Source organism: Ramlibacter sp. WS9, assembly GCF_003797765.1.
GTDB lineage: Bacteria > Pseudomonadota > Gammaproteobacteria > Burkholderiales > Burkholderiaceae_C > Ramlibacter.
In genome coordinates, this window is the sequence record NZ_RKMB01000023.1 from 1 (window position 1) to 99263 (window position 99263).

The 99263-nt window shown below is 66.1% G+C and carries 97 protein-coding genes, 1 pseudogene and 1 riboswitch; of the genes and pseudogenes, 67 read left to right on the top strand and 31 right to left on the bottom strand.

Features of this window, described 5'->3' with window-relative positions; translation table 11 throughout:
• The first annotated feature begins 62 nt into the window (after window positions 1-62).
• Genes hpaD through EEB15_RS25435 form a run of 10 tightly spaced genes read left to right on the top strand, consistent with a single transcriptional unit; the run spans window position 63 to window position 7579 of the window.
• Window positions 63-923: a 3,4-dihydroxyphenylacetate 2,3-dioxygenase gene (gene hpaD / locus EEB15_RS25390; protein ID WP_141512754.1), complete on the top strand. Its 861-nt coding sequence runs from the start codon at window positions 63-65 to the stop codon at window positions 921-923.
• A 41-nt stretch (window positions 924-964) separates the two neighbouring features.
• On the top strand, window positions 965-1369 hold the full coding sequence (locus tag EEB15_RS25395) for a 5-carboxymethyl-2-hydroxymuconate Delta-isomerase (protein ID WP_141512755.1): 405 nt from the start codon (window positions 965-967) through the stop codon (window positions 1367-1369).
• Between the two features lie 6 nt (window positions 1370-1375).
• Window positions 1376-2176 (top strand): 2-oxo-hept-4-ene-1,7-dioate hydratase, encoded by an 801-nt coding sequence (gene hpaH / locus EEB15_RS25400; protein ID WP_141512756.1) that lies wholly within the window; start codon window positions 1376-1378, stop codon window positions 2174-2176.
• 57 nt (window positions 2177-2233) lie between these two features.
• Window positions 2234-3043 carry a 4-hydroxy-2-oxoheptanedioate aldolase gene (gene hpaI, locus EEB15_RS25405; RefSeq protein WP_141512757.1) on the top strand — a complete coding sequence of 270 codons (810 nt, stop codon included), beginning with the start codon at window positions 2234-2236 and terminating at the stop codon, window positions 3041-3043.
• Window positions 3044-3059: 16 nt separating this feature from the next.
• Window positions 3060-3836, top strand: coding sequence for a class II aldolase/adducin family protein (locus tag EEB15_RS25410; protein ID WP_141512758.1), 777 nt, complete (start codon window positions 3060-3062; stop codon window positions 3834-3836).
• On the top strand, window positions 3833-4810 hold the full coding sequence (locus tag EEB15_RS25415; protein WP_141512759.1) for a 2-dehydropantoate 2-reductase: 978 nt from the start codon (window positions 3833-3835) through the stop codon (window positions 4808-4810). Before EEB15_RS25410 ends, EEB15_RS25415 begins: the two co-directional genes overlap by 4 nt.
• Window positions 4807-5868 (top strand): 3-deoxy-7-phosphoheptulonate synthase, encoded by a 1062-nt coding sequence (locus EEB15_RS25420; RefSeq protein WP_141512760.1) that lies wholly within the window; start codon window positions 4807-4809, stop codon window positions 5866-5868. The genes EEB15_RS25415 and EEB15_RS25420 overlap by 4 nt, the downstream gene beginning before the upstream one ends.
• Before the next feature lie 52 nt (window positions 5869-5920).
• On the top strand, window positions 5921-6226 hold the full coding sequence (locus EEB15_RS34020; RefSeq protein WP_199236634.1) for an Arc family DNA-binding protein: 306 nt from the start codon (window positions 5921-5923) through the stop codon (window positions 6224-6226).
• The gene (locus EEB15_RS25430) at window positions 6223-6666 is read left to right on the top strand and encodes a type II toxin-antitoxin system VapC family toxin (protein WP_141512761.1); all 444 of its coding nucleotides are present in this window, start codon (window positions 6223-6225) and stop codon (window positions 6664-6666) included. Before EEB15_RS34020 ends, EEB15_RS25430 begins: the two co-directional genes overlap by 4 nt.
• 10 nt (window positions 6667-6676) lie before the next feature.
• A complete protein-coding gene (locus EEB15_RS25435) occupies window positions 6677-7579 on the top strand; it encodes a DMT family transporter (RefSeq protein ID WP_141512762.1) in 903 nt (300 codons plus the stop codon).
• Between the two features lie 15 nt (window positions 7580-7594).
• Here EEB15_RS25435 and EEB15_RS25440 read toward each other — a convergent pair whose 3' ends face one another.
• Together EEB15_RS25440 and alr are read right to left on the bottom strand one after the other, a co-directional pair.
• Window positions 7595-8395, bottom strand: coding sequence for a hypothetical protein (locus tag EEB15_RS25440; protein ID WP_141512763.1), 801 nt, complete (start codon window positions 8393-8395; stop codon window positions 7595-7597).
• The gene (alr, locus tag EEB15_RS25445; RefSeq protein WP_141512764.1) at window positions 8392-9486 is read right to left on the bottom strand and encodes an alanine racemase; all 1095 of its coding nucleotides are present in this window, start codon (window positions 9484-9486) and stop codon (window positions 8392-8394) included. The genes EEB15_RS25440 and alr overlap by 4 nt, the downstream gene beginning before the upstream one ends.
• 102 nt (window positions 9487-9588) lie before the next feature.
• Between alr and lplT the strand changes: the two genes are divergently transcribed.
• The 3 genes from lplT to EEB15_RS25460 are packed head-to-tail and all read left to right on the top strand — an operon-like array spanning window position 9589 to window position 12285.
• Window positions 9589-10872 (top strand): lysophospholipid transporter LplT, encoded by a 1284-nt coding sequence (gene lplT, locus EEB15_RS25450; RefSeq protein WP_141512765.1) that lies wholly within the window; start codon window positions 9589-9591, stop codon window positions 10870-10872.
• On the top strand, window positions 10865-11806 hold the full coding sequence (locus tag EEB15_RS25455) for a DMT family transporter (protein WP_199236635.1): 942 nt from the start codon (window positions 10865-10867) through the stop codon (window positions 11804-11806). The genes lplT and EEB15_RS25455 overlap by 8 nt, the downstream gene beginning before the upstream one ends.
• Window positions 11803-12285, top strand: a complete 483-nt coding sequence (locus EEB15_RS25460; protein WP_141512766.1) for a glutathione peroxidase — start codon at window positions 11803-11805, stop codon at window positions 12283-12285. The genes EEB15_RS25455 and EEB15_RS25460 overlap by 4 nt, the downstream gene beginning before the upstream one ends.
• On the opposite strand, the gene EEB15_RS25465 is transcribed toward EEB15_RS25460, so the two are convergent.
• Complete coding sequence (locus EEB15_RS25465; RefSeq protein ID WP_141512767.1) at window positions 12218-13390, bottom strand: acyltransferase family protein; 1173 nt, start codon at window positions 13388-13390, stop codon at window positions 12218-12220. The two genes, EEB15_RS25460 and EEB15_RS25465, sit on opposite strands and share 68 nt — an antisense overlap.
• A gap of 142 nt (window positions 13391-13532) precedes the next feature.
• Here EEB15_RS25465 and EEB15_RS25470 point away from each other — a divergent pair, with 142 nt between their 5' ends.
• Window positions 13533-14408 carry a LytTR family DNA-binding domain-containing protein gene (locus tag EEB15_RS25470; RefSeq protein WP_141512768.1) on the top strand — a complete coding sequence of 292 codons (876 nt, stop codon included), beginning with the start codon at window positions 13533-13535 and terminating at the stop codon, window positions 14406-14408.
• A 70-nt stretch (window positions 14409-14478) separates the two neighbouring features.
• Here the strand turns inward: EEB15_RS25470 and EEB15_RS25475 are convergent, their stop codons facing one another.
• The 6 genes from EEB15_RS25475 to EEB15_RS25500 form a co-directional block, all read right to left on the bottom strand.
• Window positions 14479-14673: a hypothetical protein gene (locus EEB15_RS25475; protein ID WP_199236636.1), complete on the bottom strand. Its 195-nt coding sequence runs from the start codon at window positions 14671-14673 to the stop codon at window positions 14479-14481.
• A gap of 49 nt (window positions 14674-14722) precedes the next feature.
• Window positions 14723-15427 carry a YafY family protein gene (locus tag EEB15_RS25480; protein WP_141512770.1) on the bottom strand — a complete coding sequence of 235 codons (705 nt, stop codon included), beginning with the start codon at window positions 15425-15427 and terminating at the stop codon, window positions 14723-14725.
• 42 nt (window positions 15428-15469) lie between these two features.
• Window positions 15470-16699: a glycolate oxidase subunit GlcF gene (gene glcF, locus EEB15_RS25485; protein WP_141512771.1), complete on the bottom strand. Its 1230-nt coding sequence runs from the start codon at window positions 16697-16699 to the stop codon at window positions 15470-15472.
• A gap of 9 nt (window positions 16700-16708) precedes the next feature.
• Entirely contained in the window at window positions 16709-17806 is a 1098-nt protein-coding gene (gene glcE / locus EEB15_RS25490) for a glycolate oxidase subunit GlcE (protein WP_141512772.1), read from the bottom strand.
• A gap of 61 nt (window positions 17807-17867) precedes the next feature.
• Window positions 17868-18794 carry an SMP-30/gluconolactonase/LRE family protein gene (locus tag EEB15_RS25495; RefSeq protein WP_141512773.1) on the bottom strand — a complete coding sequence of 309 codons (927 nt, stop codon included), beginning with the start codon at window positions 18792-18794 and terminating at the stop codon, window positions 17868-17870.
• Window positions 18794-19648 (bottom strand): aldose 1-epimerase, encoded by an 855-nt coding sequence (locus EEB15_RS25500; RefSeq protein WP_158290228.1) that lies wholly within the window; start codon window positions 19646-19648, stop codon window positions 18794-18796. The genes EEB15_RS25495 and EEB15_RS25500 overlap by 1 nt, the downstream gene beginning before the upstream one ends.
• A gap of 348 nt (window positions 19649-19996) precedes the next feature.
• On the opposite strand from EEB15_RS25500, the gene EEB15_RS25505 reads away from it, so the two are divergent.
• Genes EEB15_RS25505 through EEB15_RS25520 form a run of 4 tightly spaced genes read left to right on the top strand, consistent with a single transcriptional unit; the run spans window position 19997 to window position 25816 of the window.
• Window positions 19997-20875, top strand: a complete 879-nt coding sequence (locus tag EEB15_RS25505) for an NAD(P)-dependent oxidoreductase (RefSeq protein WP_141512775.1) — start codon at window positions 19997-19999, stop codon at window positions 20873-20875.
• Window positions 20876-20890: 15 nt separating this feature from the next.
• Window positions 20891-22750, top strand: coding sequence for an acetate--CoA ligase family protein (locus EEB15_RS25510; RefSeq protein WP_141512776.1), 1860 nt, complete (start codon window positions 20891-20893; stop codon window positions 22748-22750).
• Between the two features lie 28 nt (window positions 22751-22778).
• Complete coding sequence (locus EEB15_RS25515; protein WP_141512777.1) at window positions 22779-24383, top strand: hypothetical protein; 1605 nt, start codon at window positions 22779-22781, stop codon at window positions 24381-24383.
• Complete coding sequence (locus tag EEB15_RS25520; RefSeq protein ID WP_141512778.1) at window positions 24383-25816, top strand: glycosyltransferase; 1434 nt, start codon at window positions 24383-24385, stop codon at window positions 25814-25816. The genes EEB15_RS25515 and EEB15_RS25520 overlap by 1 nt, the downstream gene beginning before the upstream one ends.
• Window positions 25817-25971: 155 nt before the next feature.
• Here the strand turns inward: EEB15_RS25520 and EEB15_RS25525 are convergent, their stop codons facing one another.
• From EEB15_RS25525 to EEB15_RS25535, 3 genes are read right to left on the bottom strand one after another with little or no spacing between them, the layout of a single operon-like run.
• Window positions 25972-27498, bottom strand: a complete 1527-nt coding sequence (locus EEB15_RS25525) for an ammonium transporter (RefSeq protein WP_141512779.1) — start codon at window positions 27496-27498, stop codon at window positions 25972-25974.
• A 33-nt stretch (window positions 27499-27531) separates the two neighbouring features.
• Window positions 27532-27870 (bottom strand): P-II family nitrogen regulator, encoded by a 339-nt coding sequence (gene glnK / locus EEB15_RS25530; protein WP_141512780.1) that lies wholly within the window; start codon window positions 27868-27870, stop codon window positions 27532-27534.
• A 26-nt stretch (window positions 27871-27896) separates the two neighbouring features.
• Window positions 27897-28634: a TorF family putative porin gene (locus tag EEB15_RS25535; protein WP_370283893.1), complete on the bottom strand. Its 738-nt coding sequence runs from the start codon at window positions 28632-28634 to the stop codon at window positions 27897-27899.
• A gap of 220 nt (window positions 28635-28854) precedes the next feature.
• Between EEB15_RS25535 and EEB15_RS25540 the strand changes: the two genes are divergently transcribed.
• The 4 genes from EEB15_RS25540 to EEB15_RS25555 all read left to right on the top strand — a co-directional run bounded on the left by EEB15_RS25540 (window position 28855) and on the right by EEB15_RS25555 (window position 34220).
• A complete protein-coding gene (locus tag EEB15_RS25540) occupies window positions 28855-30381 on the top strand; it encodes a YifB family Mg chelatase-like AAA ATPase (protein ID WP_141512781.1) in 1527 nt (508 codons plus the stop codon).
• Between the two features lie 111 nt (window positions 30382-30492).
• Window positions 30493-32400, top strand: a complete 1908-nt coding sequence (locus tag EEB15_RS25545) for a TonB-dependent siderophore receptor (RefSeq protein WP_141512782.1) — start codon at window positions 30493-30495, stop codon at window positions 32398-32400.
• A 9-nt stretch (window positions 32401-32409) separates the two neighbouring features.
• Window positions 32410-33042 carry a YfiR family protein gene (locus EEB15_RS25550; protein WP_141512783.1) on the top strand — a complete coding sequence of 211 codons (633 nt, stop codon included), beginning with the start codon at window positions 32410-32412 and terminating at the stop codon, window positions 33040-33042.
• On the top strand, window positions 33039-34220 hold the full coding sequence (locus tag EEB15_RS25555) for an MFS transporter (protein WP_233259620.1): 1182 nt from the start codon (window positions 33039-33041) through the stop codon (window positions 34218-34220). Before EEB15_RS25550 ends, EEB15_RS25555 begins: the two co-directional genes overlap by 4 nt.
• Before the next feature lie 3 nt (window positions 34221-34223).
• On the opposite strand, the gene metH is transcribed toward EEB15_RS25555, so the two are convergent.
• On the bottom strand, window positions 34224-36983 hold the full coding sequence (gene metH, locus EEB15_RS25560; protein WP_233259621.1) for a methionine synthase: 2760 nt from the start codon (window positions 36981-36983) through the stop codon (window positions 34224-34226).
• A 27-nt stretch (window positions 36984-37010) separates the two neighbouring features.
• A riboswitch (S-adenosyl-L-homocysteine riboswitch) is annotated at window positions 37011-37087 on the bottom strand.
• 12 nt (window positions 37088-37099) lie between these two features.
• Here metH and EEB15_RS25565 point away from each other — a divergent pair.
• The 3 genes from EEB15_RS25565 to EEB15_RS25575 are packed head-to-tail and all read left to right on the top strand — an operon-like array spanning window position 37100 to window position 40031.
• A complete protein-coding gene (locus EEB15_RS25565) occupies window positions 37100-37738 on the top strand; it encodes a Crp/Fnr family transcriptional regulator (protein ID WP_141512784.1) in 639 nt (212 codons plus the stop codon).
• Window positions 37739-37786: 48 nt separating this feature from the next.
• Window positions 37787-38071, top strand: a complete 285-nt coding sequence (locus EEB15_RS25570) for a hypothetical protein (RefSeq protein ID WP_141512785.1) — start codon at window positions 37787-37789, stop codon at window positions 38069-38071.
• 49 nt (window positions 38072-38120) lie between these two features.
• Window positions 38121-40031 carry a PhoX family phosphatase gene (locus tag EEB15_RS25575; RefSeq protein WP_141512786.1) on the top strand — a complete coding sequence of 637 codons (1911 nt, stop codon included), beginning with the start codon at window positions 38121-38123 and terminating at the stop codon, window positions 40029-40031.
• Between the two features lie 51 nt (window positions 40032-40082).
• Here the strand turns inward: EEB15_RS25575 and EEB15_RS25580 are convergent, their stop codons facing one another.
• A complete protein-coding gene (locus EEB15_RS25580; RefSeq protein WP_141512787.1) occupies window positions 40083-40532 on the bottom strand; it encodes an Lrp/AsnC family transcriptional regulator in 450 nt (149 codons plus the stop codon).
• A gap of 135 nt (window positions 40533-40667) precedes the next feature.
• On the opposite strand from EEB15_RS25580, the gene EEB15_RS25585 reads away from it, so the two are divergent.
• Window positions 40668-41045 (top strand): VCBS domain-containing protein, encoded by a 378-nt coding sequence (locus tag EEB15_RS25585; RefSeq protein WP_141512788.1) that lies wholly within the window; start codon window positions 40668-40670, stop codon window positions 41043-41045.
• A gap of 164 nt (window positions 41046-41209) precedes the next feature.
• On the opposite strand, the gene EEB15_RS25590 is transcribed toward EEB15_RS25585, so the two are convergent.
• Complete coding sequence (locus EEB15_RS25590; RefSeq protein WP_141512789.1) at window positions 41210-42256, bottom strand: homocysteine S-methyltransferase family protein; 1047 nt, start codon at window positions 42254-42256, stop codon at window positions 41210-41212.
• A 52-nt stretch (window positions 42257-42308) separates the two neighbouring features.
• Between EEB15_RS25590 and recQ the strand changes: the two genes are divergently transcribed.
• Window positions 42309-44168 (top strand): DNA helicase RecQ, encoded by a 1860-nt coding sequence (gene recQ, locus EEB15_RS25595; RefSeq protein WP_141512790.1) that lies wholly within the window; start codon window positions 42309-42311, stop codon window positions 44166-44168.
• Between the two features lie 125 nt (window positions 44169-44293).
• On the opposite strand, the gene EEB15_RS25600 is transcribed toward recQ, so the two are convergent.
• Complete coding sequence (locus EEB15_RS25600) at window positions 44294-46594, bottom strand: ATP-binding protein (protein WP_141512791.1); 2301 nt, start codon at window positions 46592-46594, stop codon at window positions 44294-44296.
• A gap of 133 nt (window positions 46595-46727) precedes the next feature.
• On the opposite strand from EEB15_RS25600, the gene EEB15_RS25605 reads away from it, so the two are divergent.
• Genes EEB15_RS25605 through EEB15_RS34025 form a run of 3 tightly spaced genes read left to right on the top strand, consistent with a single transcriptional unit; the run spans window position 46728 to window position 48550 of the window.
• Window positions 46728-47927, top strand: a complete 1200-nt coding sequence (locus EEB15_RS25605; RefSeq protein ID WP_141512792.1) for a threonine ammonia-lyase — start codon at window positions 46728-46730, stop codon at window positions 47925-47927.
• 5 nt (window positions 47928-47932) lie between these two features.
• Window positions 47933-48337: a PaaI family thioesterase gene (locus tag EEB15_RS25610; RefSeq protein ID WP_141512793.1), complete on the top strand. Its 405-nt coding sequence runs from the start codon at window positions 47933-47935 to the stop codon at window positions 48335-48337.
• 57 nt (window positions 48338-48394) lie between these two features.
• Window positions 48395-48550, top strand: a complete 156-nt coding sequence (locus EEB15_RS34025) for a hypothetical protein (RefSeq protein ID WP_199236637.1) — start codon at window positions 48395-48397, stop codon at window positions 48548-48550.
• Here EEB15_RS34025 and EEB15_RS25615 read toward each other — a convergent pair.
• The 3 genes from EEB15_RS25615 to modA are packed head-to-tail and all read right to left on the bottom strand — an operon-like array spanning window position 48538 to window position 51148.
• Window positions 48538-49662: an ABC transporter ATP-binding protein gene (locus EEB15_RS25615; RefSeq protein WP_233259622.1), complete on the bottom strand. Its 1125-nt coding sequence runs from the start codon at window positions 49660-49662 to the stop codon at window positions 48538-48540. The two genes, EEB15_RS34025 and EEB15_RS25615, sit on opposite strands and share 13 nt — an antisense overlap.
• A gap of 7 nt (window positions 49663-49669) precedes the next feature.
• Window positions 49670-50338 carry a molybdate ABC transporter permease subunit gene (gene modB / locus EEB15_RS25620; RefSeq protein ID WP_141512795.1) on the bottom strand — a complete coding sequence of 223 codons (669 nt, stop codon included), beginning with the start codon at window positions 50336-50338 and terminating at the stop codon, window positions 49670-49672.
• A 33-nt stretch (window positions 50339-50371) separates the two neighbouring features.
• Window positions 50372-51148, bottom strand: coding sequence for a molybdate ABC transporter substrate-binding protein (gene modA / locus EEB15_RS25625; protein ID WP_141512796.1), 777 nt, complete (start codon window positions 51146-51148; stop codon window positions 50372-50374).
• A 206-nt stretch (window positions 51149-51354) separates the two neighbouring features.
• Between modA and EEB15_RS25630 the strand changes: the two genes are divergently transcribed.
• On the top strand, window positions 51355-53205 hold the full coding sequence (locus EEB15_RS25630) for a phosphoenolpyruvate carboxykinase (GTP) (protein WP_141512797.1): 1851 nt from the start codon (window positions 51355-51357) through the stop codon (window positions 53203-53205).
• A 254-nt stretch (window positions 53206-53459) separates the two neighbouring features.
• Window positions 53460-54995 carry a Fic family protein gene (locus tag EEB15_RS25635; RefSeq protein ID WP_233259623.1) on the top strand — a complete coding sequence of 512 codons (1536 nt, stop codon included), beginning with the start codon at window positions 53460-53462 and terminating at the stop codon, window positions 54993-54995.
• A gap of 55 nt (window positions 54996-55050) precedes the next feature.
• Here EEB15_RS25635 and EEB15_RS25640 read toward each other — a convergent pair whose 3' ends face one another.
• From EEB15_RS25640 to EEB15_RS25645, 3 genes are read right to left on the bottom strand one after another with little or no spacing between them, the layout of a single operon-like run.
• Window positions 55051-55236: a hypothetical protein gene (locus EEB15_RS25640; RefSeq protein ID WP_141512798.1), complete on the bottom strand. Its 186-nt coding sequence runs from the start codon at window positions 55234-55236 to the stop codon at window positions 55051-55053.
• Window positions 55237-55281: 45 nt separating this feature from the next.
• Entirely contained in the window at window positions 55282-55431 is a 150-nt protein-coding gene (locus EEB15_RS33805) for a hypothetical protein (RefSeq protein WP_158290229.1), read from the bottom strand.
• A 14-nt stretch (window positions 55432-55445) separates the two neighbouring features.
• The gene (locus EEB15_RS25645) at window positions 55446-55886 is read right to left on the bottom strand and encodes a hypothetical protein (protein ID WP_141512799.1); all 441 of its coding nucleotides are present in this window, start codon (window positions 55884-55886) and stop codon (window positions 55446-55448) included.
• A 120-nt stretch (window positions 55887-56006) separates the two neighbouring features.
• Here EEB15_RS25645 and EEB15_RS25650 point away from each other — a divergent pair, with 120 nt between their 5' ends.
• The 3 genes from EEB15_RS25650 to EEB15_RS25660 all read left to right on the top strand — a co-directional run bounded on the left by EEB15_RS25650 (window position 56007) and on the right by EEB15_RS25660 (window position 59524).
• The gene (locus tag EEB15_RS25650) at window positions 56007-56972 is read left to right on the top strand and encodes a LysR family transcriptional regulator (protein ID WP_141512800.1); all 966 of its coding nucleotides are present in this window, start codon (window positions 56007-56009) and stop codon (window positions 56970-56972) included.
• A gap of 129 nt (window positions 56973-57101) precedes the next feature.
• Window positions 57102-58511 (top strand): serine hydrolase domain-containing protein, encoded by a 1410-nt coding sequence (locus tag EEB15_RS25655; RefSeq protein WP_141512801.1) that lies wholly within the window; start codon window positions 57102-57104, stop codon window positions 58509-58511.
• Between the two features lie 53 nt (window positions 58512-58564).
• On the top strand, window positions 58565-59524 hold the full coding sequence (locus EEB15_RS25660) for an AraC family transcriptional regulator (protein ID WP_158290230.1): 960 nt from the start codon (window positions 58565-58567) through the stop codon (window positions 59522-59524).
• A gap of 16 nt (window positions 59525-59540) precedes the next feature.
• On the opposite strand, the gene EEB15_RS25665 is transcribed toward EEB15_RS25660, so the two are convergent.
• Window positions 59541-59741, bottom strand: coding sequence for a hypothetical protein (locus EEB15_RS25665; protein ID WP_141512803.1), 201 nt, complete (start codon window positions 59739-59741; stop codon window positions 59541-59543).
• 157 nt (window positions 59742-59898) lie between these two features.
• Between EEB15_RS25665 and EEB15_RS25670 the strand changes: the two genes are divergently transcribed.
• The 6 genes from EEB15_RS25670 (at window position 59899) to EEB15_RS25695 (ending at window position 65683) form a co-directional block, all read left to right on the top strand.
• Window positions 59899-61845: a PAS domain S-box protein gene (locus tag EEB15_RS25670; RefSeq protein WP_158290231.1), complete on the top strand. Its 1947-nt coding sequence runs from the start codon at window positions 59899-59901 to the stop codon at window positions 61843-61845.
• A 1-nt stretch (window position 61846) separates the two neighbouring features.
• On the top strand, window positions 61847-63211 hold the full coding sequence (locus tag EEB15_RS25675; protein WP_141512805.1) for a sigma 54-interacting transcriptional regulator: 1365 nt from the start codon (window positions 61847-61849) through the stop codon (window positions 63209-63211).
• 182 nt (window positions 63212-63393) lie between these two features.
• Window positions 63394-63648, top strand: coding sequence for a hypothetical protein (locus EEB15_RS25680; RefSeq protein WP_141512806.1), 255 nt, complete (start codon window positions 63394-63396; stop codon window positions 63646-63648).
• On the top strand, window positions 63645-64085 hold the full coding sequence (locus EEB15_RS25685) for a globin family protein (protein ID WP_141512807.1): 441 nt from the start codon (window positions 63645-63647) through the stop codon (window positions 64083-64085). The genes EEB15_RS25680 and EEB15_RS25685 overlap by 4 nt, the downstream gene beginning before the upstream one ends.
• A 34-nt stretch (window positions 64086-64119) precedes the next feature.
• Entirely contained in the window at window positions 64120-64947 is an 828-nt protein-coding gene (locus EEB15_RS25690) for a metallophosphoesterase (RefSeq protein ID WP_141512808.1), read from the top strand.
• Window positions 64948-65128: 181 nt separating this feature from the next.
• Window positions 65129-65683, top strand: a complete 555-nt coding sequence (locus EEB15_RS25695) for a hypothetical protein (RefSeq protein WP_141512809.1) — start codon at window positions 65129-65131, stop codon at window positions 65681-65683.
• Between the two features lie 7 nt (window positions 65684-65690).
• Here the strand turns inward: EEB15_RS25695 and EEB15_RS25700 are convergent, their stop codons facing one another.
• Window positions 65691-66605: a LysR family transcriptional regulator ArgP gene (locus EEB15_RS25700; protein WP_141512810.1), complete on the bottom strand. Its 915-nt coding sequence runs from the start codon at window positions 66603-66605 to the stop codon at window positions 65691-65693.
• A 91-nt stretch (window positions 66606-66696) separates the two neighbouring features.
• On the opposite strand from EEB15_RS25700, the gene EEB15_RS25705 reads away from it, so the two are divergent.
• Window positions 66697-68022 (top strand): D-amino acid dehydrogenase, encoded by a 1326-nt coding sequence (locus EEB15_RS25705; RefSeq protein WP_141512811.1) that lies wholly within the window; start codon window positions 66697-66699, stop codon window positions 68020-68022.
• On the opposite strand, the gene EEB15_RS25710 is transcribed toward EEB15_RS25705, so the two are convergent.
• Genes EEB15_RS25710 through EEB15_RS25720 form a run of 3 tightly spaced genes read right to left on the bottom strand, consistent with a single transcriptional unit; the run spans window position 68023 to window position 71120 of the window.
• Window positions 68023-69279 (bottom strand): acyl-CoA dehydrogenase family protein, encoded by a 1257-nt coding sequence (locus tag EEB15_RS25710; protein ID WP_370283901.1) that lies wholly within the window; start codon window positions 69277-69279, stop codon window positions 68023-68025.
• 24 nt (window positions 69280-69303) lie between these two features.
• Window positions 69304-70092 (bottom strand): alpha/beta fold hydrolase, encoded by a 789-nt coding sequence (locus EEB15_RS25715; protein ID WP_141512812.1) that lies wholly within the window; start codon window positions 70090-70092, stop codon window positions 69304-69306.
• Window positions 70089-71120, bottom strand: a complete 1032-nt coding sequence (locus tag EEB15_RS25720) for a peptidase M29 (protein WP_141512813.1) — start codon at window positions 71118-71120, stop codon at window positions 70089-70091. The genes EEB15_RS25715 and EEB15_RS25720 overlap by 4 nt, the downstream gene beginning before the upstream one ends.
• 50 nt (window positions 71121-71170) lie before the next feature.
• Here EEB15_RS25720 and EEB15_RS25725 point away from each other — a divergent pair, with 50 nt between their 5' ends.
• The 8 genes and pseudogenes from EEB15_RS25725 to EEB15_RS25760 form a co-directional block, all read left to right on the top strand.
• Window positions 71171-71680, top strand: coding sequence for a flavin reductase family protein (locus EEB15_RS25725; protein WP_141512814.1), 510 nt, complete (start codon window positions 71171-71173; stop codon window positions 71678-71680).
• Window positions 71681-72106: a MarR family winged helix-turn-helix transcriptional regulator gene (locus EEB15_RS25730; RefSeq protein WP_141512815.1), complete on the top strand. Its 426-nt coding sequence runs from the start codon at window positions 71681-71683 to the stop codon at window positions 72104-72106.
• 95 nt (window positions 72107-72201) lie between these two features.
• Window positions 72202-72972 carry a hypothetical protein gene (locus EEB15_RS25735; protein WP_141512816.1) on the top strand — a complete coding sequence of 257 codons (771 nt, stop codon included), beginning with the start codon at window positions 72202-72204 and terminating at the stop codon, window positions 72970-72972.
• A gap of 10 nt (window positions 72973-72982) precedes the next feature.
• Window positions 72983-74107: a fatty acid desaturase gene (locus EEB15_RS25740; RefSeq protein WP_158290232.1), complete on the top strand. Its 1125-nt coding sequence runs from the start codon at window positions 72983-72985 to the stop codon at window positions 74105-74107.
• A gap of 53 nt (window positions 74108-74160) precedes the next feature.
• Entirely contained in the window at window positions 74161-75069 is a 909-nt protein-coding gene (locus EEB15_RS25745; protein ID WP_141512818.1) for a DMT family transporter, read from the top strand.
• 167 nt (window positions 75070-75236) lie between these two features.
• Window positions 75237-75461 (top strand): hypothetical protein, encoded by a 225-nt coding sequence (locus EEB15_RS25750; protein WP_141512819.1) that lies wholly within the window; start codon window positions 75237-75239, stop codon window positions 75459-75461.
• 80 nt (window positions 75462-75541) lie between these two features.
• Window positions 75542-75769: a hypothetical protein gene (locus EEB15_RS25755; RefSeq protein ID WP_141512820.1), complete on the top strand. Its 228-nt coding sequence runs from the start codon at window positions 75542-75544 to the stop codon at window positions 75767-75769.
• A 55-nt stretch (window positions 75770-75824) separates the two neighbouring features.
• Window positions 75825-76085, top strand: a pseudogene (locus tag EEB15_RS25760) (LysR family transcriptional regulator); the annotation flags it as partial.
• Between the two features lie 27 nt (window positions 76086-76112).
• Here EEB15_RS25760 and EEB15_RS25765 read toward each other — a convergent pair.
• Entirely contained in the window at window positions 76113-77186 is a 1074-nt protein-coding gene (locus EEB15_RS25765) for an ABC transporter substrate-binding protein (RefSeq protein WP_141512821.1), read from the bottom strand.
• Between the two features lie 402 nt (window positions 77187-77588).
• Between EEB15_RS25765 and EEB15_RS25770 the strand changes: the two genes are divergently transcribed.
• The 7 genes from EEB15_RS25770 to EEB15_RS25800 are packed head-to-tail and all read left to right on the top strand — an operon-like array spanning window position 77589 to window position 85382.
• Window positions 77589-79142, top strand: a complete 1554-nt coding sequence (locus EEB15_RS25770) for an ABC transporter substrate-binding protein (protein WP_141512822.1) — start codon at window positions 77589-77591, stop codon at window positions 79140-79142.
• A 31-nt stretch (window positions 79143-79173) separates the two neighbouring features.
• Window positions 79174-80115 carry an ABC transporter permease gene (locus tag EEB15_RS25775; protein ID WP_141512823.1) on the top strand — a complete coding sequence of 314 codons (942 nt, stop codon included), beginning with the start codon at window positions 79174-79176 and terminating at the stop codon, window positions 80113-80115.
• Between the two features lie 45 nt (window positions 80116-80160).
• Window positions 80161-81000, top strand: a complete 840-nt coding sequence (locus tag EEB15_RS25780; RefSeq protein ID WP_141512824.1) for an ABC transporter permease — start codon at window positions 80161-80163, stop codon at window positions 80998-81000.
• The gene (locus EEB15_RS25785; protein WP_141512825.1) at window positions 80997-82022 is read left to right on the top strand and encodes an ABC transporter ATP-binding protein; all 1026 of its coding nucleotides are present in this window, start codon (window positions 80997-80999) and stop codon (window positions 82020-82022) included. Before EEB15_RS25780 ends, EEB15_RS25785 begins: the two co-directional genes overlap by 4 nt.
• On the top strand, window positions 82019-82996 hold the full coding sequence (locus EEB15_RS25790; protein WP_141512826.1) for an ABC transporter ATP-binding protein: 978 nt from the start codon (window positions 82019-82021) through the stop codon (window positions 82994-82996). Before EEB15_RS25785 ends, EEB15_RS25790 begins: the two co-directional genes overlap by 4 nt.
• A 17-nt stretch (window positions 82997-83013) precedes the next feature.
• The gene (locus EEB15_RS25795; protein ID WP_141512827.1) at window positions 83014-83925 is read left to right on the top strand and encodes a MurR/RpiR family transcriptional regulator; all 912 of its coding nucleotides are present in this window, start codon (window positions 83014-83016) and stop codon (window positions 83923-83925) included.
• The gene (locus EEB15_RS25800) at window positions 83922-85382 is read left to right on the top strand and encodes an amidohydrolase family protein (protein ID WP_141512828.1); all 1461 of its coding nucleotides are present in this window, start codon (window positions 83922-83924) and stop codon (window positions 85380-85382) included. The genes EEB15_RS25795 and EEB15_RS25800 overlap by 4 nt, the downstream gene beginning before the upstream one ends.
• Before the next feature lie 252 nt (window positions 85383-85634).
• Here the strand turns inward: EEB15_RS25800 and EEB15_RS33810 are convergent, their stop codons facing one another.
• Together EEB15_RS33810 and EEB15_RS25805 are read right to left on the bottom strand one after the other, a co-directional pair.
• Complete coding sequence (locus tag EEB15_RS33810) at window positions 85635-85895, bottom strand: hypothetical protein (RefSeq protein WP_158290233.1); 261 nt, start codon at window positions 85893-85895, stop codon at window positions 85635-85637.
• Window positions 85892-86932: a helix-turn-helix domain-containing protein gene (locus EEB15_RS25805; RefSeq protein WP_158290234.1), complete on the bottom strand. Its 1041-nt coding sequence runs from the start codon at window positions 86930-86932 to the stop codon at window positions 85892-85894. Before EEB15_RS25805 ends, EEB15_RS33810 begins: the two co-directional genes overlap by 4 nt.
• Window positions 86933-87074: 142 nt before the next feature.
• Between EEB15_RS25805 and EEB15_RS25810 the strand changes: the two genes are divergently transcribed.
• The 9 genes from EEB15_RS25810 (at window position 87075) to EEB15_RS25850 (ending at window position 97555) form a co-directional block, all read left to right on the top strand.
• Complete coding sequence (locus EEB15_RS25810; protein WP_141512830.1) at window positions 87075-88577, top strand: AMP-binding protein; 1503 nt, start codon at window positions 87075-87077, stop codon at window positions 88575-88577.
• A gap of 10 nt (window positions 88578-88587) precedes the next feature.
• Window positions 88588-89388, top strand: a complete 801-nt coding sequence (locus tag EEB15_RS25815; RefSeq protein WP_141512831.1) for an ABC transporter ATP-binding protein — start codon at window positions 88588-88590, stop codon at window positions 89386-89388.
• Window positions 89385-90110 (top strand): ABC transporter ATP-binding protein, encoded by a 726-nt coding sequence (locus EEB15_RS25820; RefSeq protein WP_141512832.1) that lies wholly within the window; start codon window positions 89385-89387, stop codon window positions 90108-90110. The genes EEB15_RS25815 and EEB15_RS25820 overlap by 4 nt, the downstream gene beginning before the upstream one ends.
• Window positions 90107-90976, top strand: coding sequence for a branched-chain amino acid ABC transporter permease (locus EEB15_RS25825; protein WP_141512833.1), 870 nt, complete (start codon window positions 90107-90109; stop codon window positions 90974-90976). Before EEB15_RS25820 ends, EEB15_RS25825 begins: the two co-directional genes overlap by 4 nt.
• Before the next feature lie 2 nt (window positions 90977-90978).
• A complete protein-coding gene (locus tag EEB15_RS25830) occupies window positions 90979-91929 on the top strand; it encodes a branched-chain amino acid ABC transporter permease (RefSeq protein ID WP_141512834.1) in 951 nt (316 codons plus the stop codon).
• A complete protein-coding gene (locus EEB15_RS25835) occupies window positions 91926-93128 on the top strand; it encodes an ABC transporter substrate-binding protein (protein ID WP_141512835.1) in 1203 nt (400 codons plus the stop codon). Before EEB15_RS25830 ends, EEB15_RS25835 begins: the two co-directional genes overlap by 4 nt.
• Window positions 93129-93144: 16 nt before the next feature.
• On the top strand, window positions 93145-94104 hold the full coding sequence (locus tag EEB15_RS25840) for a nitronate monooxygenase family protein (protein WP_141512836.1): 960 nt from the start codon (window positions 93145-93147) through the stop codon (window positions 94102-94104).
• A gap of 49 nt (window positions 94105-94153) precedes the next feature.
• Window positions 94154-96322, top strand: a complete 2169-nt coding sequence (locus tag EEB15_RS25845) for a hypothetical protein (protein ID WP_141512837.1) — start codon at window positions 94154-94156, stop codon at window positions 96320-96322.
• 96 nt (window positions 96323-96418) lie between these two features.
• Window positions 96419-97555 carry an MBL fold metallo-hydrolase gene (locus tag EEB15_RS25850; protein ID WP_141512838.1) on the top strand — a complete coding sequence of 379 codons (1137 nt, stop codon included), beginning with the start codon at window positions 96419-96421 and terminating at the stop codon, window positions 97553-97555.
• A gap of 9 nt (window positions 97556-97564) precedes the next feature.
• Here EEB15_RS25850 and EEB15_RS25855 read toward each other — a convergent pair whose 3' ends face one another.
• A complete protein-coding gene (locus tag EEB15_RS25855) occupies window positions 97565-98413 on the bottom strand; it encodes a Fic family protein (RefSeq protein WP_158290235.1) in 849 nt (282 codons plus the stop codon).
• A 287-nt stretch (window positions 98414-98700) separates the two neighbouring features.
• Here EEB15_RS25855 and EEB15_RS25860 point away from each other — a divergent pair.
• Window positions 98701-99263 (top strand): DUF4214 domain-containing protein (locus EEB15_RS25860; protein ID WP_141512840.1); only part of this gene is annotated, 563 nt, incomplete at its 3' end.

Sequence of the window (99263 nt, forward strand, 5' to 3'; positions counted from 1 at the left end):
GTTCTCTCCTGGCCGTTTGACCCTCCCCTCAAGGGGAGGGCCAAACGGCCAGGAGAGAACTCATGGGTAAGCTTGCTCTCGCTGCCAAGATCACGCACGTTCCTTCGATGTACCTGTCGGAATTCCCGGGGCCCAACCAGGGTTGCCGCGAGGCCGCGATCAACGGCCACAAGGAGATCGACCGGCGCTGCCGCGCACTCGGCGTGGACACCATCGTGGTGTTCGACGTGCACTGGCAGGTCAACAGCGAATACCACATCAACTGCGGCCCGAAGTTCGAAGGCGTCTACACCAGCAACGAGCTGCCGCACTTCATCAAGAACATGCCGTATGCCTACCCGGGCAATCCGCAGTTGGGCCACCTGATCGGCGACATGGCCAACGAGATGGGCGTGAAGAGCCGCGCGCATTCGGACACGACGCTGGGCCTGGAATACGGCACGCTGGTGCCGATGCGCTACATGAACGCCGACCAGCACTACAAGGTGATCAGCATCAGCGGCTGGTGCGACTGGCACGACCTGCAGGAGTCCGGCCGCTTCGGCCTGGCGGTGCGCAAGGCGATCGAGGAGAGGTACGACGGCACCGTCGCGGTGTTCGCCAGTGGTTCGCTGTCGCACCACTTCGCGGACAACGGCCGCGCACCCGAGTTCATGCACAAGGTCTACGACCCCTTCCTCGAACAGGTCGACCATCGTGTGGTGGAACTGTGGGAACAGGGCGACTGGAAGACGTTCATCGGCATGCTGCCGATGTATGCGGAGAAATGCTGGGGCGAAGGCGACATGCACGACACGGCCATGCTCCTAGGCCTGCTGGGCTGGGATCAGTACACGGCGCCGGCGGAAGTCATCACGCCCTACTTCGGCAGCTCGGGCACGGGGCAGATCAACGCGATCTTTCCCGTCACGCCTCTCGCCTGATCGATTGTGGAATCTGACCCCAATTTGGAGTTGCTCCCCGCATGCCACACGTCGTCATTCAATACACCGCCAACCTCGAAGCCCGGGTCGACATGCCGCAGCTGTGCCGCGAGGTGGCGGCCACGCTGATCGAGTTGCGGGATGAAGCGGGCGGGCCGCTGTTCCCGGTCGGCGGTACGCGCGTGCTGGCGTATCCGGCGCAGGCGTATGCGGTGGCTGATGCGAAAGGCGACTACGGCTTTTGCTACATCAACATCCGCATCGCGGCCGGACGCACCGACGCGAAGAAGAAGGCCGCGGGCGATGCGGTGCTGGCCAGGGTGCAGGCGCTTTTCGCCCCCGCTTTCGAGAGCGGCCACGTGGGCGTGACCATCCAGATCGACGAGAGCCCGGGCCAGGTGTACGACGCCAAGCACAGCAACCTGCATCCGCTTTTCAACAAGTAGCCGACGATGTTTTCCCAGGACCTCATCAACCAGCTTGCCGCGGAACTCCACGAGAGCGAGAAGTCGCGCGTGCAGGTCGAGCATTTCTCCAAGCGCTTCCCCGGCATGACCGTCGAAGACGGCTACGCGATCTCGCGTGCCTGGGTCGCGCGCAAGATCGCCGAGGGCCGCAAGCCCATGGGCCACAAGATCGGCCTGACCTCGCGCGCGATGCAGATCTCCAGCCAGATCGACGAGCCGGACTACGGGACGCTGCTGGACGACATGTTCTTCGAGCCCGGCGACATTCCCATCTCGCGCTTCATCGCACCGCGGGTCGAGGTTGAGTTGGCGTTCGTACTCAAGCACAAGCTGGAAGGCGACCACATCAGCGTCGATGACGTGCTGGAGGCCACCGATTACGTGACGCCGGCGATCGAGATCATCGACGCGCGCATCGAGCAGTTCTGCCGCCACACCAAGGCCGCGCGCAAGGTGCAGGACACGATCAGCGACAACGCCGCCAACGCCGGCATCGTGCTGGGCGGGCGCAAGGTGCACCCGCGCGAGCTGGACCTGCCCTGGTGCGGCGCCATCCTGCGCCAGAACGGCGCGGTGGAAGAGACCGGCCTGGCCGCCGGCGTACAAGGCCATCCCGCCATCGGCGTGGCGTGGCTGGCGATGAAACTCGCGCCCTGGGGCGAATGCCTGGAGGCCGGCGAAGTGGTGCTGGCCGGTTCGTTCACGCGTCCGGTCGGCGCAAAAAAGGGCGACGTGTTCGACGCCGATTACGGTTCGCTCGGCCGTTTCGAGTTCAGGTTTGCCTAAAGGCGCCTGGAAGCCATTTCGAGCGCAGAATTTCCCTTTGCCGTACAAAAGGTGCCCATGCAAACGCCCATCAATCCCTTCAAGCAAGCCCTGCGCGACAAGCGCGTCCAGATCGGCCTGTGGGTCGGCCTGGCCGATCACTACACCACCGAGATTTGCGCCGGCGCCGGTTTCGACTGGCTGCTGCTCGACGGCGAGCACTCGCCCAACGACATCCGCAGCCTGCTGCAGCAGGCGCAGGTGATCGCGGCCTACCCCGCGTCGCACGCGATCGCGCGCGTGCCGGTCGGCCACGGCAACGTCGGCACCGCGCTGATCAAGCAATACCTGGATCTTGGCATCCAGACCTTGCTGGTGCCGATGGTCGACACCGCACAGCAGGCGGCCGACCTGGTTCGCGCATCGCGTTATCCGCCGCTGGGCATCCGTGGCATGGGCGGCGCGCGGGCCTCGCGCTGGGGCCGCATCCCGAACTACGGCAAGGACGCGAATGACCAGATCTGCCTGCTGGTTCAGGTGGAGACGCGTGAAGCGCTGGACAACCTCGACGCCATCGCGGCCACCGAAGGCGTGGACGGCGTCTTCATCGGCCCGGCGGACTTGTCGGCGGCGTTGGGCCACGTGGGTAACCCCATGCACCCCGAAGTGCAAGCGGCGATCGAAGATGCGATCAAGCGCATCGTGAAGGCCGGCAAGGCCGCCGGCATCCTCACGCCCAACGAAACGCTGGCACGCAAGTACCTCGACCTCGGCGCGACCTTCGTCGCCGTCGGCCTGGACAGCAACCTGCTGATGATGGCCACGTCGGCCCTGGCCGCGAAGTTCAAGACCGACCACGCCGCCGTACCGGCCAGCAAGACCTACTGACTCGGAGCGATACACCATGAACGCCGTCCTCAAACCCGCCGCCGCCGGCATGCATCCGGACGAATGGCAGGCGCGCCTGCAGCTCGCGGCCTGCTACCGCATCTTCGACATGCTCGGCTGGACGGAGATGATCTACAACCACATCACCATCCGCCTGCCGGAAAGTGTGAGTGGAGGTGAAAAGCAGTTCCTCATCAATCCCTTCGGTCTGCACTACAGCGAGGTGACGGCGAGCAACCTGTTGAAGATCGACGTCAAGGGCAACAAGCTGGACGAGAACCCCTGGCCGGTGAACCCGGCTGGGTTCACGGTGCACGCGGCCATCCACGAAGGCTTGCCCGAAGCCCACTGCGTGATGCACACCCACACCACGGCGGGTGTGGCCGTGGCGTGTACGCAAGGTGGGCTCGCGCAGAACAATTTCTACTCCGCGCAGTTGCATGATCTGGTGGCGTATCACGACTTCGAGGGCATCACCATCCACGCCGACGAGGCGCCCCGGCTGCTCAAGAACATCGGCAACAAGCCGGCGGTGATCCTGCGCAACCACGGCCTGCTGACCTGGGGCAAGACCTTGCCGCTGGCCTTCGTGCGGCTGTGGACGCTGCAGCGCGCCTGCGAGATCCAGATGGCGCAAGCCACGATGGGGCCGGCCATCGCCGTGTCACCCACTGTGGCGCAAAAGACGACGTATGACTCGTTCCAGTTCGACGCCCAGTTCGGCGCAGGCCAGGACGTGTTCGACGCGCTGACGCGCCGCATCGACCGCATCGACACGAGCTACAAGTCATGAAGGCTTGCATCTACGGCGCCGGGGCCATCGGCGGATGGATCGGTGTGAAGCTGGCGCGCGCGGGCTGCGACGTCAGCGTGGTGGCGCGCGGGGCGACGCTGGAAGCGCTGCGGTCGAATGGGTTGCGATTGCAGCAAGGCGATGAGACGCTGTCCACGCCGGTGAAGGCCGATGCTTCGCCGGCGGAACTCGGCGTGCAGGATCTGGTGGTGGTCGCCGTCAAGGAGCCGTCCATGGCTGACGTGGCGCAGGCCATCGGCCCGCTGCTCGGGCCGCAAACCGTGGTGTTGACCGCGATGAACGGCGTGCCGTGGTGGTTCTTCGAAGGCTTCGGCGGACGCTTCGCGGGCACACGCCTGAAGGCGGTGGACCCTGAAGGCAATATCGCCAGGGCTGTGCCGGCTCATCACATCATCGGCTGCGTCGTGCATGCGAGCTGCTCGCTGAACGGTCCCGGGTTCGTGCAGCACCACTTCGGCAACAAGCTGATCATCGGCGAGCCGTCGGGCGAGAAAACGCCGCGTGTGCGCGAACTGGCGGCGCTGCTGGAGAAAGCCGGCTTCGAGACCGTGCTGTCGGAGCAGATCCAGAAAGACGCCTGGTACAAGCTCTGGGGCAATATGACCATGAACCCGGTGAGTGCCATCACGGGCGCCACCACGGACAAGGTGCTGGACGACGACCTGGTGCGCGGCTTCATCCACGAGGTGATGTTGGAGGCCAAGGAGATCGGCGCGCGCATCGGCATCCCTATCGACCAGACGCCGGAAGACCGGCACGTGGTCACGCGCAAACTCGGCGCCTTCAAGACCTCGATGTTGCAAGACGTGGAGGCCGGCAAGGCGGTGGAGCTGGATGCGCTGGTGACGGTGGTGAAGGAACTCGGCGAGTTGACGCAGGTACCGACGCCCTTCACCGATGCGCTGCTGGGCCTTGCGCGCTTGCATGCACGTGGGCGCGGGCTGTATCGATGACCACCCGCATCTCCGACCTGCACATCGCGCGCGAAGATGCGCTTCCCACACCGCTCGCGCTGCAGCAGGAACTCCCTTGCAGCGACGCGGAGTCCGAACACATCGCGAAGTCGCGCGACACGGTCCGTCGCATCCTGCGCGGCGAAGACCCGCGCCTGCTGGTGATCGTCGGGCCCTGCTCCATCCACGACCCCACATCGGCCATCGAATACGCAGAACGCCTGCGCGAAGCGATGGACCGCACGGCGGACGCGCTCTTTCCCGTGATGCGCGTGTACTTTGAGAAGCCGCGCACCCGCATGGGTTGGAAAGGCCTGATCTACGACCCGGGCCTGGACGGCGTGGGCGACATCGGCGAGGGCCTGCGCGCGGCACGCCGCATCCTGCTGGAATGCGCGCGCCTGGGCGTACCGGCTGCATCCGAAATCCTGGACCTCGTCACGCCGCAGTACTACGCGGAGCTCTTGAGCTGGGGCGCCATCGGTGCGCGCACGGTCGAGAGTCCGCTCCATCGGCAGATGGCGTCTGCGCTGTCTGCGCCATTGGGTTTCAAGAACGCAACCAACGGCAGCGTCGCGGTGGCCATCGACGCCATCCACGTCGCGGCCCAGGCACACCGCTTCCCCAGCATTTCGCTGGAAGGCCGTGCCATCGTCGTCACCACCACCGGCAACCCGGACGCACACCTTGTGCTGCGCGGTGCTAACAGCGGGCCGAACTACGAAGCGGCGAACGTGGCCAAGGCCGCGCAAGCATTGACCGATGCGGGCCTGCCGGCGCGCCTGCTGATCGATTGCAGCCACGGCAACAGCGCCAAGGACTACCGGCGCCAGCCCGAAGTCGCGGCTGACATTGCGCGGCAGGTCGCTGGCGGATCGCAGGCCATCGCGGGCATCCTGCTGGAGAGCCACCTCAACGAAGGCCGGCAAGACATCACCGACGGCCGCACCGGGCTGCGCTATGGGCAGAGCGTGACGGACGGCTGCATCGGCTGGGACAGCACCGTGGCCGTTCTCGACGGCTTGGCCGAGGCCGTGCGAGCATCCCGCGCGCCTTGATTCTTGCGCCAAACGGATCCAAAATGGCTCCAAGATCCGTTTTGGAGCCAAAATGACAACTCTGTCGATCAAAGATGTGCCCGAAGACTGGGCCGAAGCACTTCGGCAGCGTGCCGCCCGCAATCACCGTTCGCTCCAGGGCGAGCTGATGGCCATCATCGAGCGCGCGGCCTTGGCTTCCGACGCTGCAGCACCGCAGCCGCAAGCCGGCGGCCAGCCCGCTCGCCGCGCGGAGGGGCGGCGCGGCTGGAAGACCATTGAACAAATCTACGCGGAGCACCTGGAGCGCTTCCCCGAGCCCTTCACCGAGGGACCGATGTCGGTGGACATCATCCGGGAAGACCGGGACAGCCGGTGAAGGCGGGAGCGCGCACGCTGCACGTGGCCGAGCCGCCGGCCGCGTACTTGCCCCGGCCGCCCATCGTGGTGGACTGCAGCGCGATCTGCGGCATCCTGTTCGACGAGCCGTGGCGCGCACAGGCCATGGAGCGCCTTTCCGGGAAAACCTTGTACGCCCCGTACCTGCTGCACCACGAGGTGGTCAGCGTCACCCTCAAGAAGCAACGCCAGAACTGGCCGCGCGAATCCATCGCCAGCGCGCTCGACGACTACATCCAGTACCAGATCGAACTGCGCGACACCGATGCGCCGGCCCAGTTTGCGTTGGCGCTGCGCTACAAGCTCTCGGCCTACGACGCCGCATACCTCTGGCTGGCCGCCGAACTCAGGGCTCCCCTGGCCACCTTCGACGAGACGCTTGCCGTTGCGGCCAAGACGCACCTGGCCAGTCTTCCTTGATCCGCCGCCGATGACGACCTCCCGTGCGATCAGCGGCACCGCCTTCGCCACCCTGCTGCTGATCGCCCTGATGATGGGCGCCAACCACGTGGCCGCGCGCATCGCCTTCAACAACGGCGTTGACGTCGCCACGGCCGTTGTCTTCCGTAGTGGCGTGACGGCGCTGGTCGTTGTGGCCCTGCTGGTTCTGCAAGGCGTGCGCTTCACTTTCTCGACACGCCACAAGCGGATGCTGCCGGCGATCGGCCTGCTGATCGGTATCCAGAGTTTGTGCCTGTATTCGGCCGTGGCGCGGTTGCCCGTGGCACTGGCGTTGCTCGCCTTCAACACGTACCCGATCTGGACGGCGTTGTGGGCCCGCGTGATCTATGGGCAGCGGCCCGAGCGCGCCATGCTGATCGCCATGCCGGTGATCCTCGCCGGCCTCGCGTTGGCGCTGGATGTGTTCGGCGCGGCATCGGGGCTGGGCGCCGCGGGCCAGTGGGCACGCATCGGCGCGGGCGTGGCGTTCGCACTCGCCGCCGCGGGAACATTCGGTTTGGCGCTGGTGGTGACGCAGCACGAAGCCGGCGATATCGATGGGCGTGTGCGCACCGCGACCACGATGGCCATCGCGGGGGTGGTGGCGCTTGCCACCGTCGGACTGCAAGGCGGCTTCCATTTGCCCACCGCCATGGCGGGCTGGTGGGGCCTGGCTGCGCTCACATTCCTGTACGGCACGGCCTTCACCATCATGTTCACCGTGTTGCCCAAGCTCGGCGTGGTCGGCAACTCGGCGATCATGAATGTCGAGCCGGTGTTCGCGCTGGTGCTGGCCTGGTTGATCCTCGGCCAGGCCATCGCGCCGATTCAAGTCATTGGGGCTCTAATCGTTGTCGGTGCCGTGATGGTGCTCGGGATGCGCCGGCGCTGACCAGCCGCCGCGAGTTCAGCGCATGCTGGCGTTGATCGCCCTGATCGCCTGCGGCAGCGATTGCGCCTGCGGGATGAAGTGGTCGATCAGCGCGCCCAACGCCACGGCGCAGAACAGTGCGCCGAGCAACGGCTTCCAGGTGAGGCGCAGCACCGCTGACATCCAGCCTTCGCGAACGACCCGCACCGCTGTGCGTGCCGACACATAGCCGAACGCGATCTCGACAGCCACCGCGAGCAGCGCCTCGGCGCCGAAGTACAGCATCAGCAGCGAGCCGGCCCCGAACAGCACGGCCAGGCCGATCAGGAACACAACCACCACCGGGATGACGACGACGGCGCCTTCGTCGGAGCCGCTGACCGCGTCCAGGGCGCCGGAAGCGACGTCACCGCCCAGGTCCGCCGCGACGGGGAAATCGCCGGACGCGCCGCCGCCACCGAAGTCGCCACCGCCGCCGGCGGAAATGTCGGGGAGCGAACCATGCGGGACGTCCACCGAACCGACGATGTCGGGAAGCGGGATGTCGCCGCCAAGATCGAGCGAAGCTTCCCGGCGCACCAAAGCCGCGGCCCAGAACCGGAGCACCAGCAGGTACGCAAGGTAACCGACGCCGAGCGTCACGGCATAGCGCAGCGCAAGCGAATCGGAGCCCAGCACAAACTGCATATGGGCCGCAGCCCACATGGCCAGCAGCACCGTGAGCCCGATGCACCAGCCGTGCAGCCAGAGCCAGTGGCGCTTGCGCAGGTCACGCTGGAGGCTGCTCTCCCAAAGCCGGACCGACCGCCAGTTCGACAGGCTCTTGGGCGGCTTCATTCCACGGCGACCGGCACCCGCTGCGCCAGCGCGCACATCAACTCATAGCCGACGGTACCGCCGGCGCGGGCGGGCTCGTCGATCGGCAGCACCGTACCGTTCGATGCGCGGCCCCACAGCGTGACTTCGGTCCCCAAGGCCGCGTGCGGGACGGGCGACAAGTCGACCGTGATCATGTCCATGCTGACGCGCCCGACGATCCGCGTGCGCACGCCGTCCACCAGAACCGGCGTCCCGGTGTTGCAGTGGCGCGGGTAGCCGTCGGCATAGCCGCAGGCGACCACGCCGATACGAAGCGGCCCGTCGGCGGTGAAATTGGAGCCGTAGCCCACCGTGTCGTCGGCAGCCAGGTGCTGAACGCCAATGATGCGGCTGGCGAGCGTCATTGCCGGCAGAAGATTCCAATGCGCGGCGTCATGGTCGGGGAAATCGGGCGCGCTGCCGTAGACGGCGATGCCGGGCCGGACCCAATCGGCGCGCACCATGGGCTCGGCGCCGAAGCGCAGGCTGGCGGCGCTGTTGGACAGCGTGCGCTCACCGGGCAGGTCACGCGTGATGTCCTCGAACACCTTGACCTGCTGCGCGATGCCGCGCGGGCCGTCGGCATCGCTGAAATGGGTCATCAGTGAAATCTCATCTACCTGCGGCAACGCATCCAGCCGCGTCCAGGCCCCGCGAAACCGCTGCGGCGCGAAACCAAGGCGGTTCATGCCCGAATTCATCTTGAGGAAAACGCGGTGCGGCTGGTGCGTCTTGTGGGTGGCCAGCATGTCGATCTGTTCGTCGCAGTGCACGGTGTGCCAGAGGTTCAGCCGCGAGCACAGCTCCAGGTCGCGCGCCTCGAACACGCCTTCCAGCAGCAGGATCGGCCCGCGCCAGCCCAGTGCGCGCACGCGCTCAGCCTCCTGCAGGTCCAGCAGCGCGAAGCCGTCGGCGCCGCGCATCCCCTCCCATACCCGCTCGATGCCGTGGCCATAGGCGTTGGCCTTGACCACGCCCCAGACCTTCGCGTCGGGCGCGGCGAGCCGGATGCGCGCGAGGTTGTGGCGCAGGGATTCAGTGTGGATGGTGGCCTGGATGGGACGGGGCATGCCAGATTCTGTCATTACCCCGCGTGATATAACCCCTTGTCGCTTGGAGACGGACTCAAAATCACCGCGCATCAGCCCCGCTGATGCGCCACAGAACAGCCAATGAAGCGCGGTTTCTACACCATCATGTCGGCGCAGTTCTTCTCGTCGCTGGCCGACAACGCTTTGTTCGTGGCCGCGGTGGAATTGCTCAAATCCGGCGGCGCCGCCGAGTGGCAGCGTGCCGCATTGGTGCCGATGTTCGCCCTGTTCTATGTGGTGCTGGCGCCCTTCGTCGGCGCGTTCGCGGACGCGATGCCGAAAGGCAAGGTGATGTTCGCGAGCAACTTCATCAAGGTGGTGGGCTGCCTGCTGATGCTGTTCGGGCTGCATCCCTTGCTCGCGTACGCCGTCGTCGGCCTGGGCGCCGCCGCCTATTCCCCGGCCAAGTACGGCATCCTCACCGAGCTGCTGCCCTCGTCGCAACTGGTCAAGGCCAATGGCTGGATCGAAGGCCTGACGATCGCTTCCATCATCCTGGGCATCCTGCTGGGCGGCCAGCTGGTGGGCCACGCCATCGCCAGCCGCATGCTCGCAATGGACTTCCCGGTATTCGATACGGGCATCGACACGGCACCCGAGGCCGCGATCTTCGTCCTCATCTTCATTTACATGCTGGCGGCCTGGTTCAACACCCGCATCCCCCACACCGGCGTGGAAATGCGGCCGATGCCCAAGAACGCGCTGGAGCTGGTGCCCGATTTCTGGACCTGCAATTCCCGCCTGTGGCGCGACAAGCTGGGCCAAATCTCGCTGGCCACCACCACGCTGATCTGGGGCGTGAGCGGCAACCTGCGCTACATCATCCTGGCCTGGAGCGCGGCGGCACTTTCTTACAGCACGACGCAGGCATCGGCGCTGTCGGGTGTCGTGGCCATGGGCACGGCCATCGGCGCCGTGGTGGCGTCCGTGCGCATGCGGCTGGACATGGCCACGAGCGTGATCCCGGTGGGCATCGCGATGGGCCTGTTCGTGATCCTGATGAATTTCATCGGCAACGTCTGGGTGGCTGCGCCTTTCCTGATCCTGCTGGGCGCGATCGCCGGCTTCATGGTCGTGCCGATGAATGCGCTGCTGCAGCACCGCGGCCACAACCTCATGGGCGCGGGCCGGTCGATCGCGGTGCAGAACTTCAACGAGCAGGCCTGCATCCTGGGCCTGGGCGCGCTCTACAGCCTGTCGGCCGGCATGGGGATGTCCGCCTTCGCCGCCATCACGGGCTTCGGCGTGATCGTTGCTGGCGTGATGTGGGTGATCTATCGCTGGCACCAAAACAACTGCGTGAAGTACCGCGAGGAAGTCGAACACCTGCTGCAGATCGCCCGCCACGACAACACGCATGGTTAGCGCGCCGGGCCCTGTGGGGCCCGCCCGCTTTCCGGCGCTGCTGCCTGCGCTGGCGCTGATGCTCAACGCCTTCGTGTGGGGCGTGTCCTGGTGGCCGTTCCGCCAATTGCAGAATTGGGGCCTGCATCCCCTGTGGGCCACGGCGCTGGTGTACCTCGTGTCGATGGCGTTGCTGTTCGCGTGGCAGCCGGGCGCCTGGCGCGGTTTTCGCGGGCGGCCCCTGCTGTGGCTGCTGATGGCTGCGGCCGGCCTCACCAACGTCGGCTTCAATTGGGCCGTGACCGTCGGCGACGTGGTTCGGGTGGTGCTGCTGTTCTACCTGATGCCCGCGTGGACGCTTCTGCTGGCCTGGCCCATCCTCGGCGAGAAGCCGACGCCGATGGGGCTGGTGCGCCTGCTGCTGGCGCTGGCCGGTGTGGTGATCGTCTTGAAGACCGACGGCGCGGCCTGGCCGGTGCCCGAGAGCCTGGCCGATTGGCTCTCGCTGGCGGGCGGCTTCAGTTTCGCCCTGACGAACATCCTGCTGCGCAAGCTCCACGCCGCGCCACCGACGGCGCGCATCCTCGCGATGTTCGGCGGTGGCGGCGCAACGGCGCTCGCCGCCGCGCTGATCGGCATGGCGCTCGGCGTCGTTCCGCCGGTGCCTGCGCCGCAGGCCGCCTGGGCCGGCGTGGGGCTGGCGCTCAGCCTGGGTTTCCTGGTGAGCAACATCGCGCTGCAGTACGGTGCTTCGCGCATCAATGCGCATGCCGGGGCGTTGATCATGCTGTCGGAGGTGGTGTTCGCCAGCCTGTCTTCGGTGGCGCTGGGCGCCTCGGAACTGACGGCCCGCACCCTGGCCGGCGGCGCGTTGATTCTGGCCGCCGCGGCCTGGTCGGCCTGGCCTGCGGGCGACAGCAAACCGGCCAACGCAGGCGCACAATCGGCCGCATGACGGCCATCTACGACTTCGAAGCGCGACAGATCGACGGCAAGATCGTGCCCCTGAAAAAATTCAAGGGCAAGGCGCTGCTCATCGTCAACACCGCCAGCGCCTGCGGCTTCACGCCCCAGTTCGGCGGCCTGGAAGAGCTGCACAAGACCTACGGCAAGCAGGGCCTGGTGGTGCTCGGTTTCCCGTGCAACCAGTTCGGTGCGCAGGACCCGGGCAGCAACGAAGAGATCGCCGAGTTCTGCCAGCTCAACTTCGGCGTGAGCTTTCCGATGATGGCGAAGATCGACGTCAACGGCACCGATGCCGACCCGCTGTTCCAATGGCTCACCAAGGAAGCGCCGGGCTTGCTCGGCAGCACCATCATCAAATGGAACTTCACCAAGTTCCTGATCGGCAAAGACGGGCAGGTCATCAAGCGCTACGCGCCGAACGATGAGCCGAAGAAGCTGGCGAAGGATATCGAGCAAGCTTTGGCTTGAGTCCAAATAACGGCCGCAGCCACGCGCTGCGCCGGACGATGCTGGTCGTGCCCCAGCAGCCCAGGACGGTCCCGGCCACCAACAGCGCCGGTTCGACCACCGGGCCCAGTGCCAGCGGCGCCAGCCACCAGATCAGCACAATGATCCAGGTCTGGTGCAGGATGTACCACGGGTAGACCGATTCGTTGGCCCATGCCAGCCAAGGCCAGGGCCGGTTCAGCTTCAGGTGTGCCCAGCCCAGGATCGCCAGGATGGCGGACCACATGTAGAGATCGCCCGCCAGCCGCACGGCGACGCGCGGCACGCCTGTGTACCGCAGTGCGAAGTACAGCACCAGAAGGCCCAGGGCGGTCGCGAGCATCCTGCGCGCCAAACGGCTCGCCTCGGCCCAGAAACCGTCGTCGATGCCGATCCAGTAGCCGTACAGGAACAGCGTGAAGTAGACGGCGTGCATCCACGCGTCATGGATCAGGTCGTGCGTGACCGGGAAGTGCGGCCACAGCGTGAGCGAATACAGCATCAGCGGAACGGCCGGCAACAGGACCAGCCGGACGCCGCGCAAGCCGGTGAAGGCGCGGCGCAGACGCAGCCCGGCCGCTGACTCCAGCAATGGCAACATCAGGATCAACAGCGTGGTGTAGAGCCACAGATAGGGCAGGTACCAGAGGTGATTCCAGGTGACACCAAAATCCCAGCCATCGAACGCGCCGCGCGGCCAGGGCCCACCGGTGAAGTAGCGCGCGAGGAAGTTGCCGAAGCCGGGCTCGACAAGGCCGTTGGCCACGGCCTGGGCATAAGGCTGGAACGGCACCACCACTGCCATCCCGAAAGCCAGCGGCAGCAGCAGGCGCAGGCTGCGCTGGCCCAGCAGGCCGGCGGCCGTCTGGCCGCGGCGCAGGAAGCCGATGGCCAGGCCCGAGATCACGAACACCAGGTCCATCCGCCACAGGTTCAGCGAGCGCATCGGGTCCTGCAGCCAGCCCGCGGCGTGCGGACTCTTCAGGTGGAAGTGCCAATCGGCCACGTAGTACATGGCCACGTGGTACAGGATGACCAGCCCGAAGGCCAGCGCGCGCAGGGCGTCGATGTCGTGTCGTCGGTTCATGAGAGGCTCCTATCGGTCGTGGCGGCGATTCTTGGGCCGGCCCCTGCGCGCCGGCGCGCCGCTGGGACCAACCGGCCAAGCTTTGTGACGAGCGGTGGCTTGCCGGGACGGAATTCCCGGCTCGGGCCCTAGACTGGCGGCCATGGCTTCGAGCGAAATCGACTGGCTGGCCCGTTACCAGCCCTACCGGCGGCGGGCGGAGATCGGGTTCTGGGTCGTCGTGCTCGCGGTGCAGGTCACCTTCAACACGGTGGTGACCTGGATCGACCTGGGGCGGGGGCCGGGCCGTGTCGCGCTCTGGGAGCCCTTCGTCTGGGAGCTGAGCAGCAATTTCGCGGTGGGGCTTCTGATCCCGCTGATCTTCGCTTTCGAGCGGCGCCGTCCGCTGCGCTGGGACACCCTGCCGGGCAGCCTGGGCTGGCACATCGCCGCGAGCATGGCTTTCTGTGCCGCGCATGTGGGCCTGATGCTGGCGATGCGCTATCCGGTTTACGCGTTGGCGGGCCTCGATTACCGCTTCGGCGACTGGCCGACCCGGCTGGTCTACGAATACCTGAAGGACGTGCGCAGCTACGCGCTGATCCTGGTGGCGGTGTTCAGCTACCGGCTGGTGCTGTTGCGGCTGCAAGGCGAGGCGCGGGTGCTGGATGCGGCCGAGCCGCCGGCCGGCGAGCCCACCTCTCCCCCCGCCCCGGCGCCGAGACCCGAACGCTTCCTGGTGCGCAAGCTGCGCCGCGAATTCCTCATCGCCGCCGCCGACATCGAATGGCTGCAGGCGCAAGGCAACTACGTCGGCCTGCACGTGAGCGGCCACGACTACCTGCTGCGCTCGACCCTCACGGAGTTCCTTGAGCAACTGGACCCGGCACGGTTCGCGCGCGTACACCGCAGCTACGCCGTGAACCTGGACCGCATTGCCGAGATCGAACCGCTGGACGGCGGCGATGCGCGCCTGAAGATGAAAGACGGCACGCAGGTGCCGTGCAGCAGGCGCTACCGGGACGTGCTGGGCCGGTGACGTTCAGGGATGCGAATAGCCGGCTTCGCGCTGGCTACGGATGATCAGCGTCCCAGGGCCGCAACATGCCTCACTTGGTGAACTTGCGGGCTTTGGGCCTTGCTCTTGCCTGACCAGCAGCGCGCGCTTCGAGATAACGGCGCACCTCCGGCCAAGCCAGCGTCTTGCCCAACGCTGTCAAGTTGGCAAGCCGCTGTTCGGCTTCGGCATGAAAACGGGAGCGGCGCTCAACCAACTCCGTCTTATCCGTGGTGGTGAACATCATCGACTCCTGGTTGCGCCAAAGCCAGTGTCGCGCGCTCGCGCTTCAAGCACTACTGCGCCCAACCCATTTCGCGGGCGCGGGCTTCATTCAGCCGAGCCAGATCGGCCAGCGTGCGGCCCGGTTCGTCGCGGAACTGCTCTTCCAGGCGCCGCACCGCGGTGACGCGGTCGACCCGGAAACTGCGGAAGTCGTTGCGCTGCTCGCACCACGCCGCCAGCGTCCAGACCTTGCCCCAGTAGAAGCAGCCCAAGGGTCGCAAAGTGCGCTCGCTCGGCTTGTCCGCCAGGTCTTTGTAATTGATGAAGACCTTGCGGCGCTCGTGCACCGCCTCGCGCAGCGTCTGCAGTGTGCGCTGGGTGGATTGCGGCAAGCCGCCGGACGGCGCGTAGACGGCCAGCGCCTCGGCGGCCACCCGCGCGTCGGCCGGCAGCACCGACAGGATCTTGCCCAGGGCGTCTTCCGCGCCCTGGGCCAGCGCCGGATCGAGCCAGACCTGGGCCATCCGCACGGATGCCACCAAGGCCTTGGCCTCGTCCTGCGTGAACATCATCGGGGGCAGGTCGAAGCCGGCACCCAGCCGGTAGCCCACACCGGCCTCGCCCTCGATCGGCACGCCCTGGAACTGCAGGTCGGCGACGTCGCGATAGATGGTGCGTTCGGACACTTCAAGCCGTTGGGCCATGTAGGCGGCAGTGGTCAGCCGCCGGCCGCGGATCAGCTGGATGATGTGGAAAAGACGGTCGGCGCGGCGCATGGAGGGACGTTACTGTGCCCCGAGGCTCCTGACAAGGTACTGTCAGGAGCCCATCAGCGCGGCGTCAAGTATTTCCACCCAATGTCGCACCGGCGTCGCGGTGCCGCTCTGCAAATGGGCGATGCAGCCGATGTTGGCGGAAATGATCGATGCCGGCTGCAGTTCGGCCAGATGGCCGAGCTTGCGGTCACGCAATTCGTGCGCGATCTCCGGCTGCAGCACCGAGTAGGTTCCGGCCGAGCCGCAGCACAGGTGCGATTCGTTCATCGCCACGCGGACCGTGAAGCCCAGCTCGCTCAGGTGCTTCTCCACGCCGCCGCGCAATTGCTGGCCGTGCTGCAAGGTGCAGGGTGGATGGAAGGCCAGCAACCCGTCGACGGGCCGGACCTTGCCGCGCAACGCGGCGACGATGTCGGGCAGCAATTCGCTCAGGTCGCGCGTGAGCTCGCTGATGCGTTTCGCCTTGGCGGCATAGGCAGCGTCGTGCTGCAGGATGTGCCCGTACTCGCGCACCGTCACGCCGCAGCCCGAGGCGTTCATCACGATCGCTTCCACCGAACCGTTTTCCACCTGCGGCCACCACGCGTCGATGTTGGCGCGCATCTGCGCCTTGCCGCCTTCCTGGTCATTGAGGTGGAATTTCACGGCGCCGCAGCAGCCCGCCTTGCGCGCAACAAGGGTCTGGATTCCGGTCGCGTCGAGCACGCGCGCGGTCGCGCTGTTGATGTTGGCCATCATCGACGGCTGCACGCAGCCGGCCAGCATCAGCACCTTGCGCGCGTGTTCGCGTGTCGGCCACGCACCGGCACTCTGCTTCTCGGGGACTTTGGCTTTGAGCGTTGCCGGCAAGACGCCACGCACCGCCTGGCCCAGCTTCATCGCCGGGCCGAACAGCGGCGAGGTCAAGCCTTCTTTCAGCGCCCAACGGAGCGCGCTCGAGCCGGTGCCGCGCGGCACTTTTTCTTCGACGATGCGCCGCCCGATGTCGACCAGGTGACCGTACTCGACGCCGCTCGGGCAGGTGCTCTCGCAATTGCGGCAGGTCAGGCACCGGTCCAGATGGAGTTGCGTCTTGCGCGTCGGCGCTTCGCCTTCGAGCATCTGCTTGATGAGGTAGATGCGGCCGCGCGGACCGTCGAGCTCGTCGCCCAGCACTTGGTAGGTGGGACAGGTCGCGGTGCAAAAGCCGCAGTGCACGCACTTGCGCAGGATGGCCTCGGCCTCGCGGCCCTCGGCCGTGTCCTTGAATTCGGAGGAGAGGGAGGTTTGCATGAGCGAGGGCTAGAAGTCCGCGTACATGCGGCCGCGGTTGAAGATACCGGCGGGATCGAATTCGCGCTTCACGTCGCGGTGGATGCGGTCCAACGGCGGCGTAAGCGGCGCGAAGCGTCCAACGGGCGCTTCGGCCCTGCCCTTGCCCAACGAGAACAGGCTGGCGTGGCCGCCCGTGCGTACCGCCACATCGCGCAATCGCGCCGCGTCACCCGGTTCGGCGCGCACCCAGCGCAGGCCCCCGTGCCACTCGACCAACGGCGCCTCGGGCAAGTCGAGGGCCGGTGCGGTCTGCGGCACGGACAGACGCCACAGGTCGCGTTCGCCGCGCTCGAGGAACCAGGGCAGGCGGTGGTCCCGGCACAGCGGCCAGTCTGGCGCGACGGTGGCGTTGTCCTGCCGCTCGCCACCCATCGTGCGGCACGCCGCCTCGACCGCTGCGACGGCACCACGCAGGCGCAGGTAGAGCGTGGACACGCCGTCCACCTCCACCCAGCAGCTCGCGTTGAGCGGCAAGGGCTGTCCGCCCCAGGTGTTGAGGCGCTGTAGGGCCTCGTCTTGCTTCATCTCGAATTTCAGCGTGGCCTCGGCCGGTGCGATCGGCAAAACCTTCAGGCTCACTTCAGCGATGAGGCCCAGCGTGCCGAGCGCGCCCACCATCAGCCGCGAGACGTCGTAACCGGCGACGTTCTTCATCACCTGCCCGCCGAACGTGAGCAACTCGCCCTTGCCGTTGATCATCGTGAGGCCCAGCACGTAGTCACGCACGGCGCCGACGCTGGCACGCGCCGGGCCGCTCAGGCCGGCCGCCACCATGCCACCGACGGTAGCGCCCCCGCCGAAGTGCGGCGGCTCGAACGGCAGGCACTGTCCGCGCTCGGCCAACACCGCTTCCAGCTCGGCCAGCGGTGTGCCGGCGCGCACCGTGACGACGAGCTCGCTCGGCTCATAGCTCGTGATGCCGGACAGCGGCGCAGTCTCCAGCAGTTCGCCTTCCAGCCGCTCGCCATAGAAGTCCTTGCTGCCGCCGCCGCGGATGCGCAGCGGCGTGCCGCCGGCTGCGGCGGCGCGGATGCGAGCGGTCAAGGCGTCGAGGATGGCGTCCATGCGCTCATGGTAAGCGCACGTGGCGCGGGCAGCGCTACGGCACCGCGTGAGATTTTTGAAATCAGGTGCTGACGAAATTCACCGGCAGACCCGGCACGTCGACCTGCGCGGCGATGATGCAGCCACTTTGCGGCAGCGCCTGCAGTTCTTCCGGGGGCCGGTTGTAGCTGGCGCTGGTGACGAACAGCGTCCGCAGGTCATCGCCGCCGAAGCACGGCATGGTCGGGCAGCGCGCCGGAACCGGAATGTCCTGCAACACTTCGCCCGAAGGAGACAGCTTGAGGATGCGGCCGCCTTCGAACATGGCCACCCAGTAGTTGCCCTGCACGTCCACGGCCGCGCCGTCGGGCCGGCCGCCGTAACCCGCGTCGCCGGTCTTCCAGCCGTCGGGTTTGCCGGGAAACTGGTGAAAGACACGATGGTTGCTCATCGCGTTGGTCTGTGCGTCCCAGTTCCAGGCGTAGATGACGTGATGCGTCGTGTCCGACCAGTACACCGTGCGCGTGTCCGGCGACCATGCGAGGCCATTGGCGATGACGCCGTTGTCGGCCTTGAGCTCGATCACCGGCTCGCCCCCGTTGCCGGCGCTCGCGCGCAGGTCGACGCTGTACAGCTCGGCGGCGCGCCGGTCGCGCGGCTCGTACATGGTGCCGGCCCAGAAGCGCCCCTGCGGATCGGCCTTGCCGTCGTTGAAGCGCGTGGTCTTCGGGTCGTGGCCGAAGCGCGCGATCAACGCCAGCGCACTCCCCCAACCCGCGGCACGGTAGATGCCGTCGCGCAAGGCGATGACCAGGCCGCCACCGCGCACCGGCGCGATGCAGCCCGGGTCCATCGGCAAGGGCCAGCTCTCCGTGCTGCCGGTCGCCGGATCGGCCCTGCGGATCTGGCGGCCGGGGATGTCGACCCAATAGAGCTTGCGTTCGTCCGGATGCCAGAACGGCGACTCACCCAATTCATCGCGCTGCGCGACCACGGTCCGCCATTCCATCATTTCACACGCTCCACATTGATCGTCATCTGTGCCGAAAGCGATTCGCCCGGCTGCAGGATCGCCAGGCCCAGGCTGGCGGCGTCGGCGCCCGCGTCCACCAGGTTCACCGCGTTGTTGACATGGCTCACCGGCTCGATGGCCACGAAGTCGCGCGTCTCGTTGGTGAACACGACGAGCCGGCTCAGGTTGGACGTGACCGTCACATGCAGCATCTCGTCGCGCAGGTGCACCGAGCCCGTCCAGCCGTCGAAGCAATGGTCGACGTCGAGGAAGGCGCAGTCCACGTCCAGTCCCGCCGCGGCTTCGCGGTGGGTCGGCAGCTTGTCGTCACCCATCTCCCAGCGGCCGGCGGCTTCGAACGACACATGGCTGCGCGTGCGCTTGACGAAGTACGGGTGCCAGCCCAGGCCGGCGGGCGCCGGGTGAGGCGACTGGTTGGTGAGCGACAGCGTGAACTCCAGCGCGTTCGCGCGCAGCCGCAGTGTCTGCGAGCTGTCGAACGCGAACGGCCATGAGGCGTCGGCCGGGTGCTCGTACGCGAGCATCGCAAAGCTGCCGTCGCTTTCGAGAACTTCCCACGGCCGCTGCCAGCCCACGCCATGGATGGCGTGCGGCTCGGCGCCGTTGTTGCGAACCAGAGGATGCTGTGTGCCCTGCCACAGCAGGGTCGCCTGCGCCACGCGATTGGAAAAGGGCACGAGCGGATAGCTGCCGGACTGCCGCGCCGAGGCAAGCTGCGCGGCCGGTGCGGAGCGCAGCACCGGCTCGCCGTCCAGCCACAGGCCGGCGATGCAGCCGCCCAGGCGGGGCTCGATCTCGCAGCGCAGCGCGCCGGACTTCAGTTCGATCATGGGTAAGCGTTGCTCCTGCGGACCATTGTGCCGCGCCTTGGGGCCGCCGGGTACAAGCCGGTAACACGTCGCGCGGCGCCGGCCGCATGGCCGGGTCGTAGTCGTGCCCGCAGTCATCACAGCGTGTCCAATGCTCTACTACGGTTTGCTTTGGAGCGGGCAATTGCGAGTTGCCCCGGTAATTTCTTCGACGGAGCAGTGCGTCCGAAAACAAAGCGCAGATCGGCGCCTAAACTCATAAAAACAACCAGAAATGATGAACTACGCCGACCTTCGAATCTCGCGCGCAGCTAAGCGGCGGTCGTTTGCGCGTTGTTCAGACCTCCCCAGCATGATCAACATCGGCTCATGACGACAACTACAGCTCCCCCCTCGACCAGCGGATCTATCGGCTTCCTCCATCCCGGAGAGATGGGCTCCGCACTGGCAACCCTGGTCAAAAGCAACGGCTTCACCCCCTATTGGCTTGCCCAGGATCGCAGCGACGCCACCCGCAACCGCGCACTGCGCGCCGCCATGACCGAAATCGCCACGATCGAGGCATTCTGTCAGCACAGTGGAATCATCATCAGCATTTGCCCGCCCCACGCGGCAATGGATGTTGCCAGGCAAGTGGCCAGACAGGGGTTTACCGGGGTTTATATAGATGCCAATGCCATATCCCCCACTCACGCCCGCCAGGTGAACGACATCATCGCGTTGGGTGGTGGTCGATTTGTCGATGCCGCTATTGTCGGGCCGCCGCCGGGCAAGAGCACAGACACCCGCCTTTACCTCAGTGGGGAATCAGTGGCAGAAATTGCCCGCTGTTTTGCCAGTCCAGGGCTCAGGATCATCAATCTGGGCGCGGAAATCGGCAGAGCGTCGAGCCTGAAGATGTGCCATTCCGCCATGCACAAGGGCCAGCTGGCCATGCTCATCGCCACCCTGGCCGGTGCGGAGAGCCTGGGAGTGCGCCACGAGCTGACCGAACTCTGGGGAGCCAGCGCCAATACCGCCAATCTGGCGCGGGGCATGGACGAAAATTTTCGCCGCCTGGCCAAGGCCTGGCGCTTTGCCGGGGAGATGGACGAAGTGGCGGACACCTTCGCCGGCGCAGGACTGCCCGCCCAGTTCCCTGTTGCCGCCGGCGAAATCTTCAGCCGCCTGTCCACACTCCCGGACGCGGTCACGAAAACCCAGGTATTCGAGCTACTGCTGGACACCACGCCCAGCAAGACCCGATAAGAGCACAACGGCCCCATGCCGCAAAACCCTTCACAACCGTTCCTGATGCTGGATAAGCAGCATCGCACCTATCAGGGCATGGCCTACGGCCAGCGCCAGTCAACCCTGGTGGTATCCCTCAGGATTCAACCGTTGCCGACCTTGAACTTCCCCGCCATAGACGACCACATGGCAGAGTGGATCATCAAACCTTATCTTGACAGCGACGACACAACCGATGCCACAACCGCCCTCTTGCGGAGAATCCACCACTGGCAGGCAACTATCCAGGAGGAACACAGCATCCCGGTGTTTGGCGATTGTGTTGTCGATAGAGATAGCCGCGCCGGGGAAAATGGTCAGGAGCGCTATCGACTGGCGCTCTCTTTTATCCATCCCAAGGCCAGCATAGCCGCGCTCGATTGGATCCTCGATGCGCTCAATGCGCTACTGCAAAACCCGGCAGTGCCCGCCGCTGCGAGAGGGCGAATCACCCGGGGGTTTACCCAGCTGAAAGCCGATTTGCGGCCCTATGCCATCCGCGGCACCAACATGATGCATTTTCTCGCCGCAGCCCATGACCAGGGCATGTGGTGGCACAACCTGAACGGCGGCACCTACTGTATTGGGATTGGCAGCAACAGTCGGTGGTTGAGCAGCTCCATTACCGACAAGACACCCAATCTTGGCGTGGCCATCGCCAAGAACAAAACGGCCTCCGCGATCGTGCTCGGCAAATATTGCCTGCCGGTACCCAAGCATCGCCTGGTCAATAGCGAGAAAAACGCCGTGGCCGTTGCGCAGCAGCTTGGCTACCCGGTGGTGATCAAACCGGCGGACAAGGATCAGGGCATCGGCGTTTTTGCGGGCCTGCGCGGCGAGCGCAGCCTAAGGATCGCCTACCGCGCCGCCAAAGAGGTTTCCAGCCACATCCTGGTGGAGAAACACCACCACGGTGAGGACTACCGCTTTACAGTGATGGCCGACCGCGTCATCAAGATCATGCACCGGAAGCCGGGCCAGGTCACCGGCGATGGCCAACAAACCGTGGCCCAATTGGTTGCCCAGGCGCAGGCGAGCGAGGATCACCAGCGCGCCTTGCGGCGCACCGGCAAAATGCGTTTGCAGTTGGATGCCGAAGCGCTGGAACTGCTTGAAGACCAGGAGTTGACAACGGAATCCATTCCAGCCATCAACGAAATGGTCCTGCTGAGAAGAAAAAGCAATATCTCTTCTGGCGGCAGCCACGCCTTAATCCCCGTCGAGGCGGCTCATCCAGACAACTGCACGCTGGCCATTCGGGCCGCCAGTATTCTCGGCTTGGACATTGCCGGCATTGACCTGATCATGCCGGATGCCAGGGAATCCTGGTTGACGACGGGAGCCATCATCTGCGAGGTCAACGCCCAACCCCAGATCGGGTATCGGGATACGCCGGGCATCTATAAGGACATGCTGCGGGAGCTGGTGCCGGGAGCAGGTGCCATCCCCGTGCATTTACTGCTGACCTCCGGACAGCCTGCCAGCCAGATTTTTGAAGCGGCTCAACAATGTGCTGACAAGCTGGGCTGCAATGCCTTCTCCACCGCAAGCGGCATCTGGATTGATGGACATCAGCAGGGCTGGCACCCAGAGAACAGCTATCGCGCCGCCCACGCGCTGCTCCTGGACAAAGGCGTTCACTGCGCACTGTTGGCACTCGACGCCAGGGACACCGCCACGTTCGGCCTGCCCATTGCCGAATTCTCCACCACCACCGTGCTGAAGGCGGCCAACGCCAGCGCCGCCCAGCAGCCAACCCCGGAACTCGAGCAAGCCCTGTCGCTTTTGCAGGCTCATCTCCAGACGCTCAACAATCAGCGGCGCACCGCCGAAGATTCCACGACCTCTCCGTAAGAGGCAAGGCGAATCCAGGTAAGACTCCATGAAACCCAAAGTTATTGCCATCGGCGTCGACGCCCCCAACGGCAACCAGATAAAAACCTGGCTAGCACGAGGTGAATTGCCCCATATCAAGGCAATTTTCGACCAAGGTGCCAGTGGCGATGTAGTCCACACCAAGCGCTTTCGCAATGAAAGATGTTGGGATACTTTCCTTTCCGGGCGGGATATTGGGTCTTTTGGATCGTCATTCCTGCCCGACAGCTATGGATATTTCAACGAATCCTTGCAGCGGGAAGATCGCTACAGGCCGTTCTACGCCCTGGGCGAGCCATTCAAGGTATGCATGTTCGATCTCCCTGCGACCCTTGTTGCGGGCGTTAGCGGCATTCAAATCTCAGGCTGGGGAAGCGAACTGAATGTTGCCGCACCCCTATCCCAACCACCAGAGCTGATCGCGCAACTGCGCAACCGGTATGGTTCAGACCCCAAGCTGGCGGAATCCATCAAGGTCTACGACCATCAGACACAAGAGGTGGAATACTCCTACGTGCTGCCATCCGCCTACGACCTGGACGCTGTGCTCGACTTCAGGTCGAAACTGCTGACCGCCGTTGACCGCCGCACCGATATCTGCCTTGATTTACTGGCCCGCGATGATTGGGATCTGTTTCTCGCGCTCTACGTCGAGAGCCATACCGCAAACCATATCGGCTGGCACCTGGGTGAAAAACATCCTCTGTCCGAGGCAGATTCTTCAGGCAACGTCCAGCTGGAAATTCTGCGAGCTATAGACCTATCGATCGGACGGATTGCCAAGGCGCTGCCCGAGCATGCCACCGTCTTGTTCTACACCATTGACCACACGGCAGCGAACAGCATGGATGTGCCCAGCATGGCGCTACTTCCCGAGCTGCTCTACCGCTGGAATTTTCCCGGGCAGCAGGCTCTGGCAGTCGGCGATTTGGCCCATCCGGTTCCCGCCATGAGAAGGGATTATCGCCGCCACTGGAAGCAGGAAGTCTGGTCTCTCGCCACCGACCAGGGCAGGCGGCAATTGGCTTCGCCCAGTCAATTGGAGACCAACGGCAACCCCACGAGCTGGAATCCTGCCACCTGGTATCAGCCGCTGTGGCCAACCATGAAAGCATTTGCCCTGCCCTCGGTTTCCGACGGCTATGTGCGCCTCAATGTCCGGGGACGGGAAGTTCAAGGCATTATCCCGCCCGAAGATTTCAGCCATGAGCTGGCGAAGATCTCCGAACTCCTGGAGCGGGCCGTCAACCCCAGAACCGGCCAGCCCATCGTCAAGCAACTGATTGCCACCAGGGAGAAACCCGGCGACTCCCCCCCCATCCCGCCGGATCTGATTGTCTGCTGGAACGATCAATTTCCCGCTGATGTATTGGACAGTCCAGAGTGCGGTCGCATCGGCCCACTGCCCTATTTCCGCTCCGGCGGCCATGTCGCTCACGGCACCCTGGTGGAAAATCTCTTTGCGGTCCGCGGCCCAGGCATTGCCCCCGGACTCAGGACGAGGCGCGGCAATCTGGAGGATATGCCCGCCACGATCCTTGACCTTCTGCGCGCCCAAGCACCCAGTGGTATGACCGGATCATCACTGCTGAATCGAGACCAAGTGACTTAATGCGCGTTACTCTGCACGACTACAGTACCGATCCACTCCTCCCCCAGAAGGATGGCGTCAATCTAGCCCACGAGAATATCGCCGCGTTGCTCAGGGATAACGTCTGCGCGGATCTGGCGGTGACATTCCACGACATCAACCGACTGCTCGCCGACGACGCCCATGCACGGGAACTTCTCGCGGCTGCGGATTGCGTCATCAGCAATATCGGGCCCCATGCCCACTACTACTTCTACCTGCGGGAAAAATTTAACCTTCAATTCAACATCATCCGCGATGTGAGAACCGCCATCTGGAGCAGCTACCTGCTCCAGGAGCATCTGGTGGCACCTTATTTGAGAGCGGGCGATATGTTGATGGTGGCCAGTCATTACACGCGGGGAGTTTACGAACGGATATTCCCCCATCTTCAGCGGTACAGCACCTTTCGCTGCTACCCGCTGACCGTGGCGTTTCCAACCGAACTGCCACCGCGCCAGCACATGGCCGACCGAGGTGACGACACCTTCGTCCTCGGCTATATCGGCAGATTGTCGGAGGACAAAAATTTTCCCGATCTCGTGCAATTGCTGATCACCCTCAACAAGGAGCATTCACGGAAATACAAGCTGGTGGCCTGCGGCGACATCCATTCACCGAGCTGCCACCCCGAGCTTATTCAGGCAAGAATCAAGCAGGAACTGGGAGCAGGCGACTACTTTCAGTATTTGCCACCCCAGTCGAATGGCCAGATTTGGGAGCTGTACCGCCGATTCGATGCCATGGTGTTTCCCAGCACCTCCAACCTGGAAACCCTGGGACGGGTGCTGGTGGAAGCCAGTTACGCAGGGGTTCCTGTCATCTGCGGCAAACACGCCGCAGCCCCCGAACTGGTGCCCGCCAGCGCATTGTGTAGTGTGGACTACCTAACGGATAGAGCGTTCAGCAGTCACTTCGACCACAGCCTGGGCAGAGTGAATATCGAGGATATGGTCAGCGCCGTCGCCAATCCCGATTTGCAGCTGCCGGATTGCCATCTTGACTACCTGCGCCATCCCGACAAGTTCCTCAAGACGTTGATGTGGAATGCCAACCACCCAATGCCCCAGAACGAAACCTATGTCTTGGCGCCGGAGCAGGCTGAATTTATTGCCAGACTGGCTGTGGTGATGCCGGAAGCCTTGAACTTGAGTCATGCTCATGACCTGATCGCGAAGCTGACGCCCTGGTTCATCAACCTGCAACACCAGGACTCTCCCGAGCGAGCAGCCTTATTGGCACAGTTGGCAGAGATCAGCCGCTACCCAGAACGCACCCAAGTGTTTATTGCCAAAAGTGCGGCGACAGCGGGAGATTTCACCAATGTGGGTGGCATTGATATCGAGCTCTGTCATGTGGCGGGGTTCTACCCGGAGTTCAGCTTGACGTCCAGTGCGCAGTCGGGCTTGGGGTAGGCTTCACCGCGGATTGCGTTTCACTCCATTCAGGCTGCCTCCAAAAAAAAACGGCCCGCCGAGCCGAAGCTCTTGCGGGCCGAACATCCAAAGGAGACTTGCTTTTTTATGCGGGGCCGCGGCACCACCGAAGCGGTGCGCGCGGCAATGAGTCCTTAGCGGTTGTACGCGGTTTCGCCGTGGGACGAGATGTCCAGGCCTTCGCGCTCTTCCTCTTCGGTGACGCGCAGGCCGATCACCAGGTCAACAACCTTGTAGGCGATGAACGCAACGACTGCCGACCACACCAGCGTGGTCAGGACGGCTTGCGCCTGGATCCAGACCTGGGCGCCGATGCCGGGGAAGTCAGCCGGGTCGCCGCACTTGTTGGTGACGTAGTTGCAGATGCCGACGCCGCCCAGCGAGGGCGAAGCGAACACACCGGTCAGCAGCGCGCCCAGGATACCGCCCACGCCGTGCACGCCAAAGACGTCCAGCGAGTCGTCGGCGCCGAGCATGCGCTTCAGGCCGTTCACGCCCCACAGGCAGACAATGCCGGCCAGCAGGCCGATGACGATCGCGCCCATCGGGCCGACGAAGCCGCAGGCCGGGGTGATGGCCACGAGGCCGGCGACGGCGCCGGACGCGGCGCCCAGCATCGAGGCCTTGCCCTTGGACAGTGCTTCACCGGCGATCCAGGAGAGCGTGGCGGCGGCGGTGGCGACCAGCGTGTTCACGAAGGCCAGCGCGGTGACACCGTTGGCTTCCAGGTTGGAGCCGGCGTTGAAGCCGAACCAGCCCACCCACAGCAGCGCGGCGCCGACCATCGTCAGCGTGAGGCTGTGCGGTGCGAACGACTCCTTGCCGTAGCCGACGCGCTTGCCCAGCACATAGGCGCCCACCAGGCCGGCGACACCGGCGTTGATGTGCACCACGGTGCCGCCCGCGAAGTCGAGCGCGCCCTTGGCCCACAACCAGCCGGCTGCGGCGGTGACCTTGTCGAGCGATGCCTTGTCGGTGATCGCGTCCGGGCCGTCCCAGTACCAGACCATGTGGGCGATCGGCAGGTAGCTGAACGTGAACCAGATGACGCAGAACAGCAGCACGGCCGAGAACTTGATGCGCTCGGCGAAGGCACCGACGATCAGCGCGCAGGTGATGGCCGCGAACGTGGCCTGGAAGGCGACGAAGCTCAGCTCGGGAATCACGACGCCCTTGCTGAACGTGGCAGCGATGGATTCCGGTGTGACGCCCTTCAGGAAGACCTTGTCGAAGCCGCCCATGAAGGCATTGCCGCCGGTGAAGGCGACGCTGTAGCCGTACAGGACCCACAGCACGTAGATCAGCGACGTTACGACGAAGACCTGCATCAGCACCGACAGCATGTTCTTGCTGCGGACCAGGCCGCCGTAGAACAGCGCCAGGCCGGGGATGGTCATCAGGATCACCAGCACGGTGGCGACGGTCATCCAGGCGGTGTCGCCCTTGTTGGGCACCGCGGCCGGTGCGGCCGCGGGTGCGGGCGCAGATGCCGCGGCGGCAGTTGCGGCCGCGGCCGGAGCCGACGCCGTCGCTGCCGCGGCGGGAGCAGCCGCTTCAGAAGCAGCCGTGGCCGCAGGTGCCGCGGGTGCTTGCGCGAAGACGGCCGAGCCGCCCGCGAGGAGACCCAGGCCCAAGGCCAGGGAGGCAAGAAGTTTTCTCATGTTCGTCTCTCTGTTGTGAAGGGGGTCGCTGTGTTACAGCGCCTCCTTGCCAGTTTCGCCGGTGCGGATGCGCACGACCTGCTCGAGGTTGTAGACAAAGATCTTGCCGTCGCCGATCTTGCCCGTGCGGGCCGCGGCTTCGACGGATTCGATGACGCGGTCGACGAGCTCGTCGGCCACCGCCGCCTCGATCTTGACCTTCGGCAGGAAGTCCACGACGTATTCCGCACCGCGGTACAGCTCGGTGTGGCCCTTCTGGCGGCCGAAGCCCTTGACTTCGGTCACGGTGATGCCCTGGACGCCGATGCCCGAAAGGGCTTCGCGCACCTCGTCAAGCTTGAACGGTTTGATGATGGCCGTTACGAGTTTCATGTCTCTTCTCCTTTGGGTGGGACAGCTTAGAAGCTGTACTTGGCGCCCAGGACGAGGCCGGACTTGCCGGTGAACTTGCCTGCCGGGGTGAAGTACACGGAGTCGTCGGCGTCGGTGCCGACCAGCGCGGCGCTGGCGGAGAAGCCGTTGCCGAAGTCCTTGCCCACGGTCACGGAGTAATCCGTGTACGAAGCGGGCGAGAAGTTCTTGACCTTTTGGTGGCCGACGTGCGGAGCCAGCGACCAGCCGTTGCCCAGGTCGAACGTGGCGCTCAGGTCCAGGTAGCCGCTGCCCTTGGTGTCGGCAAAACCGAACAGGTTGGTGACGGCGTGCGAGTACTTCAGCGTTGCGGGGCCGTAGGTGCCGGCGCCATAGATTTCGGTCGTGTTCGGGCTGACGGACAGGTCATGGCTGGGGTACTGATACCGCAGGACGCCGACGTCGTAGCCGATGGGGCCGGCCGTACCCTTGTAGCCGCCGTAGATGTCCCATTCCACCGAAGCGCCGCCGCCAGCGTCCTTGATCCACTTGATCGTCGAAGCCCAGGTGCCCAGGTAGAAGCCGCTCTTGTGCGCGAAGTCGATGCCGCCTTGCAGGGCCGGCTTCAGGCGCGACTGGGAGATGCCGCGGTAACGGTAGTCGGTCACGACGCCCACGTTGTACGAAAGCGTGTAATCGGGTTCCGGTGCCTTGGTCTGGGCGAACGCGGCGCCCGAGAAAGCCAGAGCGGCCAGAACCATTTTTTGGGTCGTCTTGAGTTCCACTGAGTTCTCCGATGAAAAGAAAAAGGTATTGAACTCAGCTCTAAGCAGGAAAGGTGCCAAAAGTCACAACTCCTGTCCGGCAGGTCCACGGACCCCTGGTCCGCAGCGTTAACCGTGAACGTGGCGGCAAATTAACGCAAAACCGCACCGCTATGGTGCGATCTTGTTCTTTTTCAGGCACCAACGGTAAACACGCACCTAAACGGGGAGGGATTGCGAAGTGAGCTTGTCTTTGGTGCAAAGTCGCGCCCTGCTCGGGCTGCAGGCGGCCGCTGTCACCGTGGAGGTGCACCTGGCCAATGGCCTGCCGAGCTTCACGCTGGTGGGGCTGGCCGACGTGGAGGTGAAGGAAGCGCGTGAGCGGGTTCGCTCGGCGCTGCAAAACTGCGGTTTGGAGTTTCCGCATAACAAGAGGATCACGGTAAACCTGGCACCGGCCGACCTGCCCAAGGATTCGGGCCGGTTCGACCTGCCGATCGCACTGGGCATCCTGGCGGCCAGCGGCCAGATCGACGCCGCCAAGTTGGCGGGTTGGGAATTCGCGGGCGAGCTGTCCCTCTCCGGGGAACTGCGGCCGGTGCGGGGGGCGCTGGCCATGAGCCTGGCGCTGCACAGCGCGGGCGCGCAGGCGCGGCTGGTGTTGCCGCCCGGCAGCGCCGAGGAGGCGGCGCTGGTCCCGCAGGCCCAGGTCTACCGGGCCGACCACCTGCTGGACGTGGTGAAGCAATTCCTGCCGGGCGAACCCGCCGAACCAGGCGAGGGCTGGTCGCGCGTCGTCACGCAACCCGCGGCCGCACCGGCAACCTACCTGGACCTGGCCGACGTGAAGGGCCAGGCCGGCGCCAAGCGGGCGCTGGAGATCGCGGCGGCTGGCGGGCACAGCCTGTTATTGCTCGGCCCGCCGGGTTCGGGCAAGTCCATGCTGGCGCAGCGCTTTGCCGGCCTGCTGCCGCCGATGACCGTGGACGAAGCCCTGGAGACGGCCGCCGTTGCCAGCCTCGCCGGGCAGTTCACGCTGGCCCGCTGGGCCGTGCGGCCGACTTGCAGTCCGCACCATTCCGCGAGCGCGGTGGCGCTCGTCGGCGGCGGGTCACCGCCACGGCCTGGTGAAATTTCGCTCGCCCACCACGGCGTGCTCTTCCTGGATGAATTGCCCGAATTTCCACGCGCCGCCCTGGAAGCATTACGTGAACCGCTGGAGACGGGCCAGATCACCATCGCCCGCGCCGCGCGGCGATCCGAATTTCCCGCGCGGTTCCAGTTCGTCGGGGCGATGAACCCCTGCCCCTGCGGCTTCCTGGGTGCGACGCACAAGGCCTGCCGCTGCACGCCCGACCAAGTCGCGCGCTACCAGGGCAAGCTGTCCGGGCCGCTTTTAGACCGCATCGACCTGCACGTTGAAGTGCCGACCTTGCCGCCGGACCAACTGCTTGCCGCACCGCCGGGCGAATCAACGGAGGCGATCCGCATGCGTTGCGGGACGGCGCGAGATCGCGCGATTCAACGACAAGGCAAGGCGAATCACGCATTGCAGGGCAAGGAAATCGACACCCACGTCGGGCTGGAAGACGCCGCCGCGAAATTCCTCAACATTGCCGCGGCGCGCCTGGGTTGGAGCGCCCGCTCAACGCATCGCGTTCTGAAGGTGGCGCGCACGATCGCGGACCTAGCCGGCGCAGGCACCACGCAGGTCGCGCATGTGGCGGAGGCGGTGCAATATCGGCGGGGGCTCGGCCGCGGCGGGTAAAAGCGGCGCGGGCGCAACACGCGGGCGGAACAACACGCACATGCCACGCACATTTCGGAACCTGTGCCGCCACGAGCATCAATAATCGAAGCTCAACAGGAAATTCCGTTCATGCATCGGTTCATCGACAGGTCGATCACGGCTCGGCTGACCGCCATTGCGATGGCCGTGTGGGTGTTCGATACCGGCGCCCAGACCGCGCGGACCGCCACCAGCCTGGTGGACCTGTCCCTGGAGCAGCTCGTCAACATCGAGGTGACGTCCGTGTCCAAACGGCCGCAGCGGCTGGCCGACGTGTCGGCGACCGCTTATGTGATCACCGCTGATGACATCCGGCGCTCCGGTGCCACCAGCTTGCCCGAGGTGCTGCGCCTTGCGCCGAACCTGCAGGTCGCGCGCGCCGACGCCAACCAGTACGCCATCACGGCGCGCGGCTTCAACAGTGTGCTGTCGAACAAGATGCTGGTCTTGATCGATGGGCGCACCGTGTACTCGCCGCTGTTCTCCGGTGTGTTCTGGGAAGCGCAGGACGTGATGCTCGAAGACATCGAGCGCATCGAAGTGATCAGCGGGCCGGGCGGCACCTTGTACGGCGCCAACGCCGTGCAAGGTGTGATCAACATCATCAGCCGCGGCGCGGCCGAAACGCAGGGCGGGGTTGTGAGCGCCGGCGCAGGCACCCGGGACAAGGCGCTGGCGGCGCGTTACGGCCGCACCACGGCGGGTGGCACCGCGTGGCGCGCCTGGGCCAAGGCAACGCACCGAGAGCACTCCGAGCTGGCCAGCGGCGCGGCGGTGCGTGACGAAGCATCGATGTCGCATGCCGGGTTTCGCGCCGACCACGGCGACGGCACCGACCACGTCACCGTCCAGGGCGACCTGTACCGCAGCACCATCGACCAGGCGCCGGCCGAGCGGCGCATCTCGGGCGCCAATTTGCTGGGCCGGTGGGCGCGCGAGCTCTCCGGCGGCAGCAGAGCCCAGGTCCAGATGTATTTCGACCGGACCGAGCGCGACCAGCCGGGCACACTGCGCGACACCCTCGACACCTGGGACATCGACTTCCAGCACCTGTCGCAGCCCCTGCCCAGCCACGACCTGATCTGGGGCGGCGGCTGGCGGCACCTCGACGACCGGGCGGAGAACATCAATGCTGCCGCATTGGCACTGCTGCCCGCCGCGCGCCGGATGACGCTGTGGAATGTGTTCGCGCAGGACGAATTCGCGCTGGCGCCGCACCTCAAGCTGACGTTCGGGCTGAAGCTGGAGCACAACGACTACACCGGCATGGAGTCGCTGCCCAACGCGCGCCTGGCCTGGGAGCTCGCGCCCAACCACCTGCTGTGGGGTGCGGTGTCGCGCACAGTGCGCACGCCGGCGCGGATAGACCGGGACTTCTATTCTCCCGGCACGCCGCCCTTCGCCATCGCCGGCGGCTCGCGCTTCGAGTCCGAGGTGTCGAAGGTTTTCGAGATCGGCTACCGCGGCCAGCCGCTGCCTTCGCTGTCCTATTCGATGAGCGTGTTCCACCACGATTTCGACAAGCTGCGGTCGGTGGACGCAGCGCCGGGCGGCGCCACCTTCAACAACAACTTCGAAGGCACGCTGGACGGCCTCACGTCATGGGCCCGCTGGCGCGTGAACGATCATTGGCGCGTGAACGCCAGTTATGCACGCCTGAAGCAGCGCTTCGAGGCCAAGGCCGGCACGGCCCCACTGGGCGGTGTGGCGTCGCTGGGCAACGACCCGCCGCATCGCTGGACGCTGGGCGCATCCCTCGACATCGGCGCCTCCATGGAAGTGGACGTGCAGGTTCGCCACTCCGCTGCACTGCCCAGCCCGGACGTGCCCGCGTACACGGCGCTCGACGCGCGCTGGGGCTGGCGCGTGCGGCCCGATCTCGAGCTGTCCGTGGCGCTGCGCAACATTGGCGATTCGCGCCATGCCGAATGGGGCAGCGCGCCGGGTCGCGCTGAACTGCGCCGAAGCGCATTTGTCAAAGCCGTGTGGCACTATTAACCATCCGCCATGCACTCCTGGCTGTACCGAATGCTGCGACCGGCCCCGTTCCTGCGACGATGTGCGTGCGCGCTCGGCGCGGCCGTTCTGCTGCTGGCCGCCGGCGGCGCGATGGCGCAGCCGGCCCTCGAACGGGCAAGTGAGGCGCTCGTCAAGGCGGCCTTTCTGCACAAGTTCGCGAGCTTCGTCGAATGGCCCCCAGGGCAATTCGAAAAGGCCGACAGCCCGTTGAAAATCGGCATCCTCGGCAACGACGCGATCTGGCAAGATCTGAGTGAACTGGCGAAGGACCGCGACCGCGATGGCAGGCCGGTGGTGGTCACCCGCCTGAAGGATGGCGACCCGCTCACCGGCTACCACATCCTCTACATAAAGACGACCGCCGCCCGCATGACGGAGCTGCTCCAGCAGGTGCCCGAAGGCGTGCTCACGATCGCCGACTCCGACGGAGCCCATCCGCTCGGCAGCGTCATCAGCTTTTTCGTCGAAACCGGCAATGTGCGCTTCGGCATCTCGGTGGACTCGGCGACACGGCAGAAGCTGCGGCTCAGCCCGCGGCTGCTGGCCGTCGCGCGCAACGTGCAAGGCAGCCTGCCCGCCGCCGAACGGCTGGCCTACCTGCGAAGGGTTCCGCAGTTTTGAACAATGAACGCCGGCTCGTGGGCTGGCTCTCGCTGGGCCAGCTGATCACCTGGGGCAGCGTCTTCTACACCTTCGCGCTGTTGATGGAGCCGGTGGAGCGCGAGCTGGGCCTCACGCGCGCGCAGTCCTCCCTCGCCTTCAGCCTCGCCTTGCTGGCCGAGGGCGCGCTGGCGTACCCGGTGGGGCGCTGGATCGACCGCGGCCACGAGCGCGCGGTGATGACGGGCGGCTCGCTGTTGGTGGCAGCCTGCCTGTTGCTCCACAGCGTAATCACCACCACCGCCGGCTTCTATGCGGTGTGGATCGGCCTGGGCGCGGGCCTCGCCGCCACCTTGTACACGCCCGTCTTCGCGGTCGTGACGCGCCGTTTCCCCAACGATTTTCGCCGTGCGATCATCACGCTCACGTTCCTGGGCGGCCTTGCCAGCACGGTGTTCATACCGCTGTCGGCGTGGCTGATCCAATCACTCGGCTGGCGGCATGCGCTGTGGGTGCTCGCGGCGCTGCAGTTGCTGGTCTGCGCGCCGCTGCACGCCGTGTGGCTGCGCAACGCGCCGCCGGCGCGCGCGGTGGCCAGCGCAGGCGACAAGGCGCCGTCGGTCGACGTTTACCTGCGCAGCGCGCCTTTTCTATTGATCGGCGTGTTCGTGGTCGGCATGATGGGTGTCACCGCCGCATTGCCGCCGCACATGATCAGCCTGCTGCGCGGCACGGGCCTCGCCGAGGCCTGGGTGATCGCCATCCCCGCCAGCATCGGCCTGGTCCAGGTGTTGGGGCGGCTGCTGCTTTTTTTCTTTGAGCACCACTTCGACCTGCACGTCGCGAACCGCGTGATCCCCACCCTCATTCCGCTGGGGCTGGGCGCGCTGCTGGCCGGTGCCGGGCATCCTTGGGCCGCGCTGCTCTTCGTCGTGCTGTATGGCCTGGGCAACGGCATGATGACCATCGTCAAGGGCACGGCCATCGCGCAGTACGTGAGCCGCGAGCACGTCGCGTCCCTCAACGGCGCGCTCGGCCTGCCGTCGGCACTGGCACGCGCGGTTGCGCCCATGCTCCTGGGCCTGTTGTGGACCGCCGAGGCGGGCTACGTGTGGGGACTGTGGCTGCTGCTGGCGATGAGCGTCGCCGCCGTGGTGGCGCTGTTCCTGGCGCAGCGCAGGGCGCTGGCCGTCACCTGACGCTCAGAGATTCGGTGCGAGCAGCCGCTGCAGTTGCGCCACCTCGGCGCCGCGCCGCGCCGCCTGGTCCTGCAGCTGGTCCTCGCCGATCTTGCCGACGTTGAAATAAACGCTGTCGGGATGGCTCAGGTAGAAGCCGCTGACGCTGGCGGCCGGCATCATGGCCAGGCTCTCGGTCAACTCCATCCCCACGTCGTGCGCTTGCAAGACATCGAACATGTCTTTCTTCACGCTGTGGTCGGGGCAGGCCGGATACCCGGGCGCGGGGCGGATGCCGTGGTACTTCTCGCCAATCAGGTCTTCGGCGGTCAGAGACTCGTGTGCAGCGTAGCCCCACAAGTCCTTGCGCACGCGCTCATGCAGCGCCTCGGCGAACGCTTCGGCCAGCCGGTCGGCCAGGGCCTTGAGCATGATCGCGGAGTAGTCGTCGTGGTCGTCCAGGAAGTACTTCTCTTTCTTCTCGGTGCCGATGCCGGCCGTCACAGCGAACATGCCGACGTAGTCGTTGGCCACGCCCTTCGGCGCCACGAAATCGGCGAGGCAGCGGCTGGGCCGCATCACGCCTTCAACGGCCTGCTTTTCGGTTTGCTGGCGCAGGCCATGCCAGGTCATCGCGACCTGGCTGCGGGATTCGTCGGTGTAAAGCGCGATGTCGTCGTCGTTGACGCTGTTGGCGGGCCAGAAGCCCATGACGCCGTTGGCCGTCAACCAACGCCCTTCGATGAGCCGCTTCAGCATGCGCTGGCCGTCGGCGTAGACGCGTACGGCCTCCGAACCCACCACTTCGTCCTTGAGGATGCCGGGGAAGGCGCCGGCCAGGTCCCAGGTCTGGAAGAACGGGCCCCAGTCGACGTACTTGGCTAGTTCACTCAGGTCGAAATTCTTGAAGACCCGCCGGCCGATGAACTTCGGCACCGGCGGCGTGTAGCCGCTCCAATCAACCGGCGTCTTGTTGGCGCGCGCCTTGGCCAAGGGCCACAGTGGCACCTGCTTCTTGTTGGCGTGCTGGAAGCGCACCTTGTCGTAGTCGGCATTGACCTCGGCGATGTACTTGGCGGCCTGGTCCGACAGCAGCCCCTGCGCCACGCTCACGCTGCGCGAGGCATCCGGCACGTAGACCACAGGGCCTTCGTAGTGCGGCGCGATCTTCACCGCCGTGTGCACGCGGCTGGTGGTGGCGCCCCCGATCAGGAGCGGAATCTTCTTGATGCGGAAGTGGTCGTCCTTCTGCATCTCGGCCGCGACGTACTGCATCTCCTCCAGTGAAGGCGTGATCAGCCCCGACAGGCCGACGATGTCCGCACCCTCGACTTTGGCCCGCGCCAGGATCTCGTGGCAGGGCACCATCACGCCCATGTTCACCACTTCGAAGTTGTTGCACTGGAGCACGACGGTGACGATGTTCTTGCCGATGTCGTGCACGTCGCCCTTCACGGTGGCAATGATGATCTTGCCCTTGGCCTTGACGTCCTCGCCAGCCGCGGCCTGCTGCTTCTTTTCTTCCTCGATGTAGGGGATGAGGTGGGCCACGGCCTGCTTCATCACGCGCGCCGACTTCACCACCTGCGGCAGGAACATCTTGCCCTGGCCGAACAGGTCGCCCACGATGTTCATGCCGTCCATCAGCGGCCCTTCGATCACGTGCAACGGCCGGCCACCCTTGGCGAGCACCGCCTGGTAGGCCTCTTCGGTGTCGGGCACGATGAAGTCGGTGATGCCCGACACCAGTGCATGCGACAGACGCTGCTCCACGGTGCCGGCGCGCCATTCGTTCTTCTTGGTCTCGTCCTTGGCGCCGCTCTTGGCGCTCTCGGCGATCTCCACCAGCCGCTCGCCGGCGTCCTCACGGCGATTGAGCACGACATCCTCGACCCGCTCGCGCAACCCGGGCTCAAGCTCGTCGTACACACCGACCATGCCGGCGTTGACGATGCCCATGTCCATACCGGCCTGGATCGCGTGGTACAGGAATACCGTGTGGATCGCTTCACGCACCGGATCGTTGCCGCGGAACGAGAAGCTCACATTCGAGACCCCGCCGCTCACCTTCGCACCCGGCAGGTTCTGCTTGATCCAGCGGGTGGCGTTGATGAAGTCGACCGCGTAGTTGTTGTGTTCCTCGATGCCGGTGGCGATGGCGAAGATGTTGGGGTCGAAGATGATGTCTTCCGGCGGGAAGTCGATCTCGTCCACCAGGATGCGGTAAGCCCGTTCGCAGATTTCGACCTTGCGCTCGTAGGTGTCGGCCTGGCCTTTCTCGTCGAAGGCCATCACCACGGCCGCGGCGCCGTAGCGCTTGACCAGACGGGCCTGCTGCTTGAAGCCCTCCACGCCTTCTTTCATGGAGATGGAGTTGACGATGCCCTTGCCCTGGATGCAGCGCAGGCCGGCCTCGATCACTTCCCACTTGGAGGAGTCGACCATGATCGGCACGCGCGCGATGTCCGGCTCGCTGGCGATCAGCTGCAGGAAGCGCACCATCGACGCCTTGCTGTCCAGCATGGCCTCGTCCATGTTGATGTCGATCACCTGGGCGCCGTTTTCGACCTGCTGGCGCGCGACGGCCAGGGCTTCCTCGAACTGGCCGTTGAGGATCATGCGGGCGAACGCCTTGGAACCGGTGACGTTGGTGCGCTCGCCGATGTTGACAAACGAAGCTATTGGGGACTGACCTTCAGCTCTGTCCCCAACCGATTGAGCGGGGCCGATCGCAACCGGCTCCAGGCCGGACAGCATCATCGGGGGAACGTGGGCTTCAGACATCTCTCACCTAGTGCAACTGGGGGTTGGTACAGGTGAGCGCGGTTAGGAAATCCCAAGCCTGACGTTAAGCATTTTGCTTAGTCGCTGCAGCGCTCCTTGGGCTAGCATGATTCTAAATGCAGCCCGCCAATGCCCTTACTCCCCCCGTGCCAGGCATCCTCGGCCGGATCTTCGGCCGCAAGCCCGCCGAAGCCGGGGATTCGCGCGTGCCGAGACAGCGGCTGCGGTCGATCGCCGGCTCTTCGGCGGCGGACCGTGCAGCGGAGCTGCTGTCGGCCCCCAGCGCGCTGATGCAACTGAGCCATGCGGAGGCCCGCACCGTCGTGGCCTACATGCGCCCGCACAAGATTCCGGAAGGACAGACTTTCATCCGCGAAGGCGACACGGACGACACCGACTTCATGCTGCTCCTGCTGGACGGCGAAGTGACGATCGAGACCATCGTGGTCAGCCGCACCGCCCCGATCACGGTCAGCGTGCTCGGGCCGGGCAGCCTGATCGGCGAAATGGGCCTGCTGGACGGCGCGCCGCGGTCGGCGTCGTGCACCGCCATGTCCGATGTTCGCTGCGCTATCCTGACGCGCGACGCGATGAACCACCTGCTCAACGATGAGCCGCGAACGGCCGCCAAGCTGATGATGGCGATCTCCCTGCGCATCACGCAGCGCATGCGCGAGAACCAGGACAAGCTCAAGCTCTACGCTCAGCTGACGCAGGCGATGAACGAAGAGATCAACGACTTGATGCCGCTTTGAGGGCTTTGTGGACCAGGGCCCCGTTGACCGCCCTAGAATCGCAGGGCCATGACGACCCTTCTTTCCCTGCTGGCTTACGCGCTGGTCGCGACGCTGCTGCTCGCACTCATCTATGCGTCGCGGTCAGCCCGCCTGCAGCATCGCTTCCGCAAGCTCGGCGCCCTCAAGGGCCGGCACGTCGATGAAGTGATCAAGTTCGCGGGCGAGCCCAGCCACCGTTCGCGCATGTCGGCCAACCGCGAGGTGCTGGAATGGCGCCGGGTCGGCTTCCATATCGCGCTGAGCTTCACCGACGGCGTCTGCGACGGCGTGGACCACGTACCTGAGAGGTGAACCGGGGCTGTGATGTGGCTGTCACAAACGGTAAGCAGAATCGGCCGCCATGGCCAAAGACTACAACTCCATGGAGGACAGCAACCGCTCCTCCAACCGAAACATCCATGAACTCTCGGACCCTTCCCGGCGCATCGTCCTGAAGGGCGGTCTGGGCAGCGCCCTCGGGGGCCTGCTGGCGCCGCTGGCGGGCACGCTGGCCGGCTGCGCCACGATGGCGGGCGACGGCTCCTTGCTGGGCTTCAAGAGCGTCCCCCTCTCCAGCGCCGACAAGCTGACCGTTCCCGAGGGCTATATCGCCGAAGTGATCGCGGCCTGGGGCGAGCCGGTGGGCCTGTCGGGCGACAGCCCCGCGTTCAAGACCGACGCGTCCAACACCGCCGCCGAGCAGGAAGCCCAGATGGGCATGCACCACGACGGCATCCACTTCTTCGCGCAAGATGGTTCGAAGACCGGCCTCCTAGTGATGAACCACGAGTACACCGACGACGGCCTGCTGCACCCCGACGGCATGAAAACCTGGACCGCGGCCAAGGTGCACAAGGCACAGGCCGCGCACGGCGTCTCGGTGATCGAGGTCGAGCAGAAGGACGGCAAATGGCAGATGGTGCGCCCCTCCCCCTGGGCGCGCCGCATCACGGCGCGCACGCCCATGCAGGTGACGGGCCCCGCCGCGGGTCACGCCCTGCTGCGCACGGCGGCGGACCCGTCGGGCACGCGCGTGCTCGGCACCTTCAACAACTGCGCCAGCGGCATCACGCCCTGGGGCACGTACCTGACCAGCGAAGAAAACTTCATCAACTACTTCAATGGGCCGGACCAGCCCAACGCGCACGAGCGCCGCTGGGGCCTGCGCAAGGGCGGTGCGGGCTACCGCTGGCACGAGCACGACGAGCGCTTCGACGCGACGCGCCACCCCAACGAGCCGAACCGCTTCGGCTGGGTGGTGGAGATCGACCCCTTCAATCCCAGCTCGACGCCGGTCAAGCGCACGGCGTTGGGCCGCGCGGCGCACGAGGGCGCGACGGTGGCGGTGACGCGCGACCAGCGCGCCGTCGTCTATTCGGGCGAGGACTCGCGTTTCGAGTACATCTACAAGTTCGTCAGCCGCGACCGCATCAAGCCGGGCGGCTTCCGCGAGAACGCGCAGCTGCTGGACCACGGCACGTTGTACGTCGCGCGGTTCGACGCCGACGGCACAGGCCGGTGGATCGCCCTCGTGCACGGCCAGGGGCCGCTCACCCCCGCCAACAGCTTCGCCGACCAGGGCGAGGTGCTGATCAAGACGCGCCAGGCCAGCGACCTGCTGGGCGCCACCAAGATGGACCGGCCCGAATGGATCGCCGTGGACAAGGACGGCTGGGCCTATTGCACGCTGACCAACAACGCCAGCCGCGGCACCAGCGGCCAGCCCGGCGTCGATGCCGCCAACCCGCGCGCCAACAACACCATGGGCAACATCATCCGCTGGAAGGACGAAGGCGACTTCGACGGCACCCGCTTCCGCTGGAACCACTTCGTGATGGCCGGCGACCCGGCCAACGAGCGCGCCGAAGCCAAGGGCAACGCCAACGGCGACGCCTTCGGCTGCCCGGACGGCCTGTGGGTGGACGGTCGCGGCGTGCTGTGGGTCCAGCTGGACATGTCCACTTCCGCCATGGGCAAGGGCGACCTGGCCAAGCTCGGCAACAACGCCATGCTGGCCGCCGATGTGCGCACCGGCGAAGTCCGGCGCTTCCTGGTCGGCCCGGCCGGCTGCGAAATCACCGGCGCCACGGCCACGCCGGACGGCCGCACGATGTTCGTCAACATCCAGCACCCGGGCGAGACCGCCTCGGAGCGGACCAGCCCGGACCAGCCGCGCGGCATTTCGAACTGGCCCGATTTCCGTCCCGACGGCCGCCCGCGCTCGGCCACGGTGGTGATCCGCAAGGCGGACGGCGGCGTGATCGGGACCTGAGCCGCGAGGCTCATCCCCAGCCTGCCGCAAGGCTCACGCCCCGGCCGGCCGCTAGATCGGCAGGTCCGCCTTCTTCAAGGTGCGTAGAACGAAACTCGACTTGCTGTGCCGGATCCCCTTGATCTTGTACAGCTGTTCCCGCAGCAGGCGTTCGTAGTCTCGCGTGTCCTTCACCGCGACGCGCAGCAGGTAGTCGTAGTCGCCTGACACCAGATAGGCCTCGACCACTTCGGGAATCGCGGCCAGCGTCTCGCCGAACTTCTCCAGCGTGTTGTCCGAATGGCTGTCCAGCGTGATCTGCACCAGCACGGTGTCGGTGAGGCCCAGCGCTTCCGCGTTGAGCCGCACGGTGTAGCCCTCGATGACGCCGGCCTGTTCCAACTTGCGTATGCGCTCCCAGCAGGGCGAGCTGCTCAGTCCCACGGCGTTGCCGATCTCCTGCAGGCTCGCCCGGCTGTTGGACTGGAGCGCCTTCAGAATTTTTCGGTCGAGATTGTCCATACAGGAAAATTTCTCGCAGTATGAGGAAGACGCCGGATTATCTTCTGATGTAACCCAATTGTAAATAAATCACTTGAAGGCTAACGTCTTGTTACGTACATTTCACCCTCGCTAGACGGCGACAAGGAGAAATTCATGGCGAGAAGCACGGCACCGGCAATTACCGGCAACCACCTCAAGCGGCTAACCGAGGACGGGCATCACACGTCAGCGGGCGGAGACCTCGACATCAAGAATGGCCCGGATCTCTTCCGTGCTTTCGAGACCATCGAAGGGACCTACGGCAGCTTCTCGATCAATGAAACCGGGGTGTGGACCTACACGCTGGACAACAGCCGCGAGGCCACCCAGGCCCTCACACGCGGCGACACCGTCTACGACTGGTTTTACGCCGAGGCCGCGAATGGGTCGGTCGGACAGGGCGTCGTCGTGAAGATCAGTGGCGCCGTGGACGCAGAATCGGCCCCGACCACTGAGGTTGGCTTGATGGGCGTTCCCGATTTGATCGCTTGATTCAGGAAATTCATCTGCCGAACGCGCATGTGGCAGATAAAAGAGCAAGAATTTTGGCGGTAGTCCGCAGACACTACAGATGTCGAGCTTGATTACCGGCAAGCAAGGCTGACAAGGGCCCAGCGGGTTACCGCCCGTTGGGCCGCTTGAGGAAATCAGCGCGTCTAGGCCGCTTCCTTGTAGAAGAATTCGCGCCGCAGCGAACGCGCCGCATGCGGCGTCACCGCCTCGCGGATCGCACCGATGTGCTCCGGCGTGGTGCCGCAGCAACCCCCCACGATGTTCACCAATCCTTCGGCCGCGAACTCTCGCAGCAGGCGCGAAGTCACTTCCGGCGTTTCGTCGAAGCCGGTTTCGGCCATCGGGTTCGGAAGGCCCGCATTGGGATAGCAGCTGATGAAGGTATCCGGGGCGGCGCGATTGAGCTCCTGGATATAGGGGCGCATCAGCGCCGCTCCCAAGGCGCAATTGAGGCCGACCGCCAAAGGCCGCGCGTGACGAACGCTGTACCAGAACGCGGTGACGGTCTGGCCGCTCAGGATGCGGCCGGAGGCATCGGTCACCGTGCCGCTGATGATGAGCGGCAGGCGCTCGCCGGACTTCTCGAAATACTCGTCCACGGCGAACAGCGCCGCCTTGGCATTGAGCGTATCGAAGATGGTTTCGATGAGCAGCAAGTCTGAGCCGCCTTCGGTCAAGGCCTGGGCCTGCTCGTAGTAGGCGGCGCGCAACTGCTCGAAGTCCACATTGCGCGCGCCCGGGTCGTTCACGTCCGGGCTGATGCTGGCGGTCTTGGGCGTGGGGCCGAGCGCGCCGGCGACGAAGCGCGGCTTGTCGGCGGTGGAGAATTTGTCGGCCGCGGCGCGCGCGATCTTCGCGGACGCCAGGTTCATCTCGTACGCCAGGCCGCCCAGCTCGTAGTCGTCCTGCGCGATGGTGGTCGCGCCGAACGTGTTGGTCTCGATGATGTCGGCGCCTGCCGCGAGGTAGCCCTCGTGGATGTCGCGGATCACGTCGGGGCGCGTCAGGCTCAGCAGGTCGCCGTTGTTCTTCAGGTCCTTGGGATGGTCCTTGAAGCGTTCGCCGCGATAGTCGGCTTCCGTCAGCTTGAAGCGCTGGATCATGGTGCCCATCGCGCCATCGAGGATCGCGATGCGTTGCTCGAGGATGCCCGGCAGGGCCTGGCCACGGGTGTAGGTGATGGGCTTCATAGTGCCCTCATTTTAGGGGCCGACCCTTTTTCCCTGGACAATACGGGCCATCTTGCAGGCCACCCCTCTCTCCCCCCAATCCGTTCTCCACGAAATCTTCGGCTACGAGCAGTTCCGGGGGCCGCAGGCCGCCATCGTGGATCATGTCATCGACGGCGGCGACGCCCTGGTGCTGATGCCCACCGGCGGCGGCAAGTCACTGTGCTACCAGATCCCGGCCATCGCACGGCAACGCGCGGGCCAGGGCGTGGCGATCGTGGTGTCGCCTCTTATCGCGCTGATGCACGACCAGGTCGGCGCGTTGCACGAAGCGGGCGTCGAAGCGGAGTTTCTCAACTCCACGCTGACCGGCGAGCAAGCCAATGCCGTCGAGAAGCGCATGCTGCGCGGCGAGATCACGCTGCTGTACGCGGCGCCGGAACGGGTAACGACGCCGCGCTTCCTGGCGCAGCTCGACTCGATGTACGAGCGCGGCAAGCTGAGCCTGTTCGCCATCGACGAAGCACATTGCGTGAGCCAGTGGGGCCACGACTTCCGGCCGGAGTACCGAGCGCTCACGGTGCTGCACGAGCGCTATGCCAATGTGCCGCGCATCGCGCTCACCGCCACGGCCGACGCCATCACGCGCGAGGACATCCTCGAGCGCTTGCAACTGGCGGACGCCCGCCAGTTCATCAGCAGCTTCGACCGGCCCAACATCCGCTACACCATCGTCGAGAAGAAGGACGCCACCACGCAGCTGCTGCGCTTCATCGAACGCGAGCACGAAGGCGACGCCGGCATCGTCTATTGCCAGTCGCGCAAGCGGGTCGAAGAGATTGCTCAGACACTCAGCCAGCAAGGTATCCGCGCCCTGCCCTATCACGCGGGATTTGATGCGGACGTTCGGCAAACCAACCAGGACCGCTTCCTCCGCGAAGAAGGCATCGTGATGGTGGCGACCATTGCGTTCGGCATGGGCATCGACAAGCCCGACGTGCGCTTCGTGGCGCACCTGGACATGCCGAAGAACATCGAGGGCTACTACCAGGAGACAGGCCGCGGCGGCCGCGATGGCCTGCCTGCCGCAGCCTGGATGGCTTACGGCCTGCAGGACGTGGTGAACCAGCGCCGCATGATCGACGAAAGCCCGGCGGGCGAAGACTTCAAGCAGGTGATGCGCGGCAAGCTGGATGCGTTGCTGGCGCTGGCCGAAGCCACCGATTGCCGGCGCGTGCGACTGCTCGGCTACTTCGGCGAAGAGTCGACACCTTGCGGCAACTGCGACAACTGCCTCAACCCGCCAGACGTGTGGGACGGCACCGACGCCGCGCGCAAACTGCTGTCCACCATCTACCGCGTGCAGCAGCAAAGCGGCATCAGCTTCGGCGCCGGCCACGTGATGGACATCATGCGTGGCAAGAAGACCGAGAAGGTGGCGCAGTTCGGGCATGAACGCCTCAGCACATTTGGCATCGGCGCCGAATTCAGCGAAGCGCAATTGCGCGGCGTGCTGCGGCAGCTGATTGCCACCGGCGCGCTGGCAGTCGACGGACAGGCATTCAACACGCTCCAGCTCACCGAAGGGTCGCGTGCGGTGCTGAAAGGCGAGACGCCGGTGCAACTGCGCGAATCGGTGTCGTTGCCGGCCGATTCGCGGCGACGCAAGGGTGCCAGCGCAAAGACGGCGCCCGCTGTTGCGGCGGGGCTCACCGACTCAGGGCAGACCCGCTTCGCGGCGCTCAAGGCGTGGCGCGCCGAAGTCGCACGGTCGCACAATCTGCCGGCCTATGTGATCTTCCACGACGCCACGCTGGCCGCGATTGCCTCGATGGCGCCGACCAGCTTGTCCGACTTGCAGGGCATCAGCGGGATTGGGGCGAGCAAGCTGGAGAAGTACGGCGAGGAAGTACTTCGCGTCATAAACACTTGACCGCCAGCTGCATCGTTCGGGGTAGCCGCGGAACCGGCTTTGCCGGGCCGCTGGCTGCGCCCCCTTGAGGGGGAGAGGGCAGCGCCCGAGGGGGCATCGCCGCAGGCGCTTCGGGCGTGGGTCAGTTATTGCATGAACCCGATGTTGCGCGCCTCGCGCACCTCGGGCTTGATGCGATGCTCGGCTTCGAGCTGCTCCAGGAACTCGGCGACGGTGAATTCCGCCGCGAGGATGTCGACCTGGCGTTTCACCGCGGCAAAGTCGCCGGGGCAAAGCTGGTCCAGCTTCGCCAGGCGCGCCCTCGTTTCCGGCGTGAGCAATTCGGCGTCGCCGGCCAGCGCCTCGGTCACGAACATCTTTTCGCGTTGCGGCCCCGTCAGCGGCTTGAAGCGGATCTTGAACGTGAAGCGCCGCAGCGCCGCCTGGTCGATGCGGTCCATCAGGTTGGTGGTGCAAACGAAGATGCCGTTGAAGCGCTCCATGCCTTGCAGCATCTCGTTGACTTCAGTCACCTCATAGGTGCGCTGCGCGCCGCGCCTGTCCTGCAGGAAGCTGTCGGCCTCGTCCAGCAGCAGCACCGCCTTCTCGCTCTCGGCCTCGCGAAACATGCCGGCCATGTTCTGCTCGGTCTCGCCGACGAACTTGCTCATCAGGTCGCTGGCCTGCTTGATGAGGAGCGGCTTGTCCAGGCTCTTGGCGATGTGCTCGGCCAGCGCGGTCTTGCCGGTGCCGGGTGCGCCGTAGAAGCACAGCGTGCCGTGGCCGCGCGCCTTGAGCGCCGCCACGATGCGTGGCAGCTCGAAGCGCGTTTCGACATTCAGCATTTCCAGGTCGTACGTCGTCACGCTGCGGCGCGTGCCGGCGTCGTGGGCACGATTGCCCAGTGCCTGGTCCGAGTTGCGCAGTTGCCGCTCGATCAGGCTCTCCATCGAGCTGCCGTCGGCGCTGGCCAGCCCGGCAAAGCGTACCGCGGTGCGAATCTGTGCCGGCGTCAACCCCTTTCGTTCGGTCAGCTTGCCGACGAAGGCGTCCGTCACGGCCACGCCTTCCAGCGTCTTGCGCACCAGGCCTTCGCGCGCACCGGGCGGCGGCGACTTCAATTCGAGGTGATAGGCGAAGCGGCGGCGGAAGGCCGGGTCGATCTGCTCGATGCGATTGGTGACCCAGATCGTGGGCACGGCGTTCGATTCCAGGATCTGGTTGACCCACGCCTTGCCGCTGACGCTGCTCGTCGGTGGCGCCACCACCTGCTCGGCGCGCGCCATCAGTTGCGCGGCCTCACTGGAGATCGGGGGAAACACATCCTCGACCTCGTCGAACAACAGCGCGGCCTGCGCGCTGCCCTTGAGGAACACCTGCGCGATCTGAAGCGAGCGGTAGCGGTCGCGGCCGGAGAGGGAATTGCCGTCTCGGTCCGCATATTCCACTTCGAAAAGCTCCAGCCCCGCCGCCTGCGCGACGACTTTCGCCAGCTCGGTCTTGCCGGTGCCGGGCGGGCCGTAGAGCAGCACGTTGACGCCGGGCTCCTTGCGGGAGACGGCATTCTTCAGCAGCGAGCACAGCACCTGCGCGTCTTCTTCCACGAAGCTGAAGTCGTGCAGCGCCAGCGCGCTCTTGGCCGAGGGCCGCGTGAATACCGCCATCAGCTCGTTCTGGTCCCGGTACTCGCGCATCAACACCGGCGGCAGCTTTTCGCTCACCTTCATCAGGTCGGCCAGGTCGGTGATGTTGTGCTCGGAGATCAGGTTCTCGACCAGGCCGATGCGCTCCAGCCGCGAGCCTGCGCGCAGCGCTTCGCCGACTTCCGTGGCGTTGACGCCGGCGATCTCGGCGATGGCGGCATAGGCCTCGGGCGCGTTGTTGACCTTGAACTCGACCAGGATGCTGCGCAAGTCGCGCTGGTACCGGGCCAGCGTGCCATACAAGAGCAAGGCCCGCTCGGCCTTGTTCAATTGCAACAGGCCGGAAAGCGCGTCGATGTTCTTTTCGACCAGCGTGGAGTGCTTCTTCAGTGCGTTGGTCAGCCAGTCGCCGGTGACGGACAACACCGACAACAGGTCCTTGGGCTGGTCCTTCGCGTATTCGTCCAGATAGAAGAACAGCGTTCCTTCTTCATAGGGGCCACGCCAGACACCGTGCCGGTCCAGGAATTCCTGTGTGGTGAGAGATTCGTGGCCACGCCAGAACTCGTTGTCCTTGCAGCGGCGCGTGAGGAACTCGCGCAGGCGGGCCAGCGCCGGGGCCGGCCAGACCAGGTGCCGCCCAGCCAGCGACAGCAAGCCATTGAGATCGCGCCGTACGTTGAACTTGCCGCCCTGCTTGGCCGCGAGCGTCAACACGAAATGCGAGCACATCAGGTCCAGCACCGGCGCGTCTTTCAGACCCGGTGAGGGAAGTACCTGCACATCCACCGAACGCTTGACCATGGGGAAAGGCCTCCAGGACCTGTTGCGCGCCCTTACGATAACGCGAGTTGATGCTACATGGAAGACGCTGATGGTGGGGAAACCCTCAGTTTGTCGGTTTTTCGGGCAGGCCAATCCCGCCGACAATCCCGGCATGATCGAACTCGCTGACATCCGCGCCGCCGCCGCCCGCCTGCAGGGGCAGGTGCTCGACACCCCCTGTGTGGAATCGCGGACGATTTCCGAAATTGCCGGCGCGCAGGTGTTCCTGAAGTTCGAGAACCTCCAGTTCACCGCATCGTTCAAGGAGCGCGGCGCCTGCAACAAGCTGGCGCAACTCAGCGATGACGAAAAGAGGAAGGGCGTGATCGCCATGAGCGCGGGCAACCATGCCCAAGGCGTGGCCTACCACGCGCACCGGCTGGGCCTGCGCGCCGTGATCGTGATGCCGCGCTTCACGCCGGGCGTGAAGGTGGAGCGCACGCGCAGCTTTGGCGCCGAGATCGTCCTGCATGGCGACACGCTGGACGAGTCACGCACCCATGCATTGACGCTGGCGGCCAAAGAGCAGCTGACTTTCGTCCACCCCTACGACGACGAGGCGATCGTGGCGGGCCAGGGGACGACCGGGATCGAGATGCTGGACGCGGTGCCGGAGCTCGACACGCTGGTGGTCGCGGTGGGCGGCGGCGGGCTGATCGCCGGGATCGCCGTCGCGGCCAAGGCGCTCAAGCCCGGCATTGAGGTGATCGGCGTTCAGACGCTGCGATTTCCCAACATGTACAACGCCGTGAAGCACCAGGCGCTGCCGCAGGGTGGCAGCACCATCGCCGAAGGCATCGCGGTGGGCACCCCGGGGCGCATCCCGCAGGCCATCATTGAAAAGTACGTCGACGACATCGTGCTGGTGGACGAAGGCGACATCGAGCAGGCGATCGTGATGCTGCTGGAGATCGAGAAGACGCTGGTGGAAGGCGCCGGCGCCGCCGGGCTGGCCGCGCTGCTCAAGTACCCGGAGCGGTTTCGCGGCAAGAAAGTCGGCCTGGTGTTGGGCGGAGGAAACATCGACCCGCTGCTCCTGGCCGCCATCATCGAGCGCGGCATGGTTCGGGCCGGCCGGCTCGCGCGGATTCGCGTCAGCGCGCGCGACGTGCCGGGATCGCTCGCCAAGATCACGCACATCGTTAGCGAAGCGGGCGCCAACATCGACGAGGTGCACCACCAGCGCGCCTTCACCATGCTGGCGGCACAGAATGTGGAGATCGAATTGGTGATCCAGACGCGTGGGCGCGCCCACATCCAGGGCGTGCTTCATGCCCTGCATGAAGGCGGCTTTGCCGCTCAGGAGCAATGATGGCGATGGACAAACAGATCCTGCAATCGGCGCTGGCCGAGTACTTCGCACCCTGGGTGCAGGCACTGGCGCTCCAGGTGGACAGTTTCGATGCGGACAGCGTCACGGCGCGGCTGCCGCAGAGCGGCGACCTTTCGCGCGTGGGCGGCATGCTGTGCGGCCAGGCCATGATGGCGGCGGCCGACACGGCAATGGTGCTGGCCCTTATCAATCACTTCGGCGAATTCAGGCCGTGCACCACCGTGCAGATGAACACGAGCTTCCTCAAGCCCTTGTCGGGCCAGGACGCATTGGTGCAGGCCCGGGTCCTGCGGGCAGGCAAGTCGCTGGCATTTGGCGAGATCGACATCCGCGGTGCCAGCGATGGCAAGAGCGTTTGCCGCGCAAGCGTCACCTACGCCCTCTTGTGAGGGCATCGCGGTAAAATCCGCCCAATCCCCCGAATTCAAGCATCCGAAGGAATCCCCATGTCCAGCCACGAAGCCCCCCGCACGACCCACGGTGGCGACCAGTATGAGCCCGACGGCGTCGAAGCCATCGTGCCGGCGATCCCGATCGTCCTGCCGGTCGTCGGCGGCGTGTTGATGTTCCTGCTGGCGTTCATCGCCATCTACTTGGCCTGAGGCCGGTCCGCGGAAGCGCCCTCCTTCTGCGGCATGATGTGAATCGCCTCCGGGGCGATCGCCAGCCGCAACCAACGGCCGGGCTCGGCCCCCAGTGAGCGCAGCTGGGCAGTCGACAGATTCAACGTCACCCGTTCCTGCGGCAGGTGTTCCGGCTCCAGCGTGCACAGGCTGGTCTCGCCCAACGCCAACTGCTCCAGAATGCGGCAACGCAAGACGTTGCGCTCCGCCGCGCCGTCGGCCAGCAGGTCGACCTTTTCGCCGGCCACCACCCAAGTCACCACCGCGCCGTCCACGATCCGGTTCTTGTCGACCACCCGCAACCGCACCGCATCGCCATCTCCCCACGTCAGCCGCCCCCAGCCGAGCTCCTGCTTGTGGAAGCGCCCCGCAAAATGGTTGTGGATGCCCACCAGCTCCGCGACCCGGGCGTTGCGCGGGCTGGCGAACACGTGGGCGGGCGTTCCCGTCTGCAGCGTCTCGCCCGCGTCGAGGATCACCACCCGGTCGGCCAGGCGGCGCGCCTCGGCCAGGTCATGCGTCACCACGACCATGGGCGTGGACAAGGTGTGACGCAACGCGGCGAGTTCGCGGTATAGCGATTGCCGCGCGGGCGCGTCCACGGCGGAGAACGGTTCATCCAGCAACAGCACCTTGGGGTCTCGGGCCAGGGCACGGGCCAGGGCGACACGTTGCTGCTGCCCGCCCGAAAGCTGGGCCGGGCGCCGCTCTTCCAAGCCGGACAGTCCCAGCCGCTTGAACAGCGCAGCCAGCAGCGCCCCCGATCGGTCGGGCCCCGCCGCAAGCGCGACGTTCTCCAACGCACTCAGGTGCGGGAACAGCGCGTAGTGCTGGAAAACGAAGCCCGCGTGACGTTGCTGGGGCGACAGGTTCACGCCTCGTTCGCTGTCGAGCCAGGCTTCGCTCCCCACACTGATGCGCCCTCGCAGAGTCTTGCTCTTGAGCAGCCCCGCCACGGCACGCAGCAGACTGGTCTTGCCGCTGCCGGAAGGCCCCACCAGCGCCACCAGCTCGCCGGGCGCGCACGCGAATGCGGCGTTCAGGCGCATCGGCGTGGCGTTCTGCAAATCGACTTCGAGCGTGCCCATCATGAGTATTTCAGCGATCCTGCAAGGGCCGCTTGCGGTCGCCCGCGAACACCAGGCCCACGGCGATAAGGGAGCACGCCACCAGCGCGAGCGCCATGGCATGGGCTGCCTGCATGTCGAACGCCTGCACGCGGTCGTAGATGGCGATGCTCAGGGTTCGCGTCTCTCCCGGGATGCTGCCCCCCACCATGAGGACCACGCCGAATTCGCCCAGCGTGTGCGCCGCCGTGAGGGCCACGCCGGCGAGCAAACCCGGCCAGGCCAGCGGCAGCTCGATCTTCAGGAAGGTGCGCCATGTGCTGAGCCCGGACACCCACGCCGCTTCACGCAAGGAGTTGGGAATGGCCGCGAACGCGCGCTGTACCGGCTGGACCATGAACGGCAGGTTGACCAGCACGCTGGCGAGCAAAAGCCCCTGGAAACTGAACACCAGCTGCAAGTCCAGCCGCTCGGCCAGCCAGGCACCGATGGGGGAGGCCTGTCCGAGCGTCAGGAGCAGATAGAACCCGATGACGGTGGGCGGCAGCAGCAGCGGCAGCATCAACAAGGCTTCGGCAAACGGTTTGCCGCGCCAGGGCGTGAACGCAAGCCAACGCGCCAGGGCCACGCCCGGCGGCAACAGAAGTGCGGCCGTCAACACAGCCAGCAGAAGCGAGACGCGGGCGGCTTGCCAATCCATGGGCGCGATTGTGACCCAGCGCGCCCAGTGCGTTCAGTCGAAGGAGAAGCCGTAACGGCGCAACAGTGCCCGCGCCGGCTCGGTCTGCAAATAGGCGTAGAAGTCCGCCGCCGCCGAGCTGGCGCCCTTGATCAGTGCCATGCGCTGGCGCAGGGGCTGGTGCAAGCCCTCCGGCAACGCGACATGGCGCGCTAGCCGCGCGACTTCGGGCGCCAGGACCAGGGACAAGGCGCTGATGCCGGCCTGCGCTGCACCGCTTGTGACGTACTGAGTGGCTTGTGCGATGTTCTCGCCCATCACGAGCCTGGGTTTGGCGAGCTCCCACAAGCCCAGACGCTCCAGCGCCTGCTGCGCGGCCCGGCCATAGGGCGCGTGCTCGGGGTTGGCAATTGCAAAGTGCCCGATCCCGGGCCATGCGGCGCGCAGCCCCACCAGTCCGGCATCCAACGGGACAGTGGACTGGGCAGGAACCAGCGCAGCGATGCGGCCCAGTGCGTAGAGCGCCCCGCGGTCTCGGGTCAGCCCGGCGTCGGCCAGCTGGAACACGAAGGCTTCATCAGCCGCCATATAGAGATCCACCGGCAAACCCTGCCGGATCTGCTGCGCGAACTGACCCGACGACCCCAGGCTGAGCTGGACCTTCTGCCCCGCGTCTCGCTGGTACTGGTCGGCGATGTCGGCAAGCGCAAACTTCAGGTCGCTCGCCGCCGCGACACGCACGGCGGCCGACCCGCCCGCAGGTCGCGTTTGCGCGATCGCGGTGCCGGCAGCCATGGCCGCCACACCGCCTACGAAGCTTCGTCTATCCATCGAGATTCACCTCATACAAGTAAAGACTGTCTTGCATAACCTCATGCAAGTTTTGCATTGTTTTTGCCCCCTCTGGAAGCCAAGATGCTCCCCCGGTCCCTAAAATTGGTGACCCAACCGGCCCGAAAGCCCGGTTTCAAAAGGGAGTCGCTCGCCATCCGAAGCCTGCTCCCTTTTGAAATCAGGTTTAACTTTAGGAGCTTTGGATGAACTCACCGGTGATGCAGGGTCTGAATTTGAACAGCCCCGCCTTCGTGAAGAACGCGAATTTGATCGCCTGGGTGGCCGATATGGCCGCCCTGTGCAAGCCCGACAGCATCCACTGGTGCGACGGCAGCGAGGACGAATACGACCGCCTGTGCGGCAAGCTGGTCGAAGGCGGCACCTTCAAGAAGCTCGACCCGGTCAAGCGCCCCAACTCCTACCTGGCCTGCTCCGACCCGAGCGACGTGGCCCGCGTCGAGGACCGCACCTTCATCTGCTCCGAGAAGAAGGAAGACGCCGGCCCCACCAACAACTGGATGGCCCCGGCCGAGATGCGCGCCACCCTGCACCCGCTGTTCGACGGCTGCATGCGCGGCCGCACCATGTACGTGGTGCCGTTCTCGATGGGCCCGCTGGGCTCGCCCATCGCCCACATCGGCATCGAACTCTCCGACAGCCCCTATGTGGCGGTCAACATGAAGATCATGACCCGCATGGGCAAGGCCGTGTGCGACGTGCTGGGCGTCAACGGCGAGTTCGTGCCCTGCGTGCACACCGTCGGCGCCCCGCTGGAGGCGGGCCAGCAAGACGTGAAGTGGCCCTGCAACAAGACCAAGTACATCGTCCACTATCCCGAGACGCGCGAGATCTGGTCGTACGGCTCGGGCTACGGCGGCAACGCGCTGCTGGGCAAGAAGTGCTTCGCGCTGCGCATCGCCTCCAACATGGGGCGTGACGAAGGCTGGCTGGCCGAGCACATGCTGATCCTGGGCGTGACCAATCCGCAGGGCAAGAAGTACCACGTGGCGGCGGCTTTCCCCTCCGCTTGCGGCAAGACCAATTTCGCGATGCTGGTCCCGCCCAAGGGCTTCGACGGCTGGAAGGTCACGACCATCGGCGACGACATCGCCTGGATCAAGCCGGGCACCGACGGCAAGCTCTACGCGATCAACCCGGAAGCGGGTTACTTCGGCGTCGCCCCCGGCACCAACAACGAGACCAACCCCAACTGCATGGCCAGCCTGGACAAGAACGTCATCTTCACGAACGTGGCGCTGACGGACGACGGCGACGTGTGGTGGGAAGGCATGGGCCCGGCGCCAAGGCACGCGATCGATTGGCAGGGCAAGGACTGGACCCCCGAGATCGCGAAGGAGACCGGCGCCAAGGCCGCTCACCCGAACTCTCGCTTCACGGTAGCTGCCACCAACAACCCGGCGCTGGATCCGGCCTGGGACGACGCCGCCGGCGTGCCGATCGACGCGTTCATCTTCGGCGGCCGCCGCTCGACCACCGTGCCCCTCGTGACCGAAGGCCGCAACTGGGTGGAAGGCGTGTACATGGCCTCCACCATGGGTTCGGAAACCACCGCGGCCATCACCGGCCAGGTGGGCGTGGTGCGCCGCGACCCGTTCGCGATGATCGCGTTCTGCGGCTACAACATGTCCGACTACTTCCAGCACTGGCTGAACCTGGGCAAGAAGATCGGCGCGACCGGCGCCACGCTGCCGCGCATCTTCACCACCAACTGGTTCCGCAAGGGCGAAGACGGCAAGTTCGTCTGGCCCGGCTACGGCGAGAACATGCGCGTTCTCAAGTGGATGATCGACCGCATCGAAGGCAAGGCCACCGGCACCGACCACCTGTTCGGCGTGAGCCCCACGTATGAAGAGATGAACTGGACCGGCCTGGACTTCAGCGCCGAAAAGTTCGCCAGCGTCACCAGCATCGACAAGGCGGCTTGGCAGAAGGAGCTGGAACTGCACACCGAGCTGTTCGAGCAGCTCGCTTACCACCTGCCCCAGGAGTTGAGCGAGACCAAGGCAAAGATCGAGCTGCGCCTCGCGGGCTGAGCGCCTTCCGCCCACAGAAAGGCCACCGAGGACGGTGGCTTTTTTGCTTTTGGGGGCGTCAATCAGCAGATGGCCCAAAAACTATTCTTCTTAGTGCTTAAACGACAAAACTTGCACGTTCTAAGTTACTAAACGACAATTTGCTGTTCAAACCCTCTTTCTTAAGTGATTCGGAGTGAAGGCGGATGAGCTGTGGAGAACTGAATCTAAGTGCCTGAACGACAAATCAGTCATTTTCTTAGTGTCACAGCGACATGTTTGACCAACTTCTAAGTGGAATCGACGACCTCCACATGAAATCTGCTCGCCTACGCATGCCAACCGATGAGTTGCTGTTCGCGGCATCGTTGCCCAGCGCTGAGGCCAGGAACCTGCAGCGCCAAGCCGCTGTGGGAGCACTTGTCCGCGTGTGTAAGGGCGTCTATGCCCCTCAAATGCCGAGCGAGGAACTCGCCGCGCTTGTACGTCGCAACTGGCAGCGCGTGGCCGGCGTCGTCGTGCCCGGGGGAGTGGTCTCGCACATCAGTGCGATGAAGGGCGGGGTGCTACCGACTGGCGATGTGACGCTGTCGCATCCAACCGTCTTCAACAAGAAGGTGACCCTCCCGGGCTTGGTTGTGCGAGTCGTGCGAGGCCCAGGACCGCTGCCCGGAGACTTGCCGATGGGGACTTCTGGTGTGCACTACGCCGGCCGCACGAGAATGCTGCTCGAGAACATTGGCCGCAAGGGAGACCTGCGAGCGCCAATAGAGGATGTCGAGAGCCGGCTTGTTTCGGTGCTCAACGCATCGGGAGAGAAGGCCCTGAATGACATTCGTGACCAGGCGGCGGCCCTGAGTCCTGCACTGGGCGCTGAGAAGGCCCTGAATGAACTGAGGAGCATCATTGGGGCCCTGCTGGGGACCCACTCCAAAGGCGAGCTGCGCACCAGGGAGGGCTTGGCAGTTGCACAGGGCTCGCCGGTGGACCAAGTGCGTACAGCTCGATTCGAGGTGCTGGCCGCGCAGCTTCGAGCCGAGCCGCTGCCACGCATCGAATCGAACGTGGTGGGAATTGCGCGGCAGCATTTCGCCTTTGTCGAGTCGTACTTCTCTAACTACGTTGAAGGCACGAAGTTCGACATCGACCAAGCACGGGGCATCGTGATGAACAACACCATCGTGCCCAACCGCCCCAAGGATTCGCACGACATCCTGGGTGTGTTTCGACTGGCCATCACGTCGCCCTTCCGGGACAGCCCTCCCGTCGCCGGCCCGGAATTTCTGGAAGGCCTGGAACACTGGCATGCGGAAATGCTGAAGATGCGGCCGGAGGCGAATCCGGGCAAGCCCAAACTTGAGGTGAATTACGCGGGCACGACGAAGTTCGTGGAGCCGGCCTATGTGCGCGGCACCCTTGCGGAGGGCTCCCGTCTCGCGCTCTCCGTTCCCGAAGGCTTGGCCCGTGCCGTGTACTACGCGTTTCTCGTCTCTGAGGTTCACCCGTTCGACGACGGCAACGGGCGCCTCTCGCGGTTGGCAATGAACGCGGAGCTCACTCGAACGGGCTTGAGTCGCATCATCATCCCGACCCTCTATCACCCGCAGTATGTGGATTGCGCGCGTGCGCTCACCCGAGGCAACGACCCGTCCGGCTTCGTCCGGAGTCTCGCCAAGATGGCGCGATGGGCAAGCCAGTTCGATTACTCGAATCTCGATGCGCTCATCACAACTCTGAGGGGAACCAACGCGCTAGAAGAGTCGCCCGCTCAATTCCGCTTGTTGAACGCGGACGGGAGCTATGAGGCCTGATTGGTAGCATCCCCGTTGGGCCGCAGCGCCATCGGAGCCCGCCGGCGAGTGCGACTCAGTAGCCGACGCGCAGCAGGCGCTGGGCGCGAGCGCTCAGTTTGGCATCGAAGCCGGCCTGGTCCAAGTCGCGCGCGACCGAAGCCCAGTTCTTGAAGAACGAAGCCAGGATGGCGAGACCGGCGGTGAGGCGGCTGGCACCGGCGTGGTTGGCGGAGTGGCTGCCGTAAACGAGGGTGGTCATGATTTTTTTCCTTCGATCAGAGAGTTGAAAACTGAAATGCTGGATTCAGGGTTGGCGGCGAAGCTCGTTGGTGCGGCGCCGCTCCCGCTGGCGCAGCGCGATGCGATAGGACCAGGCATCGAGCCCCGCCAACCACCTCGCCGGCAACCGCCGCAGAAGCGGCAGCAGCCAAGCTGAGTAAGCGATCGCACTCATCGTGAGCTCCGTGCTCAGTAATAGGCCTTGATGTCGCGCGAGGCGCTGGCGCTCATGGCACGGCTGATGTCGGCCATCACGCGGGCGTCCGTCAGTGCGACTTCCCAGAGCTTGCGGTCTTCTTCGGCCTGAACGCGGGACGCGTTCCAGCGGCGCAGGCCGGCACGCGTTGCCGCAACTGCGCGCTTGGCCGGCGACGCCAGCAGCGCCAGTGACGCGAAGGCAATGGCCCACAACACGATCCAGGCGGCCAGCAGATGGCCCTCGGTCCAGGTGTCGACCACCTGGTTGGCCACCACCATCAGGGCGGCGACGATGGCGGCCAGCAACAGGCTGGCTGCGGCGCGGGCGCCGTTGAAACGGCTCGCGGCGTGCTTCACTTCATTGACGAAGCGTTCGGCGCGGACGACGCCGAGGTGTTCGGTGGGATGGTCCACGCGGGCAAATGCAGTCATGGTTTTCTTCCCCTTTTCAGGCGCTTGGTGGCGGTATTGCCATTGGGCGTAGGGTGATACTAGGGTGAACCCTGATATTTATCCACTTTTGATTCGTGATGACTATCATTCAGGATAATGATGAAAGCCCCGAACTTCCGCACGCTCGACCTGAACCTCCTGCGGGTCTTCGATGAGGTCATGACAGAGCGCAACCTCACCCGCGCGGCGCGCAATCTCGCCATGACGCAGCCGGCCGTGAGCAACGCGCTCAACCGGTTGCGCGACTCCGTGGGCGACAAGCTGGTGGTGCGCAGCGGCTATGGCATCGAGCCCACGCCGCGCGCGCTGGCGCTCTGGCCCGCGATCTCCGACGCCCTGCGGCAGATGGAGGCCTCGCTGTCACCGGGCGACTTCACGGCCTCGGAGGCGGTCAACACCTTCGTGCTGGCCATGGCCGACGCGACCGCGGCCGAAATCGTCCCCGGGCTGGTCGAGATCATCGAACGCGATGCGCCAGGCGTGTCGATGCGGGTGCTGCCGCTGACCACGCGCGACCCGCGCCGGCTGCTGGATGAAGGCGAGATGGACCTCGCGATCGGCTTCTTCCCCGCCGTGCTGGCCGACCTGACGGCGCAGGCCCAGGCCGGCAACATGGCGGCCTTCGACCACCAGCGCCTCTTCCACGGCGAATACGTCTGCGTGATGCGCAAGGACCATCCGCTGGCGAAAGGCCCACTGACAATCAAGCGCTACACCCAGGCACACCATCTGCTCGTGAGCTTTTCCGGGCGGCCGTTCGGCTTCGTCGATGAAGCGCTGGCCTCGCTCGGCCACAAGCGCCGCATCGTGCTGACGGTGAACCAGTTCTTCACCGCGGGCCGCGTCGTCGCCACCTCCGACCTGCTGTCCGTGCTGCCGCGCCACTTCGTCCGGGTGACCGGCATGGCGGACGAATTCGTGCTGCGCGACCTGCCCTTCGATGTCTCGCCCGTCCACGTGGATTCGCTCTGGCACCGGCGCCAAGGGCAAAGAAGCGATCACGCGTGGCTGCGGCTCGCGGTGGCCGCGGCGTCCCAGAAGGCGTTCGGCGAGGCCGGCCGCTAGCAGCCGCCACCTGCGGCGTGTCGCCCAGGCGGCTCGATTTCCCTTTGGCGACGACGCGCTGCCGTCCGGCGGTAGTGCCTCGGCGCCGCGCTGCGAAGAATGACTGTCACCCCAATAAAGGAGACAGCCATGCAGATCCACTCCCTCCCCACATCCCGCCGCGGATTCCTCTCGCTCGGCGGCGCCGCTCTGGCCAGTGCCGCAGCCGGCGCCACCTTGAGCGGCTGCGGCGGCGCGCACGCTGCCGACGCCAGCTTCTGGACGACCACCAACCCCGGTGTCAGCGCCACCGCTGCCAATGGCGCGAAGATCAATGGCTTCGTCGCACCGCAGTTCCAGGGCGTGTTCGACGCGTTTGTCGCCAACTTCAACACCCGCTCGGAGATCGGCGCGTCGGTGGCCGTGACGGTGAATGGCGCGCCGGTCGTGGAAGCCTGGGGTGGCTACGCGGACGCGCTGTCGCCGCAGCCGTCGCAAACCTGGAACCGCGACACGGTGTCGCTGGTGTTTTCGTGCACCAAGGGCGCGACTGCCTTGTGCGCCCACATGCTGATCGCGCAAGGCAAGCTGGAACTGGACAAGCCGGTCGCCCAGTACTGGCCCGAGTTCGCCGCCAACGGCAAGGGCGCCATCACCGTGCGCATGCTGCTGCAGCACCAGGCCGGCCTGGCGGCGATCCCGTTCAGTCTGCCGGTGCCGCCGGGCGGCTGGGCCGACTGGAACCTGATGACCTCGCTGCTCGCGCAAGCCACGCCGTTCTGGGAGCCGGGCACCGGCCACGGCTACCACGCACTGACGTTCGGCTGGCTGGTCGGCGAGCTGGTGCGCCGGGCGAGCGGCAAGTCGCTCGGCACCTTCTTCCAGGAGCAGGTCGCGCAGCCATTGGGCGCGGACTTCTGGATCGGTATGCCCACGGCCCAGCTGCCCCGCGTCGCGCCGATGCTGGGTGCGACCGAAGCGCTGGCCTACGAGCCTTTCCTGGCCAAGATCTTTTCGGACCCGAGCTCGATGCAGTCGGCCGTGTTCTTCAACCTGGGGGGTTGGCTGGGCCTGCCGCCCAGCACGCCGCCAGCGTACAACACCGAAGCATCGCTCAAGGCCGAGATTCCCGCAGCCGGCGGCGTGACGAACGCGCGCGGCCTGGCCACCATGTATGCCGCACTCGCCAACGGCGGCGCGCTCGGTGCGACGCGCCTGCTGCCCAGCGACTACGCCGCCACCATGGGACTCATCCACAGCGCGTCCCTGGTCGACCGCACGGTGCTGGTCCCCACGCGCTTCGGCCAGGGCTTTCACGGCAGCATCGACAACCGCGTACTCGGCCCGGGCCTCTCGGTGATCATGGGCGCCAACGCGTTCGGCCACGCCGGCTTCGGGGGCAGCGTGGGCTTTGCGGACCCGCAGGCGAAACTTTCCTTCGGCTACAACATGAACAGGATGGGTCCCGGTACCGGCCTGAACGACCGCGGCCAGTCGCTGGTCGATGCCACCTACCGCGCGCTCAACTATTCGGGCAACAAGTGGGGCGCGTGGGTGTAACGCAGGCGGCAACACCGGATTGACCGGCGCGGCGCATGGGCTTACGGTGCGCCATGGTCAGTGCCAACGACCCCACCATGGCCCCCGCCCAGCGCTGGCGCTCGCAGTTCCACACGTCTTGCGCCGACGAGGCGGTCGAGACCGTGGAGCGCCTCTACGGGCCGCACTCGCTGGCATTGCGCACACGGACGGGGCTCGACATGCGGTTGGCCGGCTTCGACGTGGGCCGCCTCACGGTGTCCAGCATCGAATATGGCTGCGTGGCAACAGCCCGCACCGAGGAGCCGCACGACTACTGGGTCTTCTCTTACGCGGCGCGAGGTGAGATCGTGCTCGGCAAGGACATTGTGCGGGCCGGCACCGCAGGCGTGCGCACGCCGGATGCCGCCGGCGATCTGCCGATGTCCGCCGACCTGCGCTTGATGAACCTGAAAGTCACGCAAGCCGACCTCATGGGCGCGGCGCGCACGCTGTTCGGCGAACTGCCGGCCGCTCCGCTGGGTTTCATGGAACTGGCCGCGCCCGGCTCGGCGCCGGCGTTGCATCTGCAAGGCTTGATGCAGCGGCTGAACCAGCTGCCCGTGTGCCCGGGGCCGCAAGCCGCGCTGATCGAGCGGCGCTGGCAGGAGGCGGCGCTGCTTGAATTGTTCTTGCTGTGGCCACACACCTGGTCGCGTTACCTCGGCTCCGAGGCACCACGAGGCAGCGCCGTGGAGAGGGCGATCGACTACATCCAGGCGAACGCCGGTGCCGACGTGACGCTGGCCGATGTAGCCGCTGCCGCCGGTGTGGGCGCCCGCGCGCTCACCAGCGGGTTCGAGAAGAAACTCGGCATCTCGCCGATGCGCTATCTGCAGCAGTGCCGGCTCGAACGCGCGCGGGCAGACTTGCTGGACGCGCGCGCGAGCGTCACCGAAATCGCGTACCGCTGGGGCTTCGGCAACCTGGGCGACTTCGCGGCGCGCTACCGCGAGCGCTTCGGCGAGAAGCCGAGCGAAACACTGCGCCGTTAGTTCGGTCTATCGCGCCTTAGCGCACGACGCGCAGATAAGCGCTGGCGGCGATTCGCAATTCTTCGGCCTGCTGCGGGTCGGTCCCTGCGCGGGCTTCGGCGCTTTCCATGAGGCAGCGCGCGACGCCGGGGACGGCGGGCGTGGCCTTGAGCAGACGGGCAAGTTGGGCGATAAGGGCGTACATGGCTGGGTCGCCGGTGAGGGCGCGAGTGAACATGAAACAAGAATAAGGGTTTTCCCTAGGGTCGCAAGTCCAATCCGGCCGTGTTGTCATGCAACTCGCGCATGGCAAGGGCCCGCCCCCGACATGGCCGGCGCCGGCTGAAGGCGATAGTTCACTGAAAACGCGGGCTGCAAGGCGCTATGCTCCAACGATGAGCTCGCCCCCCAGCCCCGCTCCCGCCGCGCCTTCCCAGGCCGTGGATTGGCTGGTGCAAGTCGGTCTCGCGGTGGAAGAGATGCTGTGGGTCTGGGACGCCGCCAGCGGCCGCGTGCTGTTCGCCAACCAGGCGTTCGAACGCTTCTGGGGCGTCGGCGCGAAGGAGCTGGGGCATGGGCGCGAGGCCCTGCTCGATCGCATCCACGCCGACGACCGCGACCGCATCAAGCGCGCGCGCCAGCACGTGCTGCAGTCGGCGTACAGCGAAGAGTACCGAGTCATTGTCCCGGAGAAGGACAAGAAGTCCGGCCGCACCGGGCGGCTGCGCGAGCGTGCTTTCTCCAGCCGCGGCCCCAATGGCGCGCCTTGCATCACGCATGTGGCGCGCGACATCTCCTGGCAGTTCGACACCACCGCGCAGCTGCGCGACGAGATCAGCCGCCGCGCCGACGCCGAGCGCAGCCTGAGCGACGCGACGCACCGGCTCGAAACCCTCATCGCCAGCGCCAACGACGCGGTGATCACAATCGACGACAAGAGTGCCGTCGTCGACTGGAATGCAACGGCCGAGCGCATGTTCGGCTGGAGCCGGCAGGAGGCGCTGGGCCACACGCTGACGGAGATGATCATTCCGCCCGCGTTCCGCCAGCATCACGAAGAGGGCATCGCGCGCTTCCTGCGCGACGGCACCGGCACCATCTTCAACCGCCGGGTGGAAACACTGGCGCTGCGGCGCAACGGCGAGGAGTTCAACGTCGAACTGTCGATCTGGCCCGTGCGCGCCGGCGACAGCTACACCTTCAGCTCCTTCATTCGCGACATCTCGCGGCGCAAGGCCGCCGAGAAGGCGCTCGCCGAGTCCGAGGTCAAGTACCGCAAGGTGGTGGAGAACGTCAACGAGGGCATCCTCATCACGGCGGGCGGCCGCATCCTGTACGCCAATCCGCGCGCGCTGGAACTCACCGGCCTGGACGACGAGACCGCCAAGTCCAGGCCCTTCATCGAATTCATCCACCCGGACGACCGTGAGCTGGTGCTGGGCAACCATATGCGTCGGCTGAAGGGCGAGCCGGTCGAGAACCACTACCAGTTCCGCGTGATCCACAAGAACGGCGACGTGCGCTGGCTTGAGATCAGCGCCGTGGTGTTCGAGTGGCAGAACGCGCCGGCGACGCTGAACTTCCTGACCGACGTGACCGAGCGCCGCCGGGTCGAGCAGGACATGCTGTCGGCGCTGGCTCGCGAGCGCGAACTGTCCGAACTGAAGTCGCGCTTCGTTGCCGTCGCGTCTCACGAGTTCCGAACGCCGCTCGCGGCAATCCTGTCGTCGATCGAGCTGCTGGACGACTACGGCACGCGCCTGCCGGAAGACGAACGCAAGGAGATCGTCGGGCTGATCAAGAACGCGGTGGCGCGGATGAACAAGATGGTCGAACAGGTGCTGGTGACGAGCCGGCTCGAGGCCGGCAGCTTCGCTTTCGAGCCCAAGGCACGCAACGTGCCCGAGCTGCTGGTGCAGGTGGCCGCCGAGATGGATCAAGCGCACCCCCAGGCGGCACGCATCGCGATGCGCTGCGAAGGCGTCGAGCAGGTGCGCCTGGTCGACGGCAAGCTGCTCAGCCACATCCTCGTAAACCTGCTCACCAACGCGCTGAAATATTCGCCCCCCGACAGCGGCGTGACCTGCACCGCCACGGCCGAGGGCGAGCTGCTGCACCTGTCGATCGCCGACCGGGGCATCGGCATCCCGCCGGCCGACCTGCCGCGCCTGTTCGAGTCGTTCCACCGCGGCACCAACGTCGGCAACATCCAGGGCACCGGGATCGGCCTGCACATCGTCAAGGAGTGCGTGGCGCTGCACCAGGGCACCATCGACGTCCGGAGCGAGCCGGGCCAGGGCGCGACCTTCCACGTGCAACTGCACGCGCCCCTCGTGGCCTGACATGGCGCGCATCCTCATCGTCGACGACGACCCGGCGCTGCTGCGCCTGCTGTCGCTGCGGCTGCGCGGCGAAGGGCATGAAGTGCTGGAAGCCGTCTCGGGCGAAGCCGCACTGGCGAAGCTGGACCACGAGTTGCCGCAGCTGCTCATCACCGATCTGCGCATGGCCGGCATGGACGGCCTGCAGCTGTTCGAAGCCGTGCACCGCCGCCACCCGCTGCTGCCCGTGCTGATGCTCACGGCGCACGGCACCATCCCCGACGCGGTGAAGGCGCTGCAGCGCGGCGTGTTCGGTTATCTCGCGAAGCCCTTCGAGGCACGCGACCTGATGGTCGAAGTCGACCGCGCACTCGCCGCGTCGCAGGCACTGGGCGCCAACATTCCCGTGGACGGCGCCGAGGGTGACGCGGGCGAGGCCTGGCGCGAATCCATCCTGACGCGCAGCCCGCGCATGCAGCAGCTGCTGGCCGAGGCGCGCATGGTCGCGCAGAGCGATGCCTCGGTACTGATCCAGGGCGACAGCGGCACGGGCAAGGAGCTTCTCGCGCGCGCGATCCATTCGGCCAGCACCCGCGCGCGCGAGAATTTCGTCGGGGTCAACTGCGGTGCGATCCCGGAGAACCTCGTCGAGTCGGAGCTGTTCGGCCACGTGAAAGGGGCGTTCACGGGCGCGGTGCGGGACCGCCCGGGCCTCTTCGTCGACGCCCAGCGCGGCACCATCTTTCTCGACGAGATCGCCGATCTTCCGCTCTCGATGCAGGTCAAGCTGCTGCGCGTGCTGCAGGAACGCGAAGTGCGTCCGGTGGGCGCAGAGCGCAGCGTGCGGATCGACGTGCGGGTCATCTGCGCGTCGCACCGCAAGCTCGAGGACGAGGTGGCGGCCGGGCGCTTTCGCGAAGACCTGTTCTATCGCCTGAACGTGGTCAACCTGGTGCTGCCCCCGCTGGGCGCGCGGCGGGAGGACATCGCGTTGCTGGCGCAGCATTTCATGGCGACGCTGGCGCAGCGCTATGGCAAGCCCGTCACCGCGTTTGCGCCGGGTGCCATGGAAATGCTGGTCGGCGCCGCGTGGCCGGGCAATGTTCGCCAGTTGCAGAACGTCGTGGAAAAGTGCGTGGTGCTGGCCACCTCGCCCTTGCTCGACACCGGCCTGGTCCAGCGCGCGCTGTCGAATGCCGTCGGCGAAATGCTGCCCTTCGATGAGGCGCGCCGGCAGTTCGAGCGCGACTACCTCACCCAATTGCTCAAGCTCACCGCAGGCAACGTGAGCCAGGCGGCGCGGCTCGCGCGCCGCAACCGCACCGACTTTTATGCGCTGCTCGGGCGCCACCAGCTGGAACCTGCAGCCTTCAAGCAAGGCGCGTGACTTTTGCACCCCCGCGACTGTCGGCAAACGCCGACAACGCAAGCCCTTGATCTGAAAGCGAATCCGCTCTGCCGGCGGCAGCCCTGTCGGCGTTCGCCGACACCCCGCCCGAGCCGCTGCTTCGTAAGCCGTTGATTCCATTGGGTTTGCCTCATGGCACGCCTCTTGAGTGTCAAAACGGCATGAAACACTTCAGCCTCCTGCGCCTCGCGCGCCGTCTCGACCGCTTCAACTGCGCCCTGCTCGCGGCGTTGGCGGCCATGGCGCTCACTGCATGCGGCAACGGCCCGCAACCCGCAGCGGCATCGAGCTCGCTTGCGAGCGGCGTGCAGCAGATCCTTCACGCAAGCGAATCAAGCACAGCCGCCGCGCGCAGTGGCGAACGCGTCGCGCGGAGCCCCACGACTTCTTATCAAACCAACGAGGAACATCCATGAGCCCCCAACAAATCGACCTGGTCCAGCGCAGCTTCAACGAGGTCAAGCCGATCGCTGCCGCAGCAGCAGCTCTCTTCTACAAGCGCCTGTTCATGCTCGATCCGAGCATTCGCCCCATGTTCAAGGGCGAGATGACGAAGCAGGGCCAGATGCTGATGAGCATGATCGGTGCGGCCGTCGTGGGCCTGCGCAATCTGGAGAAGCTCGCGCCGGTGTTGCGGCAACTGGGCGCTCGCCATGCCGGCTACGGCGTGAACAGCGCGCACTACGTCACTGTCGGCAGCGCGTTGATGTGGACGCTGGACGAAAGCCTGGGCGACAAGTTCACGCCCGAAGTGCGCGATGCGTGGGCGGCCGCGTACGACCTGCTCTCCGACGTGATGGAACTGGGCGCCATGGAACCGGCCGAAGCCCGGCGCGCCGTCATGGCGGCCTGAAACCTGAGGCTCATTGGGGCCCCACAATCGCCGGATGCGAATCCAGCTGCTGTCCGACCTCCACCTCGAAGTCCACCCGAACTACCAGCCACGCCCGGCACCCGATGCGCAACTGCTGGTGCTCGCGGGAGACATCGGCTCCTACCAGACAGGAAGCCGGCTCGCCGGTGACGACTTCGGGCTGGAGCGGTTCTCGCCCAAACTCGGCTGGCCGGTGCCGGTGCTGTATGTCCCCGGCAACCACGAATACGACAACCTCGACTTCGACGCGACGCACCTGCGCCTGCGCGAAACCTGCGAGCGCCTGGGCATCACCTGGCTGGAGCGCGAAGTTCTCACCTTCGGCGACGTGCGCTTCATCGGCACCACGCTGTGGGCCGATTTCGAAGCGCTCATCACCGACTCCGACCGCCTCGCGGGGGAAACGCGTGTGCTCGCCAAGCGGGAAAAGGCGTTTCGCGCCGCCAACTACTACCTGAAGAAGATGAGCGGCATGCGAGCCGGCGAGCCCTTGCTGGCCCCGGGCTGGCGCGAGTTGGCGCTGGAATGCGAGCAATGGCTACGCGCCGCGCTCGCGACGCCTTTCACCGGCACCACCGTGGTGGTGACGCACTTTGCGCCCACACTGCGCAGCGCCGATCCGCGCTACGGCCTCACGCCCGGCACAGCGGGCTTTTGCAACTCTCTTGATGAGCTGCTGCCCCTGGCGCAACTTTGGCTGCACGGACATCTGCATTGCCAGCACGACTATATCGCTGAGGGCTGCCACATCGTGGCCAACACCTTGGGCTATGCCGCGCGCGGCGAGCAGGAAGGCTTTCGCGAGCAACTCGTCATCGAGGTTCCTTCGCGCAACGCGTGAGGGACTGGCGGAGAGGCGCGCAAAGGCGCAGAACTTGCATCGACGCTGCCAGCAGGCGTTCCTGTGAGATTTCGCACCGCGCTGGCGCGCGTGCATACAACTGCAGCTAATTCTTTACACCCGGGACGTGCCGCGAACACAGGTCGCGTGAAACACTTGTCGCACCATCAAGGAGGCAGGCATGGGAAAAGCAATCTTGACCCCGACGCTCGCGTGGCTTGCCGCCGTCACCGGCGCACTCGCGCTTGCCATGGCCACCCCCAGCGAGTCTCACTTCATGGGCCGCCTTCCCACCCTCACTGCCAAACGCCTCGACCAGCAACTGGTGACGCTGCCGCACGGCCTGCCCGCCGAACGCACCTTGGCACTGGTGGCCTTCAATCGCAGCCAGCGCGCCGAGATCGACAGCTGGATCCAGGGCCTGCGGCTGGGCCACGACCCGAGCATTCCCTGGTTCAAGATGCCGGTGTTCAACGACCCCGGCAGTGAAGTGGCGCGCAACGACCTGCAAAACCAGATGCTCGCGCGGCACCCGGCCGGGGCCGACCTCTCGCGCCTGGTGCCCGTGTTCACCGACCGCGATGCGTTCATTCGCGCTGCCGGCCTTTCGGGCACCGAGCACGCCTGGGTGCTGGTGCTCAATCGCGAAGGCAAGGTGCTCGCGCGCGCCGAGGGCCTGTACGACGAAGCCAAGGCTCAGGCCTTGCGCGAAACCCTGCTGGCGCAGGGGGACTGAGCCGGCGCTACCCCACCGACAGCGCGCCGCCCGCGGCCTGCATCAGCGCGCTCGTCAGTGAATCGAGCACTTCCGATTCGAGGTTCCAGCAGTGCCAGTAGAGCTGGATGGGCAGCGTGTACGCCGGCGCGATGTTCACCAGCTGGCCCTGCTCCAGCAGCCCGCGGGCCAGCAATTCCGGCACCACGCTCGCGCCCCAGCCGGCGAGCACCGCGCGCACCTGGCCTTCTGAGCTGGGCACGAACAGCTGGTTCAGCGTCACCCGCTTGAGGCCGAAGGCCTTGCCCACGAACTCGCTCTGCATGTCGTCCTTGCGATTGAACGCGATGAACGGATGCTCGCGGAAATTGTGCGGGCCGAGGCCCTTGGGGAAGTGATCCCGCGCGAACTGCGCCTGCGCCACCGCCACGTATTCCATCGCGCCCAGCGGCACCACTTTGCAGCCGCGCAGCGCCTGCTTGAGCGTGGTGACGCAGCCGAGCACCTGCCCTTCACGCAGCCATTCCTGCGTGAAATCCTGGTCGTCGGTGATGATCTCCATCGGCAGCCCCTGGCGCGCCAGGTCGTTCAGCGCGGGCAGCGCCCAGGTGGCGATGCTGTCGGCGTTGATGGCGATCGAGATCCGCTCTTCCTCGCGCGCGCCGCCGGTGGAGCTGGGCGCCAGTTCCTTCAGGTCCCGTTCCAGATCGGCACGCAGCAGGCGCATCTGCTTGGTGTGTTTCAGCAGCAGCTGGCCTGCCGACGTCGGCCGAAGCGGCCGGCTGCGCACAATAAGCACGGTGCCGATCTGCGCCTCCAGCGCGCGCAGCCGCTGCGAAACCGCCGATTGGGTGATCGAAAGCCGCTGCGCCGCGCGCTCGAATCCACCCTCTTCCACGATGGCGGCGAGGCACTCCAGGGCGTCCGGGTCGAATGTGCTCATAGGGGCTCCGTTGTATTAGAAAACCTGATGTTTTCCGTAAGAGTTTAATTTCTCTTTTAATTGCGCACAAGTTCCCACACACTCCGATGCCATGAAAATCCTAGTCTTGGGCGCCGGCATCATCGGCGTCAGCACCGCGTGGCACCTGCTGGAGCAGGGGCATGACGTGACCGTCGTCGACCGGCAGCCGGGTGCGGCGCAGGAAACCAGTTTCGCCAACGCAGCGCAGATCTCGGTCAGCTATTGCGAACCCTGGGCCAACCGCCACGCACCGGCCAAGCTGCTCAAATGGATGTTCCGCAACGACGCGCCGCTCTTGTTCCGTCCGCAGATGGATTGGCAGCAGTGGCGCTGGGGCCTGCAGTTCCTCGCCCAATGCAACGACGCTGCGTTCGAGCGCAACGTGCAGCAGCTCGTGGCGCTCGGTGCGTACAGCCACGCCGCGCTCAAGGCTGTGGTGAGGGCGACCGGCATCGACTACAACCGCCTCGAGCGGGGCATTGCCCACTACTACACCGACCAGGCGTCGTTCGACGATGCCGCGCAGGCCGCGCAACTGATGCAGAAGTACGGCGTTCACCGCAAGGTGGTGAGTACCGCCGAATTGCTGAAGATCGAGCCGGCCTTCAAGTCTTTTGCGCACCGCATCGTCGGCGGAACGTATACCGCCAGCGACGAGAGCGGCGACGCACGCCTTTTCACCGAACAGCTCGCCGCGCGCTGCGCGGCGCGTGGCGCGCAGTTCCTCTACGGCCACGACATCGAGCGGCTGGAAAAAGCGGGCGGCACCATTGCCGCCGTCGCGGTGCGCGACCGGGCTACCGGAACGCAGCGGCGCCTTGCCGCCGACGAATTCGTGGTGGCCTGCGGCTCCTACAGCGCGCCGCTGCTGCGCAGCGTGGGCGTCGACCTGCCGATCTACCCCGGCAAGGGCTACAGCGCGACGTTCCGCTTGAAGAAGCCCGAGCTCGCACCCTACGTCAGCACGATCGACGACGAAGTGAAGTGCGCTCTCTCGCGCATCGGCGACGAGTTGCGCGTGGCCGGCACCATCGAACTCGGCGGCTTCGACCTGTCACTGGACAGCCCACTGGCGAAGGCGCGCTGCCGCATGCTGGCCGAACGCGTGGAGGCCGTGCTGCCCGGCGTGTGCGACACGCGCAGCGAAGAAGAAGGCGGCAACCCGCGCTTCTGGACGGGCCTGCGGCCGGCCACGCCGACCAACATCCCCTACATCGGCCGCACGAAGGTGGGGCGCCTGTGGGTCAATGCGGGCCACGGCACGCTGGGCTGGACCCACGGTGCCGGTTCGGGCAAGGCGATGGCGGAGTTGATCGGCGGGGAGCGGCCGGAGATGGCGTTCAAGTTCTACGGCGTAGATGCGCCGCAGCGTGGCTATTCGCCACGCACCGCGTAATCACTCGTCTTTTTCACCCGGTTCGTACAAGGTTTCGCGGCCCATCCGGTCGAGCACCAGCTCCGCCGTCCACGGCAACATCAGCGAGCCGCAGCGGCTGTCGCGGTAGATGCGCTCCAGCGGCAGGTGCTTCATCATGCTCTGGCCGCCGCACGTGCGGATCGCCAGACGCGCGATGTCGTTGGCGCCTTCCATCACGCTGTAATGCGCGGCGTAGAGGCGCATGCGCGCATCCTTCGACGGGTTCGGCCCGGCCTCCAGGATGGCGCGCGTGAACAGGCTCTTCATCGCTTCCAGCTGGATGCGCATCTGCGCCACCGCGATCTGCTTGGTGGGGTACATGCGGCGCTTGACGGGCGGCTCGCCTGGCACCTCGCCGCGCAGGTAGCTCACCGTGAAGTCGTAGGCCGCATTGGCCTGCCCGAGGTAGGTGGGCGCGAGTGTGAAGAACATCGCGGGCCAAGTCTGCGCGCCCATGAAGTAGACGCCGCGCGGCATGAGCTGCTCGTCGTCGGAGACGAACACCTCCTTGAACGTGAGGTTTCGGCTCACGGTGCCGCGCATGCCCAGCGGATCCCATTCACCGCTGATGGCAAGACCCTCGCTCGTGGCGGGCACGGCCAGGTACAGCGTGTCGCGCGCATCGGGATGCTGGTCGCCCTTGTCTTCCGTACACAGCACGCCGTAGTAGTCGGCCGCGCCGGAGAGCGAGGCGAAGATCTTGCGCCCGTTCACCACCCAGCCGCCTTCGACCTTGCGCGCCGTGGTGCCGAAAGGCGCACGGCCCGCCGCCGCGGCGCTGCCTTCGGAGAACGGCTGTGCGTACACGGCGCCGTCCTTCACCACCCGCTTGAAGTGCAGCTCGCGCCGGCGCGCATGCTCGGCGCGCTGCGCGTCCGTCATCGCGATGCCGTCGGCCAGCACGCCCGTCCACATCGTCGAGCAGATGTGCATGTTGTAGGTGAGCGCGGTCGCGCCGCAGAAGCGCCCGATCTCGGCCGCCACCATCATGTAGGTGGCGTAGTCGGCGCCGAGGCCGCCGTGAGACTGCGGCACGCACAGCGCCAGCAGGCCCGCGCCGCGCAGGTCTTCGTAGTTAGCGAAAGGAAAAGTCGCGGTCTTGTCCCACTCGGCGGCGCGTGGCGCGAATTTCTCGCGCCCCAGCTCATGGGCCAGCGAGAGTAGCGAGCGCTGCTGCGCCGTGAATGCCAGGTCGCCGACGGCGGGCGTGAAGCTGAGGGTGGGCAAGGCGTCCATGGTGAATCCTTCGTACGGATCGGATCAGTGCAGCAGTTCGCGCGGCAGCGCGAGGAAATTGAGCAGCATGGAGTCGAAGTCATCGGGCGCTTCGAGGTTCTGCAGATGCCCGATGCCGCGCATTTCCATGTAGGTGCTGTTGGGAATCGCATCGGCCATCTTGCGCATCACCGCCGGCGGCGCGTTGCGGTCATGCTCGCCGGCGATCATCAGGGTGGGCACGCGAATCTGCGTGAGGTTCGCGCGCCGGTCGAAGGTGACGATCGCTTCGAGTGCGCGGCGGTAGGTGGACGCGGGCACCTGGCTCATACAGACGGTGGCCAGGCGCACGCCTTCGGGCAGGGAGCCTGGGCCGACCATTTGCGGCACCAGCACCTGCGCCAGCTCGGTCATGCTCTTGCCGGCGTCCAGCGGCGCAGTGCGCTGGGCGATGAATTCGCGCTGCCAGTCGCCATCGGGTTTGCCGAACGACGGCGACGTGCCGCACAGCACCAGCCGGTTGACCAGCTCGGGCCGCCGCGCCATCACCTCCTGCGCCACCATGCCGCCCATGCTGTGGCCCACCAGTGTGAGGTCCGCGCACTGCAGGCTTTCGATGAGGGTCACGCAGCTTTGGGCCAGGCCCTTGAAGTTGTAGGGTTCGATCGGTGCGCTGTGGCCGTAGCCCGGCATGTCCCAGGCGACGGCCCGATAACCGGACGAAGCGAGCGTCTCGACTTGCGGCGCGAACGCCAGGTGCCCGCCGCCGATGCCGTGCAGCATCAGCACCGTGGGGCCGCTACCGAGTGTGGTGAAGGTCGGGATGTTCGTCACAGCACCTTTCCGTTGTCCACGACCGCGACCCCATCCAGCGTGACCGTGCAATTGCGAAGCGGCAAGTCGAAGTGCCCGCGCGTGTGGCGGCCCGCCACCTCGTTCGCGCCGGTGCTGTAGAGAAAGTTACCGGAGAACGCACGCAGCTCGGTGCCGTTGAAGTCGCGCTTGTCGTACAGCGCCATGCTGTCCCAGCGCGCCGCCGTGTTCAGGCCGTAGCCGACGTGGCTCACCGCATACGCGTCTCTATCGCCCCAGGCCGCGATGTAGCTGCGCATCAAATCGGCGTCGACACCCGTGCCTTCGATGCGCGTGACGTAGTCGTTCTCGATGCGCAAGGTGATCGGTCTTTCGATGTAGCGTTTGAAGGTGAGATTGACGTCGCCTTCGGCCAGCACCAGCGTGCCGTTCACGCAGCCCGCGCCGGGAAAGGCCAGCGCCAGGCCACCGGGCCAATGCGTCATGGTGCCGGGCTTGCTGGTGTAGCCCCAGTTGCCGCCGCAGGTGGCGCCCGTCATGGAAATATCGAGCTCGGTTCCTGCGGCCGACGTCACCCGCATCGCCTTCGCGGCGCGCAGGCGCTTGACGTGATCCTTCACCAGCGGCTCCAGCGTGTCGTCCGGCACCAGCCGCACCAGCGCTTCCGGATGCTCGTTGCTGACGTAGAGCACGCGCGCGCCGCCCTTCAGGATGGCGGGCAGTTCGGGCGCGTGCATCAAGCCTTCGACGGTGCAGTCGACGACCAATGTGCTGGAGGCCAGCGCCGCCAGCACGGGCGCCATTTGCTGCAAGGCGGTGGAAGCGCCGGTCGAGCGCACCGGCGGGCCGGCTTCGAACGGGGTGGGTACGCAGATTTCGAACACCTGGCAGCCTATCCGGGCTGCCGCGAACCGCGCCAGTGCCGGCAGCTCCGCGCGGGTCTGGCTTTCGCACAGGACGGCCACCGTGTCCCCGGGCCGCAAGGCGCAGCGCGACAACACGGCGTGAAAGGCATCGACCCAGGCGGGCTCCAGGTGGGACTGCAACATGGCTCTCCGGTTTCGGTCCATAATACATGAAAATTCATGCAATCAGGCCGATGAACCCGCCCCGCAAAGCCCAGCCACCGAGCTTCTCCACCCAGGAATTCCGCTCGGCCCTCGGCATGTTCGCCACCGGCGTCACCATCGTCACCGCGCGCACGCCCGATGGCGAGGTGATCGGCCTCACGGCCAATTCCTTCAACTCCGTGTCGCTCGACCCGCCGCTCGTGCTGTGGAGCCTGGCGCAGGCCGCGGCGTCGCTGCCGGCGTTTCGCGCGGGCTCGCATTACGCCATCAACATCCTCGCGAAAGACCAGAAAGCCCTGGCCGAACGCTTCGCGCTCAAGGGCGCGGACCGCTGGGCCGGCGTGAGCTTCACCGACGGCATGGGCGGGGCACCCTTGCTCGAAGGCGCATCGGCCAGCTTCGAATGCTTCAACCGCAGCCGCTACGAAGAAGGCGACCACGTCATCTTCGTCGGTGAGGTCGAGCGCTGTACCTGGCGCGCCGGCACTTCGCCGCTGCTCTTTCACGGCGGCCGCTACTACACCGAGCATCCGATCTAGATGACCGCACCGCGCTTCGTCGAAGACTACCTGGGTTACCTGCTCGGGCAGGCGAATCACGCGCTTTATAAAGACTTCGATTCGCATGTGCGCGCCGCGGGGCTGAGCTCCATCGAATGGCGGGTGCTGGCCACGCTGCACGACGGGGACCCGCTGACGGTGAGCCGACTCGCCGAAGAAGTGTTAGCCAAGCAACCGACCGTAACAAAACTTGTGCAGCGCATGAGCGACCAGGGATGGGTCGTGCTGCAGGCTGACCCGGGCGACCAGCGCCGTACCTTGGTGGTGGCCACGGCCGCCGGCAAACGCCTCGTTCGCCCTCTGGTCGAGAAGGCGCGCACGCAAGAAGCCACCATGCTGCGGGCCCTCGCCGGCCCCGAAAAAGCGGCCCTCAAGAAGCTCCTGGCCAAGCTCGCGCGGGGCTGATTTTCCGGCCTGTGTCATGGCCCCCTGTCAGTTCTGACAGGATTGCAGCGCAATGGATGAGGTGCCTACATTGGTCCGCCCAACAGGAGCGGCCCATGAATCGAACCGAACTTTCCAGGCACCAGCGCCTCACGATCGCCACACTGAAAAACAGCCTGCGATTGGCCACGCGCATCAGCGACGACATGCTGGAACTGGTGCGCACCTACGCCCGACTTTCCGAGACCGGCTACGTGCAGTTGCCGTTCATGCTGGAGAAATCCCGGCGCGTCCCCAGCCCGCATTTCTGGGTATCGCTGAAGGATGGCGACAGCATCATCGCTCTCGCGGCCTATCGCACGATGCAGAACGGTCCGCACCCTCAAACCTGCGCGGCTTTCATGGCCGATGGCGGGCTCTACCCTTCGCAGGGCGGCAAGCCCGAAGCGTACCTGCGCGCCCGCGGCCCGATGCTCGAACCTCACGCGCGCTTCGGCTATCTCGGTGCGGGCTGGGTTCACCCGCGCTGGCGCGGCCACAACCTGGCCGGGTACATCTCGCGCATCGTCTTTGCGGAAGCCGTGTTGCGCGCCGAGCATGAGCTGGCCCTGATGTCGGTGATGACGTTCGAACCCATGTTCAGGAGCGGCATGAACCAGCGCGCCAGCGGCTGGCACCATGCGCATGTGGACCTGATCCTCGACGGATGGCTGGCGGCATTGGAGAAGGACGTGCGCATGTATTTCTCGCACAACTCGCTGCAAGAGCAGGACGCCCTGTACGGCATGGAGCTGGAGTACCTGGATGCGGGCGAACAGGTGCCCTGGCTGCGCCGGCACGACAAAACCTCCGTCGATTCGCTGCTGGCCACGGCCGCCGTGTCCTGAAGGAGGCCCCATGTCATTGCCTTCCTACCGCATCCGTTCGCGGCGCGAGCTGGTCGAAGCCCTGCTGCCGTTCGCCGCACCTGACACGCGCCGTGGCGTGCTGCTCTTTTGCGTCGACTACGGTCTGTTCCTGCTGGGCACCGCCCTGGCGCTCCTCGCGTCGCACCCGGCGCTGCGCATCGCGGGCGCGCTGCTGGCCGGGTTCAAGATGAGCACGCTCTACGCGATTGCACACGACGCCGCGCACAACACGCTGACGGCGTCGCGCGGCCTCAACAAGGCCATCGGCATCGTGGCCTACCTCACTGGCTTCTACAACTACCGCCTGCGCCTCTACGACCACTTGCTGCGCCACCACCCGCTGGTCAACGGGCCGCAGCCCGACGCCTACCGGCCGATGACTTTGGCGCAATACCGTGCGTGCCCACTTTGGCGTCGCGCGTGGGAGCGCTTCATCCGCTCGCCCAACCCGCTGGCATTGATGGCGTATGGCGCTGTGTCGCGCTTGTTGAAGTCCGAGGTCTTCCCCAAGAAGACGATGCCGCTCGCGGTGCGGCGCGAAGCCTGGCTCTACGCCGGGCTGATGGGCGTGTACCTGTGCGGCTTCATTGGCCTCATCGCCCTCGCCAGTGCCGGCAGCTGGCTGGTGTTTGCGCAGAACCTGTTCTTCGCCCTGGTGTTGCCTTTCCTGGCGTTCCAGGCCTGGATGGCCATCGTCGTGTACTTCCAGCACACGCATCCGGCGGTGCCATGGTTCGAAGAAGGCGACGAGCGCCACCGCGGCTTCGGTGCCGAAGAATTAAGCGTGCACATGGCGATGCCCCGCGCGGTGAGCGCGCTGCTCCACCACGCCTACTGCCACGCCGCCCACCATGTGTGCCCCAGCATTCCCTGCTATCGGCTGTACGACGCGCAGCAGCGGCTCGACCAGCTGATGGGCGCGAAGGCAGCGGTCGTTCCTTTCCGCGCGGGCACTTTGCTCGACGTCTTCCGGCGCTGCAAGCTGTACAACTACGAAGCGCACTGCTGGACCGATTTCGAAGGCTGGCCGACTTCGCCCAGCCTGGTGCCGCTGCGCAAGCGCGCGTCGCGCTCGGCCAACCAGAGCGACTTCCAGCAACTGGCGCGGGCGTGAGCGTTGCCGGCGGCGCGCTACGCGCTCGCCGATAGCACGCTAACATCGCCCCGATGATCGCCCGCAAGAACCACCTCGACACGCTCGCCGTCTCATTGCTGCTTGTCTGCTGCCTGTTCTGGGGCTTCCAGCAGATCCTGATCAAGACCACCGTGGGCGAGGTGCCGCCACTCTGGCAAGCGTCATTGCGCTTCGCGGGGGCCACCTTGCTGCTGTGGATCTGGTGCGTCGTGCGCGGCGTCAAGCTCTTCACCCGCGACGGCACATTGCGCGCGGGCCTGTTGGCCGGCGTGCTCTTTGCCGGCGAGTTCAGCTGCATCTACCTGGGCCTGCGTGACACCACGGCCTCGCGCCTCACGGTATTCCTCTACACCTCGCCTTTCGTGGTGGCGCTGCTGCTGCCGCGCTTCGTGCCCGCTGAAAAGCTGCGGCCGGTGCAGTGGGCCGGCCTGGTGATCGCTTTCGTCGCGGTGGCGGTGGCGTTCAGCGAAGGCTTCGCGGGCGGAAGCACGGCACGCCAGCTGCGTGGCGACGCGCTTGCGCTCGCGGCCGGCGTGTTGTGGGGACTCACCACGCTCGTGATCCGTGCTTCGGCCATGGCCACGGCCAGCGCCGAGAAGACGCTTTTCTACCAAGTGGCGGTCACAACCGTCGTCGCGCCATTTCTCTCGCTCGCGCTGGGCGAGACCTGGTCGCTGGACTATTCGGCGCAGGCCTGGGGCTCGCTCGCGTTGCAGACGGCCATCGGCGCCTTCGCGAGCTACCTCACCTGGATGTGGATGCTGCGCCACTACCCGGCCACGCAGATGTCGTCGTTCACCTTCCTCACGCCCGTGTTCGCGCTGGTGTTCGGCGTGCTGCTGCTCAAGGAGCCTCTCACACTGCAGCTGATGCTGGCGCTGTGCGGCGTGGCCGCCGGCATCGTGCTCGTCAACCGGCGGGCGCCTGCTCTTTCGCGATGAGCTGATCCAGCGTGCGGCGGAAATGCGCCAGCGGCGCATCGGCCACCACCGCCAGCAGCTTGAGATCCGAATCCTCATCCATCGCGCGCTGCGAAGGTGCGGGCCTTCATGGACGCCGCGACTTCCGGCGGCAGCCGCTTGCGCCGCTGGTCGGCGAGAATGGCCCCATGAGATTTGAATACACGCGTCAAGGCGGAAGTGGCCTGACCTATGACATCGAGGTCGACCGGCACGGCAGCTATGCGATCAGGCTGAACGAGAAGGTGCTCAAGCGTGTGACGGCTTTACCCAGCTACGTCGGCAAGCCCCGATGGGGCAGCAAGAAGCTCGAGGCGGACGCGGCGGGGGATGCGAAGAAGGCGATCGAAGCGTTCAAGACGGACGCGGGCTAGCTGACCGGACCCCAGTCCAACGCGATGCGCGACAATCGGGATCGGGACGATCCGTCCCGTGCGGCCATTCGCGAAACCCTATGACGCCGGAACAACTTCTGCTGAATGAATGGCGAATTGCAGCCAAGGCGGCCGCGGCCGCCGAACGGCTGGTGGCCGAAGCATACCTTCGCTACTTCAACAACAGGGGCAGCGAGCCCAGTCTGGCCGACAAAGACGAAGCGGAACGAAAGCGTCAGATTGCCGATGACCTGTACCTGATCGTCATCAAGGGGCACGCCGCTCCTCCGGGCGCCAGCAACTGCTGAGTTCGTGAAGCTGGAGAACTGTTAGCTCAACTCAAGCGGCTGGACGCCGACCTCTGCGCAATGCGCGCGGTACGCCCTGGTGCACCACGCCTTGGTGGCCGGCGCGGGCATTATTGGTTTGCTGTCGCGCCCTTTGGCAGCCGCGGACGTGGCGAAGGGCCGCCTGGTGGAAGTTCTTGCGCCGTTCGCTTCCACCGGGGTTCACACGATGTTCGCTGTCTCGCTGCCCAGCCGGCGCAATGCCGCCCGGGTGCGGGCCGTCATCGACTTCCTGCACGAAACGGCCCGCCGGCAGTGGGCCTTGACCCCTGCCTGAGAGCGGAGTGCGGCGCCCCCTCCCGCGTCAGCGCATGAACCTGCCGCCGCGCCCGATGGTCGTCACGTCGATGAACTCGGAACCGATGTGATCGAGCGGGCCGTAGCGGATGCTGAATCCACCCATGTCCCAATCACGGATCGATTCCAGGCCGGCGATGAGCCCGTCGCGTGTCGGTGTGCGCCCGGCACGCTTGAGCCCTTCGACGAACACCTTGGCGGTGAGGAAGCCTTCCATGCTGGAAAAGTCGAAGGCCGTGTGGCCGGCCTCCGTCATCGTCTGCTGGTATTCGCGCACGATGGGAATGGAGCCTCCGTACGGGAAGGGCACCACCTGCGAGATCACCACGCCCGCGCCGGCGTCGCCCAGTTCATCGGCCAACGCCTTCGAGCCGACGAAGCTCACGTTGAAGAACTGGCCGCCGAACCCCTTGGCCCGCGCTTGCTTGATGAAAGCGGCGCATGACTTGTACGCGCTGATCTGCACGATGGCGTCGGGCTGCGCCGCGAGGATCGTCTCGAGCGATTTCGCGACGTCGACGGTATTGCGTTCCACCGTGCCCGTGGCCACGAGCTTGAGCTGCCGCCGGGCCAGTGCGCGTTCGACACCGTCCAACCCCGTCTTGCCGTACGCGTCGTTCTGGTAGAACACCGCGATCTTCTTGAGCCCGAGGTTCGTCAGGTGTTGAACGATGCGCTCGGTCTCGTCGAAGTAGCTGCCTCGCACGTGGAACACCTGGCGGTTGAACGGGGTGCGCAGGGCTTCGGCCCCGGTGAACATGCCGACCAGCGGCACCTTGGCTTCGGTGAGGATCGGCACCGTCGCGATGCCGGTGGGCGTGCCCACCGAGCCGATGAGGGCGAAGACGTTGTCCTCCTCGATCAGCGCCTTCACGGCCGCCTTGGACTTCTCGGGCTCATAGCCGTCGTCGCGCGTGACGAGCTTGAGCTGGCGCCCGTTCACGCCGCCCTGGGCGTTGACCGATTTGAAATAGGCTTCGATGCCGACTTTCAACCGCTCGCCGAGCTGTGCGGCCGCGCCGCTGAATGCGGCGAATTGCCCCACCACGACCTGTTTGTCGGTGATGCCGGCCTGGGCCATCGCTTGCGACGATGCAAGCGCACTGCAAAGGATCAAGCAGCGCAACGCGTGCCGAAGGATGGGGGTTCGGGTTCTGGGGGTACTTCTCATGAGACGGAATGGGATGCTTTGCGCATCGGTGGGAAAGGAACACTCGGCCAAACTACTTTACGCCGCACCCGGAAGCAAGCATCTGTGTCCAGGAGGCTGCGGGGGCCGACCGGCGGGAGTGCAGCGTCTGAATCCGCCCACAGCCAACGGCGCTGATGGGAACGAAAAGCTTCATATCGCTGCGTTGAGCGCCCGATCTGAAAAACAATTTCAGTTTTTGCCGGCATTTCTACGGGTTTCCCCTAAAAACGACCTATTCCGGCCCAATTACCCTTCAGATCTGAAATTTCCGTTCACTTCCAGGAGATTGGCATGAAGCGTGGACTCTCGATGCACCGGCGCACGGCGCTGTCGTCCCTTTTGGCGCTCGGCGCGGCGGGAGCGGGCTTCGTCCCTGCCCACGCACAAGGCAAATCGGCGCTGAACCTGGCCATGGTGGCCGAGCCGCCGACGCTGGACATCCAGTCCACGCCGGCCGACCTGGTCTGCATCATCATGCAGCACGTCTACGAGCCGCTCTTCACCTTCGACGCGAAAGCCGCGCTGGTGCCGATGCTCGCCGAATCCATGCCGAAGATTTCGGCCGACGGCAAGCTGTACAGCATCACCCTGCGCAGCGGCGTGAAGCTGCACAACGGCCGCGATCTCAACGCCGAGGACGTCGTGGCGAGCCTGAAGCGATGGATGGAGGTGTCGCCGCGCGGCAAGTCGGTGGCGGGGCAAGTGGCGGACCTTTCCGCCAAAGGCCCGCTCGCGGTCGACATCAGCATGAAGAATGCCTACGCGCCGTTGCTCTCGCAACTGGCGATGGCCTCGGGCATGGCGGGCATCATGGCCAAGGAAAGCATCGCGCAGCCGCTGCGCGAATACGTCGGCACCGGCCCGTACAAATTCACCGAGCGCAAGCCCGACCAGTACGTGCTGTTGACCCGCTTCGACAACTACTCGGCACGCAAGGAGCCGGCCAGCGGCTACGGCGGCAAGCGCGTGGCTGTGGTGGACGAATTGCGCTTCGTGCCCGTGCCCAATGCCAACACGCGGGTCGAAGGCGCACTGGCCGGCCAGTTCCACTACGCCGACCTGCTGCCGATCGAGGCGCTCAGCCGCCTCGAAAAAGCCAAGGACAAGGTCGTGCCCCTGATGACGCAGTCGTTCGGCTTTCCCTACCTGGTGCTCAACACCAAGGAGGGCTCGATGATGAACGTGGCCATGCGCAAGGCCTTCCAGACAGCCATCGGCGAAGGCGAAATGCTGGCGGCAGGCTTTGGCGACACGCGCTTCTTCATCGCGGAAGGCAATCACTTCCCCAAGGGCACGCCCTTCTATTCCACCGCAGGCACCGACCGCTACAACGAGCGCAATGCGGCCAAGGCCCGGACGCAGGCGGAGCAAGCCGGCTACAAGGGCGAGCCGGTGCGCATCCTCACCAGCCGCCAGTACGACTTTCACTACAACATGGCGCTCATCATGGCCGAGCAGCTCAAGCGCGCCGGTTTCAAGGCCGAACTCAACGTGGTGGAGTGGGCGACGTTGTTGCAACGCCGCGCCGATCCGAAGTTGTGGGACATCTACATCACGCATTCGGGCCTCTTCCCCGAGCCGATGCTGTCGCCGCCGCAGTTGGGCGACGGTGCGCCGGGCTGGTGGACTTCGCCTGCGAAGGTGGCCGCGCTGGCCGCGTTGAACCAGGAGCCCGATCCGGCCAAGCGCGGGCCGCTGTGGGGCAAGGTGCAGCAGGTGGTGTATGACGAGGTGCCTTATGTCCACGTCGGCAAATTCGCGAGCCTGTCGGCGCGCGCGCCTTCGTTGCAGAACTACAACCCCGCGACCTACCCGTTCTTCTGGAACACCAGCCTGAAGAGTTGACGACCCTGCGCCCCGCGAAAGCGCCGCCCGAATGACGCGTTACCTGTTGTCCCGCCTCGGCGGCATGCTGGTGGTGATGGCCATCGTGGCGGTGCTGGTGTTCATCCTCACGCGCGCGGCGTCGGGCGATCCGATCGCTGTTCTGCTGGGCGACCAGGCCACGGCGGAAGACATCGCACGCGTGCAGAAGGTCTATGGCCTGGACAAGCCCTTGCCCGTGCAATTCGCGTTGTGGCTGAACCAGCTGGCGCACGGCAACCTGGGCGAATCGATCTTCCTGCAGCGACCGGTGACGCAGGCGTTGTGGGAGCGCGCGGAGCCCACGGCGTTGCTGTCGCTGCTGGCGATCACCATCGCCACCTTGATCGGCGTGCCCTGCGGCATCGTGTCGGCCGTGTACCGCGGCAAGATGATCGACCAGGTGTTCACCGGCTTCGCGATGCTCGGCGCCAGCATCCCGAGCTTCTGGCTCGGCCTGGTGCTGATGCAGATCTTCGCGGTGTCGCTCGGCTGGTTTCCGGTCTCGGGCTATGGCGGGCCGGGCGCCTCGCTGGCCGCGCGCGTCTGGTGCCTGGTGCTGCCCGCCGCCGTGCTGGGCTTGCTGAATTCGGCGCTGATCATCCGCTTCACGCGCGCGTCGATGCTGGACGTGCTGGGCGAAGACTACGTGCGGACGGCGCGCGCCAAAGGTCTCGGCGAAGACGTGGTGGTGCTCAAGCACGCGCTGCGCAATGCGCTGGTGCCCATTGTCACGGTGATCGGGTTGACCGTGGCGCTCCTCATCGGCGGCGCGGTGGTCACCGAGACCGTGTTCGGCCTGCCGGGTGTCGGCAACCTTGTCGTGAGTGCCGTGATCCGGCGCGACTACCCGGTCATTCAGGGTGCGCTGCTGGTCGTGGCGGCGATCTACGTCGTCATCAATTTCCTGATCGACCTGCTCTACACGGTGCTCGATCCACGGGTGAAAATATGACCCACCCCCGAAGCGCCTGCGGTGTTGGAAAGGGCATGCCCTGACATGCAGCTTCCCCTTATCCTGCAAAAGCTGTTCCGGCGCCGCATCGTCATGGGCGCGACCATCGCGCTCGTTCTGGTCGTGCTCGTGTCGGTTTTCGCGGGCGTGCTGAGTGGGTTCGACCCGAACGAGACGGCCGTGAGCCAGCGGCTTTCCAGCCCCTCATCCGTCCACATCCTGGGCACCGACGAACTGGGCCGGGACCTGTTCACGCGGATTGCATTCGGCGGACGCTATTCGCTGACCATCGCCCTGTTGACGGCCATCGGCGCCATGGTGATCGGCACGCTGTTCGGTTTGATCGCGGGATTCTTCCGCGCCCTGGACGCGCCGGTGATGCGCGTGGTGGACGCGATGATGTCGTTCCCCGACATCCTGCTGGCAATCGCGCTGGTGGGCATCCTCGGGCCGTCGATGCTGAACGTCGTGCTGGCTCTGGTGCTGGTCTACACGCCACGCGTGGCGCGTGTCGTGCGCGCCTCGACGCTCGTCGTGCGCGAGTTGCTGTTCGTGGAGGCGGCGCGCGCGATAGGCATCTCGCAGTTCCGGATTCTGTGGCGCCACGTGCTGCCCAACCTCATGTCGCCCGTCCTGGTGCAGGCGTCGTTCATCTTCGCGTATGCCATCCTGGCCGAAGCTGCGCTGTCGTTCCTCGGCGTGGGCGTGCCGCCGGAGATTCCGACCTGGGGAACGATGGTCGCGGGCAGCCAACAGTACGCGCACCAGGCGTTGTGGATCGTGTTGTTCCCGGGTTTGGCGATCATCGCCACGGCCCTGTCGTTGCAACTCGTAGGCGACGGCATCCGCGACCTGCTCGATCCGCGTTTGCGGAAGTCTTTATGAATCGACTTGAAGTGCGCAACCTCAGCACCTCGTTCGAAACCGAGGAAGGTGTGGTTCGTGCTGTCGCCGACGTCGACTTTTCGATCCGCAGCGGCCGGACCACGGCGCTGGTGGGCGAATCGGGCTCGGGCAAATCGGTCACCAGCCTCACGCTCATGCGCCTGTTGCCGCGCACCGCGGCGACGCGCGTCGATGGCCAGGCGCTGTTCGTCAATCGCGCCGGCGAGACGGTCGACTTGCTGCAACTGCCCGAGGCGCAGATGCGCCGTGTTCGCGGCAATGAAGTAGCGATGATCTTCCAGGAGCCGATGACCAGCCTGAACCCGGTGCTGCGCATCGGCGAGCAGATCGCGGAGTCGCTGCGCCTGCACAAGGGCATGGACGGCGCGGCGGCGCTGGCGCAGGCGCTGCGCTTGCTGGAACTGGTGGAGATTCCCGCCGCGCCGCAGCGGCTGCACGAGTACCCGCACCAACTGTCCGGCGGCATGCGGCAGCGCGTGATGATCGCGCTCGCAATGGCCTGCGACCCGGCGCTGCTGATCGCCGACGAACCGACCACTGCGCTGGACGTGACGATCCAGGCGCAGATCCTCGCGCTGATGCGCAGTCTGCAGGCCGAAACCGGCATGAGCATCCTGTTCATCACGCACAACCTGGGCGTGGTTGCGCATCACGCCGACGATGTGGCCGTGATGTATGCGGGCCGCGTCGTGGAAGCAGCGCCGGTCGAAGACCTGTTCGCGCGGCCGCAGCATCCCTACACCCAGGGGCTGCTGGCCTGCCTGCCGGGGCACCAGCGCGGCAAAGCGGCGGGCGCGGCATCCGGCAAGCGGCGGCTGTATGCCATTCGGGGCCAGGTGTCCAGCCCGCTCGCCCCGCCGCCGGGCTGCGCCTTCGAGCCGCGTTGCGACCGGGCCATCGGAGCCTGCAAGGACGCGATGCCCGCGTTGGTCGTCGACGAAGCCGGGCGGGGGATGCGCTGCATCGTCCCGGCCGTGGCCAGGATCGGGGAGGACGCATGAACGGCGCGACGCCGCTGATCGAGGTGCGCAACCTGCAGAAGTTCTTCGGGCCGGCATCGCGCCCGGTGCGCGCGGTGGACGACGTCTCGTTCGAAATCCACAGCGGCGAGACGCTGGGCCTGGTCGGCGAGTCGGGTTCGGGCAAGAGCACCATCGGGCGGGCGCTGCTGCGCCTGGTCGAAAGCACCGCCGGCAGCGTGAAATACCGTGGCGAGGACCTCGGCAGTGCCTCGGACAGCCGCATGCGGTTCTTGCGCAGCAAGTTGCAGATCATCTTCCAGGACCCGTATGCCAGCCTGAATCCGAAGATGCGCGTGCGCGACATCCTGGGCGAAGCGCTGCACACCCATTCGCTGGTCAAGGGGAAGGCCGCCACCGCCGATCGCATCGCCGAGCTGTTGCGCCTGGTGGGGCTGCAGCCCGAGCATGGCGCGCGCTTTCCGCATGAATTCTCGGGTGGCCAGCGCCAGCGCATCGGCGTCGCCAGGGCGCTGTCGGTGGAGCCCGAATTCATCGTCGCCGACGAGCCGCTGTCGGCGCTCGACGTGTCGATCCAGGCGCAGGTGGTCAACCTGCTGTGCGACCTGCGCGACCGGCTGTCGCTCACCATGCTGTTCATCTCGCACGACCTGGATGTGGTCGAGTACCTGTGCGATCGCGTCGTGGTGCTCTACCTCGGCCGCGTGATGGAAGTGGCGCCCACGCAAGACCTGTTCGCGCGGCCGCTGCATCCCTACACCCAGGCGCTGCTCGCCGCGTCGCCGACGCCCGACCCGCAGGTCAAGACAATTCACATCCCGCTGAAGGGCGACATCCCGAGCCCGGTGAATCCGCCTTCGGGTTGCGTGTTCCGCACGCGTTGCCCTTATGCGATCGACGCCTGCGCCCAGACGCGGCCGGAGCCTCGCGCGATGGGCGGCGGGCGCTTCAAGGCCTGCATCCGCGACGACATTCCCTCATTGGCGCCCCCATGACATCCGGAAGTACAACCATGGTCCCCCGCGTCCTCGAAAAAATTGCCGCGATCATCGACCGCGCCCCCGCCGCCCGCCGCGCGGTGCTGGCGCTGATCCTGGAAGACCCGCAGCGCGTGCTCGACGAAACCTTCGAGACGCTGGCCCAGCGCGCCAACAGCTCGGTGCCCACGATCATGCGCACCTGCCGCGACCTGGGCTTTCCGGGGCTGCGCGAATTCAAGCTGGCGCTGGCGCAGGAACTGGCGGTGGGCGGCTCGCCGCTGAACCGGCGCGTGCGCATCGACGACGACACGCGGCAGGTGATTGCCAAGGTGACGCGCGGCGCGGCCACGGTGATCAACAGCGTGCAGGCGCAGCTGGATGCCGGCGCGGTGGAGCGCGCGGCCAACGCCATCGCGACGGCCACGCGCGTGGACTGCTACGGCGTCGGCGTCACCTCGAACTTCATGGCGTCGGACCTGCAGGCGCGCCTCTACCGGCTCGGGCTCGCGACCAGCAGCTACCTGGATCCGCACCTGCAGTTGATCTCGGCGGCCACGATTGGCCCGCAAGGCGTCGTGATGGCGATCACCTACGTCGGCGGCATGCCTTCGTTGCTGGAAGCCGTGGATGTGGCCCGCTCGCAAGGCGCGACCATCATCGGGCTCACGCAACCCGGCAGCAAGCTGGCCGAACTGTCGGACATCGTGCTCGCCGTGGAAGTCGCGCCCGACCCGGTGATGCCCGTCGGCCCCGAGGCTTATCTCGCGCACCTGACGGTCATCGAGATTCTCACCGTGCTCGTGGCGCAACGCCTGGGCGACAAGGCGATCGACCGTCTCGCGAACATCCAGCGCACGCTCGAGACGCGGGGTCACGACATTCAGCACCACGCGCGGATCGATTGGGAAGAGCCGGCCAACGGCACCAACGGAAGCACGCCATGACGCGCGCGACCTTGCTGGAGAACGGGCTCGTGGTCGATGGTACCGGCGACCCGGCGACAGAACAGGACGTGCTGATCACCGGCGACAGGATCGCGGCCGTCGGACCGGGCCTGCGCCACCAGTTGCCGGCGGGCCTTACCCTCGCCGACATCGACGTGCGTGATTGCGCGGGCCTCGCGATCGCGCCGGGCTTCATCGACGTGCACACGCACGACGACGCGATCGTCCTCAACGCGCCTGGCATGTTCCCCAAGCTCTCGCAAGGCGTGACGACGGTCGTCACCGGCAACTGCGGGCTGTCGGTCGCGCCTTTCGTGGTGGATGAACCGCAGGGGGCACTGACGCTGCTTGGCAATTCCTTCAAGTACCCGACCATCGACGCGTATGCAAAGGCGCTGGCCGAGGCCGAGCCCGCGGTCAACGTCGCGCCCTTGATCGGCCACACCACACTGCGCTACGCCTGCATGGGCGACCTCACGCGCCCTGCATCACCTGCCGAACTCGAGGCGATGTGCAAGCTGCTCGACGAATGCATGGCGCAAGGCGCCATCGGCATGTCGTCCGGCCTGTTCTACGCCGAAGCCATGCCCGCGCCGGCCGACGAAGTGACGCAACTCGCACGCGTGGTGGCCCGGCATGGCGGCGTGTACGCGACCCACATGCGATCGGAGATGGCGACGATCCTCGAAGCCATGCACGAGGCGAGCGACTGTGCCTTCGACGCCGGGGTGCCACTGATCATCTCGCACCACAAGTGCGCCGGCCCCGCCAACTGGGGCCGCACCGCCGAGACCTTGCCCCTCATCGAAAAACTGGCCGAGCGGCAGGCCATCTCGATGGACGTGTACCCGTACGTCGCCGGCTCCACGGTGCTGCGCGAAGACCTGGTGGACGAGATCATTGACGTGATGGTGAGCTGGTCGGCGCCTTTTCCCGAAATGACGGGGCGCATGCTGGCGTCGATCGCCGCGGAGTGGGGCGTGACGCAGAAGGAAGCCTGCATCCGGCTCAAGCCGGGCGGCGCCTGCTACTTCCAGATGCACGAGGACGACGTGCGGCGCGTCGTCAGCCACCCGTTCAGCATGATCGGCTCCGACGGCCTGCCGCACGACAGGCACCCGCACCCGCGCCTGTGGGGCGCTTTCCCGCGCGTGCTGGCGCGCTACTGGCGGGAGCAGCAGCTGTTCACGATGGAACTCGCCGTCCACAAGATGACGGGTTTGTCGGCGCGCAACTTTCGCTTGCACCAGCGCGGGCAGATTCGCGCGAACTGGTTTGCCGATGTGACGGTGTTCGACCCGCTGCGCATCCGCGATGTCGCGACCTACGAAAACCCCCTCGCCCAGTCCGAAGGGGTCGAGATGGTTTTTGTGAACGGTGTGCTGGGCATCGACTCGGGTAGGGCGACGCGCAGCCACGCGGGGCGATTGCTGCGGCGGCAGGGGGCAAGGAGTTAGTGTCCAGTGCTGCGGATCTCTTTGGCGCCGCCCTTCTGAGAGAGCGGCGCTCTTTGACCTCGCGGCAACACCGTGCATGGCCGGGCCGCGGCGTGCCTGCGGTGGTGCACCGATGTCCGAGCGGACTGCGGAAGCGCCGGCACGCCCCCGGGGGCGCGCCAACAGTGTCTCTGCGAAGCTGTGCGTGGGCGGGCTGTGGCGCGAATAAAGCACAGGCGCTTGCGGCGGGGGACCACGCGACCCAGCACGGCTTCAGCCGTGCGACCGTTTCATGCTCGCGAAAACTGTTTGACCGGAGCGCAGCGCAGGGAGTTTTTTCGCGCGGGTCGCGGGGTCTCCCGGCGCAAGGGATTCGGCAGGAGACTCGCGAAGCGAGCGATGCCGAACGCCGTAGCCATCGCGCCGCAGCCCGCCCACGCACAGCTTCGCCCGGCGGCCCAAGAACACAAAAAGTGAATTCATGGATTGCGCGTCAAGCCCGCAATGCTCGACCTCGGCGCCGCCTGCGCTCATCCGCTCCGGGCTCGCGGAGGCCGGCCCCGCCGCAACGTCACCGAAGGCGTTTCACCGAAGGCGCGCCCATAAGCGGCTGCGAATTCGCCCACATGGGGAAAGCCGAACTCCAGGGCCACGTCGGCCACGCGCAAGTCGCCGCGTGCGGGCTTCTCCAGCGATTCCCGGGCCGCGTCCAGGCGGCGCTGGCGCAGCCAGGCGATGGGGCCCGCCGCATGGTGCGCCTGGAATGCGGCGAACAGCGAGCGGCGTGACACGCCGCTGGCGGTGCAGACCTCGTCCACGCTGACCGGCTCGCGCAACCGCTGCAGCATGAACTCCTCGGCGAGCCGCACCACACGGGGCGCGGCTGTATTGACTTCGCCTTGGAGCAGGAAGCGGTGGTTGTGGTCATGCTGTGTGAGCAGGACGGAGGCCACACTGGCCGCCAATGCCGACTGCGCATACTCGCGCGCCGCGCTGCCCAACGGCAGCCTGGCCACGCTTTCGCCCAACGTCACCAGCGACATCCAGCTGGCCGCGAGCGCGGGCGACTCCGGCATGGCGTGCTCGAAGAACAGGGGCGCGGTGAGCGGCCGGCCGGAAATTCCCTGCCACGCGCGCGCCAGGAAAGCGGCGTCGACGCGCACCAGCAGCTGGTCGAAACCTTCAAAGGCTTCGATCTCGAAACTGCGCAAGGGATTGAACACGCCACCGGCGCCTCGCGTCAGTGGATGCACATGCGAATCCTGCCGCACCCGCGCCGCGCCCTGGATGGGCAAGGTGACGAGGTAGTAGCCCGACAGCGATTCCGTCCTGGGCACCAGGGATGTATGCGCGCCCCAGCTCATGCGGTCGAAGGACACCGGGCCGAACGGCACGTGGTCGTGCGTGAAATGAAAAGAGCCGGCGGCGCGCAACCGGCGCATGCGCGCGGAGCCGAACAGCCGGGCTGAAAGCTCGTTGGACTGATCGACGTCCAGGCAGTCCGCCAGGCGAAGCCCGGCGATCCGGTGGCCGCCGAATTCGATCTGGGAAGGCAGGGTGGGCACGCACATGCACTCACTGTCGGCCCGCTGCCGTCGCCCTGCAATGGCAGAAACGCCCATTCTCGATGCACCAAAACCGTCATCGTGCACCATTCCGATAGCGGCGGGCGCGTTGCCGCGCAATCCTTGGGTTGTTTTTGGAAACAACCCCATGTATCTCACCCAAGGGCTGCACCGTTCCCTGCAGCGCCATTCGGGCAAGCAAGCCCTGGTCCATCTCAGCGGACACGCCCGCCGGCAGCAGACTTTTGCCGAGCTCGCGTCCACCGTGGCGCGGCAGGCCGCCGCACTGGCCGCCCATGGCGTTCAAGCGGGCGACCGCGTGGCGCTGCTTGCGCCCAACACCGATCACTTCGTCGAAGCGTTGCTGGCGTGCTGGTGGCTTGGCGCCGTGGCCTGCCCGCTGAACATCCGCTGGAGCGTGGTCGAGTTGGCCGACGCCTTCGCCGACAGCGGCGCGGCTCTGCTGTTGGCCGATGAATCGCTCGCACACATGGTCCCCAAGATCGAAGCGCCCGTAGTCGCCTTGGAGACGTTCGCCGCGCAAGCGCGCGAGCACGCCGAGGTCGAGGACACGCGCACTGGAGGCGACTCGCTGGCCGCGCTGCTCTACACGGGCGGCACAACCGGCCGCGCCAAGGGTGTGATGCTGTCGCACGCCAACTTGTGGGCGTCCTGCCTGGCGCGCGGCGCGGAGCTGCCCAACTCACCGGATTCGGTGGCACTGCTGGTGGCGCCGTTGTTCCACGTCGCCGGGCTCAGCCGGCTGATTGGCCAGCTCGTCGTGGGCGGCACGTGCATGACGCTCGCCCGCTTCCAGCCTGATCGCGTGTTGGACGCCATCGAGCACGATGGCGTGAGCGACATCGTCGTGGTGCCCACGATGCTGCAGTCGCTGCTGGATGCGCCCGAGTTCCGGTCGGAGCGAGTCCGGGGGTTGACGCGCGTCGCGTTCGGCGCGGCACCGATGCCGCCGGACCTGCTGGAGCAGGCACTGGTTGCATTGCCTCAAGCCGAGTTCTTTCAGGCCTACGGCATGACAGAAACCGCAGGCGCGGTGTGCATGAATCCTCCCGCCAACCACCGTGCAGGCGCTCGCGCCAGCGGCCTGGTGAATTCGGTGGGCCGCGCCGGCCTGGGGGCCGAGATTCGCATCACCGACGAGGAAGGCCGCGAGCTGCCACGCGGCGGCGTGGGCGAAATCGCCTTACGCGGCCCGATGGTGATGCAGGGCTATTGGCGTCAGCCGGACACGACGCGGGCGGCGTTCCGCGACGGGTGGCTGCGCACGGGCGATGCCGGCCGCATGGACGAAAGCGGCCACCTCTTCATCGTCGACCGCATCAAGGACATGATCATCAGCGGCGGCGAGAACGTGTACAGCGGTGAGGTGGAAACCGTGCTGCGCGGCCACCCCGCGGTGGCGCAGGCGGCCGTGGTCGGCGTGCCGGACCCGCGCTGGGGCGAGGCCGTGCATGCGGTGGTGGTGCTGCGACCCGGCGTGCCGGCGGCCGGCGACGCGTTGACCGACTGGTGCCGCACCCGGCTGGCCGGCTACAAGTGCCCGCGCGCCTTCAGCTTCGTGCCCGAACTGCCGATGTCGGGCGCGGGCAAGGTGCTCAAAAGCGTGCTGCGCCAGCAGGTGCGCGGATGAAGGCGCGGCGATGAGACACGGCATTTCCGGCGGCCGGCCGAGGCCCGCGCCCTTGCTCGAAGTGCGTGAAGTCACGCTGCGCTTCGGTGGTGTGGTGGCGCTCGACGGCGTGTCGTTCGATGTCGCGCCCGGCGAGATCTGCGGACTGATCGGGCCGAACGGCGCGGGCAAGACCACGTTGTTCAATTGCCTGTCGCGGCTGTATTCCCATCACGCGGGCGAAATCCTGTTCGACGGGCGCGCACTCGGCACTCTGCCGCAGCACAAGATGGCGGGGCTGGGCATAGGCCGCACCTTCCAGAACATCGCGCTCTTCAAAACGCTGACGGTGCGGCAGAACATCGCCGTGGGCACCACCTGCCGACAGCGCAGCGGCTTCCTCGCGCACGCGCTGCGGCTGCCGTCGGTGGCGCGCGCGGAGGCCGAGCAGGCCCGGCGCGTCGATGAACTCGTCGCACTTCTGCAGCTGGGCGACGTGCAACAGCTGCCGGTGTCGGAGCTGCCTTTCGGCACGCAAAAGCGCGTCGAACTCGCGCGTGCGTTGGCCGCATCGCCGCGGCTGCTGCTGTTGGACGAGCCGGCCTGCGGCCTCAATCACCACGAGGTCGACCAGCTCGGATCGCTCATCCGCGACATTCGCCAGCGCTTCGCGCTCACTGTGCTGCTGGTGGAACACCACATGGGCCTGGTGATGTCCCTCTCCGACAAGATCGTCGCCCTGAACTTCGGCCGCAAGATCGCCGAAGGCCTGCCCGCCGAAGTGCAGCGCGATCCTGAACTCGTCAAAGCATATTTGGGAGAGCCTGCATGAGTGAAGTACTGCTCGACGTACGCGGACTCGAAGCGGGCTATGGCGCTTCCCGCGTGCTGTTCGGCATCGACCTGCAGGTGGCCGCGGGCTCCGTCACGGCACTGCTCGGCGCCAACGGCGCGGGCAAGACCACGACGCTGCGCGCGCTGTGCGGCCTGATCCGCCGCCAGGGCCACGTCACGCTGGCCGGCCAGCGCATCGACGGCATGGCGACGGAGGAAATCGTGCGGCTCGGCGTCGCGCATGTGCCCGACGGGCGCGGCACTTTCACCGGCCTCACCACCGAAGAGAACCTGCGCATGGGCGCCTGCACGCGCCGCGACAAGGCAGGCGTGCGCGCGGACTTCGAGCGCTTCTACGAATACTTCCCACGGCTGAAAGAGCGCCGCCACCAGCAGGCGGGAACCCTCTCCGGCGGCGAGCAGCAGATGCTGGCCATCGCGCGCGCGCTGATGCTGCGCCCCCGCCTGCTGTTGATGGATGAACCCTCCTTCGGCCTGGCGCCGAAAGTGGTGCAGGACATCTTCCGCATCATGCGGCGCGTTCGCGAAGAACAGCAGGTGGCGATCCTGCTGGTGGAACAGAACGCCTCGCTCGCGCTCGAGCTGGCCGACACGGCCTACCTGCTGGAGACCGGCCGCATCGCGCTTTCGGGGCCGTCCGCGTCGATACGCAGCAACGAGGCCGTTCGCGCGGCCTACCTCGGAGGAGCAAAGGTATGAATGCGTTCTTCGCGCAGCTGATGGCGGGCCTCGCCACCGGCGGCATCTATGCCAGCCTCGCGCTCGCGCTGGTGATGATCTACCGCAGCACGCACCACGTGAACTTCGCGCAGGGCGAGATGGCGATGTTCTCGACCTTCATCGCGTCGACGCTGATCCAGGCCGGCTGGCCGTATTGGGCGGCCTTCTTCACGACGGTCGTGGTCGCGTTCGCCATGGGCGCGGCGATCGAGGCGCTGCTGGTGCGCCGCCTTCGCAACGCGCCCGTGCTGGCGATCGTCGTCGTGTTCGTGGCCCTGCTGGTCATCTTGCACAGCCTGGCGGGCTGGCTGTTCGGGTACACGATTCGCGCGTTCCCGAGCCCGTTCGCCGAAGCCGCGGTGGCCGGTGGCCTGCTGTCCCCGCACCAGCTCGGCGCCATTGGCATCACCCTGCTGATGCTGGCGCTGATGTACGTGTTCTTCCGCTACTCGCCGCTCGGCCTGCAGATGCGGGCGACGGCGGAGAACCCGACGTCCAGCCGGCTGGTCGGTGTTCGCGTCAACCGCATGCTGGCCCTGGGCTGGGGCCTGGCGGGCGCGATCGGCGCGGTGGCCGGAATGATGATCGCGCCCGTCGTCTTCCTCGACGTGCACATGATGTCCGGCGTGCTGCTGTATGCCTTCGCGGCCGCGGTGCTGGGCGGCATCGGCAGCGCGCCCGGCGCGGTGGCCGGCGGCTTCATCGTCGGCGTGCTCGAGAACCTGCTGGGCACCTACGTCGTCGGCGCCGAACTCAAGCTCTCGGTCGCCCTGGTGCTGATCATCGTCGTGCTGGTGGCCAAGCCCACCGGCCTGTTCGGCAAGGCCATCGTGGTGAGGGTTTGACGATGCAAAAGAACCTGTTCTTCATCGGACTGCTGGCCACCGCTTGCGTGCTGCCGCTCGTGCTGCCAAGTTATGCCGTGTTCCAGGCGACCATGGTCATCGCCTATGCGCTGGCCCTGTTGGGCCTGAACCTGCTGACCGGCTACAACGGCCAGATCTCGCTGGGCCACGGCGCGTTCTTCGCACTCGGTGCCTACGTCGCCGCCATGTTGATGGAGCAAGCGGGCTGGCCGTATTGGGCGACGCTGCCTGCCGCCGCACTCGCCGGCGGCGTCGTCGGCTATCTGTTCGGCCTGCCGGCATTGAAGCTCGATGGCGTCTACCTCGCGCTCGCCACTTTCGCGCTCGGCGTCGCGACGCCGCAGCTACTCAAGTACAAGGGCTTCGAAGCATGGACCGGCGGCTCGCAGGGCCTGGTGCTGATGAAGCCCGACGCGCCCTTCGGCCTGCCGCTGGACCCGGACCAATGGCTCTATTACTTCAGCCTGGCGGTGGCGCTGGCGCTGTTTATCGCGGCGCGCAACCTGTTGCGCGGCGGCGTGGGCCTGAGCCTCATCGCGGTGCGTGACCACCCGATCGCGGCGCAGGCCATGGGCGTGGACAACGCCCGGGTCAAGACGCTCACCTTCGGCATCTCCGCGATGTACACGAGCGTGGGCGGCGCGCTCTCGGCCATCGTCGTGCAGTTCGTCGCGCCGGACAGCTTCTCGGTCTTCCTGTCGATCACGCTGCTCGTCGGCGCGGTGGTCGGGGGGCTCGGCTCGCTGTCGGGCGCGCTCTACGGCGCCCTCTTCATCCAGTTCGTGCCTCAGGTGGCCGAACAGGTGTCGAAGGCCGCGCCCTGGGCGGTGTACGGAGCCATCCTGCTCGCCCTCATGCTGGTGTGGCCGACCGGCGTGGCCGGTGGCGCCGCCCGCCTGCAAACCTGGTTCAACAGAAGGAGACAAGCATGAAAGCGATGATCATCAGCCTGGCCGCGTCGCTGGCGCTGGCCTGCGGCACTGCCGCGGCGCAGAAGAAGTACGACCCGGGCGCGACCGACAGCGAGATCCGCATCGGGCAGACCATGCCCTACAGCGGCGCTGCTTCGATCTACGGCGAAGTCGGCAAGACACAGGCAGCGTACTTCCGCATGGTCAACGACCAGGGCGGCGTGAACGGCCGCAAGATCAACTTCATCAGCCTGGACGACGCCTACTCGCCGCCGAAGACGGTGGAGGGTGTGCGCAAGCTGGTGGAACAGGAACAGGTGCTGCTGCTGTACGGCATGTTCGGCACCGCCACCAACACCGCGGTTCACCGCTACCTCAACGCGAAGAAGGTGCCGCACCTGCTGCTGCTCACCGGCGCTTCGAAGTGGAACGATGCCAAGGGCAACCCCTGGAGCATGAGCTTCTACCCGGACTATCCGTCCGAGGCGCGCGTGTACGCGCGGCAGATTCTGGAGCAGCGCCCCAACGCGAAGATCGCCGTGCTGTACCAGAACGACGACTACGGCCGCGACTACCTCAAGGGCTTCAAGGAAGGCCTGGGCGCCAAGGCGAAGGCCATGATCGTTTCGGAAGCGTCTTACGAAGTGACTGACCCGACGGTGGACTCGCAGATCGTGCAGCTGAAGGGATCCGGCGCCGATGTGCTGGTGAGTTTCAGCACCGCCAAGGCCGCGATCCAGACGCTGCGCAAGCTCCATGACACCGGTTGGAAACCCACGCACTACCTGGCGCAGGGCGCCGCACTGATCGGCGCAGTATTCAACCCCGCCGGCCCCGAGAAGGCGATCGGCGTGATCTCCACCGCGTATTCCAAGGACCCGAACGATCCGCAGTGGGAAAACGACCCCGCCTTCCGCGAGTGGCTGGCCTTCATGAAGAAGTACCGGCCCGAAGCCGACCTGCGGCTGGGCTCGCACGTCTACGCGTACTCCAGCGCGAAGCTGATGGCGGACATCCTGCGCGCGAGCGGCGACAACCTCACGCGCGAGAACGTGCTCAAGCAAGCCGCGTCCATCAAGGCCGTGCAACTGCCCATGTTCCTGCCGGGGGTGGTGGTGAGCAGCAGCCCCGACGACTACCGCCTGATCAAGTCGCTACAGCCCGTGCAGTTCGACGGCAAACGCTGGAACCGCCTCGGCGGCTTCGTTTCGATTTTCTGAACCTTTCTTCAAGACCATGCATCCTGCGTTCCGCAAGCTGCGGCTGCCCGTCATCGCCGCACCGCTCTTCATCATCAGCACGCCGCAACTCGTGATCGCGCAGTGCAAGGCCGGCATCGTCGGCTCCATGCCTGCGCTCAATGCGCGGCCGCCCGAGCTGCTGGACCAGTGGCTGGCCGAGATTACCGAAGAGTTGGCCGCGCACGACCGGCGGCACCCCGAAGCGCCTGCCGCGCCGTTCGCCATCAACCAGATCGTGCACCGGAGCAACACCCGGCTGGAGCACGACATGGAGGTGTGCGCGCGCTACAAGGTGCCCATCGTGATCACCTCGCTGGGGGCGCGCCCCGAGATCAATTCCGCCGTGCACGCCTGGGGCGGCGTCGTGCTGCACGACGTGATCGACGACAAGTTCGCGCGCAAGGCCGTGGAGAAAGGCGCGGATGGTCTGGTGGCGGTGGCGGCCGGTGCGGGCGGCCACGCGGGAACCACGAGCCCGTTCGCGCTGGTGCACGAAATCCGCCGCTGGTTCAAAGGGCCGCTCGCGCTGAGCGGCGCCATCGCGACGGGCGATGCGGTGCTGGCCGCGCTCGCCACCGGAGCGGACTTCGGCTACATCGGCTCGGCCTTCATCGCCACCGAAGAGGCGCGCGCCGACGCGGCCTACAAGCGGATGATCGTCGAGAGCAGCAGCCACGACATCGTCTATTCGAACCTGTTCACCGGCGTGCACGGCAATTACCTGCGCGGCTCCGTCGTGGCGGCCGGGCTCGACCCCGACGCGCTGCCGGCCAGCGATGCAAGCCAGATGAACTTCGGCAGCGACCGCGTGAAACCCTGGAAAGACATCTGGGGCTGCGGCCAGGGCATCGCGGCCGTGACCGAGGTGCAGCCCACCTCGGAACTGGTCGCCCGCCTCACACGTGAATACAGGACGGCACTGCGCCGCCTGTCCGAGGCGGCACTGCCCGCTTGACACATCGACGCACGAGCAAAACAAACCACAACGAGAGGAGACATACCCGATGCTGTTCACCCACCGTCGCGCCTTGACGCGCTGCATGCTGCTTGCCACCACCGCCGCACTGAGCTCGTGCGGCTCGGGCGATGCCACCAGCAACGTCAGCGTGCAGTTCTCGGCGAGCAACCCCGACGCCGCGCCCTTCCCCAGCGACCGCTATACCGTGGCCGATGCGGCGCAGCTCTCCGGGCGTCGCATCGCCCTCCCGAAGCCGGACTGCGTGATTCGCGTGAGCGACTGCGACGACATCACGATGCTCAACACGCTGGACGGATTTTCGGTGACGCCGCGCTTCACCGTGCCCTTCACCGGCGACATCGACCCGGCGACGGTGACGAGCGAGAGCGTGTACCTGCTGCACGTCGGCTCGGCCGGCGAGCCGCGTGCGGGTGCCCGCGTGGGCATCAACCAGATCGCATGGGATGCGCCGTCGCGCACGCTCTCGTTCAAGAGCGATGAGCTGCTGCTGGAACATGCGCGCTACCTGCTGGTGGTGACCGACCGTGTGCGCGACGCGCAGGGCCGGCGCCTGGGCGGCGGCGACTGGCTGGAGGTGACGACAAGCCTGCCCGTGGGCCGCGAAGCCGAGGCGGGGACTTACCGCGACGAGTTGCGCCGGGCGCTGGCCCTGTTGCCGCCCGGTGCCGCGTCCCCGGTGGCCGCGAGCCTGTTCACCACGCAGAGCGCGACCTCGGAGCTCGCGCAGATGGCGGGCCAGGTGAAGGCGCGCACGCCGGCGTCGGTTGACTTCATGGTGGCGACGCGTGACGGCGCACCGGCGCGCGCGTTGATGGACGTGGCCGATGTGTCGCGCATGCTGTTCCGCCGCCAGGTGGGCACAACGCAGTTCAACGACATCGAGCAGCCGCTGGCATCGCTGCAAGTCGTGCCCGGCAGCGTGGCGCGCGTGGGCTACGGCTACTTCAACTCGCCCAACTACCTCACGAACACCTTGCAGATTCCGCCGATGGGCACGGCCACCGGCGCGCCGCAGCAGCGCGGCGAAAACAAGCTGCTGATGCAGGTCTTCGTGCCAACCGGCGCCAAGCCAGCGGGCGGCTGGCCCGTGGTCGTCTTCGGCCATGGCTTCAGCGACAGCCTGTTCGGCGCGCCCTGGTCGGTGGCATCAGTGTTGGCTTCATATGGCCTGGCCACGGCTTCGATCCACGTGATGGGCCACGGCGGCGGCACGCAGGGCAGCCTGCAGGCGACGCTTGCCCATGGCGCGACGCTCACGCTTGCCGCGAACGGGCGCGGCATCGACGTCAATGGCGACGGCACGATCGCGGCCACCGAGGGCAGCACGGCACCCGCGCCTTACGGCCTGATCGGCGCGCGCGACACGCTGCGTCAGACCGTCGTCGACCTGATGCAGCTGGTGCGCCAGTTCGAGGCCGGCGTGGACATCGACGGTGACGGCGCCGTGGATTTCGACGGCAAGCGCGTCAGCTACAGCGGACACTCGTTCGGCGGGGTTTACGGCACCATGCTGCTCGGCGTGGAGCGCTCCCTTGTCGCAGGTGTCCCGGTCGTGGGCGGCGGCAACCTGGTGGAGGCGACCCGGCTCGGATCGCTTCGCATCCTGCGCTCGACCAGCCTCGCGGGCCGCACGCCGTCGCTCATCAACCTCCCGCCGCTGCCCGGCGTGCCGGCGCCGCTCAACCTGCAGTTCGACGAGAACATGCCGCTGCGCAACGAGCCGCCGCTGGTCAAGAGCGTGCCCGGCGCATTGGCCATCGCCAGCGCTTTCGAGCGCGCCGAATGGGCGCAACAGGCGGGCGCGGCCGCGGCCTATGCGCCGCTGATCCGCAAGCGTCCGCTGCCCGGCCACTCCGCCAAACCCATCATCTTCCAGATAGCCAAGGGCGACAAGACGATGCCCAACCCGACTTCGAGCCTCATCGTTCGGGCCGGCGACTTCGCGGATCGCGTCACGTACTTCCGCAACGACCTCGCCTATGCCGCGAACCCAGCCCTTCCGAAGGACCCGCATGGCTTCACGACGGGCGTCACCAATCCGGCGAACCGGCCGCACGCCATCGCTGCGCAGCGACAGATCGGCGAGTTCCTGTCGAGTGGCGGCACGCTGACGATCGACCCGGACGGCGCGGCGGGATTGTTCGAGACGCCTTTGGTGGGACCGTTGCCTGAGGGACTGAACTTCATTCCCTGACTTGGGTATCGGCCGCCTTTCAGCGCGTGCGGGTTGAACTCGTGCGTGCAACCATGCACACTGCCGTGGACGCTCCCCATCACCACGGAAAGATCCATGACAACCAAGCTTCCACGCTGGCTGGTGCGCACGATCATGACGCTCGCCGTGCTTGCGGCAGTGCTCGTTGCCGGGACATGGGTGGTGTTGTCTCAACCGCAGTTCGGTGCGCCCATGGCCGGCGCGCGACTTGAACGCGCAGTCGCCAATCCGCAGTACAAGGGCGGCCGCTTCGTCAACCTGGAGCCCGAAGCCCCGAGCGACACTTCATTGGTCGACTACACCATGCGCCAGATGTCCGGCGACGAGGTGCGCGTGCCGCCGAAGCCTGTGCCGGTGCAAGTCGTGGACAAGGCGGCGCTGGCGGCCGCTCCGCCGGCGAGCGGCCTGCGCGCATTCTGGATCGGCCACGCCAGCACGTATGTGGAGATCGACGGAATGCGCATCCTGATGGACCCGGTGTTCGCCGAGCGCGTTTCGCCCCTGCCGGTCGGCCCGGGGCGTTTCCATGCGCCGCCGATCGCACTGGCCGACCTGCCCCGCATCGACGCCGTGCTCATCTCGCATGACCACTACGACCACCTCGACATGGACACGGTGCGCCACCTCGCGCAGCGTGGCTCGAAGTTCTACGTGCCGCTGGGCATCGGCGCGCACCTGGAACGATGGGGCGTGCCCGCCGCACAGATCGAGGAGCTGGAATGGTGGCAGGAGCGTTCGGTCGGCAGCGTGCGCATCGTGTGCACGCCCACGCGACACTACTCCGGCCGCGGCTTGAACAACCGCAGCACCACGCTCTGGTCAAGCTGGTCGGTGATCGGGCCGCAGCACCGCTTCTTCTACAGCGGCGACACGGGCTACGGCAAGCTGTTCCAGGACATCGGCGCGCGCCTGGGCCCGTTCGACATGGCCTTCGTCAAGATCGGCGCCTACGGGCCGGGCCAGGCCTGGACCGACATCCACATGACACCCGAGCAGGCTGTGCAGGTGCACCGAGACGTGCGCGCCAAACGCATGTTTCCCGTCCACTGGTCGACCTTCAACCTGGCGTATCACGATTGGGATGAACCGATCCGGCGAGCGGCGGCGGAAGCCACGCGCGTGGGCGTTGAACTGGTCACGCCGCGTTTGGGCGAGGTCGTCGATGCAGACCGCCCGTTCGCGTCGACGCGGTGGTGGGAGTCCGTGCGGTAACCGCCGGCGTCAGGCGCCGCGCAGGAACAACAGCGCCCGCTTGTCCGCGGGCTCACGGCCGGTGTTGATGAAATCGACCAGCTCTCGCGCGACGGCATCGATGTCGAAGCCGTGCGTCCTCATGCGAACGGGAATGTCGCTCCCGCGGACGACCGAGCGCGCGTAGCCCTGGATGAACGTCTGTTCGATGACGTGTGTGCTGCCCAATTCATAGAACGCCGCCATGCCGCGAATGTATTCCGACTTGTCGACATCCGCGAACGAAAACGGCAGCATGCCGCCCGCCAGCAGCGCCGCGTTCGCCGCCAGGCGTGAAGCGCGCTTGTTGCCGTTGGCGAAGACCTGCACGTAGGGAATGCGCGTCATCAAATACAGCGCAGCCTCCACCGGACGCAGGCTGCGCGCCTGCGCAATGATCTGCTCGAGCGCGTGCCGAGGCTTGCCGCGCTGGTGCTCGGGAAGAAAATGCTCCGACTCGGCCACTTCGGCCAGGCCGTGATCGTGCGTCACCAGGGCGTGCATGGCGCAGACGTTGTCCCGAGTGAGTTCACGGTGCGTCCAGAGGTACTCGGCGGCCGTCTTGTGATCGAGCACGAGCAGCGCGTCCGCGGTCGGCTTGTCCTTGTTCTTCTGGCCGTAGCGAATCAGCGCCTCCGTGTCCAAAGCGGAATAGCTGCCGCCTTCGAGAAGCGATGAGCCCCAGGAAAAATCCACGAGGAACATCGTGCGGAAGCGTTTGTCCACGGGTGTCGCAATGGCCTGAATGCCTTCGCACCGCAGGGCCGTCTGCGGATCGATGTTAGGTTGAGCGTCGAGCAGTTCTTCCTTGAACACGTAGCGCTCCGGCAAGCTAACCATGGGCATAGATGACAAGGAAAAAGAACCTGAAGAATGTTGAATGCTAAGGAGTTTTTTCCTTCTCGTCACATGACGATGCTTGGCCGCCTTTCTTGTCACGGACTGGCCGAGCTGCCGCAAAGCAGCCGACAGCTTGCACACCGCTGTCCATAGGGCCCAACCCGCTCCAATGTCGAAGTAACGTTCGTTTACACTTTCCAAGTCTCTCGCCCGGGAGATGTTTTACCCCTGAGAGGTTCTTCGATCAGCTGCCTCGCGCGGCGTCCTCTCACTTGCCGAAAGCCCCCATGTCCGTCAACCGCGCCCAGCTGGTCGAGCTTTACCTTGCTTATGTGGGCCGTCCGCCGGACGTTCCGGGCTTGAACTTCTATCTGAACGGCGACTGGCCATTTGGCGACGTGGTCCACTGGTTCTACGCTTCGCCGGAGTCCACGACCCTGTATCACAACTCCGCCGGCGCCGATCAGATCAACGCGATCTACCAGAACCTGTTCAACCGGGACGCTGAGGCGGGGGGCATGGCCTTCTGGCTGGACGCGCTCGCCACCGGCCGCGTCACCTCAGAGTATGTTGCCCTGGCGATTCTGCAGAGCGCGCAGAACTCCGACATCACGGCCGTGCAGAACAAGCTGGCACTGACCACGGCCTTCCTGGAGCAGTTGGACACCAACCGCGAGATCGCCGGCTTTGCGGGCGACCACTCGGCCGCGCTGGCGCGCGCCTTCGTCGAGACGGTGGATGCTTCCCCGGAAAGCCTGGCTGCGGCGATGGCCATCCTCCTGGCGCAGGTCGACCTGGCGACCGGCCTGCCGCCGGCGCCACCGCCGCCGCCGCCCCCCGCGCCCGCGCC

Excerpts from the sequence above, each read along its gene's own strand:
- hpaD (WP_141512754.1), top strand. The coding sequence starts at position 63 with ATGGGTAAGCTTGCTCTCGCTGCCAAGATCACGCACGTTCCTTCGATG.
- EEB15_RS25395 (WP_141512755.1), top strand. The coding sequence starts at position 965 with ATGCCACACGTCGTCATTCAATACACCGCCAACCTCGAAGCCCGGGTC.
- hpaH (WP_141512756.1), top strand. The coding sequence starts at position 1,376 with ATGTTTTCCCAGGACCTCATCAACCAGCTTGCCGCGGAACTCCACGAG.
- hpaI (WP_141512757.1), top strand. The coding sequence starts at position 2,234 with ATGCAAACGCCCATCAATCCCTTCAAGCAAGCCCTGCGCGACAAGCGC.
- EEB15_RS25410 (WP_141512758.1), top strand. The coding sequence starts at position 3,060 with ATGAACGCCGTCCTCAAACCCGCCGCCGCCGGCATGCATCCGGACGAA.
- EEB15_RS25415 (WP_141512759.1), top strand. The coding sequence starts at position 3,833 with ATGAAGGCTTGCATCTACGGCGCCGGGGCCATCGGCGGATGGATCGGT.
- EEB15_RS25420 (WP_141512760.1), top strand. The coding sequence starts at position 4,807 with ATGACCACCCGCATCTCCGACCTGCACATCGCGCGCGAAGATGCGCTT.
- EEB15_RS34020 (WP_199236634.1), top strand. The coding sequence starts at position 5,921 with ATGACAACTCTGTCGATCAAAGATGTGCCCGAAGACTGGGCCGAAGCA.
- EEB15_RS25435 (WP_141512762.1), top strand. The coding sequence starts at position 6,677 with ATGACGACCTCCCGTGCGATCAGCGGCACCGCCTTCGCCACCCTGCTG.
- EEB15_RS25440 (WP_141512763.1), bottom strand. The coding sequence starts at position 8,395 with ATGAAGCCGCCCAAGAGCCTGTCGAACTGGCGGTCGGTCCGGCTTTGG.
- alr (WP_141512764.1), bottom strand. The coding sequence starts at position 9,486 with ATGCCCCGTCCCATCCAGGCCACCATCCACACTGAATCCCTGCGCCAC.
- lplT (WP_141512765.1), top strand. The coding sequence starts at position 9,589 with ATGAAGCGCGGTTTCTACACCATCATGTCGGCGCAGTTCTTCTCGTCG.
- EEB15_RS25455 (WP_199236635.1), top strand. The coding sequence starts at position 10,865 with ATGGTTAGCGCGCCGGGCCCTGTGGGGCCCGCCCGCTTTCCGGCGCTG.
- EEB15_RS25460 (WP_141512766.1), top strand. The coding sequence starts at position 11,803 with ATGACGGCCATCTACGACTTCGAAGCGCGACAGATCGACGGCAAGATC.
- EEB15_RS25465 (WP_141512767.1), bottom strand. The coding sequence starts at position 13,390 with ATGAACCGACGACACGACATCGACGCCCTGCGCGCGCTGGCCTTCGGG.
- EEB15_RS25470 (WP_141512768.1), top strand. The coding sequence starts at position 13,533 with ATGGCTTCGAGCGAAATCGACTGGCTGGCCCGTTACCAGCCCTACCGG.
- EEB15_RS25475 (WP_199236636.1), bottom strand. The coding sequence starts at position 14,673 with ATGATGTTCACCACCACGGATAAGACGGAGTTGGTTGAGCGCCGCTCC.
- EEB15_RS25480 (WP_141512770.1), bottom strand. The coding sequence starts at position 15,427 with ATGCGCCGCGCCGACCGTCTTTTCCACATCATCCAGCTGATCCGCGGC.
- glcF (WP_141512771.1), bottom strand. The coding sequence starts at position 16,699 with ATGCAAACCTCCCTCTCCTCCGAATTCAAGGACACGGCCGAGGGCCGC.
- glcE (WP_141512772.1), bottom strand. The coding sequence starts at position 17,806 with ATGGACGCCATCCTCGACGCCTTGACCGCTCGCATCCGCGCCGCCGCA.
- EEB15_RS25495 (WP_141512773.1), bottom strand. The coding sequence starts at position 18,794 with ATGGAATGGCGGACCGTGGTCGCGCAGCGCGATGAATTGGGTGAGTCG.
- EEB15_RS25500 (WP_158290228.1), bottom strand. The coding sequence starts at position 19,648 with ATGATCGAACTGAAGTCCGGCGCGCTGCGCTGCGAGATCGAGCCCCGC.
- EEB15_RS25505 (WP_141512775.1), top strand. The coding sequence starts at position 19,997 with ATGACGACAACTACAGCTCCCCCCTCGACCAGCGGATCTATCGGCTTC.
- EEB15_RS25510 (WP_141512776.1), top strand. The coding sequence starts at position 20,891 with ATGCCGCAAAACCCTTCACAACCGTTCCTGATGCTGGATAAGCAGCAT.
- EEB15_RS25515 (WP_141512777.1), top strand. The coding sequence starts at position 22,779 with ATGAAACCCAAAGTTATTGCCATCGGCGTCGACGCCCCCAACGGCAAC.
- EEB15_RS25520 (WP_141512778.1), top strand. The coding sequence starts at position 24,383 with ATGCGCGTTACTCTGCACGACTACAGTACCGATCCACTCCTCCCCCAG.
- EEB15_RS25525 (WP_141512779.1), bottom strand. The coding sequence starts at position 27,498 with ATGAGAAAACTTCTTGCCTCCCTGGCCTTGGGCCTGGGTCTCCTCGCG.
- glnK (WP_141512780.1), bottom strand. The coding sequence starts at position 27,870 with ATGAAACTCGTAACGGCCATCATCAAACCGTTCAAGCTTGACGAGGTG.
- EEB15_RS25545 (WP_141512782.1), top strand. The coding sequence starts at position 30,493 with ATGCATCGGTTCATCGACAGGTCGATCACGGCTCGGCTGACCGCCATT.
- EEB15_RS25550 (WP_141512783.1), top strand. The coding sequence starts at position 32,410 with ATGCACTCCTGGCTGTACCGAATGCTGCGACCGGCCCCGTTCCTGCGA.
- metH (WP_233259621.1), bottom strand. The coding sequence starts at position 36,983 with ATGTCTGAAGCCCACGTTCCCCCGATGATGCTGTCCGGCCTGGAGCCG.
- EEB15_RS25565 (WP_141512784.1), top strand. The coding sequence starts at position 37,100 with ATGCAGCCCGCCAATGCCCTTACTCCCCCCGTGCCAGGCATCCTCGGC.
- EEB15_RS25570 (WP_141512785.1), top strand. The coding sequence starts at position 37,787 with ATGACGACCCTTCTTTCCCTGCTGGCTTACGCGCTGGTCGCGACGCTG.
- EEB15_RS25575 (WP_141512786.1), top strand. The coding sequence starts at position 38,121 with ATGGCCAAAGACTACAACTCCATGGAGGACAGCAACCGCTCCTCCAAC.
- EEB15_RS25580 (WP_141512787.1), bottom strand. The coding sequence starts at position 40,532 with ATGGACAATCTCGACCGAAAAATTCTGAAGGCGCTCCAGTCCAACAGC.
- EEB15_RS25585 (WP_141512788.1), top strand. The coding sequence starts at position 40,668 with ATGGCGAGAAGCACGGCACCGGCAATTACCGGCAACCACCTCAAGCGG.
- EEB15_RS25590 (WP_141512789.1), bottom strand. The coding sequence starts at position 42,256 with ATGAAGCCCATCACCTACACCCGTGGCCAGGCCCTGCCGGGCATCCTC.
- EEB15_RS25600 (WP_141512791.1), bottom strand. The coding sequence starts at position 46,594 with ATGGTCAAGCGTTCGGTGGATGTGCAGGTACTTCCCTCACCGGGTCTG.
- EEB15_RS25605 (WP_141512792.1), top strand. The coding sequence starts at position 46,728 with ATGATCGAACTCGCTGACATCCGCGCCGCCGCCGCCCGCCTGCAGGGG.
- EEB15_RS25610 (WP_141512793.1), top strand. The coding sequence starts at position 47,933 with ATGGACAAACAGATCCTGCAATCGGCGCTGGCCGAGTACTTCGCACCC.
- EEB15_RS34025 (WP_199236637.1), top strand. The coding sequence starts at position 48,395 with ATGTCCAGCCACGAAGCCCCCCGCACGACCCACGGTGGCGACCAGTAT.
- EEB15_RS25615 (WP_233259622.1), bottom strand. The coding sequence starts at position 49,662 with ATGATGGGCACGCTCGAAGTCGATTTGCAGAACGCCACGCCGATGCGC.
- modB (WP_141512795.1), bottom strand. The coding sequence starts at position 50,338 with ATGGATTGGCAAGCCGCCCGCGTCTCGCTTCTGCTGGCTGTGTTGACG.
- modA (WP_141512796.1), bottom strand. The coding sequence starts at position 51,148 with ATGGATAGACGAAGCTTCGTAGGCGGTGTGGCGGCCATGGCTGCCGGC.
- EEB15_RS25630 (WP_141512797.1), top strand. The coding sequence starts at position 51,355 with ATGAACTCACCGGTGATGCAGGGTCTGAATTTGAACAGCCCCGCCTTC.
- EEB15_RS25635 (WP_233259623.1), top strand. The coding sequence starts at position 53,460 with ATGTTTGACCAACTTCTAAGTGGAATCGACGACCTCCACATGAAATCT.
- EEB15_RS25640 (WP_141512798.1), bottom strand. The coding sequence starts at position 55,236 with ATGACCACCCTCGTTTACGGCAGCCACTCCGCCAACCACGCCGGTGCC.
- EEB15_RS33805 (WP_158290229.1), bottom strand. The coding sequence starts at position 55,431 with ATGAGTGCGATCGCTTACTCAGCTTGGCTGCTGCCGCTTCTGCGGCGG.
- EEB15_RS25645 (WP_141512799.1), bottom strand. The coding sequence starts at position 55,886 with ATGACTGCATTTGCCCGCGTGGACCATCCCACCGAACACCTCGGCGTC.
- EEB15_RS25650 (WP_141512800.1), top strand. The coding sequence starts at position 56,007 with ATGAAAGCCCCGAACTTCCGCACGCTCGACCTGAACCTCCTGCGGGTC.
- EEB15_RS25655 (WP_141512801.1), top strand. The coding sequence starts at position 57,102 with ATGCAGATCCACTCCCTCCCCACATCCCGCCGCGGATTCCTCTCGCTC.
- EEB15_RS25660 (WP_158290230.1), top strand. The coding sequence starts at position 58,565 with ATGGTCAGTGCCAACGACCCCACCATGGCCCCCGCCCAGCGCTGGCGC.
- EEB15_RS25665 (WP_141512803.1), bottom strand. The coding sequence starts at position 59,741 with ATGTTCACTCGCGCCCTCACCGGCGACCCAGCCATGTACGCCCTTATC.
- EEB15_RS25670 (WP_158290231.1), top strand. The coding sequence starts at position 59,899 with ATGAGCTCGCCCCCCAGCCCCGCTCCCGCCGCGCCTTCCCAGGCCGTG.
- EEB15_RS25675 (WP_141512805.1), top strand. The coding sequence starts at position 61,847 with ATGGCGCGCATCCTCATCGTCGACGACGACCCGGCGCTGCTGCGCCTG.
- EEB15_RS25680 (WP_141512806.1), top strand. The coding sequence starts at position 63,394 with ATGAAACACTTCAGCCTCCTGCGCCTCGCGCGCCGTCTCGACCGCTTC.
- EEB15_RS25685 (WP_141512807.1), top strand. The coding sequence starts at position 63,645 with ATGAGCCCCCAACAAATCGACCTGGTCCAGCGCAGCTTCAACGAGGTC.
- EEB15_RS25690 (WP_141512808.1), top strand. The coding sequence starts at position 64,120 with ATGCGAATCCAGCTGCTGTCCGACCTCCACCTCGAAGTCCACCCGAAC.
- EEB15_RS25695 (WP_141512809.1), top strand. The coding sequence starts at position 65,129 with ATGGGAAAAGCAATCTTGACCCCGACGCTCGCGTGGCTTGCCGCCGTC.
- EEB15_RS25700 (WP_141512810.1), bottom strand. The coding sequence starts at position 66,605 with ATGAGCACATTCGACCCGGACGCCCTGGAGTGCCTCGCCGCCATCGTG.
- EEB15_RS25705 (WP_141512811.1), top strand. The coding sequence starts at position 66,697 with ATGAAAATCCTAGTCTTGGGCGCCGGCATCATCGGCGTCAGCACCGCG.
- EEB15_RS25710 (WP_370283901.1), bottom strand. The coding sequence starts at position 69,279 with ATGGACGCCTTGCCCACCCTCAGCTTCACGCCCGCCGTCGGCGACCTG.
- EEB15_RS25720 (WP_141512813.1), bottom strand. The coding sequence starts at position 71,120 with ATGTTGCAGTCCCACCTGGAGCCCGCCTGGGTCGATGCCTTTCACGCC.
- EEB15_RS25725 (WP_141512814.1), top strand. The coding sequence starts at position 71,171 with ATGAACCCGCCCCGCAAAGCCCAGCCACCGAGCTTCTCCACCCAGGAA.
- EEB15_RS25730 (WP_141512815.1), top strand. The coding sequence starts at position 71,681 with ATGACCGCACCGCGCTTCGTCGAAGACTACCTGGGTTACCTGCTCGGG.
- EEB15_RS25735 (WP_141512816.1), top strand. The coding sequence starts at position 72,202 with ATGAATCGAACCGAACTTTCCAGGCACCAGCGCCTCACGATCGCCACA.
- EEB15_RS25740 (WP_158290232.1), top strand. The coding sequence starts at position 72,983 with ATGTCATTGCCTTCCTACCGCATCCGTTCGCGGCGCGAGCTGGTCGAA.
- EEB15_RS25745 (WP_141512818.1), top strand. The coding sequence starts at position 74,161 with ATGATCGCCCGCAAGAACCACCTCGACACGCTCGCCGTCTCATTGCTG.
- EEB15_RS25750 (WP_141512819.1), top strand. The coding sequence starts at position 75,237 with ATGAGATTTGAATACACGCGTCAAGGCGGAAGTGGCCTGACCTATGAC.
- EEB15_RS25755 (WP_141512820.1), top strand. The coding sequence starts at position 75,542 with ATGACGCCGGAACAACTTCTGCTGAATGAATGGCGAATTGCAGCCAAG.
- EEB15_RS25765 (WP_141512821.1), bottom strand. The coding sequence starts at position 77,186 with ATGGCCCAGGCCGGCATCACCGACAAACAGGTCGTGGTGGGGCAATTC.
- EEB15_RS25770 (WP_141512822.1), top strand. The coding sequence starts at position 77,589 with ATGAAGCGTGGACTCTCGATGCACCGGCGCACGGCGCTGTCGTCCCTT.
- EEB15_RS25775 (WP_141512823.1), top strand. The coding sequence starts at position 79,174 with ATGACGCGTTACCTGTTGTCCCGCCTCGGCGGCATGCTGGTGGTGATG.
- EEB15_RS25780 (WP_141512824.1), top strand. The coding sequence starts at position 80,161 with ATGCAGCTTCCCCTTATCCTGCAAAAGCTGTTCCGGCGCCGCATCGTC.
- EEB15_RS25785 (WP_141512825.1), top strand. The coding sequence starts at position 80,997 with ATGAATCGACTTGAAGTGCGCAACCTCAGCACCTCGTTCGAAACCGAG.
- EEB15_RS25790 (WP_141512826.1), top strand. The coding sequence starts at position 82,019 with ATGAACGGCGCGACGCCGCTGATCGAGGTGCGCAACCTGCAGAAGTTC.
- EEB15_RS25795 (WP_141512827.1), top strand. The coding sequence starts at position 83,014 with ATGGTCCCCCGCGTCCTCGAAAAAATTGCCGCGATCATCGACCGCGCC.
- EEB15_RS25800 (WP_141512828.1), top strand. The coding sequence starts at position 83,922 with ATGACGCGCGCGACCTTGCTGGAGAACGGGCTCGTGGTCGATGGTACC.
- EEB15_RS33810 (WP_158290233.1), bottom strand. The coding sequence starts at position 85,895 with ATGAGCGCAGGCGGCGCCGAGGTCGAGCATTGCGGGCTTGACGCGCAA.
- EEB15_RS25805 (WP_158290234.1), bottom strand. The coding sequence starts at position 86,932 with ATGTGCGTGCCCACCCTGCCTTCCCAGATCGAATTCGGCGGCCACCGG.
- EEB15_RS25810 (WP_141512830.1), top strand. The coding sequence starts at position 87,075 with ATGTATCTCACCCAAGGGCTGCACCGTTCCCTGCAGCGCCATTCGGGC.
- EEB15_RS25815 (WP_141512831.1), top strand. The coding sequence starts at position 88,588 with ATGAGACACGGCATTTCCGGCGGCCGGCCGAGGCCCGCGCCCTTGCTC.
- EEB15_RS25820 (WP_141512832.1), top strand. The coding sequence starts at position 89,385 with ATGAGTGAAGTACTGCTCGACGTACGCGGACTCGAAGCGGGCTATGGC.
- EEB15_RS25825 (WP_141512833.1), top strand. The coding sequence starts at position 90,107 with ATGAATGCGTTCTTCGCGCAGCTGATGGCGGGCCTCGCCACCGGCGGC.
- EEB15_RS25830 (WP_141512834.1), top strand. The coding sequence starts at position 90,979 with ATGCAAAAGAACCTGTTCTTCATCGGACTGCTGGCCACCGCTTGCGTG.
- EEB15_RS25835 (WP_141512835.1), top strand. The coding sequence starts at position 91,926 with ATGAAAGCGATGATCATCAGCCTGGCCGCGTCGCTGGCGCTGGCCTGC.
- EEB15_RS25840 (WP_141512836.1), top strand. The coding sequence starts at position 93,145 with ATGCATCCTGCGTTCCGCAAGCTGCGGCTGCCCGTCATCGCCGCACCG.
- EEB15_RS25845 (WP_141512837.1), top strand. The coding sequence starts at position 94,154 with ATGCTGTTCACCCACCGTCGCGCCTTGACGCGCTGCATGCTGCTTGCC.
- EEB15_RS25850 (WP_141512838.1), top strand. The coding sequence starts at position 96,419 with ATGACAACCAAGCTTCCACGCTGGCTGGTGCGCACGATCATGACGCTC.
- EEB15_RS25855 (WP_158290235.1), bottom strand. The coding sequence starts at position 98,413 with ATGGTTAGCTTGCCGGAGCGCTACGTGTTCAAGGAAGAACTGCTCGAC.